This window comes from Acidobacteriota bacterium (assembly GCA_016713675.1).
Lineage (GTDB): Bacteria > Acidobacteriota > Blastocatellia > Pyrinomonadales > Pyrinomonadaceae > OLB17.
Genome location: JADJOS010000005.1, coordinates 1 through 115,343, shown reverse-complemented (window position 1 = coordinate 115,343; position 115,343 = coordinate 1). Strand labels below are relative to the sequence as shown.

General features: G+C 51.5%; 113 protein-coding genes and 2 pseudogenes (1 of these 115 running past the window's edge). 44 read left to right on the top strand and 71 right to left on the bottom strand.

Going from position 1 to position 115,343, the window contains the following annotated elements; genetic code table 11:
• Positions 1–166: the 5' portion of a carboxylating nicotinate-nucleotide diphosphorylase gene (gene nadC / locus IPK01_17340; GenBank protein MBK7935197.1), read on the bottom strand. 692 nt of this gene lie to the left of the window's left edge; the window shows 166 of its 858 coding nt (coding positions 1–166); it begins with the start codon at positions 164–166; its stop codon lies off the left edge, out of view.
• Between the two features lie 117 nt (positions 167–283).
• Between nadC and IPK01_17335 the strand changes: the two genes are divergently transcribed.
• Positions 284–676 carry a hypothetical protein gene (locus IPK01_17335; GenBank protein MBK7935196.1) on the top strand — a complete coding sequence of 131 codons (393 nt, stop codon included), beginning with the start codon at positions 284–286 and terminating at the stop codon, positions 674–676.
• 5 nt (positions 677–681) lie between these two features.
• On the opposite strand, the gene IPK01_17330 is transcribed toward IPK01_17335, so the two are convergent.
• The 21 genes and pseudogenes from IPK01_17330 to rsmH form a co-directional block, all read right to left on the bottom strand.
• Positions 682–1,386 carry a hypothetical protein gene (locus tag IPK01_17330; GenBank protein MBK7935195.1) on the bottom strand — a complete coding sequence of 235 codons (705 nt, stop codon included), beginning with the start codon at positions 1,384–1,386 and terminating at the stop codon, positions 682–684.
• Positions 1,387–1,738: 352 nt separating this feature from the next.
• Positions 1,739–2,410: a hypothetical protein gene (locus IPK01_17325; protein ID MBK7935194.1), complete on the bottom strand. Its 672-nt coding sequence runs from the start codon at positions 2,408–2,410 to the stop codon at positions 1,739–1,741.
• 3 nt (positions 2,411–2,413) lie between these two features.
• Positions 2,414–3,079, bottom strand: a complete 666-nt coding sequence (locus IPK01_17320; GenBank protein ID MBK7935193.1) for a hypothetical protein — start codon at positions 3,077–3,079, stop codon at positions 2,414–2,416.
• A gap of 7 nt (positions 3,080–3,086) precedes the next feature.
• Positions 3,087–4,454: a class I tRNA ligase family protein gene (locus IPK01_17315; protein ID MBK7935192.1), complete on the bottom strand. Its 1,368-nt coding sequence runs from the start codon at positions 4,452–4,454 to the stop codon at positions 3,087–3,089.
• A 13-nt stretch (positions 4,455–4,467) separates the two neighbouring features.
• Entirely contained in the window at positions 4,468–5,346 is an 879-nt protein-coding gene (locus IPK01_17310; GenBank protein MBK7935191.1) for a class I tRNA ligase family protein, read from the bottom strand.
• 4 nt (positions 5,347–5,350) lie between these two features.
• Positions 5,351–6,055 (bottom strand): class I tRNA ligase family protein, encoded by a 705-nt coding sequence (locus IPK01_17305; protein ID MBK7935190.1) that lies wholly within the window; start codon positions 6,053–6,055, stop codon positions 5,351–5,353.
• A gap of 98 nt (positions 6,056–6,153) precedes the next feature.
• A complete protein-coding gene (locus IPK01_17300; GenBank protein MBK7935189.1) occupies positions 6,154–7,371 on the bottom strand; it encodes a response regulator in 1,218 nt (405 codons plus the stop codon).
• A 67-nt stretch (positions 7,372–7,438) separates the two neighbouring features.
• Positions 7,439–8,392 (bottom strand): 4-hydroxythreonine-4-phosphate dehydrogenase PdxA, encoded by a 954-nt coding sequence (gene pdxA / locus IPK01_17295; protein ID MBK7935188.1) that lies wholly within the window; start codon positions 8,390–8,392, stop codon positions 7,439–7,441.
• Between the two features lie 29 nt (positions 8,393–8,421).
• Positions 8,422–9,531 carry a cell division protein FtsZ gene (gene ftsZ / locus IPK01_17290; protein MBK7935187.1) on the bottom strand — a complete coding sequence of 370 codons (1,110 nt, stop codon included), beginning with the start codon at positions 9,529–9,531 and terminating at the stop codon, positions 8,422–8,424.
• Between the two features lie 152 nt (positions 9,532–9,683).
• Positions 9,684–10,928: a cell division protein FtsA gene (ftsA, locus tag IPK01_17285; protein MBK7935186.1), complete on the bottom strand. Its 1,245-nt coding sequence runs from the start codon at positions 10,926–10,928 to the stop codon at positions 9,684–9,686.
• Positions 10,929–10,938: 10 nt separating this feature from the next.
• The gene (locus tag IPK01_17280; protein ID MBK7935185.1) at positions 10,939–11,793 is read right to left on the bottom strand and encodes an FtsQ-type POTRA domain-containing protein; all 855 of its coding nucleotides are present in this window, start codon (positions 11,791–11,793) and stop codon (positions 10,939–10,941) included.
• Complete coding sequence (locus tag IPK01_17275) at positions 11,794–13,179, bottom strand: UDP-N-acetylmuramate--L-alanine ligase (protein ID MBK7935184.1); 1,386 nt, start codon at positions 13,177–13,179, stop codon at positions 11,794–11,796.
• Between the two features lie 5 nt (positions 13,180–13,184).
• The gene (locus IPK01_17270) at positions 13,185–14,009 is read right to left on the bottom strand and encodes a UDP-N-acetylglucosamine--N-acetylmuramyl-(pentapeptide) pyrophosphoryl-undecaprenol N-acetylglucosamine transferase (GenBank protein MBK7935183.1); all 825 of its coding nucleotides are present in this window, start codon (positions 14,007–14,009) and stop codon (positions 13,185–13,187) included.
• On the bottom strand, positions 14,006–14,260 hold the full coding sequence (locus IPK01_17265; protein ID MBK7935182.1) for a glycosyltransferase: 255 nt from the start codon (positions 14,258–14,260) through the stop codon (positions 14,006–14,008). The genes IPK01_17270 and IPK01_17265 overlap by 4 nt, the downstream gene beginning before the upstream one ends.
• A gap of 5 nt (positions 14,261–14,265) precedes the next feature.
• Positions 14,266–15,426, bottom strand: a complete 1,161-nt coding sequence (ftsW, locus tag IPK01_17260; protein MBK7935181.1) for a putative lipid II flippase FtsW — start codon at positions 15,424–15,426, stop codon at positions 14,266–14,268.
• Positions 15,426–16,805, bottom strand: a complete 1,380-nt coding sequence (gene murD, locus IPK01_17255; protein ID MBK7935180.1) for a UDP-N-acetylmuramoyl-L-alanine--D-glutamate ligase — start codon at positions 16,803–16,805, stop codon at positions 15,426–15,428. The genes ftsW and murD overlap by 1 nt, the downstream gene beginning before the upstream one ends.
• Before the next feature lie 11 nt (positions 16,806–16,816).
• A pseudogene (locus IPK01_17250) lies at positions 16,817–17,967 on the bottom strand (phospho-N-acetylmuramoyl-pentapeptide-transferase).
• A gap of 24 nt (positions 17,968–17,991) precedes the next feature.
• The gene (gene murF, locus IPK01_17245) at positions 17,992–19,464 is read right to left on the bottom strand and encodes a UDP-N-acetylmuramoyl-tripeptide--D-alanyl-D-alanine ligase (protein ID MBK7935179.1); all 1,473 of its coding nucleotides are present in this window, start codon (positions 19,462–19,464) and stop codon (positions 17,992–17,994) included.
• Entirely contained in the window at positions 19,461–21,485 is a 2,025-nt protein-coding gene (locus IPK01_17240) for a penicillin-binding protein 2 (GenBank protein ID MBK7935178.1), read from the bottom strand. The genes murF and IPK01_17240 overlap by 4 nt, the downstream gene beginning before the upstream one ends.
• Before the next feature lie 42 nt (positions 21,486–21,527).
• Positions 21,528–22,013 carry a hypothetical protein gene (locus IPK01_17235; protein ID MBK7935177.1) on the bottom strand — a complete coding sequence of 162 codons (486 nt, stop codon included), beginning with the start codon at positions 22,011–22,013 and terminating at the stop codon, positions 21,528–21,530.
• Positions 22,014–22,039: 26 nt separating this feature from the next.
• On the bottom strand, positions 22,040–22,996 hold the full coding sequence (rsmH, locus tag IPK01_17230) for a 16S rRNA (cytosine(1402)-N(4))-methyltransferase RsmH (protein ID MBK7935176.1): 957 nt from the start codon (positions 22,994–22,996) through the stop codon (positions 22,040–22,042).
• Positions 22,997–23,411: 415 nt separating this feature from the next.
• On the opposite strand from rsmH, the gene IPK01_17225 reads away from it, so the two are divergent.
• On the top strand, positions 23,412–24,227 hold the full coding sequence (locus IPK01_17225; GenBank protein ID MBK7935175.1) for a ZIP family metal transporter: 816 nt from the start codon (positions 23,412–23,414) through the stop codon (positions 24,225–24,227).
• Positions 24,228–24,229: 2 nt separating this feature from the next.
• Here the strand turns inward: IPK01_17225 and IPK01_17220 are convergent, their stop codons facing one another.
• Entirely contained in the window at positions 24,230–24,661 is a 432-nt protein-coding gene (locus IPK01_17220; protein ID MBK7935174.1) for a hypothetical protein, read from the bottom strand.
• A 642-nt stretch (positions 24,662–25,303) separates the two neighbouring features.
• Entirely contained in the window at positions 25,304–25,675 is a 372-nt protein-coding gene (locus tag IPK01_17215; GenBank protein MBK7935173.1) for a peptidase inhibitor family I36 protein, read from the bottom strand.
• Positions 25,676–26,588: 913 nt separating this feature from the next.
• Here IPK01_17215 and IPK01_17210 point away from each other — a divergent pair.
• Positions 26,589–27,911 carry an aminotransferase class V-fold PLP-dependent enzyme gene (locus IPK01_17210; protein MBK7935172.1) on the top strand — a complete coding sequence of 441 codons (1,323 nt, stop codon included), beginning with the start codon at positions 26,589–26,591 and terminating at the stop codon, positions 27,909–27,911.
• Between the two features lie 9 nt (positions 27,912–27,920).
• On the opposite strand, the gene IPK01_17205 is transcribed toward IPK01_17210, so the two are convergent.
• Positions 27,921–29,201, bottom strand: coding sequence for a hypothetical protein (locus IPK01_17205; GenBank protein MBK7935171.1), 1,281 nt, complete (start codon positions 29,199–29,201; stop codon positions 27,921–27,923).
• A 286-nt stretch (positions 29,202–29,487) separates the two neighbouring features.
• On the opposite strand from IPK01_17205, the gene IPK01_17200 reads away from it, so the two are divergent.
• The 5 genes from IPK01_17200 to IPK01_17180 all read left to right on the top strand — a co-directional run bounded on the left by IPK01_17200 (position 29,488) and on the right by IPK01_17180 (position 34,015).
• Complete coding sequence (locus IPK01_17200; GenBank protein MBK7935170.1) at positions 29,488–29,943, top strand: hypothetical protein; 456 nt, start codon at positions 29,488–29,490, stop codon at positions 29,941–29,943.
• 162 nt (positions 29,944–30,105) lie between these two features.
• On the top strand, positions 30,106–31,884 hold the full coding sequence (locus tag IPK01_17195; protein ID MBK7935169.1) for an SLC13 family permease: 1,779 nt from the start codon (positions 30,106–30,108) through the stop codon (positions 31,882–31,884).
• Positions 31,885–32,051: 167 nt separating this feature from the next.
• Positions 32,052–32,261: a hypothetical protein gene (locus IPK01_17190; protein ID MBK7935168.1), complete on the top strand. Its 210-nt coding sequence runs from the start codon at positions 32,052–32,054 to the stop codon at positions 32,259–32,261.
• 207 nt (positions 32,262–32,468) lie between these two features.
• Complete coding sequence (locus tag IPK01_17185; protein ID MBK7935167.1) at positions 32,469–33,077, top strand: phosphatidylserine decarboxylase family protein; 609 nt, start codon at positions 32,469–32,471, stop codon at positions 33,075–33,077.
• Between the two features lie 68 nt (positions 33,078–33,145).
• Complete coding sequence (locus tag IPK01_17180; protein MBK7935166.1) at positions 33,146–34,015, top strand: CDP-alcohol phosphatidyltransferase family protein; 870 nt, start codon at positions 33,146–33,148, stop codon at positions 34,013–34,015.
• Here the strand turns inward: IPK01_17180 and IPK01_17175 are convergent.
• Positions 33,981–35,348: an O-antigen ligase family protein gene (locus IPK01_17175; protein MBK7935165.1), complete on the bottom strand. Its 1,368-nt coding sequence runs from the start codon at positions 35,346–35,348 to the stop codon at positions 33,981–33,983. The two genes, IPK01_17180 and IPK01_17175, sit on opposite strands and share 35 nt — an antisense overlap.
• A 4-nt stretch (positions 35,349–35,352) precedes the next feature.
• Positions 35,353–36,588: a carbohydrate binding domain-containing protein gene (locus IPK01_17170; protein ID MBK7935164.1), complete on the bottom strand. Its 1,236-nt coding sequence runs from the start codon at positions 36,586–36,588 to the stop codon at positions 35,353–35,355.
• 201 nt (positions 36,589–36,789) lie between these two features.
• On the opposite strand from IPK01_17170, the gene nth reads away from it, so the two are divergent.
• On the top strand, positions 36,790–37,437 hold the full coding sequence (gene nth / locus IPK01_17165; GenBank protein ID MBK7935163.1) for an endonuclease III: 648 nt from the start codon (positions 36,790–36,792) through the stop codon (positions 37,435–37,437).
• Here nth and IPK01_17160 read toward each other — a convergent pair.
• Together IPK01_17160 and IPK01_17155 are read right to left on the bottom strand one after the other, a co-directional pair.
• Complete coding sequence (locus IPK01_17160) at positions 37,434–38,639, bottom strand: alpha/beta hydrolase (GenBank protein ID MBK7935162.1); 1,206 nt, start codon at positions 38,637–38,639, stop codon at positions 37,434–37,436. The two genes, nth and IPK01_17160, sit on opposite strands and share 4 nt — an antisense overlap.
• A 114-nt stretch (positions 38,640–38,753) precedes the next feature.
• Positions 38,754–39,116: a winged helix-turn-helix transcriptional regulator gene (locus IPK01_17155; protein ID MBK7935161.1), complete on the bottom strand. Its 363-nt coding sequence runs from the start codon at positions 39,114–39,116 to the stop codon at positions 38,754–38,756.
• 120 nt (positions 39,117–39,236) lie between these two features.
• Between IPK01_17155 and IPK01_17150 the strand changes: the two genes are divergently transcribed.
• From IPK01_17150 to IPK01_17135, 4 genes are all read left to right on the top strand, one after another.
• Entirely contained in the window at positions 39,237–39,710 is a 474-nt protein-coding gene (locus IPK01_17150; protein ID MBK7935160.1) for a VOC family protein, read from the top strand.
• Between the two features lie 119 nt (positions 39,711–39,829).
• Positions 39,830–40,018, top strand: coding sequence for a hypothetical protein (locus IPK01_17145; GenBank protein ID MBK7935159.1), 189 nt, complete (start codon positions 39,830–39,832; stop codon positions 40,016–40,018).
• Positions 40,019–40,021: 3 nt separating this feature from the next.
• On the top strand, positions 40,022–41,086 hold the full coding sequence (gene arsB, locus IPK01_17140; protein MBK7935158.1) for an ACR3 family arsenite efflux transporter: 1,065 nt from the start codon (positions 40,022–40,024) through the stop codon (positions 41,084–41,086).
• Entirely contained in the window at positions 41,083–41,505 is a 423-nt protein-coding gene (locus tag IPK01_17135) for an arsenate reductase ArsC (protein ID MBK7935157.1), read from the top strand. Before arsB ends, IPK01_17135 begins: the two co-directional genes overlap by 4 nt.
• Positions 41,506–41,508: 3 nt before the next feature.
• On the opposite strand, the gene IPK01_17130 is transcribed toward IPK01_17135, so the two are convergent.
• From IPK01_17130 to IPK01_17110, 5 genes are all read right to left on the bottom strand, one after another.
• Complete coding sequence (locus IPK01_17130; GenBank protein ID MBK7935156.1) at positions 41,509–41,871, bottom strand: hypothetical protein; 363 nt, start codon at positions 41,869–41,871, stop codon at positions 41,509–41,511.
• 237 nt (positions 41,872–42,108) lie between these two features.
• Positions 42,109–43,779 carry a M20/M25/M40 family metallo-hydrolase gene (locus tag IPK01_17125; protein MBK7935155.1) on the bottom strand — a complete coding sequence of 557 codons (1,671 nt, stop codon included), beginning with the start codon at positions 43,777–43,779 and terminating at the stop codon, positions 42,109–42,111.
• 152 nt (positions 43,780–43,931) lie between these two features.
• Complete coding sequence (locus tag IPK01_17120; protein ID MBK7935154.1) at positions 43,932–44,852, bottom strand: hypothetical protein; 921 nt, start codon at positions 44,850–44,852, stop codon at positions 43,932–43,934.
• 48 nt (positions 44,853–44,900) lie between these two features.
• Positions 44,901–45,605 carry a hypothetical protein gene (locus IPK01_17115; GenBank protein ID MBK7935153.1) on the bottom strand — a complete coding sequence of 235 codons (705 nt, stop codon included), beginning with the start codon at positions 45,603–45,605 and terminating at the stop codon, positions 44,901–44,903.
• Between the two features lie 55 nt (positions 45,606–45,660).
• The gene (locus IPK01_17110) at positions 45,661–46,083 is read right to left on the bottom strand and encodes a prepilin-type N-terminal cleavage/methylation domain-containing protein (protein MBK7935152.1); all 423 of its coding nucleotides are present in this window, start codon (positions 46,081–46,083) and stop codon (positions 45,661–45,663) included.
• A 321-nt stretch (positions 46,084–46,404) separates the two neighbouring features.
• Between IPK01_17110 and speA the strand changes: the two genes are divergently transcribed.
• The 8 genes from speA to IPK01_17070 all read left to right on the top strand — a co-directional run bounded on the left by speA (position 46,405) and on the right by IPK01_17070 (position 55,648).
• A complete protein-coding gene (speA, locus tag IPK01_17105) occupies positions 46,405–48,336 on the top strand; it encodes a biosynthetic arginine decarboxylase (protein MBK7935151.1) in 1,932 nt (643 codons plus the stop codon).
• Positions 48,337–48,373: 37 nt separating this feature from the next.
• Positions 48,374–49,435 carry a deoxyhypusine synthase family protein gene (locus tag IPK01_17100; protein ID MBK7935150.1) on the top strand — a complete coding sequence of 354 codons (1,062 nt, stop codon included), beginning with the start codon at positions 48,374–48,376 and terminating at the stop codon, positions 49,433–49,435.
• A gap of 31 nt (positions 49,436–49,466) precedes the next feature.
• Positions 49,467–50,378: an agmatinase gene (speB, locus tag IPK01_17095; protein ID MBK7935149.1), complete on the top strand. Its 912-nt coding sequence runs from the start codon at positions 49,467–49,469 to the stop codon at positions 50,376–50,378.
• Between the two features lie 119 nt (positions 50,379–50,497).
• Positions 50,498–52,000, top strand: a complete 1,503-nt coding sequence (locus IPK01_17090) for a Do family serine endopeptidase (protein MBK7935148.1) — start codon at positions 50,498–50,500, stop codon at positions 51,998–52,000.
• 121 nt (positions 52,001–52,121) lie between these two features.
• Positions 52,122–52,628, top strand: coding sequence for a hypothetical protein (locus IPK01_17085; GenBank protein MBK7935147.1), 507 nt, complete (start codon positions 52,122–52,124; stop codon positions 52,626–52,628).
• A gap of 561 nt (positions 52,629–53,189) precedes the next feature.
• Positions 53,190–53,765, top strand: coding sequence for a type IV toxin-antitoxin system AbiEi family antitoxin domain-containing protein (locus IPK01_17080; protein MBK7935146.1), 576 nt, complete (start codon positions 53,190–53,192; stop codon positions 53,763–53,765).
• Between the two features lie 234 nt (positions 53,766–53,999).
• Positions 54,000–54,350: a helix-turn-helix domain-containing protein gene (locus IPK01_17075; GenBank protein MBK7935145.1), complete on the top strand. Its 351-nt coding sequence runs from the start codon at positions 54,000–54,002 to the stop codon at positions 54,348–54,350.
• On the top strand, positions 54,347–55,648 hold the full coding sequence (locus IPK01_17070) for a type II toxin-antitoxin system HipA family toxin (GenBank protein MBK7935144.1): 1,302 nt from the start codon (positions 54,347–54,349) through the stop codon (positions 55,646–55,648). Before IPK01_17075 ends, IPK01_17070 begins: the two co-directional genes overlap by 4 nt.
• 405 nt (positions 55,649–56,053) lie before the next feature.
• Here IPK01_17070 and IPK01_17065 read toward each other — a convergent pair whose 3' ends face one another.
• Positions 56,054–57,508, bottom strand: coding sequence for a hypothetical protein (locus IPK01_17065; GenBank protein MBK7935143.1), 1,455 nt, complete (start codon positions 57,506–57,508; stop codon positions 56,054–56,056).
• 254 nt (positions 57,509–57,762) lie between these two features.
• On the opposite strand from IPK01_17065, the gene moaA reads away from it, so the two are divergent.
• From moaA to IPK01_17005, 12 genes are all read left to right on the top strand, one after another.
• Entirely contained in the window at positions 57,763–58,749 is a 987-nt protein-coding gene (gene moaA / locus IPK01_17060) for a GTP 3',8-cyclase MoaA (protein ID MBK7935142.1), read from the top strand.
• A 94-nt stretch (positions 58,750–58,843) separates the two neighbouring features.
• A complete protein-coding gene (locus IPK01_17055; GenBank protein ID MBK7935141.1) occupies positions 58,844–60,757 on the top strand; it encodes an FAD-dependent oxidoreductase in 1,914 nt (637 codons plus the stop codon).
• A complete protein-coding gene (locus tag IPK01_17050) occupies positions 60,754–61,233 on the top strand; it encodes a Rieske 2Fe-2S domain-containing protein (protein MBK7935140.1) in 480 nt (159 codons plus the stop codon). Before IPK01_17055 ends, IPK01_17050 begins: the two co-directional genes overlap by 4 nt.
• Before the next feature lie 3 nt (positions 61,234–61,236).
• On the top strand, positions 61,237–62,784 hold the full coding sequence (locus tag IPK01_17045; protein ID MBK7935139.1) for a cytochrome b N-terminal domain-containing protein: 1,548 nt from the start codon (positions 61,237–61,239) through the stop codon (positions 62,782–62,784).
• 4 nt (positions 62,785–62,788) lie between these two features.
• Positions 62,789–64,450, top strand: coding sequence for a c-type cytochrome (locus IPK01_17040; protein MBK7935138.1), 1,662 nt, complete (start codon positions 62,789–62,791; stop codon positions 64,448–64,450).
• 22 nt (positions 64,451–64,472) lie between these two features.
• On the top strand, positions 64,473–67,910 hold the full coding sequence (locus IPK01_17035; protein MBK7935137.1) for a molybdopterin-dependent oxidoreductase: 3,438 nt from the start codon (positions 64,473–64,475) through the stop codon (positions 67,908–67,910).
• A gap of 8 nt (positions 67,911–67,918) precedes the next feature.
• Positions 67,919–68,446, top strand: coding sequence for a hypothetical protein (locus IPK01_17030; protein ID MBK7935136.1), 528 nt, complete (start codon positions 67,919–67,921; stop codon positions 68,444–68,446).
• Positions 68,434–69,576 carry a dehydrogenase gene (locus tag IPK01_17025; GenBank protein MBK7935135.1) on the top strand — a complete coding sequence of 381 codons (1,143 nt, stop codon included), beginning with the start codon at positions 68,434–68,436 and terminating at the stop codon, positions 69,574–69,576. Before IPK01_17030 ends, IPK01_17025 begins: the two co-directional genes overlap by 13 nt.
• An 11-nt stretch (positions 69,577–69,587) precedes the next feature.
• Complete coding sequence (locus IPK01_17020) at positions 69,588–70,430, top strand: hypothetical protein (GenBank protein MBK7935134.1); 843 nt, start codon at positions 69,588–69,590, stop codon at positions 70,428–70,430.
• Between the two features lie 11 nt (positions 70,431–70,441).
• Positions 70,442–70,915, top strand: a complete 474-nt coding sequence (locus tag IPK01_17015) for a hemerythrin domain-containing protein (GenBank protein ID MBK7935133.1) — start codon at positions 70,442–70,444, stop codon at positions 70,913–70,915.
• Between the two features lie 13 nt (positions 70,916–70,928).
• Positions 70,929–71,576, top strand: coding sequence for a molecular chaperone TorD family protein (locus IPK01_17010; GenBank protein MBK7935132.1), 648 nt, complete (start codon positions 70,929–70,931; stop codon positions 71,574–71,576).
• Between the two features lie 256 nt (positions 71,577–71,832).
• Entirely contained in the window at positions 71,833–73,383 is a 1,551-nt protein-coding gene (locus tag IPK01_17005) for a B12-binding domain-containing radical SAM protein (GenBank protein ID MBK7935131.1), read from the top strand.
• A 32-nt stretch (positions 73,384–73,415) separates the two neighbouring features.
• On the opposite strand, the gene IPK01_17000 is transcribed toward IPK01_17005, so the two are convergent.
• The 9 genes from IPK01_17000 to IPK01_16960 form a co-directional block, all read right to left on the bottom strand.
• Complete coding sequence (locus IPK01_17000; GenBank protein ID MBK7935130.1) at positions 73,416–74,789, bottom strand: aspartate aminotransferase family protein; 1,374 nt, start codon at positions 74,787–74,789, stop codon at positions 73,416–73,418.
• A gap of 40 nt (positions 74,790–74,829) precedes the next feature.
• The gene (locus IPK01_16995; GenBank protein MBK7935129.1) at positions 74,830–75,660 is read right to left on the bottom strand and encodes a YwiC-like family protein; all 831 of its coding nucleotides are present in this window, start codon (positions 75,658–75,660) and stop codon (positions 74,830–74,832) included.
• 11 nt (positions 75,661–75,671) lie between these two features.
• The gene (gene ric / locus IPK01_16990; GenBank protein ID MBK7935128.1) at positions 75,672–76,400 is read right to left on the bottom strand and encodes an iron-sulfur cluster repair di-iron protein; all 729 of its coding nucleotides are present in this window, start codon (positions 76,398–76,400) and stop codon (positions 75,672–75,674) included.
• A 241-nt stretch (positions 76,401–76,641) separates the two neighbouring features.
• A complete protein-coding gene (locus IPK01_16985) occupies positions 76,642–77,364 on the bottom strand; it encodes an ABC transporter ATP-binding protein (protein ID MBK7935127.1) in 723 nt (240 codons plus the stop codon).
• Positions 77,365–77,408: 44 nt separating this feature from the next.
• A complete protein-coding gene (locus IPK01_16980; GenBank protein MBK7935126.1) occupies positions 77,409–78,599 on the bottom strand; it encodes an ABC transporter permease in 1,191 nt (396 codons plus the stop codon).
• On the bottom strand, positions 78,596–80,005 hold the full coding sequence (locus tag IPK01_16975) for an efflux RND transporter periplasmic adaptor subunit (GenBank protein MBK7935125.1): 1,410 nt from the start codon (positions 80,003–80,005) through the stop codon (positions 78,596–78,598). The genes IPK01_16980 and IPK01_16975 overlap by 4 nt, the downstream gene beginning before the upstream one ends.
• Before the next feature lie 76 nt (positions 80,006–80,081).
• Positions 80,082–80,483, bottom strand: a complete 402-nt coding sequence (locus tag IPK01_16970; GenBank protein ID MBK7935124.1) for a hypothetical protein — start codon at positions 80,481–80,483, stop codon at positions 80,082–80,084.
• A 229-nt stretch (positions 80,484–80,712) separates the two neighbouring features.
• Positions 80,713–81,093: a hypothetical protein gene (locus tag IPK01_16965; GenBank protein ID MBK7935123.1), complete on the bottom strand. Its 381-nt coding sequence runs from the start codon at positions 81,091–81,093 to the stop codon at positions 80,713–80,715.
• 90 nt (positions 81,094–81,183) lie between these two features.
• The gene (locus IPK01_16960) at positions 81,184–81,828 is read right to left on the bottom strand and encodes a Crp/Fnr family transcriptional regulator (protein ID MBK7935122.1); all 645 of its coding nucleotides are present in this window, start codon (positions 81,826–81,828) and stop codon (positions 81,184–81,186) included.
• Between the two features lie 427 nt (positions 81,829–82,255).
• Between IPK01_16960 and IPK01_16955 the strand changes: the two genes are divergently transcribed.
• From IPK01_16955 to IPK01_16910, 10 genes are all read left to right on the top strand, one after another.
• Positions 82,256–83,344, top strand: a complete 1,089-nt coding sequence (locus IPK01_16955; GenBank protein ID MBK7935121.1) for an MFS transporter — start codon at positions 82,256–82,258, stop codon at positions 83,342–83,344.
• 6 nt (positions 83,345–83,350) lie between these two features.
• Positions 83,351–85,582, top strand: coding sequence for a nitrate reductase (locus IPK01_16950; GenBank protein ID MBK7935120.1), 2,232 nt, complete (start codon positions 83,351–83,353; stop codon positions 85,580–85,582).
• A gap of 3 nt (positions 85,583–85,585) precedes the next feature.
• Positions 85,586–86,236, top strand: a complete 651-nt coding sequence (locus IPK01_16945; GenBank protein ID MBK7935119.1) for a 4Fe-4S dicluster domain-containing protein — start codon at positions 85,586–85,588, stop codon at positions 86,234–86,236.
• Complete coding sequence (locus IPK01_16940) at positions 86,226–86,813, top strand: Rieske 2Fe-2S domain-containing protein (protein MBK7935118.1); 588 nt, start codon at positions 86,226–86,228, stop codon at positions 86,811–86,813. The genes IPK01_16945 and IPK01_16940 overlap by 11 nt, the downstream gene beginning before the upstream one ends.
• Positions 86,803–87,054, top strand: a complete 252-nt coding sequence (locus IPK01_16935) for a hypothetical protein (protein ID MBK7935117.1) — start codon at positions 86,803–86,805, stop codon at positions 87,052–87,054. The genes IPK01_16940 and IPK01_16935 overlap by 11 nt, the downstream gene beginning before the upstream one ends.
• Positions 87,050–87,508, top strand: coding sequence for a cytochrome c nitrite reductase small subunit (gene nrfH / locus IPK01_16930; GenBank protein MBK7935116.1), 459 nt, complete (start codon positions 87,050–87,052; stop codon positions 87,506–87,508). The genes IPK01_16935 and nrfH overlap by 5 nt, the downstream gene beginning before the upstream one ends.
• 36 nt (positions 87,509–87,544) lie before the next feature.
• A complete protein-coding gene (locus IPK01_16925; GenBank protein MBK7935115.1) occupies positions 87,545–88,981 on the top strand; it encodes an ammonia-forming cytochrome c nitrite reductase subunit c552 in 1,437 nt (478 codons plus the stop codon).
• Between the two features lie 122 nt (positions 88,982–89,103).
• On the top strand, positions 89,104–90,591 hold the full coding sequence (locus tag IPK01_16920; GenBank protein ID MBK7935114.1) for an MFS transporter: 1,488 nt from the start codon (positions 89,104–89,106) through the stop codon (positions 90,589–90,591).
• 11 nt (positions 90,592–90,602) lie between these two features.
• The gene (locus tag IPK01_16915) at positions 90,603–91,946 is read left to right on the top strand and encodes a NarK/NasA family nitrate transporter (protein ID MBK7935113.1); all 1,344 of its coding nucleotides are present in this window, start codon (positions 90,603–90,605) and stop codon (positions 91,944–91,946) included.
• Positions 91,947–92,048: 102 nt separating this feature from the next.
• Positions 92,049–92,690, top strand: a complete 642-nt coding sequence (locus IPK01_16910) for a molybdenum cofactor guanylyltransferase (protein MBK7935112.1) — start codon at positions 92,049–92,051, stop codon at positions 92,688–92,690.
• Between the two features lie 107 nt (positions 92,691–92,797).
• Here the strand turns inward: IPK01_16910 and IPK01_16905 are convergent, their stop codons facing one another.
• From IPK01_16905 to IPK01_16880, 6 genes are all read right to left on the bottom strand, one after another.
• Entirely contained in the window at positions 92,798–93,187 is a 390-nt protein-coding gene (locus IPK01_16905; protein MBK7935111.1) for a VOC family protein, read from the bottom strand.
• Positions 93,188–93,332: 145 nt separating this feature from the next.
• Complete coding sequence (locus IPK01_16900) at positions 93,333–93,983, bottom strand: methyltransferase domain-containing protein (GenBank protein ID MBK7935110.1); 651 nt, start codon at positions 93,981–93,983, stop codon at positions 93,333–93,335.
• Between the two features lie 18 nt (positions 93,984–94,001).
• Positions 94,002–94,415: a hypothetical protein gene (locus tag IPK01_16895; GenBank protein MBK7935109.1), complete on the bottom strand. Its 414-nt coding sequence runs from the start codon at positions 94,413–94,415 to the stop codon at positions 94,002–94,004.
• A gap of 14 nt (positions 94,416–94,429) precedes the next feature.
• On the bottom strand, positions 94,430–94,651 hold the full coding sequence (locus IPK01_16890) for a hypothetical protein (protein MBK7935108.1): 222 nt from the start codon (positions 94,649–94,651) through the stop codon (positions 94,430–94,432).
• The gene (locus IPK01_16885; protein MBK7935107.1) at positions 94,648–95,166 is read right to left on the bottom strand and encodes a sigma-70 family RNA polymerase sigma factor; all 519 of its coding nucleotides are present in this window, start codon (positions 95,164–95,166) and stop codon (positions 94,648–94,650) included. The genes IPK01_16890 and IPK01_16885 overlap by 4 nt, the downstream gene beginning before the upstream one ends.
• 374 nt (positions 95,167–95,540) lie before the next feature.
• On the bottom strand, positions 95,541–96,608 hold the full coding sequence (locus IPK01_16880) for a site-specific integrase (GenBank protein MBK7935106.1): 1,068 nt from the start codon (positions 96,606–96,608) through the stop codon (positions 95,541–95,543).
• Positions 96,609–97,417: 809 nt separating this feature from the next.
• Here IPK01_16880 and IPK01_16875 point away from each other — a divergent pair.
• A complete protein-coding gene (locus tag IPK01_16875; protein MBK7935105.1) occupies positions 97,418–98,026 on the top strand; it encodes a cation transporter in 609 nt (202 codons plus the stop codon).
• A gap of 8 nt (positions 98,027–98,034) precedes the next feature.
• Here IPK01_16875 and IPK01_16870 read toward each other — a convergent pair whose 3' ends face one another.
• From IPK01_16870 to IPK01_16770, 21 genes and pseudogenes are all read right to left on the bottom strand, one after another.
• Positions 98,035–98,364: a YnfA family protein gene (locus IPK01_16870; GenBank protein MBK7935104.1), complete on the bottom strand. Its 330-nt coding sequence runs from the start codon at positions 98,362–98,364 to the stop codon at positions 98,035–98,037.
• Positions 98,365–98,368: 4 nt separating this feature from the next.
• Entirely contained in the window at positions 98,369–98,677 is a 309-nt protein-coding gene (locus IPK01_16865) for a hypothetical protein (protein MBK7935103.1), read from the bottom strand.
• Positions 98,667–99,032 carry a DUF3703 domain-containing protein gene (locus tag IPK01_16860; protein ID MBK7935102.1) on the bottom strand — a complete coding sequence of 122 codons (366 nt, stop codon included), beginning with the start codon at positions 99,030–99,032 and terminating at the stop codon, positions 98,667–98,669. Before IPK01_16860 ends, IPK01_16865 begins: the two co-directional genes overlap by 11 nt.
• A gap of 156 nt (positions 99,033–99,188) precedes the next feature.
• Positions 99,189–100,085, bottom strand: a complete 897-nt coding sequence (locus IPK01_16855; protein MBK7935101.1) for a cation transporter — start codon at positions 100,083–100,085, stop codon at positions 99,189–99,191.
• Positions 100,086–100,097: 12 nt separating this feature from the next.
• On the bottom strand, positions 100,098–100,538 hold the full coding sequence (locus tag IPK01_16850; protein MBK7935100.1) for a hypothetical protein: 441 nt from the start codon (positions 100,536–100,538) through the stop codon (positions 100,098–100,100).
• A 45-nt stretch (positions 100,539–100,583) separates the two neighbouring features.
• Entirely contained in the window at positions 100,584–100,883 is a 300-nt protein-coding gene (locus tag IPK01_16845) for a P-II family nitrogen regulator (GenBank protein MBK7935099.1), read from the bottom strand.
• Positions 100,880–103,993, bottom strand: coding sequence for an efflux RND transporter permease subunit (locus IPK01_16840; protein MBK7935098.1), 3,114 nt, complete (start codon positions 103,991–103,993; stop codon positions 100,880–100,882). The genes IPK01_16845 and IPK01_16840 overlap by 4 nt, the downstream gene beginning before the upstream one ends.
• 4 nt (positions 103,994–103,997) lie before the next feature.
• Positions 103,998–105,497 carry an efflux RND transporter periplasmic adaptor subunit gene (locus IPK01_16835; protein ID MBK7935097.1) on the bottom strand — a complete coding sequence of 500 codons (1,500 nt, stop codon included), beginning with the start codon at positions 105,495–105,497 and terminating at the stop codon, positions 103,998–104,000.
• Between the two features lie 11 nt (positions 105,498–105,508).
• Positions 105,509–106,687, bottom strand: a complete 1,179-nt coding sequence (locus IPK01_16830) for a TolC family protein (protein ID MBK7935096.1) — start codon at positions 106,685–106,687, stop codon at positions 105,509–105,511.
• A 666-nt stretch (positions 106,688–107,353) separates the two neighbouring features.
• Positions 107,354–107,752, bottom strand: coding sequence for a 4Fe-4S cluster-binding domain-containing protein (locus IPK01_16825; protein MBK7935095.1), 399 nt, complete (start codon positions 107,750–107,752; stop codon positions 107,354–107,356).
• A 136-nt stretch (positions 107,753–107,888) separates the two neighbouring features.
• Positions 107,889–108,290 (bottom strand): annotated as a pseudogene (locus tag IPK01_16820) (radical SAM protein).
• A complete protein-coding gene (locus tag IPK01_16815) occupies positions 108,251–108,514 on the bottom strand; it encodes a hypothetical protein (protein MBK7935094.1) in 264 nt (87 codons plus the stop codon). The pseudogene IPK01_16820 and the gene IPK01_16815 overlap by 40 nt, the downstream one beginning before the upstream one ends.
• 9 nt (positions 108,515–108,523) lie before the next feature.
• The gene (locus IPK01_16810; protein ID MBK7935093.1) at positions 108,524–108,862 is read right to left on the bottom strand and encodes a hypothetical protein; all 339 of its coding nucleotides are present in this window, start codon (positions 108,860–108,862) and stop codon (positions 108,524–108,526) included.
• Between the two features lie 139 nt (positions 108,863–109,001).
• Positions 109,002–109,235, bottom strand: coding sequence for a tyrosine-type recombinase/integrase (locus IPK01_16805; protein ID MBK7935092.1), 234 nt, complete (start codon positions 109,233–109,235; stop codon positions 109,002–109,004).
• Positions 109,236–109,481: 246 nt separating this feature from the next.
• Positions 109,482–109,652 carry a hypothetical protein gene (locus tag IPK01_16800; GenBank protein MBK7935091.1) on the bottom strand — a complete coding sequence of 57 codons (171 nt, stop codon included), beginning with the start codon at positions 109,650–109,652 and terminating at the stop codon, positions 109,482–109,484.
• Between the two features lie 317 nt (positions 109,653–109,969).
• On the bottom strand, positions 109,970–110,608 hold the full coding sequence (locus IPK01_16795) for a hypothetical protein (protein ID MBK7935090.1): 639 nt from the start codon (positions 110,606–110,608) through the stop codon (positions 109,970–109,972).
• 338 nt (positions 110,609–110,946) lie between these two features.
• Entirely contained in the window at positions 110,947–111,273 is a 327-nt protein-coding gene (locus tag IPK01_16790) for a hypothetical protein (GenBank protein MBK7935089.1), read from the bottom strand.
• A gap of 629 nt (positions 111,274–111,902) precedes the next feature.
• Positions 111,903–112,091, bottom strand: a complete 189-nt coding sequence (locus tag IPK01_16785) for a hypothetical protein (protein MBK7935088.1) — start codon at positions 112,089–112,091, stop codon at positions 111,903–111,905.
• An 18-nt stretch (positions 112,092–112,109) separates the two neighbouring features.
• On the bottom strand, positions 112,110–112,508 hold the full coding sequence (locus IPK01_16780; GenBank protein ID MBK7935087.1) for a hypothetical protein: 399 nt from the start codon (positions 112,506–112,508) through the stop codon (positions 112,110–112,112).
• 217 nt (positions 112,509–112,725) lie between these two features.
• Positions 112,726–112,986 (bottom strand): hypothetical protein, encoded by a 261-nt coding sequence (locus IPK01_16775; protein MBK7935086.1) that lies wholly within the window; start codon positions 112,984–112,986, stop codon positions 112,726–112,728.
• Between the two features lie 183 nt (positions 112,987–113,169).
• Positions 113,170–113,775: a hypothetical protein gene (locus tag IPK01_16770; GenBank protein ID MBK7935085.1), complete on the bottom strand. Its 606-nt coding sequence runs from the start codon at positions 113,773–113,775 to the stop codon at positions 113,170–113,172.
• Positions 113,776–115,343 lie beyond the last annotated feature (1,568 nt).

Sequence of the window (115,343 nt, the reverse complement as noted above, 5' to 3'; positions counted from 1 at the left end):
CCACATCCAGCCCGCACAGCACGAGATATTCCTTCGCCAAAAACCGCCCGACGCCCCGCGTATCCTGCGGCACCGTCGCCGTCGTAGTAATATCGCCCCGCCCAATGTCCTCCGCGAGAAACTCCCCGATACTCGCCAATATCTCACCGTTCTCTAACCAATTCATATACGACAGATGATATCAGAATCAGGCGGACGCGTCTTGCATTTCCTTGCGTGCCGCAGCGAAAGGTGATAGCTTTTCAAGCACTGCAGAGATCAACTCGGAGGTGAATTTTACCCAATGCCTACAAAGATGACGCTCGAGATCCCCAAATTAATCGGCCGGAGCAGCACGCTTTCTACCGAGATCGAGAGCATTGCATTTAACTCGTCTGGCGCGCGGGTGCCGGCAAGCGTCGACTGGAAGCGGATCTACGTGATGCGCGTAACGGATGAGCACACGGCTCGCTTCCACGAACTGGCCGTTTCGGGCGCCACTCTCCCCGAAGCCAATATTTACATCCGCGTCGGAACTAAGAACAGCCAAACGAGCCTCCGGGTAATACGGCTAGCGAACGTGTCTGTCGCGGGACTCCGCATCTTTACAGAGGGCGAACAAATTGAGCTCGAGTGCTCAAAAGTAACCTTCGAGGATGTTTCGACGAAATCTAGCGCCGGCTGGACCGGTTTCTAGCCCCGCTACATCCCGAATATCGTCACCGTCGGCATGTTTGAGTATTGGCCGACGATCTTGTTGTTCTTTATGAAGATGGCGCGGATCTGGCCGGTTTCGGGGACGCCCATGACGCGGGGTTCGATGAAGATCGTCTCAGGCAGTTTGGTCAGGAACGCCACCTTCTCCCACTTTTCTTCACCCTTCCGCCTAAATTCGATCTGCACCGCGGTCATTCCCTCCATCTCGCAGGCGATCTTTACGCGAAAACCCTCGACGGCAGTCACTTTAATCTTCGGTGCGAGCTCGCGCAGAGGTTTTTTGACGTGATTGGGCGGCAGAATGTTCATTGCGATGCCCATACCTTCTCTGTATCCGCCTTTGGATTTGATCTGGCGAACATATTTACGCGCCTCGGCGATCAAACCGCCCTTAGTGCCGACCGGCATCGGCGTGTTATCGAACATCGGACGCTCGTCAACGGGCTTCAGCGTGCGTTCATTCGATATGACCGAGTCCCGCCACATACGCAAAACCCGCAGATTTCGGCGGTTCCGCTCGAAAACGTCCACGGCGAACGCATATTCCTCCGCGATCGCCTTTATCCGGTCAACTTCGGCGGGCGAAAGCCCCAACTGAGCCTGATAAGTCTCAGCCCCAACCGCCAACCGCCCCAAAGCCAGCTTCCGCTCCTCCTTCCCGTATGGTAACCAGTCTTCCCGCTTAGGCATTGTGATATCCCTCCGATTTTTTCTGACTATTTTAGTCAAAACCGGATGATAAATGCAAGAATTTTGTGAAAACTATACCGATGCATATACTTCATCGTCCGATGTTTATTTTGCATCGGACGATATCGATCGCACATCGTACGATTTACACTTTGAATCGGATGGTTTACATATCACATCGGACGATGGATAATCCAAATCGGTCGATGAAAAATGCACATCTAGCGATGAAACTTATCCATCGGACGATGCATTGTCTCCATCGTCCGATGCAAACACTGCATCGCCCATATTTGCGTAAGACTATTCCCACGAGCGCGCCAAGAAAGCTCGATCTAGCTCGCACCGGCAACTATTTCACCACCGGAGCCTCTATCTTTAGGTCTTTGGGATCGTGTTCGTATGTTGTTGTCTCGCGGCTCATCTGATTGCCGCCCTTAACCATTATTTCCTCTAGTTTTTTGAGGATCTTTCCGTCGAGCGAATACCAAATACGGGTTGTTTTAATGCCTTTCACATAGACACCAACCATTTGGGCTGGATCCTGAAACTTTCCGCTAGAACGGCGTTCGTAAAAGTCAGCTATACCTCCCTCAAAACCGATCGAAGGCACAGACCTATACTGGTTTTTCTTTCCACGTACTTCTAAACCGCTGTCAAAACCGTGTATACCGGGGAATTTCATCCACGGTGTGTCATCGCCGCGGATGTATTGAGCAAATTCAACCCGAATTATTTCGACGAACGAACGAGAATCAGCAAACCTTTCCTCAACCGTTCGCTTCCTGTCAGGCCGAATTATCTCGATCAGCTTCCTCTCTTTCAACTTCCCGGTCTTTGTGTGGTCGTCAAAGTATTCCTTCGTCCAAATCGAACGATAATTCGCCGTCTTCAGCAGTTCCGCAGCCTTCGCCTCCGCCGCGAGGTACTGGCTTTCGGGAATATCGTTCTTAAGCGTCAAAACCTGCCCCGCCGCCGAAACCGCAGCCAGAAACATCGTGAGAATAAGTGCAGCAACTTTCATAACCTACTTCATCGGCGCCTCGATTTTGAGGTCTTTGGGGTTGTATTCGTTGGTGGCAGTGCGGCGGTAGATGTACTTGGTGTTGGGGAATTCCAGTTTGTAGAATTCTCTTATGCAGAGACCGTCGCGGTCGATCCAGATGATGGTCGTCGCAAACTGATTTTCGCGTCCGATCACACCGGAACGCTGGACCGTCAACCGCTCGGCCTTTTCATATATCCTGTACTCAACGCCCGCGAGCACCGCCTTCCCCTTCGAACTGTAGCCCTCGGCCGCGACGATCGCCGCCCTGTCATCGCCGCTGCGGCCAGAATTGTCGATGGACCAACGCCCGTTGTTCGTCCGCGTCCAAGACCTGTCGCCGATCGTGATCCACTCAGTCCTCTCCACCTCACCATTTATGATAACGGTACCGATCTGCCGGGTCCGGTCTGGTGGAACTTCCTCGAGAATCTCCTGTCGGGTTTTCTCCGGCGAAGGCACACCGTCAATAACCTCTTCGACTACCGCGGACTGTCTGAACGACATCCCTTCGGAAGCCTTATTGAGCGTTGTTAACACCTTCTCCCACTCCGCCCGCGTCATCGCCACGTCCTGCGCGAAAACACCAACGCCAAACACAGCGACAAACGCCGCGACGATCATGATCTTAATGGTTGAGAATCTCATACGCTTTTTAGTCCAAAGCTCCCAAGTTGTTATTCAGAGTATTTATCTGATGCTCCAACTCGGCGGAGCGTTCTCTTAGTTCCGTGACCTTTTCGGCGGGGGCGCGGTCGACGAAGTTGGCGTTGGAGAGTTGGGCGTCGAGGCGTGTACGCTCTTCGGTGAGCTTGGCGATCTGGTTGGTGAGGCGTGCGCGTTCGACGTCGAAGTCGATCAGGCCTTCGAGCGGCACGGCGAGCCGCGCGTCGTTCGTCACCGCCTTCGCCGAAGCACGCGGGACGTCGAGTTCGCTGCCGATAACAAGGTCCTCGGCCTTCGCGAGCTTTAGTATCTGCGCCTTGTTGGCCGCAAATACGTTTCGAAAGTCTTCGTCCGCCGCGATATGCACCGTGAACTTGATCGCCGTCGAGATATTCATCTCCGCACGGATGTTGCGGACCTTTTTGATCACATCGATCACCGCGCTCATCTCGTTCTCAGCCTTTTGATCGATCGCCGCGACATCGCCCGGCGGGAATTTCGTCAACATGATCGTCGCGTCGGCGTCAGTGTACGCCGCGTCGTGCAACGCACTAGACGTCCCCGGCAGTTTCTGCCACAGTTCCTCCGTCAAATAAGGCATGAACGGATGCAGCATCCGCAGAGCGATCTCGAGAATAGTAAGTATTCTGGTGCGCGACGTGAGAACCACCCCGTCAGCCGAAGCGGCTGCCACCCCTCCTTCGTAAGGAGGGGAGCCTGCAGTGATCTCATCTTTGACGAGTTCAATATACCAATCGCAGAAATCGTCCCAGAAGAAGTGGTAGAGGAGCGAAACGGCTTCGTGGAACTGGTATGTGTCGAGGGCACGGTTGACCGCGAGGGCGGTTTTGTTGAGCCGGGAGATGATCCAGCGGTCGGCCAAAGCAGTGGTCAGTGGTCGGTGGCCGGTGGTCGGAGAAGAGTTTTCCTCCTGACCACTGCCCACGAACCACTGACCACTGTTCATCAGGCTCTGGTGATCGACGGCCGCACCTTCGGCGTTCATCAGGCAGAACCGCGTCGCGTTCCAGATCTTGTTCGCGAAGTTGCGATACGTCTCGACACCGATGTCATTCCATTTGATATCAGCTCCGGTCGCGATGCTCGCCAGATAGATACGCGTCGCGTCCACGCCAAACTTATCAAACATCTCGATCGGATCGACGCCGTTATTCCGAGACTTCGACATCGGCTTGCCGTCTTTGCCAAGCACGGTGCCCGTGATCACACAATCATTAAACGCCACCTGCCCCGTGAACTTCTTCGTCAACATCATCATCCGCGACACCCAAAGGAAAATAATGTCGCGGCCGGTGACGAGAACGTCGGTTGGTAAGAACGCTTCGAGATCATTCAACGAGCTCCCCTCCTTACCACGGAGGGGTGGCGGCGTTTCGCCGACGGTGGTTCTCTGCCTCGGTAAATTCAACTTGAGCGGAATCGGAAGAGAGAACCACCCCGTCACCCGAAGCGGGTGCCACCCCTCCTTCGTAAGGAGGGGAGCTTGGAGATCCGGACCATCCCAACGTCGAGAACGCCCAGAGTCCACTTGAGAACCACGTATCAAGCACATCGCCGTCCTGCGTCAGTTCCCGACCGCCGGACTTCTCTTTAGCTTCGTCAGCAGTACGTGCGACGTAAACATTTCCGTCCGCGTCATACCAAGCGGGAATCTGATGTCCCCACCAGAGTTGGCGTGAGATCGTCCAGTCCTTTAGATTTTCGAGCCACGTTGTGTAGACCTTCTGATGAGGAATCTCCGGCGAGAAGTGCGGCACTTTGTCTTTGGCAAGTTCCAGGCCCATATCGCGCATCTCATCCATTTTGACGAACCACTGCTCGGACAAGATCGGCTCGACGATAGTCTTGCAGCGTTCGCACACCGGCAGCGTGATCTCGTAATCGTCCACCTTTTCGAGCAAACCGAGTTCTTCGAACCGCTCGATGACCTTTGCCCTCGCGGCGAATCTATCGAGCCCGACAAAATCCGCACCGGCAGCTTCGTTCATCGTGCCGTCGAGATTCATTACGAGCAATTGTTCGAGATCGTGCCGCTGACCGAGTTGGTAATCGTTCGGATCGTGCGCCGGCGTGATCTTGACGGCACCGGTGCCAAACTCCGCATCGACATATTCGTCCGCAACTATCGGGATCTCGCGGTTCGTCAACGGCAATGCGATCGTCTTGCCGATCAGATCCTTATAACGCTCGTCCGATGGATTGACCGCAACCGCCGTATCACCGAGCATCGTCTCAGGGCGCGTCGTGGCGACGGTGATGTAAGTTGTGTCCCGCCTTTGAGGCCCCCCCCCCCCCGGCCCCCCCGGGGCCCCCCGGATATTTTAGGTAATACAGCTTTCCGTCTTTCTTGACCTCGTCTTTTACTTCAAGATCAGACAGCACGGTCTTGTCCTTCGGGCACCAGTTTACGATGCGGAGGCCGCGGTAGATCCAGCCTTGCTCAAAAAGCGTGCAAAAAACGTTGCGGACCGCGAGCGAAAGGCTTTCGTCCATCGTAAAACGGTGACGCGACCAATCGACGGAGGCACCTTCGCGGCGCATTTGCTCGGTGATCGTGTTGCCGTATTGCTCTTTCCACGTCCAACAGCGGCGAATGAATTCCTCACGGCCGATATCGAGCGGCGATTTGTGCTCTTCCTTCTTTAACTGCTCAACGACCTTTCGCTGGACGCTGATCCCCGCGTGATCAGTTCCCGGCAGCCAAAGCGTGCGATAGCCCTGCATCCGTTTCCAACGCGTAAGCGCGTCCATGATCGTATGCTGAAGCGCGTGCCCCATGTGCAAGCTGCCCGTGACATTGGGTGGCGGAATGACGATCGAATATTTCGGGGCGTCCGCCTTCTGATTGATCTCAGGAGCAAAAAAACCGCTCTCTTCCCAACGTTTGTAATGATCTTCTTCGGCCGATTTTGGGTCGTAGGCCTTTGCGAGTTCCATAATTCCTGTTATATTGCACAAGCCCGTACGCTAGTAAGGGCGATTCATTCAACGTTGAGCGAAACACCCTTACTAACGCGCGGGCCTCCGCATCGTTACTACTTCTTTGTTTCGTGGTCGAGAGCTTCTCGTATCATGTTCTCGGTAATTCGCGGGACGGCCTCAAGAGCTACTTCGCGAACCACCTTGTCCGAGAGTTTGTCGATCACGCGCTGAGCGATCATCTCGATCAATTCCGGCGAGATCGCATCTGCCCTGGGTGCAGGCTCTGCCGCGGCTCCCGGTTCTTGCGGATCGGACTCAGAATTATCCGGCTCGTCGATATGATCGGCATCAGCAAATTCGATCTTGAGCAGAGTCGAGTCCGTATCGGCAACGGGCGATCGCTCGACGACACCTTCCGCATCATCAGCCCAATTATATTTTCCCATCGTATCGTCCGTAGTCACCGGCGAGGCGAAAGGATCGGCGGCAGGCTCGGATACGGATGCAGCGAGCACCGGCTCAAATTCGATCGTGTCACTGTAATGAAGATCGTGTCTCGCCTCGTCCGGACGGCTGGTCTCGATCATTTCATCGTCCAGGCTCGCGTCGCCGAGATCCACCGGCACGGCGAATGGATCTGCCGCAGCCGGAGACTCGATCATGAAACTTTCCAAAGATTCTTCATCGGCGACACGCTCCAGATCGAGCGGGGTGTCCACGTTATCCACCCCTTCAAAACCGAAATCTGAGATCGTTACGCGTTCCGGTAACAGTTCGTTAAATGCGGCAGGCTCTGCATCCAGATGGTCAGGTTCTTCATCATCTTCGATCCGGATCAGCTCAATTTCAGACGCGGTCTCATTCGCAGGTATCTCAAGCGTTTCTGCAAAGCTGTCTTTGTAGAGATCGTCAATATCCTCGGTCTCGGGAACACTTGCCGTTTCGAATGCATTTGCATCGAGCAGGTCGGTAACCTTTTCGACCAGTTCGCGGATCGATTGGAACGGTTTGGTGAAATAAAAATTGGCGCCGACACGCGACGCTTCGCCGGGATCAAACGGTTCGAACGAGCCGGTAAGCAAGATCACCGGAATATGCCGTGTTGTGTCGTCCTCCTTGATGATCTCGCAGATCTTGTATCCGTCAACGCCCGGCATATTGACGTCAGCAATAACGAGGTCGGGTTCATCGGCCACAAATGCGATCATCGCAGCATCGCCGTCAGGGACAGTAACTACATCGATACCTTCGTCTGCGAAAGTCAGTTCGACGACCTTTCGGATCGTCACCGAGTCGTCAGCAAGGAGAATTTTGGGTCGGTCAACGGACATTTGGCACTCCGGGTATTGAACGAGATTCTAACACCAAAGGGTATTCTAGCAGAACATCAGCAGGGTTTCATTTAGCGGCTGCAAGCTCAGCGGCAAGTCGTATCGCGGCGGTCATACTTGCCGATTCGGCAATGCCTTTTCCGGCAATATCGTAGGCGGTACCGTGGTCGACCGATGTTCGGATGAGCGGCAGCCCGAGCGTGACATTCACGGCAGCGTTGAAGGCAAGTGCTTTGACAGGAATTGTCGCCTGGTCATGATAAAGGGCGATGCAAACGTCAAATTCACCTTTAGAACAACGCAAAAAGACCGTGTCGGGGGAATAAGGCCCGCTGACATCGACACCCAGCTTTTTGCAATTTTCAATCGCGGGTATGATCTCATCAGCCTCTTCGCTGCCGAACATTCCGCCTTCGGACGCATGGGGATTGAGGCCGGCCACGGCGATCTTTACTTTTCGCTTGAGCAACTTGCTGAGTTCGGTCGATGAAAACTCGATCAGATCGACAAGTTTGCCAAACTTTATCAGATCGATGGCGTCACGCAGCGGCAAATGTGTCGAAAGCAGTACGACACGCAAACCACCGCCGAAAAAGCTCATCGCAAACCGTTCCGTATCGGTTAACGAAGCAAGAAACTCGGTATGTCTCTGAAAATCATAACCACCGAGCCGGATCGACTTTTTACTTATCGGAGCGGTTGCGATCGCATCTATTTCGCCCGATCGCCAGAGGTCAACAGCTTTGATTATTGACTCTGCGGCCGCACGTCCGGTCACTGCGTCGTCAACGCCGACCGGAGGTTCGCCCGGAAGATTCTTGAGGTCGCAAACGTCTGTCAATACGCTCGTGTCGATACCAAGCGAAACGGCGATCCGTTCGAGATGAACGCGATCGCCGATGACCTTGCAGTCACAAATGTCTCTTAAAGAACCGTCGGCCAGAGCCTTTACAACAACCTCGGGCCCGATACCGGCTGCATCGCCCATTGTGATCCCGATCGTTGGTATTCTCTCAGCCATTACTTCAACACGGCGCAGGCGGCAATTACTTAATCCGCCTGTCGACGCATAAAGGTCGGCACGTCTATATTCTCATCAGTTGCCGTATTCACTGGCGCAAATCCCGTTCGGATGGTACCGATGGCCGCGGCCTCGGCAGCTTTGGGTTTCGGGATCGCTGTTGATAGGGCCGAATCAAAACCGGTCGCGATGACGGTGATCTTGATCTTATCCCCCATATCTTCTTTGATCACGCTTCCCCAAATGATGTCCGCGTTTTCGTCAGCCTCGCCCTCGATCATTCCGATCGCGTCTTCAACTTCGCCGAGAACCATGTTCGGGCCGCCGGTGACGTTGATAAGGGCCGCCTTGGCACCCTTGATCGAATTTTCCTCGAGCAATTTGTAGTCGAGAGCCGCCCGCATCGCTTTCGAAGCAGCATCTTCGCCCTCACCCGCACCAACGCCCATTAGAGCCACGCCCTTGCCGCGCATAACGGTCGTCACATCAGCAAAATCAAGATTGATGATACCAGGCGTGATGATTAGATCGGTGATGCCCTGGACCGCCAAAAGCAAAACCTCGTCAGCACGCCGGAATGCATCTAGGATCGTAATTTTCTCTTCGACCTCCCGGAGCTTTGAGTTTGGAATGGTGATCAATGTGTCTACGCAGCCGCGAAGCTCAGCCAAACCTTTCTCGGCCTGTGCCATTCGCTTCTTGCCTTCAACGGCAAACGGCTTGGTGACAACTGCAACAGTAAGAGCTCCCAATTCGATAGCTAGCGAAGCTACGACGGGAGCAGCACCGGTCCCCGTTCCGCCGCCGAGTCCCGCCGTGACAAAGACCATGTCCGAGCCTTCGAGCACATCGAGTAATTTTTCATGATCTTCAAGGGCGGCCGCACGACCGATCTCCGGATTCGAGCCGGCACCGAGGCCGCGTGTCGACTTACTGCCAAGTTGGATCTTGATCGGTGCCTTTGACGCCTCGAGCGCTTGCAGGTCGGTGTTTGCGACGATAAATTCGACACCCTTGATACCGGCATCGATCATTCGATTGACAGCATTACTGCCGCCGCCGCCGACACCAATGACCTTGATCCGAGCACCAGTGATTGGCGGCTCGTCGATGAATATTTTTAGAGGGGAATTGCTCATTTGCGGTGTATCCATTTCTGTCGATCATCGCCCTTTCGGGACGCACTTTCCTAGACTAATACTCTTTTTCGGGGTTTGTCCAATTTCAACAAGATATTGTGCTTACGGCGGACAAGCATACAATGGTTTGGGTCAAAAATCCAGCCTTGGCGTTATATTTTTCTAAATTTATTTCGAAAACCTTCGAACCAGTCTGCCATCTTGCGGGCGGGCGAACGGTTCCCTATATTGTGCCCGCGAAGTTGCGACCTCATTGAAGTCAAAGCAAGTCCCGAGGCGACCGCCCATGCCGGAGTTTGAGCTTCATCCGACAGTCCTCCGAAATACTCAGGTTCGATAAAGCCGAGCCTGGTCGGAGCGTCAAATATTTGTTCCGCGATCTCACACATTCCGCGTGCCATCGAACCGCCGCCGGTCAGGATGACGCCGCTTGAGATCTGAGCTTTCGAGGAGATGGCCTCGCGAGCAACATGTTGGAGCAATTCGACGGCTCGGGGCTGCATGATGTCGCAAAGGATCTCTTTTGAGAGCCCCCGCGTCTCATTGCGGCCGACCGGCATGATCTCGATCATTTCTTCACGTTCGTCGTCACTCAGTAAGAAGGACGCGACGCATCCATAATCGTGTTTGATCTTATTTGCCTGAGGTATCGACACACGCAACCCAACGGCGAGGTCCTTTGTAAAATGAGTACTGCCGAACGGAAACACCGACATATGCTGTACTGCACCGCGGCTGAAGATAATAAGGCTCGTGATCTCGGCCCCGATATTGACCACGGCACTACCGTATTCGCGGTCATCGTCCGTAAGTGTACTTTCGGCGGCGGCAAGCGGCTCCAGGATCGTCTGTTCGACGTCAAGTCCGGCACGTTTTACAGCCTTGACGAGATTTTGCCGGCCCGCACTTGGGCTGATAACAACGTGGACACGTGCCTCAAGCCGTGAGCCGCTCATTCCGATCGGTTCTGTTATACCGTCCTGCCCATCAATAATAAATTCTTGCGGCAGACGATCGACGATCTCCCAGCCGGGCTGCAAAGGCATTGCGCTTGCGGAATCGATCGCCCGATCGATATCGTCATCAGCGATCTCTTTGTCAGGGCCGGCGACCGCAACTACACCGCTCTTATTTTCGCCGCGAAAGTGCTCGCCTGACAGGTTCACCGTCGCCGAATCGACCTCAAGGCCGCTCACGCGTTCAGCCTCCCCGACTGCTTTGCGTATCGCCTCGGCGACTGCTTCGGTCGACGTCACAACTCCACGTCTGAGCCCTTTGGAATCGGCCTCTCCGATGCCGATAATGTTCATTTTGCCGTCGTCTGCAGGTTCTCCGATCACGCATCGGACCTTGCTTGTCCCAACATCCAAACCGACAGCACAAATTTCGTTACTCATCTTTTTCCTTTTAGAAGCTTAGGTATTCAAGCACCGGCGAAACGCCGCCGGCATTGACCGATTTGACCCTCTCGCCCTTTCCGGCCACAGCTTCGACCGCAGATTTGAGGCTCTTGCCGAGGCTGTCTCTGGACAATACAACTGCGATCATTCTTCCTGAATCCTCGATTGTCGCGTTAGGATCCTTAAGGTCTCTCAGGTCGACCTCCTTAACACGATCCGAAAGCCCGTATTCCCGCCATTCCTCGGTCATCTTCTTGTAGAGTTTGAGCCGGGCGAGGTTGTCCGTCATCGCCTTTTCTGTTTTTGTTTCATCCCAGCCCCGCATCGCGAACGGAAACGCCGGCTCCGGCTTCGTTACCGGCACGACGACATTTCCTTCTGTATCGACGAGCGAATCACCATAACTCAATCTAACAATTGCTGCGGGGATACGCTCGGTAATTCCGACGCGGATCCCGACCGGCAGGACCATTGACACGGACGCGGTCTTCACGAACGGAAGTTTCTCGATCTTTTCACGAATCTCACCGAGATCAGCACGCCAAACACCTGATTTCTCGGTATTCGCGGTGACAATACGTTTAACGTCTTCCGGATTCACGCGGTCATTTCCGCGAACTTCGACGCGGCGTACATTGAAGAACTCAGAAGCAATTGCAGTCCGATAGCCCATCACGCCGAAGAATCCGATCCCGGCCAGCAGAATAATGCCTACGAACACCGGGAGAATAAACCTCGAAGCATCGAACGACGAACCGCGGCGCCGCGGCTTGACGGACGACGACCGCTTCTTTGTCGAGGTTGCCCGGGTTTTTCTGATCGTGCTTTTCTTAGCCTTTGCCATATTGCGTTGGATATTCAACTAGTTACTTCTCAGCCTTTCAACTATCTCATCCGAAAGTCTTGTGACCGTTCCCGCACCGAGCGTGATAACAAGATCACCAGCCTGAAGGTCCGCACACACCCTCTTTGCAGCGGCGTCGATATCGCCGATATAGCTTACATTCTTATGGCCGAATTTCTTGATATTCTCTGTTAGAACTTCAGCCGTCACACCATCGATCGGCTTTTCGCTCGCGGCGTAGATATCAAGGACGTATAACACATCCGCGTTGTTAAAAGACAACGCAAATTCCTCCATCAGTTCCTGAGTGCGGCTGTACCGATGCGGCTGAAATACCACCACAGTTCGACGCCCGCCGGAGCTATTTTTTGCAGCTGACAGTGTTGCCAGGATCTCGGTGGGATGATGGCCGTAATCGTCGACGACGAGGATATCGTTGATCTCACCTTTGAACTGGAATCTACGATTCGCATTCTTAAAGATCGCAAATGCTTCGACGATCTTCTCGAATGGCACTTCCATCTCCAGGGCTACTGCCGTTGCCGCTAAAGCATTGTAAATATTATGTTCGCCGGGAACCGGCAGGTGCACGTCGCCGAGAACCGTGTCGCCCTTCCAAACGGAAAATGTCGACCCAAATCCATCGTCGTAGCTAATGTCATGTGCGGAAACGTCAGCCTGAGCGGTCATCCCGTAGGTTACTCGGCGGCGTTTTATATTTGGGATCAACAGCTGAACATTCGGATCGTCAAGGCAAAGTATTGCGGCCCCAAAGAACGGCACCTTATTTACAAAATCGGTGAAGCACTGAACCACGTCATCCATGCCTTTGTACGATTCCATATGCTCCTTGTCGATGTTGGTGACGACCGCGATCGTCGGATAAAGCATCAGGAACGATCTGTCGCTCTCGTCGGCCTCAGTCACGAACCAGTCGGAAGACCCAAGTCGTGCGTTCGAGCCCAGCGTATCGACAACGCCGCCGACAACCGTGGTCGGGTCAAATCCTGCATGTCCAAGGATCGTCGCGACCATGGATGTCGTAGATGTCTTGCCGTGCGTCCCCGAGACCGCAACTGCATATGGTTTGAGAACCATCAATTCCGCCAACATTTCAGCACGGGGAATGACCGGAATCCCTCGTTCCTTTGCGATCACAACCTCGGGATTGTCGTCTTTAACTGCCGACGAGTAGACTACCACTTGAGCGTTCCCTACATTCTCGGCCGAGTGTCCTTCGCTGATCTTAATATTGAACAACGTTTCGAGCCGATCGGTATTCTTTGATCTTTTTGCATCCGAACCCGACACGTTAAAGCCAAGATTGCACAGAACCTCAGCAATACCGCTCATCCCAATTCCACCGATGCCGATGAAGTGGATATTTTTTACATTTCGGAACATTGTCTTCATTTTTGCTTCCTTATACTTTCGATCAGATCTACCGTCGCTTCGGCTGCGTCCGGGCGTGCCATCTTGCGGACGGCCTGACCCATCGCTTTCAGAGCAGACCTGTCTTTCGAGAGTTGTTTCAATTCTCCTGCCAGCGTCTCGCCGGTCAGATCTTTCTGCAGGATCATCCTGGCGGCTCCGTTCCTGACCAAGGCCTCGGCGTTCTTTCGTTGATGATCATCTGCAGCGGTCGGCAGTGGGATCATGATCGCCGCCTTTCCTGCTGCTGCAACCTCAGCGCATGTTGTCGCGCCGGCACGGCTGATAATGACATCGGCATCTGCAAATGCGTCGACCATATTTGTTATGTACGGCCGGATCTCAGCGTTCTGCCATTCGTTCTCAGCATACGCAGCCCTAACGGCTTCGAAATCACTCTCGCCTGTCTGATGCATCATCCTAATGGGCGAGCCTTCTGTCTTCAGGATCGGTAACGCATCGATCATCGCGATATTGATCGCCCGCGAACCCTGAGAGCCTCCGAAGATCAATACATTCAACTCGTCGCCCGGCTGTTTATCGGCCACTGCAAAAAACTCGCCCCGGACCGGATTACCGGTGACCACACCTTTTCTTCCGAAAAATGGCAACGCGTCCTCGAATGTCAGAGCTGCCTTGTCGATAAACGCCGCCAACCGCCTATTCGTGAAACCAGGCAGCGCATTCGAATCCATCACGAGTGTGGGATATCCCAGAAAATGAGCAGTAAGCAGAACCGGACCGGCGACATATCCACCGGCACCCACGACCACGTCCGGTTTAAACTCTCGTAATATCTTCATCGCCTCGAAAAACTGCGTGGCAGCACCATCAATCCCTTTACTTTCCCGGCCACGCCGACATTCTTGAGTCCGGCACTATGGATCAAGGCAAGCTGAAATCCGTTGTCGGGAACGATCCTGGTCTCTAACCCGCGGGCAGTGCCGACGAACAATACCTCAGACTCGGCATCGCGGCGGAGAATTTCCATCGCGATAGCGATCCCGGGATAAATATGTCCGCCGGTCCCGCCGGCTGCGATCAGTACTTTCATTGCTTTCATGCGGCCCGGGTTCTGCGTCGATACGAACCAAGGCCATTTGCCGGCTCTTTTTTGGGTGTATTTCCGGCGTGCCGCGAGATGCTCAACAAGATCCCCACACCGATCAGCGTAATAAGCACCGAGGATCCGCCATATGATATGAACGGAAGGGGAATACCCTTCGCCGGCAATATCGAGATCACGACGCTGATATTGAACAAGGCCTGGGCGATTATTCCGGTGATCAAACCGATACCAAGCAATGTTCCAAACCTGTCTGGTGCCATCAAAGCTGCTCGGGCTCCCCGCCAAAGCAGCAGTCCGAATACGACAACAACGGCCATTGTTCCAACCAATCCCAACTCCTCGCCTACGACCGAAAAGATAAAATCGGAATAAGGATACGGCAGATAGAACAGCTTCTGCGTTCCCTTGGCAAAACCCTCGCCAAAGATACCGCCCGATCCGATCGCGTAAAGCGATTGCACGACCTGATATGCCTCGTCGTCCGAGTATTTATACGGATCGAGGAACGCCATTATGCGTGCCACCCGCCACGGTGCGAAGAATATCGCACCGGCTCCAATTACTACCAAACCGGCTGCCACGGTCCCGATGTGCATCAATCTCGCTCCGGCTGTAAAATACACCGCTGAGAAGATCGCACAAAGGACGATCGTCGTCCCAAGATCCTTCTCAAGCATTACAAGCCCGGCCAACAGACCAAAGCCGCCTAGCGCGGGCAAAACCGTTGACTTGACCTCGGTTACGGAGTCTTCGTTCTTGGTCAGGAACCACGCAAGGAACATCGGCAATGCGATTTTCGCCAGCTCTGACGGCTGAAATGAGAATCCGCCAAATCTGATCCAACGTTGCGCTCCGTTTATCGGCGGAAACGCGAAAACAGCTAGAAGAGCGATCGACGTTATTGCCAAAATCCCGATTATCACCCACTTGTTTTCAAAAACGTGATAATCAATGCGGCTGACGACGAACATCGCGGCGAGCCCAACGATCACAAAAATACTCTGCTTTACAAAGTAAGTGTACTGGCTGGATTCGCCCGATTCTTTCATAGCCATCATCGCTGAGGCACTGTAGACCATCAGTGCGCCGAAAAGGGCGAGACCGGCCGCGATCACGAACATGAACCAATCTGTACGAAGTTCCTTTGTCATCAAACAACTGCAACTTTTGCGGCCAAATTTGCCACCTGCAACTTGAATTCACGCCCCCGATCCTCGAAACTGCTGAACATATCAAAACTTGCACACGCGGGAGCGAGCAGGACAGCGTCGCCCGTTTCGGCTGCCTCGAAACATCTTTCAACTGCGTCTTTTAACGACTCGGCTCGGATGATGTCGGCATGATCCTTCAATTGTCTTTCAATGTTGTCCGCGTCTTCGCCGATCAATACCAGCGAGCGGACCGAGCCTTCGATCAACGGGATAAGCGGAGCATACGGCGCATTCTTGCCGCGTCCGCCAAGGATCAATATCGTTTTGCCCTCGCCTTCGCTCAATGCCTCGACGGCTTTCATCGTCGCATCTACGGATGTTGCCTTCGAATCGTTATAGAACTTTACGCCATCTATCTCAGCGACAAATTCGATCCGATGTTCGACACCTTTGAAATTGGAGACCGTTTCCCGCATCGATTCGGGCGAAGCTCCGCAAGCCAGTCCCGCCGCAAATGCCGCAAGCACATTCTCGACGTTGTGCATCCCGCGCAAAAAGATCTCGTCGCGCGACGTCAGAACCTTTTCTTTGCCGTTCGCCTTGCAAATTAGCTCGCGGCCGCGAAGAAAAAGGCCGTCGTCGAGTTGGTGTTTCACGCTGAACATTACGACATTGGCGTTCAAACCGCTTGCCCATTCGGCAGTGATCGGATCATCCGCGTTTAGCACAGCCACGTTTTCTGCGGTCTGGTTCTTGAAGATCCGGTGCTTGGCGGCCGCATAATCGAGGAAAGATTCGTAGCGGTCAAGATGATTCGGGGTGACATTGAGGCACAAAGCCACATCAGGCCTAAAATCGACGATCGTCTCAAGCTGAAAACTGGAAAGTTCGGCGACCGTCCACGTGTGTTCATTCGCCGTTTCGACGAGCGACAACAAGGGCGTGCCGATGTTTCCGCCGACCAGCGTATCAATGCCGGCATTCTTGAGCATTTCGCCGATCAGCGTGGTAGTTGTGGTCTTGCCGTTCGAACCGGTGACAGCAACGACACGGCCATTGAGAAAACGCGAAGCGAGTTCGATCTCACCGATGACTTCGCCGTCCTTGCGATCGACATATCGAGCAGGGATCGTATTTGTTGGTACGCCCGGCGAGATCACCACGAGATCGATCTGATCTAGCAGCCACGACGGCAACTCGCCGCCGATAAGGCCGATGCCATGCATTTCTTTCAGCGAACGCGCCGCGTCCGACCATTCCTCGACCGGCTTACGATCGTGCAGAGCGACCGTCGCACCGCGTTCGGCAAGGAACTTCGCCGATGCGATACCCGATCTCCCGGCACCGAGAACCAATGATTTTCTTCCTTCGATCTGCATCAACAAAACTCTTATCTCAACTTCAAAGTCGACAAACTCAACAACGCAAAAAGGATCGCGATAATTACAAACCGAAACACGATCTTCGGCTCTTTCCAGCCGGACATTTGGAAATGGTGATGCAGCGGGGCCTGCCGGAAGATTCGTTTTCCGACGCCGGATGTCCGCTTTGTGAACTTAAAGAAAGACACCTGGATCATCACCGACACGGCCTCGAGAATGAATACGCCGCCAATGAATGGCAGCAAGAACTCTTGTTTGGTCAGGATCGCCACCGTGCCCAGTGCTCCGCCGATCGCGAGCGAACCGACGTCGCCCATGAATACTTCCGCCGGCGGCGAGTTATACCAAAGGAAGCCGAGGCTCGCACCAACCATCGCCCCGCAGAATACTGTCAATTCGGCGGACGCCGGATTATGCGTTAGATCGAGCCGTTCCGCCCAGCGTGCGTCACTTGAAACATAGGTCAACGCGGTAAGTGCGGACATCGCAATGAACGTAACGCTCGAAGCCAGGCCGTCTAGGCCATCCGTCAAATTTACGGCATTCGACGACCCGAGCAGGATGAAGATCATGAATACAAGATAGCCCGCCGGATAGATATAGCTGATGCTCAAGGCCGGATTCGTTTCCGCCGTGGCCTTGAGAAACGGAATGCTCAAATTCCAGGCGTAATTAGTGAGAAAATACAGTACCGACCAAATGACGAGAGCAGTGATAAGCTGGCCTGCAAGTTTCTGAACACCTGTCAGGCCCAAACTTCGCTTCTTAACGATCTTGATATAATCATCCGCAAATCCGATGGCAGCGAACATCGTAGTAGCGATCAGTGCGAGCCACAAATACAGGCTGTCGAAACGCCCCCATAGCAATGACGATATGATCACCGAGCCGATTATCAGCACGCCGCCCATCGTCGGTGTTCCCTTTTTTCCTGATGTTCGATCGAGAGCTCTTCTCTGATCTCCTGGCCGACCTTCAGTTCCTGGAGTTTTTTGATGACCCATTTACCGAGAAACAACGAGATGAGAAGCGACGAGATCGTCGCCATTCCTGTTCGAAAAGTAACATACTGGAAAACGTTGAGGGCCTTGACGAAATACGACTCGCTGGTAGCGGCGTTTTCCTTAAAGATCAATTGATATAGAAGGTAATAGAGCATTGGTCGATCTCGGATCCGCGAAAATCACTGCCGCGTCGCCGCTTTTCCCTCCAGTTCGAATTTTTCCAGCAACTTCTCGATGACCTTTTCGGTCCTGACGCCCCGCGAACCTTTGACCAGGACCACATCACCTGCCCTGACTTCTTCGGCAAGCATTTCGCCCGCCATTTCCGAATCATCTGCAAATCGTGAATCCTCAAGACCGGCATCAGCCGCTCCGCTCGCAAGGTCGCGTGCAAAACCGCGAACGCCGATGAGTATATCAGCACCGAGCTTCGCAATCGACTCTCCCGTGTCTCTGTGGATATTTGCAGCATTCTCGCCAAGTTCCAGCATTTCGCCTGCGACGACTATTTTCCTCTGATCGGTCTTTACCCCACCGATCAGCGTCTCGACCATAGAAAGCAATGCATCAGGATTTGAGTTGTACGAATCGTTAATTACGATGAACCTGGCCGCGAATCGCAGTATTTCGCCTCGCTGCGGCGGAGCCGAAACCGAGCCAAGAGCCGACGCGATCTCATCCCCGGACATACCAGAATTATGGCCAACCGCCGCCGCAGCTAGAGCATTGAGAATGTTGTGTTTTCCGTTGAGAGGAAAACTAACGTTTGCCGAGCCCGTCGGAGTTTTCAGCACAAAGCTCGTCGCGCCAAATCCGGTAAACTTTATCTCATTTGCAGTTATATCAGCGGGCTTCTCAATTCCGTAAGTAATTACCGAACCTTTAGATTTTCCTGCCATCGCCGCAACTCTCGCGTCGTCGGCATTCAGGATAGCAACACCGCCGTCCTTCATTCCTTCGACAAGCTCAGCTTTCGCGGCCGCAACAGCATCGATCGAACCGAGGTGTTCAACGTGAACGGGCAGCACGTTCAGTTCGACCGCAACATCGGGCGGTGTTATTCGGCACAACCGAGCGATCTCGTTGAGCGGTGTGGACATTCCCATCTCGAGAACAGCCACGTCGAAACTCGCATCCTTGGCTAGATTCAGGACCGTCAGCGGATGGCCGAGGCCGTTGTTGTAATTTTTGATGTTGCGCAGCACTTTGCGGCCGGAGGCTTCGAGTACGTGAGCGGTCAATTCTTTGGCGGTCGTCTTTCCCGCACTCCCCGTAATAGCCACTACGGGCCTGTCCCATTCGAGATAAACGCCGTGAGCCAATCGCTGAAATGCGGCAATAGCGTCGTCAACAAAAATTAACCTGTCTTCAAATTGTTTGAGGTCCTCTTCGTGTTCGTCAAATCGATCGCGTCTCACAACGGCGGCAACTGCCCCGGAGGCGAGAGCCGAAGCCGCGTATTTTGTCGAATCATCAAAATCGCCGTTGAAGCCGTTCGCCTTGTATTCCGGCTGCGAAAGGGCAAAAAACACGTCGCCCGCCTTAACCTCACGTGAGTCGATCACAAAATTTGTGACTTCACGTTCGGACAAAGCGGGGTCGAGTAATGGCGCGTCGCCATTGATATATCTAATTGCAGTTTCGAGTTTCAAGTTTCCGCCAATTCCGTCAATGATCTGATTCCAGCTTTATCGGCCACTGTATTGCCGGGGATCCTTTTTCCGTTGCCCTGTTTCTTTTCGGGCTCTTTCTTTACCTCTTTTGTCTTCTTGGGAGGTTTAGTTGATTTGTCGATCGTTGCCGCGGTCTTCTTGTCTTCGCCTTTTTCTGACTTTGCCGACCTCGTCTCATTTGCGTCTGGATCGGACGTCACGGCTTCAGGGATGTCCTGCGCGACGGGCAACTCTTTCACCGCCGGCCCGTCTTGCTGAATACCGAGTTCCGGCAAGATCTGCTCGGCAATACTCTTGAAGATCGGAGCGGCTACTCCGCCGCCGTCACGCGGTCCGGCCTTTGGCTCGTCGATAACGATAGCGATCACGATCTCCGGATCGATCGCCGGTGCCATGCCGATGAATGACGAGACATATTTGCTCGAATCGATTGATTTTGTCGCCGAATTGAATTTCCACGCTGTTCCGGTTTTCCCTCCGGCAGTATAGCCATTCAACTGGGCGCGTCTGCCCGTTCCCGTCAACACGACCTGTCGAAGCATCGTGCGGAGATTGCGTGCCGTTTCGACCGACACAACCCTTGTATTTTCGGAATTGTTCGAAGGTGCGACTTTTTCCTCCGGCTTGCGAATTTCCTTGATTATACGCGGTTTAACCTTGATCCCGTCATTTGCTATCGTCGCAAAAGCCGTTGCCATTTGCAACGCCGTCACGCCAATTTCGTAACCGATCGACATTGATGCCAACGAATCACCGTTCCACTTTTCCGGCGACCGCAAAATGCCGCCGGTCTCGGCCGGTAATTCGATTCCCGACTTACTTCCGAAGCCCATTTTTTGGAGCATCGAATAGAAATCATCTTTGCCGACCCGCATGCCCGTTTTGATCGCGCAGACGTTGCTCGAATGTGCCATCGCCTGTGAATAACTGACCGAGCCGACATGATGCGAATCGGTGAATTTGTGATCCGCGACCGTGATCGTGCCGTTTCCCGCATCGATCATATCTGTCGGCACAAATAGATTCTTTTCGAGCCCCGAGCCATATGTGACCAACTTCATCACCGAGCCAGGCGAATAGACGCTCTGGATCGCATGATTAGTGATGTTCCCGGGCAACGCCGCCTTGATCGTATTCGGATCAAAGGTGGGATAGTTTGCTAACGCGATGATCTCGCCGGTCTTGGGAATCATGGCAATGGCGATGCCGGATTTGGCATTAGCTGCTTTAACGCCGTTCTCCAGAGCTTGTTCTACCTTGAATTGAAATGACGTTCCGATCGTCAACGCGATATCGCCCGGCGACTCGCGTTCGTAGACCGTTTCGTCGTAAATTCGCCCGAGCCGGTCACGCTCCTGCATTTTCTTTATGACGGCACCGTGGAGAACGTCGTCCTGCGACTGTTCGATCCCTGCCATTCCGTTATCGTCTGCGTTGCTGAATCCGATAATGTGGGCAGCGAGCGAGCCATACGGATAACTGCGCATCTGATCCTCGGTCCAGTGCAGTCCTTCGAACTGCGGCAGATCGGCCTTTTTAACGCCGTCAGCGGCGAGTGCCTTGTTCAGCTTTTGTACGGTCTCTTCGTCGATCTTTTTAAGGAGCGGGACGAATCGCTTTTTGGCAGCTTTTGAATCGGCAAGCTGTTTTGATAATTGAGTGGCGTCGAGCTTAAGCGTCTTCGCGATCGCCTTGGCGGTCTTGTTCGTATCGACGATCTCGGTGGCATCGGCATAAAGCGTCTTTACCTTGATGCTCATTGCTAGCGCACGATTGTCGCGGTCGTAGATCGTACCGCGGAGCATCTTGCTCTTCTTGATATCCTGCCGCTGGTCGACAGCCTTTTCCTTGAGCCATTCGTGCTGAGTGACCTGCAGGTGAACGAGGCGGACGCTGATCCCAAGGATCCAGATCGTAAACACGCCCACGATCAGCATAAATCGCGTAAATGCGACCTGTGTCGAATTTGATCTTTTTCTTTTCTTTGTGCGGGTAGCCATGGAGGTTCGTTTTTTCGCTCAGCTCATTTGAATAGTGAATGGTCATTCGGCCTGGTCACGGCGAACTGCCTGTTCGGGCCTTGCCGGTTTGGGCGAAGTCATCCGCACAGATGCAGTTAGCATCGTGTAACCATCGACCCGCTTCTCAACCGGCTTAGCCGAGGCTAGGGCGGCCGGGATGTCACGGTCTTTCGCTGCAGCGGCAGGCTTTACAGGTTGAGCAGCGGCCATTTCCGGCTGATCGATGCTGAACTTCTTGGCGACGCGCTTGATCTCATTTGGCGACAGAGCGACTTCGCGGGCCAATATCAGGCGGCGTTTTTCCGTTTCGAGATCTTCGATCTGTTTTCTCAGGCGTGAGTTCTTAATACTGTAGTCCCAGGAGGAGAAATGCTGCCGGGCGGCAAAGAATGAGCCTGACACCACGATCAGCGAACAAAGGCTCATCAACATGTAGAGTTTCCAACGGCTGGCTGCGGTCTTTTTTGCGGGGCGTGAGATACGCGATCTCTGTGGCTTTACTGACATTTCTTGATTCCTCCAGGGGCTACTAACTATTCAACTTCAAGTCCGAGCTTTCTTACGGCTCGCAATTTAGCACTTCGAGAACGTGGATTCTCTCGCTGCTCGTCGTCGGTCGGGATGACCGGCTTTCGTGTCAAAATCTCAACCTTTTTCGCCGCACCGCAGACGCATTGTGGAATGCGTGGCGGACAGATGCATTTACCATTCAGCCGCTGGAATGCATGTTTGACGATGCGGTCCTCGAGCGAGTGAAAGGTTATCACTGCGAGAACGCCGCCGGTTTTCAAAACCTTTATCGAGTCGTTCAAGAACTGCTCGATTATTTCAAGTTCGCCGTTCACGGCGATCCGCAATGCCTGAAACGTTCGCGTCGCCGGATGGATCTTGTCGTTCTTGCCCCGCTTTACCGTTCTCTCCAGCAGCTCGGCCAGTTGACGCGTCGTTTCGATCGGTTCGCCGTTCTTTCTCTTTTCAACTATCCGCCGTGCGATCTTTCGCGACTGCCGTTCCTCACCAAACTGATAAATGATGTTCGCGAGATCTGTTTCGTCCGTTCTCGCTATCAATTCCGCGGCCGTCTCGATGCCCTCTTCGGGGTTCATCCGCATATCGAGCGGAGCGTCAAAGCGAAAGCTGAACCCGCGGCTTTCGTCATCCAGCTGCATCGACGAAACGCCCAGATCGGCAATGATGCCGTCGATGCTCTCGTTTTCAACCACGCTCGCTATCTCGGAGAAGTTCGCGTGAACGCTTCGGAATCGCGGCCCGTATTTCGCCAGCCGCTCTCCGGCCATCGCGATCGCTTTGCGGTCCTGGTCGATGCCTATGACGTTTGCCGTGTCAGACGAAGCAAGGATCGCCTCACTGTGGCCGCCCAGCCCTAAGGTCGCGTCGACAAATGTCCCGCCCTTGCCTGTTTCGAGCAGAGCCAAAACTTCGTCGAGCAGTACCGATCGATGCGTAAAGTCAGCTTCGTTACTTTGCATCTTCAAAGAGCAAACTGCTTCGGTCTGTTCCCGCCCACCGGAACACGCCATTTGGCGTTGGATTTTCTTTAATGTTTACTGTTTTTTGCGGCTCGATATTTGCCGGTCACGCCCGTCACGTTCTCGATCAAAGTATTTTCGCCGCGGCGAATCTGGTCGTTTCGAACTGTCAGATTCCGTTTAAACTCTTAAGCACCTATGCGCGCCTTTTCGTTTGTTTAGGATCTTGTCATTTCGTTTGATCAAATGCTAATAGGGATAATACGTGCTATCGCGAATCTGTGTCAAGCATTTTTGCGCTTTTTTTGATTAAACATGAGAATAAGATTTTCGCAGCTTCGCCAAAGTCATGCAGCCGTTCATTTTTGGCTTTTTCGTGTTCCCTGTAATAGGATGTTTAGTTCGCGGGGGTTTAATGGACTCAGCCTTTTTACAATTACTGATCTTCGGGATCTTGGCCGCCGCCGCGAATGTTTTCGGCGGGCTTATCCTGTTTCCGTCGCACGCCCACGGACGTTTCAAACACCTCCTCAAATATCTGCTCGCGATCGGTGCCGGATTTATGCTGGCCGTGACTATCGTCGAGATACTGCCGAAGGTCGTCGAGCTGTGGCACAAGGACGGCCAGCCCATCGGCGAGGCCCTCGTCATTCCGATGATGCTGTTGCTCGCGGGATATTTGCTGACGCAATTTGTCGAACACACCATCGCTCCGCATTTTCATCTCGGCGAAGAGATGCACTGCGAAGACGACGAGCACGAGCACGAGATCATCTCCGCCACCTCAGCCTACACCGCGGTCGGCGGATTGCTCGTCCACACATTTTTTGACGGCGTTACGATCGCCGCCGCGTCGCAGGTAGATATAAAGGTCGGCTTTCTGGTATTCATCGCGGTCTTTCTTCACAAATTTCCCGAGGGATTCACGATCGGCTCAATGGTCCTCGCCGCAGGCCGCGGCCGTAAACAAGTGATGATCGCCACGTCACTGATGGGAATCACCACCTTGCTCGGTGTCCTTGTCTATTACTTTGTCGGAGCCAACCTCGGCGTCACCGTCGCCTACGCATTACCGGTCGCCGCCGGAGTAACACTCTATGTTGCCGCCAGCGACCTCATCCCCGAGGTTAACCACCATGGCGGCGGCAGTTCGTGGATCTCACTGTCCGTATTCGCCGGCGTCGCACTATTCTTCGGACTGCACTTCGTACTTCATTCGATCGTCGGCTAGATCTAGATATTATCTTTCGCAGTCCGTTTCTTTTTGTTAGATCGGTGGTTTTGGACGCTGGCCGGGACTCGCGCACTTCGGAGGTCGAGGGTCAGGATGCCTTGGTCATCGAAATGGGCGCCGTGGAACTGGACCGTTTCGGGCAGGTCGATCCCCTGTTCCTGTATCAGCCCGTACGCAAAGATCCGCCGTCCGCCGCACCGCCCTCGCGTCGACACCTTAAAGGTATCGGCCGCCTCGGTATGGGTTCGCTTGATACCGATACGGTGGTTTACCGGATCGTAGAACAGATGAACGACCTTCGGTTCTCCGAGTTGTTCATACGTGACGCGGGTAAAGGATATCTTGCCCTTCGGATTCATCGTCACATAAGGTGCGAGCCATCTCCCGCTGGAATCCCGGCGTCGTTTTACCTGCTGCCAATTTGTTTTCATAATTCAAAAAAACACCTCCGAAACTATTGTCGCACATTTGCCTGTTTGTTGCAAGCATAATACAGACACTAATTTTCTCCACGATCTCTGCAAAAACTCCGCGACCTCCGCGTGGAATCCCCGACGTCCTATTCAACGCCCCGAACGCAACGAATGATGCAGAGTTCGCCGAAAATGCCTGGCGAAATTACTCATTGACCGTCTACATGACGCTCCGACCGTTTGATCGGCGGCCTGATCACATTCGTACCCGCGTGACGACACAAGATTGATCAAAGGCCTCGATCTCACACCCAAGCCCCAAAAACCCATTGATACTGACTCTATTTTTTGTGTAACTGGACCCCTTTTTCTGTGCAACTGACCCCCTTTTTTAGTGCAGCCAAGCGGCATTTTAGTGTTGCTGATCGTTTTCGGCAGTTCTCACTTAACAACCACGAACAAACACAAAAAAAGACACGAACAAGGATCTCTCCTATTCGTGCCCTTTCGTGTAATTTCGTGGTTAAGATCTTGCTCCACCGCCCAGAACCACCGAACGCCGAAGCGGCGTCCGCCCGGACAAGAGTGTCGTACTCCGCCAGACCGCCTCACCGCCAACAACCCACGCGGGCGGTGACCCAAATTGTCCCCGTGTCCCGTTTATTTCGGAACTATGCGAAACGACGAGATCTTGTCATTCCATCCATTCGAGACCAGCGTTTTTATCGTCGCCGGTCCGGTCACCGTCCACGAAGTGCCCTTGAAGTTGATATCTCGAAACACGATCAACTTAAGTTCGCTGCCCACTTTGAGTGATGAGATGCGGTCGTTCCAGTTAGGCGTGCCGAGTGCTCCGGTGTTATAACTGCGAAGGTCGGCTTCCTCTCTTATCCCATTGAAACTCATATAGGCCCCACCGTAATTGGTATGTTCATAAACAAGAACCTGATTCGATGTCTGCGCGAAGTTCGTAACCGTCAACGCAATCCCGATCGTGAGTGTGAATAGTATCGCTTTCATGTACCTTAACATTTCATTTTCCTCCTACTCCTTTTTACGCTAGGTCCTGTGGCTACTCTTGTAGACCCCGATCTTCGGGGCCAGAGCCACCAGATCCGTTTTACCGAAGATCTTCGGTCTTCGGCACACACCCTTCCAATACGCGAGTGCCGTGCCACGACGGTAAGTATCAGCGTACCTATCATTTGCGTGTAAGCCCTGGGTGTAAGTCGATCAAAAACCGGGGACTTTTTCGCGGCGTTGATTATTTCGAGTGGGCAAAATGCCGGCTTTTCGGGTTTACGACATGACGCCGTTAAACAACGCGGCCACTAACTTCAAACTTGCCGGACGGCTGTGGAAGAGTGCAATAGTTTGGAAGATCGCAGGGCAGGCCGAATTTTCTTAGTCGCCACCGGCGACAAACATATATAGCCTAGGGTGTAGGCCGAGAGGCCGGAACCCTAGGTTAGGTTCGAACGCGATTTCCGACGCTGAAAGTGTCGAACAAAAAGACCGCATTGTTCGTCCCGTTCTGGCACACAAAACGTGCCAGTGTTGAGGTAGGCCCACAACCGCAGGGACGGGAAATTTTGGGTGGCCAATACCTAGGGTTCCACTCGCTGCTCGTTCCACCCCAGGCTTTAATATCCGTCGCCGTTGGCGACAAGAGGTTCCGAACGTTTAGCAACCACTACACAAAAAAGACACGAACAAGAATCTCTCCTATTCGTGCCCTTTCGTGTAATTTCGTGGCTAAATCTCTTTCGCGGCTCGTGGACCAAGGACCAGACCGCATCACCACCAACAACCAACGCGACCACTACCTTCAAACTTGCCGGACGGCCGTGGAAGAATGCAATACGATTGGAAAATCGCAGGTCAGAACCCGAGTTCTTAAATCAGTGCGTGTTTCTATTCTTTCCTACACCGTATACTAGATCGCATGGACAAGCCCAAACTAAGTCGAGGCAGGCTATTGGCATCTGCGGGTAAGGGTCTCGGATTGATGGCGATCTTGTCGCCATCGATAACTTCGCTGTACAAGAATGTTAAGGACGCGGGGCTTGGTGTCGATCACCTTTCGCCTTTGGAAGCTGCGACACACGAAGAATACTGGGCCGAGATCTCCAAAGCGTTTACCATCTCACGAAGCAATATTAACCTAAACAGCGGTTGGACCAGCCCGAGCCCGAAGATGGTTTCGGAGGCGTACGTGCGTTACAAGCATCAAGAGGACGCGACTTCCTCGACGATGTGGCAGCTACTGGAACCGCAAGCCGAAACGATCCGTGCAGGACTGGCAAATCTCTTCGGGTGTGACGCCGACGAGATAGCCATCACGCGGAATGCTTCGGAATCCCTACAGATCCTTTTGCTTGGCCTCGATATTCGATCAGGCGACGAAGTGATCGCGACATCGCAGGACTATCCCCGAATGTTGACCGCTCTTCGTCAAAGGGAAATGCGCGAAGGGCCGCGTCTCAAACTGGTCAAGATACCGCTCGCTCCGTTTTCTACCGACGAGATCGTTGGCGCGATCGAATCCGCGATAACTCCGCAGACCCGGCTGATACTGATCTCGCATATGATCAATATCACGGGCCAGATAATGCCGGTTCGAAAGATCTGCGATATGGCCAGATCTCGCGGCATCGAGACGGTCGTGGATGGGGCACATTCCTTTGCGCAGCTCGATTTCAAACGAGGTGATCTGCAATGCGACTATTTTGGGAGTTCGCTGCATAAGTGGCTCTACACGCCGAAAGGCGCCGGGTTGCTTTATGTGAAAAAAGACAAGATCCCGAATGTATGGCCATTGATGGCTTCTGAAGACAGATTAAAATCCGACATTCGCAAGTTCGAAGAAATAGGCACGCATTCTTCGGCGACCAGACTTGCGATCGGCGAGGCCTTATTATTTCACGAAGCGATCGGGCCGAAGCGAAAAGAGGAACGCCTACGACACTTGTCGTCCTATTGGATGAGCCGTCTGAAGACCTTGCCCCGTGTAACGTTCAACACGTCGTTCGATCCGGAACAGTTTTGTGCTATCGCTAATTTTTCTATCGAGGGCGGCGACGTAACGAAGATCACTAAATATTTAATGGCAAGACACAAGATAATAGCGACTCCGATAGTTCACGATGAATTTTCAGGGATCCGCGTCACGCCAAACATATTTACGAAGATCGGGGAACTTGACCGCTTTTGTAAAGTGATTGAGAAAATGACGCAAAAGGCCCTACCAAAGGAGCTACGTTCTTAATTTGCTACCTCAATGTCCCAGCACCTCGGCAACGCCTGAAGAAACTGAATATGCGATCGGCACCACCATCTTTGTGACTTTTGCCCAGGCAATTCTCGTTGCCTCAAATGTTCGAAAGTGTCGCCGGACGTTTCGATGGTACTTCGCCAAGTCCGTTCGGATCTGTTCGAACTGCTGTGTGCCGAAATATTCACACAGCTTCGGAACGGTTGAATCGAGTTTCCTTGTCATCTCGTCGATCACCAATTCGTACCGATCCCGCTGAGTAATATAGGTCAGTAGAGGTTTGTACCTAATCCAACCTATCGCCGCCTTGATAAAACGCTGGAGAACGAATCCATCGTGTGCATTGACGCCGCTCAGTTCGGTCGGCAGGACGCCGTTGAGCAGATGTTTGTATTCTAGAAAGGCGTCGTGAAACGTGTAGCACGGAACTTTTATAACCTTATACGGAGTGAGCGTAGTGCTCATAAAGGCATCTTCGCCGCGTGCTTCCGGAGGGTTGAAGAACGCCGGCAAAGTTCTAATACGTTCGAGATTGAAGCATAGATTCGCCCCGGAGATAAATTTCATTCCCGACACTGCCTCGACCTCGCTCGTCCCACCCTGTTCTATTAGGTCCGCATCGGCATATGTCACGCCATTGTTCGCGATGATCGTCCGTTCCACGCTTTCCCAGCTGATGATGTCGTTACTTGTCGCATCAATAAACTCGCGAAAGTCGTCCTGCGTCAGCACATCGTTAAACTTTATCTTGGGGATCGGCGAGATATATCCGCAGTGATGTCCGTGGGTGATGTCTGCATCACCACCGCATTTCAGGTGTGTTCCTAGAACGCTTTGTCCCGTCCAGATCAGGTTCTGTGCTTTGTTTCGGGCAACGGCCAGCGGATATTCATCGTCGTCGATGAACAGCAATCGGTCCATCTTTTTCTTGGCGGCGAAATATAGCGCGGCGTTCCTTTTCTTTGCATAGCCATCACCAAAGATCAGGTCGCCTTCGGTCTTGTCGATAATGCCGCGGGCGATCAAGTCTGCTCTTTCCTCGTCTAGAGCCTTGCGGCCGTAAAAGTTTATCGATTCGACCTTTTCGGAAAGTGCGGGTGCAATGTTTCGATAATCGCTTCGCTTAGTATTGAAATAATCGAGATCGTAAACTACAAACAAATGCAGCCGAACAGACATGTCGGCGATCAATCCGTGTTCCAACCAATTGTTCACGTACGTACGCAATACATTCTGAAAATGCTTGCGTCCCGTGACAAACGCGATTCCGACATTCATGGTCATACGGCCATTATACCGAACTTACCGAGTTCCGGCTAAACACCGGCGCGAAGAGGCTCCGGAGAGTAGCTGTAAAACCGGCAGAGCAAAAATTACAAATCGGGATCCATGCTGTAAACTGATACTGTATCTTGCTATTTCGTCCGAAGCGGTTGGCCATCGAAGGGATGGGGAGCAGTGACCCGGACTTTCTTTTTTTTCGTGCGAGACGTCCGTGCCTCCGCTACCACGTCTCATTAGATCCAACCGCCTTCCTGATGTTGTGGGTCCAAATATTCAAGGGGAAAATATGAACGCTGAAAAAGGAAGTGCTGAAAATAACATCTGGCAAAATCCGTTACTTAGAAAAGTCGCGATCTACGGGACTGTTCTGCTCGCCGTATTTTTGATCGGATTCGTTCCGATGTGGCTGACTGCTCGCAGCCGGGCAAACGATCTTGCCGCAGTCCAGGTTCAGTTGAAAGCGGCTAAGTTGCAAAACCTGCTTGCCTCGTCGGTAATCAATGCTCGACGCGGTGAATACGAACCGGCACGTAAATCCGCAAGTGATTTTTTCACCAGTTTACGGTCGGAGTTGGAACTTGAGAATAACTCGGCCCTGTCGCAAGCCCAGCGAGACAGCGTAAAACCGTTGCTTTCTCAACGGGACGAAATAATTACGCTGCTATCCCGCAGCGACCCGGCCTCGGCGGATCGCCTTTCGGACTTTTATGTTTTGTACCGCAAGGTGTTCGAGGGGACATAGAAAGTCGTTTTTCATCAATCATTTTGGTTCACGAAGCTTTTGCCCCTCGGCACTGTCATCTAACAGCGCGGAGAGCCGAACGACTTGATCTCTCTAAAAAAGAGCCTATTTCAACTAAAAAAAAGACAACTCAAACACATCTGACTGTTCGCAAGTGGCCCTATGAACTTTGAGATCATATTCGTATTTGCAGTTTTGCTGCTCGCGGTTTTTCTCTTTGTGACCGAGAAATTACCGGTCGATCTTGTCGCTCTCCTCGTTATGGCCTTGCTCCTGGTCAGCGGTGTCGTCACGCCTGCGCAAGGGTTAGCCGGTTTTAGTAACACGGCAACGATCACAGTCGGAGCGATGTTCATTTTGAGTGCCGGACTGTTTAAGACCGGGGCGGTTGGCTTTCTTGGCAATATAGTTACCCGTATCTTCAAAGGACCGTTTGTTTTGGCGATCCTTGCAGTCATGATAATCGTCGGTTTTTTGTCGGCATTTATTAACAATACTCCCGTCATCGCGATCTTTCTGCCGATTCTTCTCGGTGCCGCCCGCCAAACCGGTGTTAGCGTATCTAAAATATTAATGCCTGTATCGTTTGCGTCCATGTTTGGCGGGGTTTGTACTCTGATCGGCTCATCGACGAACATATTGGTCAGTTCGATCGCTGAAGAGCAAGGCCTTCCGCCGTTTTCGATGTTCGAATTCGCACCGCTCGGCCTGATCCTATTTGCGGCCGGTACGGCCTATATGCTTTTTGTCGGCATTCGTTTAATTCCCGAACGCCGCGGCCAGGGCGATCTGACGGAATCATTTTCGCTCAGTGAATATTTGACAGAGATCGTTCTGCTGCCTAACGCGGCCTCAATAGGCTATGCGATCAAGGATTCCCCGCTCGTAAAGGATCTCGACATTGGCATCCTTGAGATCCGTCGCGAAGACGAGACGATCCAACAGCCAAAGGGCAATGTCATCTTACGTTCAAACGATCACCTGCTGGTACGTTGCGATCTGGAGAAAATTCGCACCCTGCAGGAACGCACCGGCATAATCTTCAAACCGCAGGCAAAATGGGGCGACGATAGCCTAACCTCGCAAGACTATCGTTTGATCGAAGCCGTTGTAGTTCCAAATTCACCACTCGTCCGCAGCACGCTCCAAAGATCCAATTTCCGCGAGAACTACGGTGCTACCGTTCTTGCGATTCGCCACCGAGGCGAGCTTTTACGCGAGAAACTTTCCGACACCGTCCTAAGCGGAGGCGATGTCTTGCTCCTCGAAATTCACCAGGACAGGCTTAATGCATTCAAGCGGAACAAGGAATTCATCGTGACGTCAGAACTGGAAGCTGTCGAATTTCGGCGCGACAAGGTCGTGATCGCAACGGTCATCGTTATTGGAGTCATCCTTGCCGCAAGTCTGAATGTTGCACCGATCGTCGTTGCCGCCGCGATCGGTGCGATCCTGCTGGTTCTGACAAAATGCATCACGCTCGACGAAGCGTATCAAGCGATCGACTGGAAGATCATCTTTCTCCTTGCGGGCGTCTTATCGCTCGGGATCGCACTCGAAAAGACCGGTGAGGCACGCATCATCTCGACACTACTGGTTTCGACTGTCGGAACGCTTGGCCTTATTGCTTTAGTTTCAGCCCTTTGCCTGCTGACATCGATTTTGACCGAAATGATGTCGAATAATGCGACGGCGGCACTGCTTGCCCCGATCGCGATCGCAACCGCCGCGACGCTCGGTGTAAACCCTGAGCCGTTTCTCGTGGCCGTCACGTTTGCAGCATCTGCCAGCTTCATGACGCCGGTCGGCTATCAAACTAACACGATGATCTACGGGCCCGGACAGTACAAGTTCTTCGATTTCGTCAGGGTTGGAACCCCGCTCAACATAATCTTTTGGATACTGGCTACGGTCTTGATACCGGTATTCTGGAAATTCTAATTGATCTCCAAGTCTGGTCCGACTCTCACTACAAACTCGTGTCCGATACACTTGGATAATTATTGGTGTGGGTCCATGTCATCGCTCCCGCGGCTTTTTGGTTTTTGTAAATAGTGGAACAAAATCGTTGGCGGGCGTATTACTATTGTGGAGGCACTTTGAGTGATATGAGAGAACCTTTACTGGCAGGCATACTTAGTTTACTGATTCCCGGGATCGGTCAGATATATAACGGAAGAATTATTATCGGAATAATCTGGCTGGTGCTGACCGGTGTTTCGTGGATCGGCAGCGTTGGTGTTTTGGGATGGGTCGTCCATCTGTTCGCCGGCTGGTGTGCTTATAGCTATGCAAAGGATAATCCCATAAGAGCCTAAGGTTTCTTCATACGATCCTCCTCTTTAGCCCGGTGTTTTTGCGACGCCGGGCCTTTTTATTGCGGTAAGCGATTAGCTATAAGCGATAAGCGATGAGCTGGAGGCTTTCGATAAATTTGCTGAGATTGTGTAGTATAAAGCATTACATTGCTTCAGGCTTTGCTGCTTATTGCCTATCGCTTATCGCTTTTCCGCTGATCGCTTTCTATGGTTAAAGAAGGATTACCTTTTGTGCTGGTTCCGCTGTTTGCTGCGGTGGGGTTTGCTTTGTTTTCGTTGTGGATACCGATCGTTCCTTTAGTGGCGGTCGCTCTGTTCATGATGTATTTCTTCCGCGACCCGAAGCGCAACATCCCGACCGAGCCGAATATCGTCGTTTCCGCAGCCGACGGGCGTGTCACACGGATCGACGAAACTGCGGACGGCAAGGTCGTCAGCGTGTTCCTCTCGCCGATCGACGTTCACATCAACCGCTCGCCTATCGCGGGCACGATTACGAAACTCACCTACACTCCGGGCAAGAAAATGCCGGCCACAAACGACAAGGCAAGCTTTGAGAACGAACGCAACACGCTCCTCATCGAGGGCGACGGCGTGACCGTTTCGTGCACGCAGATCGCCGGAATATTGGCGCGTCGCATTGTCTGTTGGCCAAAGGAAGGTGATAAACTTGGACGCGGCGAAAAATTTGGATTGATCAAGTTCAGTTCTCGCACCGATCTGCTGATGCCCGCCGATACCGAGATCATGGTCAAGGTCGGCGACCGCGTGGTCGGCGGAGAAACGGTGATAGGAAAGTTAACAGTGAATAGGTAATAGTAAGCAGTGAAAGATCTATTTCTTAAATTTTTCATTGTTAGTTGTTAGTTATTCACTGAATTCGTATGGACGACGAAAACGACAACAGACCTCCGCATCGGGGGCTAAAGAAAGGGCTATACGTCATTCCGACGCTGTTTACGGCGGCAAATGTGGCTATGGGCTTTTTGGCCGTGATGATGTCGATCCGCGGCTATCACGCTTCGTTTGGCGATCTCGAATCGGCTGCTCATTATTTCAATATGGCGGCGTTGGCGATCGGACTCGCGATCTTGTTCGATACGATCGACGGACGGGTTGCCCGTGCGACCAGGACAGCCACCGAGATCGGCGTTCAGTTTGATTCGCTGGCAGATGTGCTCACATTCGGCATTGCACCTACCGCGCTTGTTTACGCATGGTCATTCGGCGGCGTATACACCGAAAACAGCCTCTCGCACAACGTCGGCATGTTTCTGCTGTTCGCTTATCTGATGTGCGGTGCGTTTCGGCTTGCGAGATTCAACTTGCAGGCAACCAGGCCCGTCAAGCTCGAGGAAGGTGCGACCAAGGTAGATAAAAAGAACTTTGTCGGCCTGCCGATACCTCCGGCCGGCGGCTTGCTCGCCTCGATCATCCACTTTGCTCCAATGCCGCTCAGTTCGTACGGCGAGGTGTCCGGCCAATATTACGGCTATGCTCTAATGGCCCTGATCGCCGTCCTTGGCGTTTTAATGGTCAGCAAGATCCGCTACTCGAGCATGAAAACCGCCGGTGCCGGCCCGCAGGGCATCTTGCTTGTGGTCTTGTTCGCCGGGCTGGCAATGTTCGTATATCTTTATTCCCAGTACGCATTGCTTGCCATTTCGGGCGTATACGTCGTGCACGGACTGGTCTGGTGGGCATTCAGGGCTCTGACCGTCAAACCCGCGAGCGGCGATTCGAAAACGGCTTGACCACCGCCTTGGATCGGTGATGGCGCCGGCCATCATCTTCTTCATGTTCGTCGTCATCATATTCCCGTCCTGCCGCTACCAACAGCCCGATCAAAATTACGAACAACAACGATATCGCGGTCGTGTGCAGCACGAAATCAAAGATACTATGCACCAGAATTGCGAATATGCCGCCCGCCGCTCCGACAGCGACACCCCTTCGAAAAGTATTTCTTGTTCTAACGTTCTTTTTTCCCGTGCGGAACAACAAGAATAGGAACCATGCTCCGATCGCAACTCCGACGAGCCCCATATCGGCAATTACCTGCAAATAATCATTGTGCGCCTGCTCGACTCGTTCAAGCCCACTGAAATCGTCATGCGGCGTGTATGCCTGGCCAAACGCCCCTAACCCAGCACCAAACGGCAAATTGCTCTTGATCACGTTCAGCGTGATCGCCCAGATGTGCGTGCGGTTCGTTGTAACGTCTTTTGACGCGGCTGTTTCAGCGATCCTCGTCAGTGAAGATTCACCACCGACGAACATCGTTCCGGCCACAACCGCAGCAACAAGCCCGATGGAAAGTGCCGCCCGGATCGCTATCTTTTTCGCACCTCGTGCCTTTGTCGTTAGAATTATGATCAGGAAGACCGCCGACAATGTTGCTACGAGCCCCCCGCGGGAACCGCTTAGCAAAAGTGCAACTCCCATCAATGCGATCGCTGTCACGTAAAGGAGCTTCTTGTCCCGACTAACGCTCCCTGAAAGCAAAAGTCCGAGTGGTAATGCGATGGTCATTTCCATGAATGCGGCAAAATTGTGGCGACTCACGAACGTCCCGAACGGATACGCCCCGAAACGCTCATATATGCCAAAGATCTTTCCCGGGCTCAAGAACGACTGCAAAATTGCGAAGAAGGCGAAAGCAAAACCAAAGACTGCGATAACGGTGACCAGTTTACCGATCCGCTTTGCGCTGTTTAGGCTGGAGAGCACGATCGAAAGCAGGAAACCGAATGCCAAATAATGAAACGCAGTCATCTCCGTTTCAAATGGAGCCAGCGATATCGTCCGAGGTATTCCTTGTATACCCCCGATCGCGGGTGACGTGCCGAAAGGCACGATCTGAACGAATCCGTAGATCGCCGTTGCGTAGATCGGCATCTGTATCAAACTGCGGCTGACCGCTAATTCGCGGCTTAAAAAACTATCAACGGCCCACAAAACCATCATCAACGCAACAACGAAATAGAAAAGTGCGATCGTCGGCTGATGAACGGTGCCGTAAAGCATCGTTGCGACGATCATGATCGTACAAATGAGGAAGAAGATCGATTTGTTTGCTAACGTCATATGATCAGTTGTTCAACGAGAAATCGTCGTACCAGATCGTTCCCACCATCGGACAATTGTCGCCGCAATACACACGTGAGGTCCGCACCACGATCCCCGTGCAGTTATCGGGTGTCGAAAATGCAACTTCAAACTCCTGCCAATCATTCGTACCGGAGGGAAAAGGCTTTGAGTTGACTAATATCTTATCGTCATTCGCGTTAACGATCTCGACCTGCGGAAGGCCTCCGCTCTTGAGTCCCTCTGTCCTCACCCAAAAACGCAGCCTGTAGTTTTTGCCGGGCGAGACAATGACCGTCTGAAATACGTTGTAAAGTTCCGCTTTTGCATAACCGCGAAATGAAAATCGCAGACTTCGAGAACCGGTGCGTTTTACACTGCCATCGGCTCCGACATCGAGTTTCCCTTCGGACCGGTTCAACCGCCAGCCAAAAAATGTCTCATCGATATTGGTTATAGCGCCTTCAAAGCCGCCGTTCGAGATCGTATTTGGCTGAGTTTCCGAATCTATCCCAACCTGACGGGCAAACTCTAGAGATTCCGGAAAAAAACGCTTATCGTACAAACCTTGGGCCATTACCTTTGTAATATTTGGATAGATCGCCTTTTCCGCGTCAGTGAGCCGGTTCCAAATCCGGACCGAATCCGACGCACGGCCTCGCGCAGCGTAGAACAACGCTAACTCGGCATAGACCTCAGGCTGGTCTGCTGCGATCGATTCGACTTTTTCCGGATCTTTGTCAAAATATTCCCAAGCTAACGAAAATGCCTGTTCCCTGTAGACATGGTTGTTTCGGGTTGCTCCCTTCAAGGCGGCGAAAGCTTCGTCAATACGGTTCTGACGGAGGTAGAAATTACCCATTTGCCACTTTACAAAGGCATACTCCGGGGCTATCTCATGTGCTCTTTTCAACGCCCCCTCGGCCTCGGCGGGGCGTTCGGCTTGTTCGTAGGATCTTGCAAGTTCGATCCACCATCTATAATCGTTTGGAGAAAGCCTAACAGACAATTCGAATAGCTTAACGGCTGATTCTGTTCGTTCAACTGAGAATATATTTTTTTCCAGCGAAGCCTGAAGCCAAGCCCCTCGCGGATCGGACGGTGACATACCCCTGGCAACCGAGACGATCTGGTCGGCGTTCGGATCTGCCGCCGAAGTCAGGTCAGCCAGCATGCTGCCGATCTGACGTCGCGTCGCGACCCAGGCAAACAGTAATGCCGCAATTAGAGCTACGCCCAAAAAAAGGCGAACTAGCTGAGATCTCGAACTAATGCGGAATAGGTCATTGGCCATAAGTCAGTATTTAGGAGATAGTATGATTCGGCAGAAAAAACAAAGGCCGCCTGCTTGTTCCTGCTCGTTCGTTTATGTTCTGACGCATATCTTACATAAACCGCGACGTGTTTGCATTTTTGGACTTTCTTTTTTAGCCTTTGCGGTATGAACGACGATAAGCAGCGTGCCGCTGAAATCATAAGGCGTCTGAAAAAGGCCTATCCTAATGCCCATTGTGCGTTGAACCACTCTTCTCCTTTTGAGCTGCTGATCGCTACGATTCTTTCGGCTCAATGCACCGATGTTCGAGTTAATATCGTCACCGCGGATCTGTTCCGGAAGTACCGGGGACCGGCGGATTTTCTGAAGGTTTCCCAGCACGAACTGGAAAAGGACATTCATTCTACCGGTTTTTTTCGCAATAAGGCCAAGAACATTCAGGCTGCATGCCAGAGGATTATCGAGGAATACGGCGGCGAGGTTCCCAAGGATATGGACAGCTTGCTTACGCTCGGCGGCGTTGCTCGCAAAACGGCAAATGTCGTCTTGGGAAATGCTTTCGGTATAGCGTCCGGTGTCGTCGTCGATACACATGTCGGACGCCTCTCACGCCGGCTCGGCCTTACCGAAAACGAGAACGCCGAGAAGGTCGAACGCGATCTCGCTCAACTCATCCCGAAAAAGCATTGGGTGATGTTCCCTCACTGGATGATCCACCACGGTCGCCAGATCTGTGACGCCCGAAAGCCTAAATGCGAGGAGTGTGTCCTTAAGGATATTTGTCCTTCAATGGCCGTATCCGCTGCCGGTTAGTCTGCGATGATCGGGACTCTCGCGGTATTGGAATATCTTCCCGACGCCGACTTGACTTGAATTGAGACCTCCCCATTCGGCGCGATTCTCCCGACCGGTCCCCGCACGACTAGTTCCCCGTTAGCCTCCAGCGAACCGCGTCTTCGAATGCCATTGAGTAGAACCTCGCTGTCAATGGCGATATTTGATCCAGCTATAACGATCCGGTGATGCGACCCGATCGAACCGGCTCTAAAATGCCCGATCTCGTTTGTCTTACGATAGATCTTTACCGAATTTATCATCGGATTTACCGACTGACGCAACCTCGTTTCAAAAAATGAATCGACAATGGCAAGATTTGCGGCCGCAGAAAATTGAGGTCCGCCATGCCCGGCTCCGGTTATCAGATCGATCGAATGATCAAGCGAAAGTGCCTGCAGAAGTGATCGAAAGATCTGGCTCTGCCCTGTTGGCACCGTGCAATCGACAGTTCCGTGCTGTATCAGGAACGGAGGATCGTCAGTTGTGGCATAAGTCATCGGGTTTGCCCGTTGGACCGCCGTCGGGCACGTTTGTATTTGACATCCCACCAGCATGGATTCAGGCGAAGTTGCGCTGTTGTGATTGCTGCCGCCGCAGCCCTGAGCGATCGCCTGACTATCCATTTGCAAAAAATCCGTCGGGCCGTACCAATCCACCACGGCCTGTACTCGCGACGAAAACTGCAGTTCGCTGCCGAGGGTGCCTTCCAGGTCAACGACGTCATTGGATGTTCCCAATAAAGATGCCAAATGGCCGCCTGCCGAACTGCCCCAAACTCCGATCCTGGTCGGATCGATATTATAAAGAGCGGCGTTGGCCCTTAGCCATCGAATCGCAGCTTTGCAGTCGTGGATCTGCGCCGGAAAAGTCGCTTCGCCGCTGAGTCGGTAATTTAGGCTCGCCATGGCGTAACCATTTTGGGCGTATCGCAATTGGAAAGCACTCTGTCCCAATGACTTGTCGCCCGAAGTCCAACCTCCTCCGTGTATCCACACAATCAGCGGGGTCGGAGAATTAGCACCGTCAGGAACGTACAGGTCGAGGCGTTGAGTAGTCGAGCCGTTTGGGACGTATTGAATATCTGTTAGTCGGGTATATGTGCCCTGCGAATAGGCCGCGGCCGAAAGAAAAAGCGAAACGACCAAGAACCAGTCAAATCGCCACCTCGTTAAATTCATTTCCAAACTCCAAACTCATTGAAATAAGCGTGTACCTTTCATTCAAGTATTTGGACGCGGGCTTGCGGCGAAAAGTCTAACGAACTGCGGTACGGTTCTGAAAACTCATGATCTTTACCTTGTTATCTGGACCCTCGGCGGACAGCAGACGCGGAATAGGTTCTCAGCATCCGATCGCATTTGCGGGTCAGCGGTGATCATTTTGAGTGTTGAAGCAAACAGTTCGGCTGCCTGTTTGTCCTCGGGCTCCGTGATCTTGTAGTGTATCCATTTTCCTTCGCGTCGAGACGCGACGAGGCCGGCCCGTTTTAGGTATGCAAGGTGGCGTGATATTTTGGGATTGTTGGTACCAAGAGCTTCGGCAAAGAAGCAAACGCATACTTCACCGTCGCGCATCAGGTTGAGAAGACGAAGCCTCGTACGGTCGGAAAGTGCTGCGAAAAATAGTTCAAGATCAAATGCCTTCCCTGCTTTCATAAAAAAATTATATCACATATCATTTATGGCTTGACATAAATGTAAATTGGGATTATCGTTGTAACACAATTATGGCTATCCATAATTGATATTAACGCAGGGAGAGAAATCATGAATAACATCAACACCTTAAAAGCGCATCTCGCACTGAACGTGACCGACGTCGAAGCCAGCATCGAATTTTACAAAAAGATGCTCGACCTCGAACCAAGCAAGGTCCGTACGGGCTACGCTAAGTTCGACATTCAAAATCCGCCGCTCAATCTGACGCTCAATCAGAATGCGTTTGCCGGCAAGGGTTCCCTTTCGCATCTTGGAATACAGGTAGCGTCAACCGAAGACGTTCTCGCGTTGCGTGACAAATGGATCGAGCGCGGACTGGTGCCCCGCGAAGAGATGCAGACCACCTGCTGCTATGCGGTTCAGGACAAAGCTTGGGTCCACGATCCGGACGGCAATGAATGGGAAGCATTCGTTGTTCTGCAGGATAACCTGCCGGAAGGAATGGGCAAGAGCGACGACGCGACGTGCTGCGTTCCAACATTTGTCGGTATCGGAGGCAAGGAAAAAGAAGCCGCCTCGGCCTGCTGCTGAATCTGTTTAACGTCTGCGGCGTTCGCGAGCCTGAATTTCGACGAACGCCGCATTCGTTACTGCCATAAATTATTTAAAGCGATATCTCGCAACGCCTACAATTGTTATCAATTGCTATTATGATCAGACGAATATCAACATTTGAAGAGAAACGATGCCAGGTTCGTTGTGCCGATGAACACGGAAGGCCGGCGGACAATAACATTTTCGAGCGCGAATGGGAAGTTTTTGTCGCGAAGTACGACCGCGACAGCGGCAAATACATCACGCTAACCTACTGCTGCGAAGATGCGATAGGCGATCAATAAGTTATGTCAGCAAATAATTGCAATCCGACGGCGAGACTTTCGTTTCTCGATCGATTTCTAACGCTTTGGATCTTTCTGGCGATGTTTCTTGGCGTCATGACGGGTTATTTGTATCCGGGTGTCGAGGGCGTCGTAAATCGATTTAACGTCGGAACCACCAACATCCCGATCGCCGTCGGCCTAATACTGATGATGTATCCGCCGCTCGCCAAGGTCAGATACGAGAATCTCGGCGAGGTATTTCGCGACACTAAGATATTAGGCCTTTCGCTCGTCCAGAATTGGGTGATCGGGCCGATACTGATGTTCGCTTTGGCGATCATATTCCTTCGCGACTATCCTGAATACATGGTCGGCCTGATCATGATCGGTCTTGCACGATGCATAGCAATGGTCATCGTCTGGAACGAGCTAGCCAAAGGCGACAGTGAATACGCCGCCGGACTCGTGGCATTTAACAGCGTGTTCCAAGTCCTGTTCTACAGCGTTTACGCATGGGTATTCGTGACGGTGCTTCCGCCCTACTTTGGTCTCGAAAGCACTGTCGTGAACATTAGCATTTGGGAAATTGCTCAGAGCGTATTCATCTATCTTGGAATTCCCTTTCTAGCCGGAATGCTCACTCGCTTCTTATTCGTCAGGGCGAAAGGTAAGGATTGGTACCACGACGTCTTCATTCCCAGGATAAGTCCGCTGACGCTGGTGGCGTTGCTGTTTACGATCTTTGTGATGTTCAGTCTCAAAGGCAATCTGATCGTGCAATTGCCGCTGGACGTAGTGCGGATCGCGATCCCGCTGTTGATCTATTTTGTAGTGATGTTTCTGGTCAGTTTCTATATGGGGCGGAAGGTCGGTGCCGATTACTCTAAGACCGCAACGCTGTCATTCACCGCTGCCAGCAATAACTTTGAGCTGGCCATCGCAGTGGCGGTCGCCGTCTTCGGAATTAACTCCGGAGCAGCTTTAGCAGCGGTGATCGGTCCGCTGGTCGAGGTTCCCGTGCTGATCGGACTCGTCAGTGTCGCACTCTATTTTCAGCGGAAATACTTCCCTTCCGAACAAGAATGAACAAGAAAAAGGTCCTCATCCTATGCACCGGCAACTCAGCCCGAAGCCAAATGGCCGAGGGACTTTTGCGGCACATCGCGGGCGATAGGTTCGAAGTCGAAAGTGCCGGCACGTTTGCAAGTTTCGTCCGCCCACAGGCGATCGCCGCGATGGCTGATATCGGGATCGACATTTCAGGCCACCAGTCAAAATGCCTGGACGAGTTTCTCAATACCGAGTTCGATCACATCATCACCGTCTGTGACAATGCCAACGAATCATGCCCAGTTTTTCCCGGCAACGCAAAACGCATTCACTGGAGTTTCGACGATCCGGCCGAGGCAGTTGGTGAAGAATTTGAGGTCGCCGCCGTATTTAGGCGAGTTAGAGATGAGATAAAGGAAAAGCTAGAAAGATTTGCGAAGCAGCCGGACATTTGAGCGTTAGTCTTCGAGCAGCCATTTGAGAGCCTCGTCCTGTGAGGCAGTCACCAGGAAATCCGCCCCGCGATTGACCGCGGCCATTTCGCCGAGCTTTGTGATCTGATCGGCCGGCATGATCCAAACGACCTTCATTTCCCCGGCAAAGACCTCCGCGACCTTCTGCCCGCCCTGAAAGCGATCCGCCTCGGTCAGAATTCCCTCGATCTCCGACGAATCGATCATGATGCGATCGCGATCAGCGGCCTCAGCCTCGGCCTTGACGCGGCCGATAAAGCCGAACAGCTCATCTAGCGCAAATTCGCCGCGGGTCGTCACACGCAGAAAGCCCGTTTCTACCACAAATTCTTCGCTGAATTTATACATTGATCAACCTTTCATCCTCGACGTCCAAGATCTCAAACTCGAGCGGATCACGCGGCGGCAAGTTAGGATGAGGAAGCCGCCAAAGTTGAATTCACAGTTCGAAGACGGTACGAACACGCTCGAACTTCAAGCAAGATTATCAGAGCATCGAACAGCCGTCAATATCCGGGCAGTTCCGCACAAAAAAGGCGAGGTGCATGTCGCAACTCGCCTTTCCAGTCCAAAACCACGAACGCCCTACGGCCTTGGAGCCGGTTGGGCCGGCATTTCGCCTGCCTTGAACCGCGGCAGCATTTCTTCGCTCATGGCGAGTGTATAGACGGCAGCAGCAAAGATGATCGCCGACGATTTCGCATCACTTTCGATGATGCGTTCGTAGGTATCGAGATTGGTGTGCCATGTCACGTTAAAATACTCGATCGGATCCTGTTGGGTCCCGATTCCGGGCAAACCAGCCTGGTTGAACGACGTGCTGTCCGTTCCGCCGAGCGAACGGCTCTTCGATGCCAGCACGCCCGCAAAACCAAGGTCCGCAAACGGAGCCAACGCCTCGCGAAGCACCGTCGCGGCCTCAGGCGGCCCAAAGATGCTCAAGCCCCTCGCGCGTCCTGTGCCGCTATCGATATTGAAATAGCCGTTGAACTTGCTGAATTTATCGGTCGGATTCTCGGCCGTGCCGAAATGCTGTTTGACATACGCCTGCGAACCCAACAGTCCCTGCTCCTCGCCGCCCCAACACGCAACGCGGATGGTTCGTCGAGGCTTAACGCCGATCGCCTTCAGGATGCGTGCGGCTTCCATCATCGTTGCACAGCCGACGGCGTTGTCGGTCGCACCGGTCGCCGAATGCCACGAATCGAGGTGCCCGCCGAGCATCACGACCTCGTCCTTTTTGTCCGAGCCCCAGATCTCGCCGATCAAGTTGTAGCTGGTCACACCTGACGGTATCGTTCGCGTCTGGATGTCAAATTCGAGCTTTACCGGCGTTCCATTGGCCATCAAACGGCAAATGCGGCCGTAGTCCTCGTTTCGCATCACCACGGTCGGCACTACCTTTGAGACGTCGAATGTGCGGTTATTGAATGCTCTGACAGCACCGCGATCGAGCTGAGATTCATTTATGCGGACCAGAACATTATTGTCGAGCAAAAATTTATCGAGCTGTTCGCCGATCTGCATACCCGTCAGGGCGTTCGGCTTTGGTGCGACTGCCGCACCCATACCTGCACCACGTCCGCCGGGGCCGCCGGGGCCGCCGGGACCGCCGGCCGGAACCGGTGTCGTCGGGTCAAAACGCTTCTTGGCATCCTCGTCTTTGAGGCGTTTCGGGTTCGGATCACGCGACTGGTCGATGAACGAAGGCTTGCCGACCAGCACGATCTTGCCCGTTACCGAAGCCTTGATCTTTTCAAAATATGCCGTTAGCTCTTCCTGCGTCGGGTTTTGCATCACCTGCGGATTTTCCGCCGCCGGAAATGTCGGCAATACGATGTTTACCGCATCAGCCGCGACCGGCCCCTTGGTCCCGGGCGTCCACGCCAGCACCTCAAAGGTCAGCGTGTCCGGCTGCGGCTTGAGCATCAGCCCCGTATTCCTGACGATCGCCCAGCCCGGATGCCCAAATTCCCATGGCTCGAGCGTCGAGTTATCAAACCCCCACGACTGCATCTCACGAGCTCCCCATTTCGCCGCATTTACATAATTGTCGCTGCCCGTCAGCCGCGGCCCGTAAACATCCGAAAAATAATGCATCACCCGCATTATCTTCGAGTTCTCCGTTCCCTCTTTTCGAATAGCAGCGTAAACCTCGGCAGTCTTTGCATCCTGCGCAAAGATCGAGGCGGGCATTATTAACAACTGAAGCAGCATAAGGGCCGCTGCAATTCGAATAGTTTTGTTCTTCATCATAGTTTTGTCGTGTGTCCTTTACAGCACAGTGGATAGTGAAACTGTTTTATACTGTATCACCGACCAGAATGTTTCGAAAAGTGAGCACATGCCAAGCAAGAAAGCCCGTTAGCTTGCAGCTAACGGGCTAAAATTTGTAATCGGTGTCTTAACTATTGACCAACAAGTTCCAGACGAGAAGACGATGCGTATCCGACGGTCTTTCCTGTCGAATTCATAATGTTGACCTGATGCCATTCCTTAGTTGCTCCGTACTGATAGATATTCTTCAACAGTTCGAGCTGCTTTTCTTTCGTCATCGTTTCCCATGACGGCATCATCATGACATATAGCGTATCACCGCTGATCTTTGCGATCTTGATGTCGTCGCGAAAAGCGGTGTCCTTAGGATCGAAGCGTGTTACACCGGAGGCCGTAGGCGGTTCGGCGATAAAGAAATTAGCCCAGACATAGAGCCCGGCAGATGCAAGTATGATCACGAGACTCACAGCCAATAGCCATCTATCTACGCCGAGTTTGTCGATCGGCAGTTTGCGCTTCCGCTTTGGCTTTGCCACCGCGATCTCTTTTGCCGGCTCTTCGGCCTTCGCTGCCGGAGTTTCAATTACGACTTCAGGCTGGTGCTTCTGCGGAGCTTCTTTGGGCTCAGCCTTGACGGGTTCCTGCGAACGTTCGCGAAGCAGTTCGACAAGTTCGAGTGTCCGGCCGGTCGCCTGTGATACTTCCTGATCGTCGATAAACGAATATCTGTCGTGGACCATCGCCGCATTCGACTTCTGACGCTCACGAGCTATCAATTCGACATACGCGTTTCCGATGCGGATATTGCATTCGATCGCGGCGGCAGTGACCTTTGGAGCGTAAAACAACTCGGTAATACTCTCTTTGAATAATCGAAGCCGGTTGAAGAAATCACTCTTGATCAGCTCATCAAACTCGGTTGCCTTTTCAGCCTCGGCGGTAAGGTCTTCGAAGCTGAGAGCCGTCAGCAGCACATTCGATTCGTTTTCGTCATCCGAATGAAGCGACAGGCTCGACCAATCGGCATAAAGCGTCTTGATGTGCCCGAGCATTTCGACCTTGTTAAACAGCAGCTTTCTAAGCTGTTCGTCTGTCGGTCGCTAAAATAGTCTTGTAATTATAAAGTCGAACTTGGAGCGAACACCCTCAGAATATGGGAGGTTGCGATAGAACCGGGCCAGCGAAAGCATTGCCTGCGAGCTAAGCATCGGGCGACAATTCTCGCAATACCGGCGAAGGTTCGCAACCGAGATCTCGTGGTCTCGCTCGGCAAGCGCGGAGCACCACGATTCGGTCTCATGCATCAGTCGAAACTCGGCCTCTTTGTGCTCGTTGGTCGAGACATCGTCGGCGACCTTTAGAAACAGGTTCAGCGCCTTTTTGGCCTCGAAATCGTCGTATGTTCGCGGCACGACCTTCATGTGCTCGCGTTCAACAGACGTAAGCACGTGTTCGACCATTTGAAGGCTCGCGACCTCACCTACGGCTCGCTTTTTGAAAAACTCTCGCTCGGACGATGGGCGTCGTATTTCGACGGTCTCATCGTTTCCCTGAAGCTGCATGTCGGAATCGGCAGGCACCGCCATGGCAACCGGAGTATTCTCATACTCTGACTCCGGAGCTTTTTGTTCGCCCATAGCCGGTTCCGATGCCGCTGCCGGAGGAACGTCGATAGGGATATCTGTGATATTTGCCGGTTCAGCGTGTACCGTCGCGGCCGACTCATTGCGAGCCGCATCCATGACGGTGTCTTCGAGAAGATTCTCTTCTTTCAGTTCGATGACCAAGTCTTCGAATACATTCATCGTTACTACCTTTTTTCGGAGGGATTTGACGGAGGGAACGTGGGAGTAAAATGCTCTAGGGTAGGATCTGCCGGATCTCGCCGGTTTGATTTATTTCGTATTTGTAGACAACACCTTCACCCGTAACGTTACGTGTCGCAGTGATCGTATAGCCCTGCCGCAGCTCGACATCGGTCGGTGCTGCCGGAGCCATTTCAAAGACAAATTTGCCATGGACGATCGTGTCGCCCGACACCGTGCCGAGACTATTTGACATCAGTGTATTAAGCTCACTCAACCGCGCGAAACGGCTATTTTGTGTAAAAAAGCTTAGCTGTGTCGTTGTGATCGATCGCATCGATGCAAATGTGTTGCCATTCTCTGCAGCCCTAATTCCCTTCTGCAATGCCGGTACCGCGAGTGCGGCTACGATACCGATAATCACAACAACCACCAGTAACTCAATTAGAGAAAATCCTTCTTCTTTGCCTTTCTTCATTGCTCGAACCTCACTATTATTGCCAACTAGAGAGAAATGTGACATTTTTTGGCACCGCTTCTTGACAAACTACGTCATCTTTTAGGCCATATTCGCCACGTTTTTCCAGTTTCATGTGATTTTTACTATATCTCTCATCTGTGCCCTTTTACCCGAGCCCTAATAATGCAAGCAGTATGCCAAGCGGTCTAAAAGATTAAAGAGGAAAGGACAAACATTTTAACGCGTTGCCTTTTGAATCTGGTAAGATTTTTATTAAGCTTTATGTTTTTGTCGAGAAACTCGCGATTCTCGATGTTCGCAATTCAGGAGTAACCAAATTTGAGCGCTGTTATTGATCAGACAATTGAAACTTACGGAATAGACAATTGGGGAGCCGACTATTTTGGTGTGAACCGTAAAGGAAACTTAGTCGTTAAGGCACCTGAAAACGAGACGTTGACAGCCGATGTAAAGGTCATTATCGACGATCTTAGAAAGCGTGGAGTAAATACCCCAATACTCCTTCGGTTCCCTCAGTTGATCTTTGGCCAGATACGGAAACTCCAAACCGCATTCCGCAAGTCGATAAAAGAGTTTGAGTACGAAGGCGGCCATTTATGCGTTTTTCCGATGAAGGTCAATCAGAACCGTGCTGTCATTGAGGAATATCTGCGCGAAGGTTCTCGCTATAATTTTGGCTTGGAAGCTGGATCAAAAGCGGAACTATACGCTGCACTTGGGCTTGAGCAATCCAAAGACAGCCTTTTGGTGCTCAACGGTTTCAAAGATCGCGATTTTATTAAGCTTGCATTTGCTGGTGCCGCAGCCGGAAAGAACGTCGTGATCGTCATCGAAAAGATGAGCGAACTCGACCACACTCTTGCGTTAGCTGAGGAATCGGCGAAAGAAAATAAGAATATACCGCTTCCCACGATCGGGGTTCGAGTGAAACTCTATTCAAAAGGCTCAGGCAAATGGGAAAAATCGGGCGGCGAAGCAGCAAAATTTGGCCTAACGACAACTGAGATCCTCGAAGTTATTCGACGTCTGCAGGAGGCTGGAAGGATCGACATGCTCAGTTTGCTGCATTTTCATATCGGATCGCAACTCACTGACATCAAGCGCATTAAAAACGCAATGAAGGAGGCCGCTCGAACCTATGCAAAGATCAGCAAAATGGGCATTCCGATCCAATACTTGGACGTCGGCGGCGGTATGGCTGTCGATTATGATGGTTCCCGAACGTCGTTCGAATCATCAGCAAATTATAACGCCCGCGAATTTGCCAATGACGTGATCTACGTCATCAAAACGATCTGCGACGACGAGAATGTTCCGCATCCGACGATCATCCAGGAATCAGGTCGCTACCTCTCCGCGTATCACGCGATCCTAGTAACAAATATTCAGGACGAGATCGAGACAGTCGTCGAAGATCTGATTCCGATGACGATCGCCGTCGACGATCCGGAAGTAGTGAAAGAACTTCACGATCTTCGTGAAACGATCAACGGTAAAAATTATCGCGAATATTATCACGATGCCCTCGAGCACCGAGAAGAACTGTTTACGATGTTTAACCTCGGATTGATCACGCTTGAGGCTAAAGGTATGGGCGAGGTTCTTTTCTGGGATATTTGTGAAAAGGCTGATGAATACGCCCAATTGAAAAAGTATGTCTCCGAGGAATTCGATGATCTGAGAAGGTTGATGTGCGTCAAGTATCTCGCAAATTTCTCGGTTTTCCGCTCAATGCCGGACAATTGGGCACTCGAACAACTTTTTCCTATCATCCCAATACATAAACTCAACAAAAAGCCCACAGAATATGCTACGCTTTGTGATATAACCTGCGATTCCGATGGTATTGTGGACAAGTTCGTCGATTTGCATGACATTAAGCCAGTATTGGAATTGCACAAATTGGTTAAAGGGGAGCCCTACTATCTCGCAATGATGCTGGTAGGCGCTTACCAGGAAGTTATGGGGAATAACCATAATTTGTTTGGCGTTCCGCACGAAGCTCATATTTTTATCGGCGAAGACGGTTACATTATCAAAAAGGTCATTTACGGCGCGACACTGGGCGATTCGCTCGCAACAGTGCGGTTTGATGCCGTTCAGTTGCATGACACGTATCGGCGAATGGTGTTGCAGCGAGTTAAGAGTGGCGATCTCTCGTCAAACGAGGGCAGCCAATTGATCGAGTATTACGAAAATCAGGTTGACAGTTATACATACCTGACGCCAAACGGATCAAATGGCAATTAATATCTTAGATATCAGTTAGTTTATACGCGGAGAAATTATGGTAGCTCAAAAGAAAACAAAGTCTTCTAAATTTTTGACGGTTCCGACGCGGCCTGTTCCGATCGATCGCGATCGCTCGGTCGCCGGACTGCTCGAGAAAATGGAAGGTGCAGGATTTGGTGCAAAACAACTGGCGGAAGCACACCGCATTTGGCTCGATATGCTCGATGACAATTCGACCATATATCTATGCGGCTCAGGAAACTTGATTACATCGGGAATGCGTCGTTTGCTCGCATATGTGATAAAGAACCGATTTGTTGATGTTATCGTCGTGAGCGGAACAGTGATATACAACGATATTCACGAAATTCTCGGCCGTAATCACTATCAGGCTCATCCGAGCATGAGCGACGAAGATCTCGACGCTTCGGACGTTATGCGCATCGGCGATGTACTGGCAAATAACGAAGAATATCAAGAAGCGGACGAATGGATAGGGAGCGTGATCAACCAACTCGATCTGACACGCTCATATTCGATACGTGAGTTTCTGCACCTGATGGGGCGCGAATTGTCCGAGATCGCACACGAAGACGGTATTCTTACATCGGCTTACAAAGCAAGAATCCCTGTTTATTGTCCGGATTTGCCGGGATCGGAGATCGCAATTGGTATCGCCCGTGCTAAGTTTGAAAAAAAGATAAATATATCGTTCGACTTGACGCAAGATACGATGGAAATGATGCAGATCGCTCAAAAAACGCGAAATTCTGGCATCATTTCACTAGGAAGCACAAACAGCCAGAAAATGGCCAATGTCGCTGAAATATCGTCGTACATTACGCGAACAAACGTTCGCGGTCACAAATACGCGATATCGATCTCAACCGATTCGGCACCGCTCGACATTCGCACACCTTCTTACGGTGGAAATCACATATCTCAATTTGGCAAATTGCTCCGCGGAGCAACGACGGCGTACGTGCCGTGCGATCCGTCCATTGCCCTTCCGATGATCATAACTGCATTGTCGCAGACCGCTGCAAAGTTTATGAAGGGTCGAAAGCGGCCTAGTTTTAGCTTTGCGGGACGCGATCTTGGCATCGATGTTCCATAAACTTTGGTTTCCGGCTTTCGCGGAATAATATATGTCTGAATCAGAGACCTTACCGATGAATTTCGGCGGTATCGACGACGAGAATTACTCGAAACTCGATACCGCCGAGGTTTTAATATTGCCTGTATCATACGAAGGTACTGTCAGTTACGGCACCGGCACCGGAGCCGGTGCGATGGCAATCATTGATGCTTCGCGCAATATGGAATTGTATGAAGAAGAGACCGATTCTGAAGTTTACAAGATCGGTATACACACTTTGCCAGAATTTACTTCGCGCGAAACGCCTGAATTAATGATGTCAGAGCTCTACAGTTACACGAAGAAACTGCTCGAACTCAACAAATTCATCTGTATGCTCGGCGGTGAACATTCTGTGTCGGCACCGATAATCAAGGCTCACAACGAAAAATACGAAAATCTGAGCGTCATCCAGATCGACGCACACGCGGATCTTCGAGATACCTATGACGGAACGCCGCACTCGCACGCATCGATTATGGCTCGAGTGGTCAAGGATTTGCGAATTCCGGCCGTTCAAGTTGGAATCCGTTCGATCTCCGGCGAAGAAGCTCGTTCACTAAGCGAAGGTTTACCAACGAAGATCTTCTGGGCACGAGACATTGCCGGCAGGACCGACTGGATCGATGAGGCCATCGAAGGGCTAAGTGAAAACGTCTATTTGACCATCGATATCGATGGACTCGACCCAAGTATTGTGCCGACGACCGGTACGCCGGAGCCCGGCGGATTGGGTTGGTACGAAACATTAACTCTCATACGCAAACTTGCTGAAAAGAAACGAGTTGTGGGCATGGACCTCGTAGAGTATTCATATTTTGAGAACTATGATTCGCCTGCGTTCCTTTGCTCAAAACTAGTTTACAAATCGCTCGCATATATCTTTGATGGCAAGACGCCTAAGGTAATGGTGGCAGGCTGATACAATTTAAGATTTGCCGAACTTGTGGTGGCTGTTTGTCGTAAAATATCTAATACTCGAAAGGTTCGGCCCCGAATCTTGCAGGATCATCTTAATTACTGTTTTTTGGAGAGATTTCGATGTTCAACAAAAAAATTTTATTGTTTGCATTAGTCGCTTTTTCGTTGATCATATCGTCGTGCAAGACAAATCTGCTTGGCGGTGAGGCCCCGATCAACGCTCAGCCCTCCGTGCCTGCGGCTCCTGTCGTTGTTGACGGCATGCGCACCTCCTATGCTGATGTTGTGGACAGAACTTCGCCGGCAGTCGTCCGAATCGAGGCCGAAAATAAGGAAAAGGCGCAGCAGCAGATGGCAATCCCAAACAGCCCGTTCGGTGAAGATTTCTTTCGGCAATTTCCTCAACAGCAGCCCAGACAGAATCAACGCCCACAAATCGAACGAGGCCTCGGCTCTGGCGTAATTGTGAGCTCGGACGGCACGATCCTAACGAATAACCATGTCGTAGACGGAGCTGAAAAGATCACTGTTCTCATGTCGGATAACAAATCGTTTGAAGCCAAGATCGTTGGCACTGATGCTCCGAGCGACCTTGCCGTTTTAAAGATAGAGGGGCAGAACCTGCCGTTCCTTACTCTTGGCAACTCCGACACAATCCGCGTCGGTGACATCGTACTTGCGATCGGAAATCCGCTCGGTATCGGGCAAACTGTGACGGCCGGTATTATTTCAGCCAAAGGCCGACGCACCGGCCTGAGCGACGGTAGTTTCGAAGATTTTCTACAGACCGACGCTCCGATCAATCGGGGAAATTCCGGCGGGGCTCTCGTTAATCTGAACGGCGAATTGATCGGCATCAATTCACAGATCCTTTCGCCGGGCGGTGCTAGCGGCGGAAATATCGGTATCGGCTTTTCTATTCCGTCGAATATGGCGAAATCGGTAATGGATCAACTCATTAAAGATGGAAGGGTCCGGCGCGGCATGTTAGGCGTTAACATTCAAAATATTACCGACGAGATCTCCAAAGCCTTAGACTTGACCGAGCGTGCGGGCGTACTGGTCAGCAACGTCAAAGCTGGAAGTGCTGCAGATAAAGCCGGATTGAAGCGAAATGACATAATTACAGGAATAAATGGCGAAAAGATCGAAGATAGTAATGTTCTCCGCAACAAGGTCGCAGGCACCCTTCCCGGTACGGAGATCAAGATAACCGTTCAGCGTGATGGAAAGGAACAGGAATTTGTTGCAACACTGGACGAATTTGATACTAAGATGGACAAACCCGGCGAAACCGGCACAGAACCTAATGCTGAAGGCCCAGTTGGAAAGGACCAGGGCGGCAAGCTCGGATTAAGCCTGCAGCCAGTGACGCCGCAAGTCGCGAAGCAGCTCGGCCTTGAATCAGACTCGGAAGGCCTGGTCGTCACAGACCTCGACCCGAGCGGACCGTCAGCCGAAGCTGGAATCGCCCGGGGTGATGTAATACTCGAAATAAACCGGAAGCCGGTCAATTCTGTGTCGGATGTTAAAGCTATGCTGGATGCCGCCGTCAACAAGCCATTGCTGCTGCTTGTTTCAAGACGCGGTCAGACAATATATCTGACCATTAAACCGAATTAAGTAACAATTGATGATAATTGTGGGGCGGATACAGGCGATATGATTCTCCGATCATTTTGCCTGTATTGGAATCTCAAATTGACTTTGTAATCCGGCGGTTTCTCTGTTATAAAATTCCGGTATGTGGAAAAAACTATTTCTGGCCATTTTAGGCATTTCATCGGCCGTAATGGCCTTTTTTACATACTATTCATGGAGTTGGCTTAATAGCGTTGGGAGGCCCGCAGACGCGGTGTCAGGATACGAGTACCATTCCGGCCTTGCATGTACCGTTATCGCTGTCTCCGGCGTCGTATTGATCGCTCTTGCGAATGGCGTATTATGGGCAACGCAGCGGGCTTGGGCTATCTGGGTGACGTTCACTTACGTAGCATTTTTCCTAATAGTGAGATATTTCTGGCTCGGGGAGATTTTCTTTCGGTTCAACTCCGATAATGGTTTAACAAACAGTAACTACTCATTTGGTCCGGTTTTTGGTGTGATATTGATTCTTATTTGCGGCGTGATGGCATTTGCAAATCAATTCATCTCGGTCAGGCTCTATCAAAAGATGTACCAGGCGAGCAGTGCCACGAGCAGCGAGCCTGAGCCAATGACTAACGACGGAAAAGTGGGCGGCGAAGAATAAGATCTTAATATCTAATCGAAAAGAGCTCGCGGCCCAATCAAACCGCGAGCTCTTTCTATATGGTCGGGACGACAAGATTTGAACTTGCGACCTCTCGCACCCCAACCAACCTGAGGGTTAATCGCAAGTTCTCACAATCGCTCAAAACCAATCAAAATCGGCAACTTGCTTGTCGCTTATAAGCTTTAAGTAGGTATGCGTCGGGAAAAGTGCAACCATCTTGCAACCAACTTACCAAGATTATTCCCCACTTAGAACGTCGATAAATAACACTGGCGAGAACAACAAAATAACACATTCTGATCGAAAATAAACACTAATTTTTCTGTTTAGTGTTTTGCGACATTTTCGGGAAACAAATGTGACGAAACCCCATCTCCTTAGTCATTCTGGCTTATTAACACACCAATAAATTGGTATCCGGTTTTCACTACTTTTGCCCCTCTCGCCTACCGCTCTTTTATATATTTGCGCGATGTTATCTGAACTGCCAACCTTTCTCAGATTGGTGCATCGCGACATTATTCATTGACAAATGTCACTTTGCACCACAATACTTTAATGGTGGGTAAGGATCAGGTACTAAAGTTAAAAAAACTTGGGGTCTTTACACTGGCTCAGGGCAAGGCTGCGGGAATTAGTCAGCAAGACATATCCAGGCTTGTCGCTGCAAAGGACCTCGTTCGTCTTGATCGTGGAATCTACCTTCATCCGAAGACGTCGCTCGATAAAGATGTAGGATTCCAGATCGCATATTCAAAGTTTGGGCCCGGTTCAGCAATCGGTGGTCTTTCAGCTCTATATCATTACAACCTTGCCGAGCAGGTTCCGGGAGAAATATGGATGATGGTCCCTCCGGAGAAAAGAACCCGAGAAAATGGTTATAGACTGATTCGAACAAAAACAAGCCTCGACAAACAGATCATAGATGAAAAGGGCTATCGAATCGTCACCGTCGAAAGGGCGGCACTAGAGGCTCTTAAATTCATCACAAAGGTAGGTGAACGAACAGCCATAAAGGCCGCCAGAGAAGCTCTTGCAACAAGAAGAACTACGGAAGCAAAACTTGCAAAAGCAGCAAGAGAACTTGAGCTTGAATCGGTACTAGCCAAGTATCTGGAGGTCATCGTGCCCTGACCACCAAAGAAAAGACACTTCCAGTTGGCGATCCGGTTTCCACATAATCTCAGTCAGAAACCAGATAGTCGAATATTTGCTACACTTCGCCGAAATTGGCGAGCTGCCTCTAAAATCGGTCCTAACTCGTTATTAATGACGATATCATACTCCTGAAGATGCGTTGCACTTTACTCGCCATATTTGCCGATATATATTGACATTACCATAGTTACTCGCCATAATTGCCGTATTATGAGATTCGACACAAACACGACCGATCAAGCGATACTTAAAGAAATCGGAGAACGTGTTGCAATGATTCGATTGAATCAGAACTTCACCCAAGCAAATCTTGCGGAGCAAGCGGGCGTGTCTAAGCGAACCGTTGAACGGCTAGAGGCAGGCGAATCGGTACAAGTTACAAGCCTAATTCGGCTCCTGCGCTCATTAGGATTACAGCAGCGCTTAGAAGTCCTTTTCCCAGAACCTGTTTCAAGCCCAATAGCTCAACTGAAACTTCAAGGGAAAAAACGACGACGGGCCTCCTCGAAAGAACTACGAAGCTCGAAAGGGACGGGCTGGAGTTGGGGAGATGAGTCATGACAACGTTGGCTGAGGTCAAGCTGTGGGGACGCACCATCGGGGCTGTTTCGCTTGAGGATCGCAACGATGTGGCTGTCTTTGAGTACACACCAGAGTTCATGAAAAGCGGCATCGAGGTCTCACCGATTGTGATGCCGCTCACTGGATCAATATACGTATTCCCGGAGTTGCCACTAGTGACCTTTCACGGCTTGCCGGGTTTGCTGGCTGATTCGCTACCGGATAAGTTTGGCAACGCACTCATTGATGCTTGGCTCGCAACGCAAGGCCGGTCCGCTGATAGTTTTAATGCGGTGGAAAGGCTCTGCTATACGGGCTCACGCGGTATGGGTGCCCTTGAATTTTTCCCGAGCACGGGCCCAAAGGAGATGGCCTCTCGGAAGATCGAGCTTGACGCTTTAGTCAATCTGGCTTCGGACGTTTTGAACCAACGAAGCAATCTTGATACTAACTTTGACGATCCTGATTCTCTCAGAGATATCCTTCGCGTTGGAACCTCCGCGGGTGGTGCCCGGGCGAAAGCGGTGATCGCGTGGAATCGGAAAACCAATGAAGTTAGGTCTGGGCAAGGAAAAGCCGGCGACGGATTTGAATATTGGTTATTGAAGTTCGACGGAGTCACCGGAAATCGGGACAAAGAACTTGCCGATCCTCAGGGCTATGGAGCAATCGAGTATGCCTACTATCTAATGGCACTCGAGGCAGAAATACAGATGAACGAATGCCGCTTACTCGAAGAAAACGGCAGAAGGCATTTCATGACCAAGCGATTCGACCGTCTCGAGAACGGCGAAAGGCTGCACATGCTTTCATTAAGCGGCCTGGCTCATTTTGACTTCAACAATGCCGGCGCGTATGGCTACGAGCAAGCCATGCTGATCATGCGTCAACTTAAACTCCCGACATCCGCTATTGAGCAGATGTTTCGTCGGATGGCATTTAACATCCTTGCGAGAAATCAGGACGATCATGTCAAGAATATCGCTTTTCTAATGGGCAAAGAGGGCAAATGGTCTCTTGCCCCCGCGTTTGATGTGGCATACAGCTTTAATCCGTCTGGAGTATGGACATCGAGTCACCAGATGACCATGAACGGCAAACGGGATGGTTTTTCGATGAATGATTTTAAGGCATGCGCCGAGGCGGTTTCGCTTAAACGCGGTCGTGCAAAGTCGATCGTCGCTGAGGTCCGAAAGGCAGTTGAAAAATGGTCAGATTTTGCCGATACCGCAAAAGTCACCGAATCGTGGAAAACGCAGATCCAAGAGAATCTGCGTTTGGAGTTGTCGTCAATCTGAACATTATTACTGCCGATCCATCGTTCGGAGTTACAGTTTCTTATTGCTGGCAGTTCACTCACCTCCAGAAGGCCGAAGTTACGTTTGCCTCTAACGAGCGTTCCGGGAACAGGGGCTGGGTTTGATTTCTTCCTCTTTTGTCGAGTTGGCGGTACCAGATGATAAGGGGTTTGACGTGAAATCGTACGAGGGATATGGACCCGGCTCTCGGCTAGTTCGGCAATATCTTTCATATCGTACGATGTTGCCACCGATAATTACTACCCGCTGTCGCTCGCCCCCGGATACCGCCTTAACGGCGCGATAAATGAACCGGACTTCTTCAAGAACCAGTTTTGCTTTGTATTCCCAAATACGTGTGCTTGATCCGCCGGCGAGTATAAAGCCGTCCATAAACTCCTACTATCAGAACGAATACGAGGCTCCGAGATTTACGTGATTTGCATGCTGCGCTCCGCTGAATAGATAAGTCGTGTAAAAGCGACGAAGCTCAAGGGCGATCGAAAATTGTGGAGTCCACTTAAAGATCGCCTCGCCGGCAAATGCCAGATTACGAGTACGCCAGTCGCGACGTGTGACGCTGGTCAGGTCTCGATTTTCAGGGTCGTCAATTCCAATAGTTCCATAAAAAGTCAATCGATCGTTCAGTGTCGGCGGAGTCAAACCGATCTGAGTCCATCCGCCGCGCGTCCTGATCGCACGAACGCCACCGGCGGTCGAAGCGACGCCCTGGCTAAAGGCAAAATCATTGTTGTAACTTTGAAAGACGCCGGCCTGAAAGCCGCCGAGGTTTTTGCCAAAAAACGCTTCCCCGGAGACACCGATTCGTTTTGCAAGCGGAAAATTCCAGTCGGCGGCAACACCGTATGTGTCGATGTCATTTCTAACATTGGCCGCACCCGTAAAGACGCGCGATCTTCCGTAGTGTCCTGAAAATCCTATCGCTCCTGACTTTTTGCTGCCAAGCCAATTTTTCCCGCTGAACGCGATCCGGCTTTGTAGAAATGGAACACGCGATGCCGCTCCCGTCGTCGGCTGGATTAAGAACGCGGCGTTTGTCGCAAAGTCGCCAGTCTGCGGCGCAAGTACGGCTCCTTGCCAGGTTATGTCCGGCGTGACCTTTCTTTCGATTTTGATCTGAGGCAGCCGCGCCCAATTATTTCCCGCTCCGGCCATCTGCGGTATCGCTGCGGCCGCGAGCGAAGTCGGATTAACGGGAGCGAAAACCATCCAGTCCTGTCCAACTGTTACAGAAGTCTTCTCCCAGTCGAGCCTAGCGTTTGCGAGTCGCAACCTGACAACGCCAAAGTTCTCGCCGATCCCGACCGATGGAAAACCGCCGAAGAAATCGGCTTCGAGAATCGCCGAGAGCCGTGCGTTACCAACCTTAGCCCCCTCGACCTTCGCCCCCAAGCGGGTTTGGCGGACGCTCGCACTTACATTTCCGCTACCGGTTGGCGTTGCAAATAGCGGAACATCCGCATTATTAGTTCCGCCACTGTTTCCAAACGCATTGAAGTAGATAGTCCCGTATGGGGTGATGCGCGCGGATCCGACATCGACACCCAGATCTTTTTTCGGTTGAGGAGCTTGTTTTACATCTGTTTTCGCAACATCCGCTGGCCTAGTATCCGGCTTTGCCGGCGAATCGACTGGCTTAGCTGACGCGTTCTTCCCGAGCAACGCCTTCAGCTCAGCCATTTCGCGCCGCATTGTTTCGACCTCACTTTCCAGTTGCTTTACACGAGCACTCATCTCATCTGCCGACGGTGTGCCACCGGGCGTCTGGGCAACGACTGTAAGGCTGAGAATGGACGCTATTGCTGCTATAAGTACGAACTTTAAGAACTTGATATGCATATGAATACCTCTACTGGATCAACTCGGTCGCTCACAATTTTTCCGCGTGTAGTACCACCAATTGAATATATCGTTCACCCGATTGCGGCAGTATGACGCAGATCATGTTTTCTCGCCGTGCAGAGTGAGACCTTTAATGTTGTCGAGCGAGAACCGAAATAGAACTTCGGCCAAGGAGATTGGCAAACGGCACCGCAAGTAGAGTCAAGACCGTAAGTAGGCTCATACTAAGAACAGCGGCGGAATAACAGGAAATGTTGTTTGATTCCTTCAATCGAAAAATCAAGGATCTGCGCGTATCAGTGACGGATCGCTGTAATTTTCGATGTTTCTATTGCGATCCTGATCCTTGCACCTCAAATGATCCGGATCTTCTGACCTTCGACGAGATACACTCTATCTGCGAGGTGTTCGTCTCCTTGGGTATTGAAAAGATACGACTGACCGGCGGCGAACCAATGGTCAGGAAGGGCCTTGGGGTACTTATAGCTCAACTTGCATGTCTTAAACCCCTTGGACTTCAAGAACTCGCGATGATCACTAACGGCAGTAGCTTCGCAAATAAAGCTGCCCAGCTACGATCAAGTGGTCTAAACCGGATAACCTTCTCGCTGGACAGTCTGAAACCAGGCACTTTTCGCTCAATTACGGGCTCCGACAAACTCTCTGACGTGCTCGACTCGATCGAGGCCGCACGATCTGTCGGTTATCCTAATATAAAGGTCAACGCTGTTATCATCCGGGGCCGAAACGACGATGAGATCGTCGACCTTGCTCGATTTGCAAGAAGAAACAGTTTAACCGTCAGATTCATCGAATTCATGCCCCTCGATAGCGGGCAGATCTGGGATCGAAAACATCTCGTCTCAGCTGCCGAGATCCGGGAAAAAATAAATTCGGCCTTTCCAATAATCCTTATAAACCAGTCTCGCAGAGGTGAGACAGCGTGGAGGTATCGCTTTGCTGACGGCACAGTCGGCGAGATCGGTCTGATCGCTCCCGTCACAGATGCCTTTTGCGGCGACTGTTCGCGAATTCGACTGACGGCCGATGGGCATATCAGAACGTGTCTGTTCTCTAGTGAAGAATATGATGTACGAGAATTGCTGAGAAGCGGCGGATCGCGAACCGAAGTCGCCGACCTTATTCGTTTTGCTGTCGCAAGAAAAACATTCGGCCATACCATTGGGTCCCCTACATTCGAGTATTCCTCGCGTTCGATGAGTTCGATCGGCGGCTAAAAATATTAGTCAAAACATGACTTAAGTCATATTCTGAGCATTCCAACCCGCATAGCATTCCAGAAGTTTTACACATTTTGTGACAACGAATACTATGATGCGGCTAAATGTTCACGTCCCGGACGCGAACTACCATCAAAACCTGATCTCGTGCCAAGTGGCGTGTCCCGTTCATACGGACGCACGCGGGTATGTTCGGGCAATCGCCGATGGAAGGTTTGAAGAAGCATACCTAATTGCCCGTGGTCCCAATCCCTTTGCCTCGATCTGCGGGCGCATCTGCGGAGCCCCTTGCGAGATCGCCTGTCGCCGCGGAAAAATCCCCAAAGTAAATGACGACGGCATGTTCGTCGGACAGGACCAGCCGATCGCAATTCGTGCGCTCAAGCGATTTGCATGTGATCACTTCGGGCCGGAGGCGAGACCGACGAGTGAAGTATTGGATTCGATCAGGAATTTTATCCCGCCCGTCGCCGCAGATGCTGAGGAGATGGCGGCTCTCTTAAGATCCGCGACCAACAGTTCGATCGAAAAAGGTGATAGCCAAAAGATCGCGATCATCGGAGCTGGCCCGGCGGGACTCTCCGCCGCTCATGACCTGGCTCTACTGGGATTTAAGCCGGTCGTCTTTGAGATCGAGCCTGTTGCAGCCGGAATGCTCGCGGTCGGGGTTCCGGCGTATCGCTTGCCTCGTGAACTGATCGAAAAAGAAATTGCCGTTATCGAGGCACTCGGCGTTGAGATCAGGTGCGGAGTAAAAGTTGGTGAAGACATTGCTTTTGCCGAGCTCCGCGAGGATTTTGCGGCGGTAATCATAGCGGTCGGTGCCAAATCATCCCGCGGCCTTGGCTTGACTGGTGAGGATGGCCCGGGCGTTGTCGGAGGCGTCGATCTGCTTCGAGCTGTCTCACTTGGCGAAGACCTCGATATGGGCCGCGAGATCGTAGTCATCGGGGGTGGAAACGTTGCCTATGACGTCGCCAGGTCGGTCGTTCGCCAGATAGCTTTTGATACGGCACGTACGGCCGCGAGGCTTTTCGAGACTGCGAATGTACATCTGATCTCGCTTGAAGGTGCGGAAGAAATGCCTGCGGACACGATCGAGATCGTTGAGGGCGACGAAGAAGGGATTAAGCGAAGCAACGGCTGGGGACCGACGGAGGTAGTTCGCGACGAAAAAGGCAGAGTCACCGGCGTCGCGTTTCGCAAATGCTTGCGGGTCTACGACGAAGATCAAAAATTCTCACCGCTCTACGATGATGATGAAAAGAAATTAATTCCCTGCGACACCGTCCTTCTCGCTGTTGGCCAAGCACCAGCCCTTTCATTTTTGGAGGACGGCGGACAGGACGTTGAGCGAATGCGAGGCGACTGGCTCAAGGTTGACCCCATCACGCTGCAGACCACTGCAAAGGGCGTCTTTGTCGCCGGTGATCTCGCTCACGGAACGCGTTTGCTGATCGACGCCGTCGCGTCCGGCAAGGCAGCAGCGCGTTCCGTTTATCAATACCTGACCGGTAATGCTCTCGAGCATGAATTGGTCAAAACACATGTCGTTCTTGACCGATACCGGCGTGAACGCGGCTACGAATCGATCCGCCGCGTTGAGGTGCCAACGATCGAACCGGCCGAGCGGCTCAAGCATCCCGAAAACGTCGTTGAGATCGGCTACAGCCGTGAAGAGGCCATGCTCGAGGCGTCACGCTGCCTAGATTGTGGAGTAACGCCGGTGTTTGATGGCAGCCGGTGTGTGCTGTGTGGTGGCTGCGCGGACGTTTGCCCAACCGAATGTTTGAAGCTGATCTCGCTCGATAAGCTTGAGTTCGATACCGAGGTCGACTCGATGATAGGTGCCTCACTTGGAGAGGACGCAGATCTGACTGAGAACTCGGCGATCCTGAAAGACGAGGACCGCTGTATTCGCTGTGCTCTCTGCGCGATCCGCTGCCCGGTCGATGCCATCTCGATGGAACGAGTCACATTTTCAACAAATTGGAGTTCAGTATGACGACACATCCAAGTGAAAAGAAATCACGTTTTGACCCGGAACCGATGCCGCGGAGGGATTTTCTGGGGCTCGCGGCTCTGGGTTCGATGGCGGCGGCATTTGCACTCTCGATCTTCGGAATGCTGAAACTTCCAAAGGCAGCCGTGTCGGCTTCTCCAGCAAAGAAATTTAATGTGGCGTTACCGGACACCCATCCGGAGGGCGAAGCGTTCGTACCGCCGGGGCGAAACGTTGCGGTCTTTCGCGATGCTGATGGCGTATTTGCTATCTCGACCGTTTGCACGCATTTGGGATGCATCGTTAAGACGAGCGCCGCCGGGTTTGACTGTCCCTGCCACGGGTCGGGCTTTCAGAAAGATGGAACTGTAAGAAAAGGGCCTGCTCCGACACCGCTACCTTGGCTTAAGGTCTCAAAAAACGGAGCTCTTCTTACGATCGACGAGGAAGCAACTGTAAAAACTGGAACAAAGGTGTAGACCATGAAAGCAGAAGGCTATTCAGCATTACACGAATTCTGGATCAATCTGCGGGGCATCCCTAATCACGTTTATCGGGCGATGTTTCGCGGCGGTCCGCCAAAGACCGATCGCACGCGGTCGTCGTTTATCTTCGGCAACGTCTTCCTGCATCTTCATTCGGTTCGCACCCATCTCTGGAGCCTGCGTTGGAGCACGACCATGGGTCTCGGCATAATGACGACTGCGGCATTTCTGATAACTCTGGTCACCGGCATCCTGCTGATGTTCTACTACAAGCCGTATCCGGACGTAGCCTATCAATCGATCAAGGACATTCATTTCATTGTACCTACTGGCCGGTTTATGCGGAACATCCACCGCTGGGCCGCTAACGTGATGGTGGTCGCCGTGATACTGCACATGGCAAGGGCGTTCTACACCGCTTCGTACCGAAAACCGAGGGAATTCAACTGGTTCATTGGCTGGGGGTTGCTAGTCACAACACTGGGCCTGTCGTTTACGGGTTATCTGCTTCCTTGGGATCAACTCGCCTACTGGGCGATCACGATCGGCGCCAATATCGCGCAGAGTCCTCGAGAGATCACCGACGCACTTGGGATCACGGCTTGGGCAGATATCGGCGGCCTGCAGCGTGAAATATTGCTTGGGTCTGACAAGGTCGGCGAAGAGGCGTTGATCAGATTCTATCTGCTTCACGTAATGATCTTGCCACTGACTCTTGTTATGTTGATGGCGGTGCATTTCTGGCGAATACGCAAGGATGGTGGGCTCGCAAAACCGGCGAATGCCGATGAACTGGTTGGCCAGGAAGCCAAAGAATTCTATCCGGTCTTTACGGATGCTCCGACGAAAACATATCACCTAGCCGCCGTCGTGAAGGGCAAAACGCCTGCCGTCGGGAGCGGCCCGGAACACACGGTTCCGTCAATGCCGCACCTTTTCTATGCCGAGCTTGGCGTGCTGATGCTGACAACTCTCATCTGCGTCGCGTTGGCATTCGTTTCTGACGCGCCGTTGAAAGAACTGGCAAATCCGCTCGTTCCCGAGAATCCGGCAAAGGCCCCGTGGTACTTTCTCGGGCTCCAGGAGATCGTATCGTTCTCGGCATTCATGGGTGGCATAGGTATTCCGATGCTGTGCGTGATCGGCTTGGGTCTGATCCCATTTCTCGACCGTGAAAAGGAAGGAACAGGCGAATGGTTTGGCGGTCCGGGCGGCCGGAAACTCGTGAAGTGGTCCGTCGTGGTGGGTTTTGCCGCGTCGATACTTGTCGAGGCGTTTGCCATTAAGTTCGGCTGGCTTCGCGAGTGGTTCCCTAACATTCCCCAACTTTTTATTACGTTCATCAATCCCGGGACTGTCCTGACGGCGATCTACGCGACGTATTCGATATGGGCCGTTCGAAGATACAACTCGACTCGTGCAGGTGCACTGGCCCTGTTTACGTGCTTTCTATGCGGTTTCATTGTGTTGACCGTGATCGGTACATATTTCCGCGGGCCGAACTGGGATTTCTTCTGGTCGCCGTCTGATTGGGGAGGCCATTGACGCAATGAACAAGAATAAATATTTGTTGATGGTTTCAAGTATCGGGGTCTTTTTGCTCCTGGCTGCGGCTGCCGTGTCAGAGAACTTTATGAAGGACTGGCACAGCATTCAGGGGAACGCCAAGACCACTGAAGGCCCGATCGATCTGCGACTTCGCCAGATAGTGAATCCGCAGCTCAAAGTAACGGACCGCTGCGTCACTTGTCATGTCGGGATGGCATCCGGCGAGCAGATCACGTCCGATCAAAAGGTAGGCGCAGCCCACAAGCCAGTCGTCCATTCCCCGACCGAGATCGGCTGCACGACCTGTCATGGTGGACAGGGACAAGCAACTGAGAAAGACGATGCTCACGGTAATGTTCACTTCTGGACCGAGCCGATGCTGCCCTCGAAGTATGCCTACGCGAGTTGCGGAACCTGTCACACGCCGCTGAATGTTCCCAATCTGCCGACCCTCGAAAGTGCCCGCAAGACGTTTGAAAGGCTCGACTGTTACGCGTGTCATCGTCTCGACGGCCGCGGAGGCACGCTGCGTCCGGGCGGCAATGTGACGGGAATGGAAGGCCCCGACCTGTCACATGTCGGCCTGAAAGGCTACAACGCCGAATGGTATGCGGCTCACCTGCAAAAGTCTCAGCAGGCGACGGACCCGGCCTGGAAAACCTCATTTCGTGAGGTAGCCGAGGCAGACCGCTCGGCTCTGAAGATCTTTCTCGACACCCAAATGGGTGCGCCGAAACTGATCGAAGCAAAGGCGCAGTTCAATTCGGTCGGGTGCGCTGGTTGTCATACCGTCGGAAGTTTTGGCGGTGACGCGGGCGTCAATCTATCCCTCTCGGGTTACAAAGATCCGAATCAACTGAATTTCACTAAGGTTCCGGGCGATCACACTTTAACCAACTGGGTCGTCCAGCATTTCCGTTCACCTGCGTCCACGGTCGCGGGTTCGCAAATGCCCGCACTTGGCTTGTCTGATAGCCAGATCGACCTGCTGACGCTCTATACACTTTCGCTCAGACGGCGCACCTTGCCTGACGTCTATCTTCCGAAAGACCGCGTCCGAGCTATGCGTTTCGGCGAACGCGAGTTTGCTAAGGATGGGGAGACCATTTACACCGCGGTTTGTTCAAGTTGTCACGCGGCAGACGGACGTGGAACCCGGTTCCCGGGCCTTGTTCCGAATCCGTCGATAACGAGTCCGGAGTTCCTCCAGCTCGCCTCTGACGATTTTCTCTTCCAAACGATACGAAATGGGCGTCCGGGGCGTCCGATGCTTCCGTGGGGCGATCGTGTGAATGGATTTAATGATGATGAGCTGCGGTCTGTCATCGCGTACATTCGTGGGCTCGGAGGAAACGTTCAGGCACTGCCGGACCCCAAACCGCAGATCTGGGCAATGGGCGACGGGAATCTCGGAGCGACACTTTTTGCCTCAAATTGCTCAGGTTGTCACGGAAAGAACGCCGTCGGTGGCGACGGCCCGGCTTTGGCCAACAAGGCCTTTCTTTCTAGTGTTTCAGACACCTTTCTGGTCGAAATGATAAAACGCGGACGAAGCGAAACGGTGATGCAGGGATTTGCAAACCCATCGCCGATCAGACGCGTGCTGACGCAGGCTGAGATCGAATCGATCGTGACCTATATACGGTCGTTAAGTGTTAAGTAGTTGAGCAATAACGAGGAATGATATGAAAAAAGAAATTTCTAGACGCGAATTTATGGCAAGGATCACTGCTGCCGGCTTTGGCGCTCTCGTCGCATCGACGACGAACGCCTGGGGACTTGAAGCCATAACAAATCCTCTAGCCGCCTATCCGAACCGTGATTGGGAAAAGGTCTATCGCGACCTCTGGGCTTATGATTCGCGTTATACCTTTACCTGTGCTCCTAACGATACGCACAACTGCCTGCTCAACGCGCATGTCCGTCAGGGCGTCATTACCCGGATCGGCCCGACAATGAAATACGGCGAGGCCGTCGATCTGCTCGGCAATGGTACTTCGCATCGGTGGGACCCGCGTGTCTGCCAAAAGGGCCTTGCTCTAACGCGGCGCTTTTACGGAGACCGGCGAGTAAACGGAACAATGGTTCGAGCCGGATATAAGAAATGGTACGAGGCAGGCTTCCCTCGCGGAGCCGACGGGCGTCCGCCGGAGGAATATTTCCAGCGTGCCCGGGACGAATGGGTGCGAATGTCCCACGATGAAGGGGCCGTCATTGTAGCCGCTGCGTTAAAGAACATCGCTGAAACATACACGGGCGATGAAGGCAAGCGAAAGCTCAAGGAACAGCATTATGACGAGGCGGTGATCGAGGCAACACAGGGCGTCGGCACGCAAGTGATGAAATTCCGCGGTGGTATGCCGCTGCTTGGCATGACGCGCGTTTTCGGCATGTACAGAATGGCGAATTCGATCGCATTGCTAGACTCTCACATCCGCGGCGTCGGGCCGGACAAGGCGATGGGGCCCAAGGGATTTGACAATTATTCATGGCACACCGATCTGCCTCCCGGACACACGATGGTCACCGGCCAGCAGACGGTCGAATTCGATCTTAACTCGGTTGAGCAAGCCAAAACGGTTGTCGTCTGGGGAATGAACTGGATCACGACGAAAATGCCGGACGCTCACTGGCTGACCGAGGCACGGATGAAAGGAACTCGCGTCGTGGTCATCGCCTGCGAATATTCGGCAACGGCCACGAAGGGCGACGATGTCCTTGTCGTCCGTCCCGGAACGACGCCGGCTCTCGCGCTCGGCTTTGCCAACGTGATCATGCAGGAAAACCTGTATGACAAGGAATACGTCCAGCAGTGGACGGACATGCCGATCCTGGTCAGGATGGATACGCTCAAATATCTCAAGGCTGCAGAGGTTTTCGGGGGCGATCCTGCCGTTCTAAAACAAACATTTATCGTCAAGGATGGTGAGAAGGCCCCGCCGCCGATCCAACAGACAGTGCAGAATGTCGTGCCTGAAAAGCTCCGGCTTGAATGGGGCGATTACGTTTTCTGGGATGCTAAAAAGAATGGGGCACAGCCGCTTACGCGCGACGATGTCGGTAAGAATTCCAAGGCCGTGGACGCCATGCTTGAAGGATCCATCGAAGTAGTCCTCGCCGACGGCACAAAGGTCAGATGCCGTCCGGTATTCGATCTGGTCAAGGAATATGCGGCACATTTTACGCCGCAGACGGTTGAGGAACTTACATGGGCACCGGCAGCCGCCGTGCAGAAGTTGGCTCGGCTTTTCGCCAAAGAGCCGGGAACGACGCTTTTTGCACTTGGAATGGGCCCGAACCAGTTCTTCAATAGCGACAACAAGGATCGCGACGTTTTTCTGCTCGCGTCCCTCACCGGAAATGTCGGCAAGATCGGCGGGAACGTCGGATCATATGCCGGAAATTACCGCACCGCTCTGTTTAACGGGGCACCGCAATACATTAACGAGGATCCGTTCGACATTGAGCTTGACGAGACAAAATCAGCTCGGCCAAAGCAGTACTGGCGGGCAGAGTCGGCTCACTACTACAATCACGAAGACCATCCCCTGCGTGTGGGCAATGCTCTTTTGACCGGCAAGACCCATATGCCGTGCCCGACAAAATCGCTCTGGTTCGCCAATGCAAATTCGATCCTCGGTAACGTCAAATGGCACTACAACATGGTCGTCAACGCACTGCCCAAGATCGAACTGATCGCGGTCAACGAGTGGTGGTGGTCGACGTCATGCGAATGGGCGGACGTCGTTTTCGGCGTTGATTCCTGGGCGGAACTTAAACATCCGGACATGACCGCGTCGGTCACAAACCCGTTCCTGCTCGTATTCCCAAAAACCCCGATCCCTCGGATCTTCAATACGATCGGCGATATCGAGGTTTACGCTACGGTCGCGTCAAAACTCGCTGATCTGACTGGGGACAATCGCTTTAACGACTACTGGAAATTTGTCCGCGAGGATAGGACGGACGTCTACTTGCAGCGGATACTCGATCATTCGACAAACACCAAAGGCTATTCGTTCAAAGATCTCCACGAAAAGGCGATCAACGGTGTGCCGGCGATTATCAACAGCAGAACGACGCCGAAAAATGTCGGATACGATCAATTGGTCGACGCCACGCCCTGGTACACAAAGAGCGGCAGGCTTGAATTTTATCGCGAAGAGGACGAGTTTATCGACGCCGGCGAGAATCTGCCCATTCACCGCGAACCAGTCGATTCGACATTTTACGAACCAAATATCATTATCTCCGCGCCGCATGAAGCGATGCGTCCGAAAACGCCGGAGGACTACGGAGTCAAACGCGACGACCTAAGCTGCGAAACTCGCTGCGGCCGTAACGTTATCTATACCTGGGCAGAAGCGAAAAAGACGGCTCATCCTCTGATCAAGGACGATTACAAGTTTATATTCCACACGCCGAAATTCCGCCACGGTTCGCACACGACGCCGATCGACACGGATATGAACGCGATGCTTTTTGGACCGTTCGGCGACATCTACCGCCACGACAAACGTTCGCCGTTTGTTACCGAGGGTTATGTCGACATCAATCCGACCGATGCACAGGAGCTCGGCGTCAATGACGGCGACTACGTCTGGATAGACGCCGACCCGGAAGACCGGCCGTTTCGCGGCTGGCAGAACGATAAGAAGAATTATGCATTCGCGCGGCTTCTCTGTCGTGCGAGGTACTATCCGGGCACCCCTCGCGGCGTGACGCGTATGTGGTTTAACATGTACGGCGCGACGCCCGGCTCCCAGCAGGGACAGCAGGAGCGTAAAGACGGCTTGGCAAAGAATCCACGGACAAACTATCAGGCAATGTTTCGCTCGGGCTCACACCAATCCGCAACCCGCGGTTGGCTAAAACCGACTTGGATGACCGATTCACTGGTTCGAAAGGGCATGTTCGGCCAGGAGATGGGAAAGGGTTTTGCGGCAGATATCCATTGCCCAACGGGTGCTCCGCGCGAATCATTTATCAAGATCACCAAGGCAGAGCCAGGCGGCATCGGTGACGAGCTGCTATGGCGTCCAACTAAGCTTGGCATCCGACCGAGAAATGAATCGGATGCAATGAAGCGTTACATCGCCGGAGATTTTGTCGGCAAGAAATAGCAAAGCAAATGGATCCGACACGAATACACATTTTTCTGAACTACATACCCCTGATCGGAATGGTACTCGGCATTGCGATGCTTCTGTATGGAATGTGGCGGTCGGGCCGAGAGGTCAGCCGGAACGGTTTATGGCTATTTGTCGTAACGGCGTTACTAACGTTAGCCGTTTACGCAACGGGTGAGATAGCCGGTAAAGGTGCAGCTCTAATGGCTGGGCCGCCGTGGACAAACATAGTCGCCCACAGGGCGTCGGCTCTGCCGACATTCCTCGCGATCGAACTGACCGGCATATTCGCTCTCGTCGGCCTGATACGAATGTTCCGCGGAAAGGGCCTGGCGCGTTGGAATGCACTCGTTGTTCTTATCCTCGCGATCGTTTCGCTTACCCTAGCCGCCCGGACGACTCACTTTGGAAGGCAGATCTTTGTTCTTAGCGATTTCTTTACGCCCCAGCAACAAATGAACCTCGCGGGATACCGCGGCGACACAGATAGAAAAGATAACAACACGGAGAAAAAACTATGGCTCGCGTAAACAACTGGCAACTCGGACGAGAAATGTCCTATTGGTATCCGGAAAGCAGGCCGCAAAAGCAATTTGCAGCCGTTTTCGATACGAATAAGTGTATCGCGTGCCAAACCTGCACGCTGGCGTGCAAGACAACGTGGACCTCGGGCAAGGGCCAGGAGTACATGCTCTGGAACAACGTCGAACGCAAGCCTTACGGTTCCTATCCGCTTGCCTGGGACCTTAATCTCCTGAGTTTGCTCGATGGGCAAAATTGGGGCGAGGAAAATGGCGAATCTGTCTATAAAGGAAGCACCATTTTTGAGTCAGCACCGGCCGGCGAACGCGTTCTCGGCTGGAGGCCGGAGGACGAAGATTACGCCTATCCGAACGTCGGCGAAGACGACTGTGCCGGCGGCATCGAGCATGGAGCAAGTATCGACATACCCCATCAGATGGCATGGTTCTACTATCTCGCTCGTATCTGTAATCACTGCACTTATCCAGGCTGCCTGGCATCGTGCCCTCGTGGTTCGATCTACAAGCGGCCCGAGGACGGCATCGTTCTCGTTGATCAAAACCGCTGTCGCGGCTATCAGGAATGTGTTCGCGGCTGTCCGTACAAGAAGGTGTTTTTCAACCCGATGACGTCGACATCGGAAAAATGCATCGCCTGTTATCCCAAGATCGAACAAGGGCTGTCACCACAGTGTTTCGCCAACTGCATTGGAAAGATCCGTGTTGCCGGATTTATCAATACGCCAGACAAGGCCGAGGCCGACAACCCGATCGATTATCTAGTACATATCAAAAAGGTGGCGCTACCGCTCTTCCCTCAGTTTGGCCTTGAGCCGAACGTCTATTACATTCCGCCGATCCACGTACCGACGGCCTTTACCCGCCAGATGTTCGGCCCAGGCACGGATAAAGCCGTTGAGATCTACCGGAACGCACCGAACGATCAGGATCTGACCAGCTTATTAGGCTTATTCGGCTCGACCGAGGCGATAATGCGCAAATGGAAGCGCGTCGGGGATAAGGCGATAGGGATGGATGAGAACGGAAAAGAGCTGGTCAATGTTCCGTTCAAGGAACCGGTCCACATACGCCCGGCATACGACAAGCTCTATCAGATCACGCGCACCAATTGTCCGTGAGGAGGTTCTATATGCGATTCGTAACGTCGCTTACTATTCTGGCTCTTTTATTCACAACTTCGTGCAATAAGGTTCAGGTGCCGACAGCCGAGGTCAACGTGGCGCAGGTCAAGGAGATCACGCTTGATCCAAATGCGGCCGTCTGGGATGCAGTCTCACTCCACTCATCAAGAATGATCCTGCAGGATCTTGTAGAGCCGCGTCTACTGGAGCCGTCGACTTCTGAGATACTGGTCAAAGCGATCAGCAACGGCAGCGAGATAGCATTCAGGCTCGAGTGGCTGGACGAAAGCCAAAGCGATCTTCCAGGGCCTAAACATTTCATTGATGGTTGTGCCGTACAGCTTCCTTCAAAGGTCGATCCAAATGTCCCGGCCCCGCAGATGGGTGAGGTCGGGAAAACAGTTGAGATCTCATACTGGCGTGCCGATTGGCAGGCGATCGTTGAGGGACGGGCCGATAATATCAACGCGATCTATCCGAATGCATCGATCGACCACTACCCGGCGGAGGCCAAGCCGCTCGAGAATAACCCGCAGGCTCAAGCCGAGGCTGCGGCTCGGTACGCTCCGGCCCGTGCACTTGGAAGCCGGCGCTCCGGACCACGCGAGCAACCGGTAGAGGATCTGATAGCGGAAGGGCCGAGCACACTATCTCCGGCCCCGAACGCAGTCTCGAAAGGGAAAGGCGTCAAGACGCCTAAAGGGTGGGCCGTTGTCATCTCGCGGCCGCTACCCGCTGGCTTCTCAGCCGTGACGCCGTCCCAGATCGCGTTTGCTGTCTGGGAAGGCTCCCACATCGAGGTTGGAGCAAGAAAGATGCGAACCGGTTGGGTGCCGTTGATCTTAAAGTGAGAACAGAAAATATGGCAGTTATTAGTGACCTCATGAAGGTTCACATTGTGATCGACGAATTATTCTTCGAGCACCAGCGGGCTTTGCTCCACTTTGATTTTGCAAAGGCACTTGGCCTTCTTAACGCCTATGAGTCAACCCTCTTCAGCCATATGGCTGACGAAGAAAATATTCTGCTGCCGGTTTACGAAAAGCGGGCCGACTTCCCGGCGGCTGGAGCTCCAAAGCTCTACTATGACGATCACGCCAAGATGCGTTCGCATCTTGGGCTTTTTAAGCAAACGGTCCGCGACATGCCCTCAGAACCTGAGTTGGACCGAGTCATGCTTCAGCTTCTGGATCGCGAAGCCTTTTACCTTCGCCTCTGCAGCCATCACGACCGGCGTGAGGCCGACTACCTTTATCCGATACTGGATGCCCTACTAGCCGACGAAGAAAAGTACGAGATGCTCGAACGCGTTCGGCTTCGCGGGGAAAGACATTGACTATGGGGCCATTATGAAAACCAAAAGAAACAGTACTAGAGATCTGCTCGCCGAAGCGGCAGAATGGCGGCTAATTAGCCTACTATTCGATTGTCCGTCAAATGACTGGCTAAGACAGGTCGAAGATCTCGCAGGTCCTGTCACCGACAAGAAACTGAAACGTGCTGCAAAGGCCGCTCAGAAACAAGCAAGTGAAGGATTATTTCATTCCATCTTCGGGCCGGGCGGACCAGCCCCGGGTCGCGAGGTCAGTTATCGCGGCTGGGTTCAACCGGGTTACATGCTGGCGGAATTGAATAGTTTCTACAAAGCATTCTCGTATAAACCAACGACCAACGAGGTGCCTGATCACGTCGCTGTCGAGACCGGATTCGTCGCTTACCTGCGATTAAAAGAACTTTATGCTTTGGAAAACGGCGACAACGAAAGTGCCGATGTGACCTCAAAGGCCTCAGTAACTTTTATCGACGATCACCTTTCCAAATACGCTCAGAAACTGTCCAAATTGCTCGCCGCGTCCGGAATCGAATATCTGAATCTGGCAGGAGCCGCTTTGTTCGCGCGAGTCGGGCCCGATCAGGACAAATCAAAGCAGATCTTTCTCCCTGTACTCGACGAAGAGAACGAGTCCACGCTTGAATGCGGCTGGACTGCTTCTTGATTCGATTCGGAACGCGGCAGCCTGACGCCGGTTTTAATTGCGTTCGACAAGCTTGTCGGGAACGGCCTTTCGTTGCGCTCTCTTGTCGTTTACCCCCCTCTCTTACCTATTACACAACTCTTACATCGGTCCCCGCAAATAGCTGATAACATTTGAATTACGGAAAGAAAACGCTTACGGAAAAGCCCGACGTTTTCGAATCGGGAGAGCTGTCCTGAAATCAGGAGTCGGCTTTCCGTGGGAGGCCTCATCAATCGTGAACGTATTACTTGTTTATCCTGTTTTCCCTGAAACTTACTGGAGCTTTCGCCACGCACTGTCGTTTGTCGGCAAGAAGGCCGCGTTTCCACCACTCGGGCTGTTGACCGTATCCGCCATGCTGCCGGAAACCTGGCAACGGCGTCTCGTAGATATGAATGTCGAGCCGCTAACCCAGAGCGATATCGAGTGGGCGGATATCGTCTTTCTCAGCGCGATGATCGTCCAGAGAGAGTCGCTCGATCAGGTCGTAAAATTATGCAAGGAACTTGGCACGCGAGTCGCAGTCGGAGGCCCGTATGTCTCTACCAGCTCGAATCTCGTACCGGATGCGGATTTCATTTTCGTAGGTGAAGCCGAAACGACCTTGCCGGAGTTTATCGACGATTTGAAAAGCAGCTCACCCAAACGCATTTATCAAGCGGCCGAGCGGCCCTCGCTTTTGTCCACGCCGGTGCCGGATTTCGGTTTGATCGACATAAACCATTACGCCTCCATGAATGTCCAGTTTTCACGCGGCTGCCCGTTTTCGTGTGAGTTTTGCGACATCATTGAGATCTACGGGCGCTCGCCGCGTACCAAATCAAGCGAACAGATGCTAGCTGAAATGGAGGCGATGCGAGTCGCTGGCTGGCGCGGAACGGTATTTATCGTTGACGACAATTTTATCGGCAACAAACGTGAGGTTAGAAAATTCCTGCCGGATCTTATTGCATGGTCTGAGCGACATAATTTTCCATTCTCTTTTTTGACGGAGGCAAGCGTAAACCTCGCCGAAGACGATGTTTTACTCGAGATGATGCAATCAGCCGGTTTTCACCGTGTATTTCTCGGTATTGAGACGCCCGCGCCCGCAAGTCTGAAAGAAGCCAACAAATCTCAGAATACAAAACGCGACCTGCTTGAATCGGTGCGAAAGATCCAAAGCTATGGAATCGAGGTCATGGCTGGTTTTATTGTTGGATTCGATAACGATCCACAGGATATTTTCGAGCGGCAGATCAACTTTATCCGCGAAAGTGCAATTCCGCTTGCAATGGTCGGGCTCCTGACCGCCCTTCCCGACACGCAGCTTTGGAAGCGTTTGGAGCGTGAAGGCCGACTTGTTCACGAGAGCAGCGGAAACAACACGGATTGTTCATTAAACTTTGTTCCAAAAATGGATCGCGGGCGCCTGGTCGAGGGATACAAACGCATTCTAAGGACCATTTACAGCTCGGAGGAATTCTATCAGCGCGCAATCGCTTGTTTATCGCGCGTAAGTAACGATGCGGCAGCATTGCAGCGAGTCAGCGTTATCGGCGTTCTCAGGTCCTTCATCAAAATCGTGTTGAGGCTCGGCGTACGCGACCGGGAACGCCTTCGATTCTGGAAGTATTTATTCCGAGTCGTAAGACTTTACCCGCGCAGTCTCGGAAACGGGATCGCCCTCGCGGCAATGGGTTATCACTTTAGAAAGGTGACTGAGATACATTGTGCAAAAGTTCCCGTAACGGAGTTTAAGGACGAAGGGACGCAATTGGCCGGCGAAATCAGTTTCGCCGACTGATCGGTTTCGGCGAATTCGGAGAAAGAGATCGATTAGGCCATCGTTGCCAGAATGTCAGTGATATCTTGTTCGGTAGTGTCGGGATTTATGAAACAAAATCGCGATACAGTTTCAGGACCTTCCGGGTTTCTCCACTTGGTGGGAGCGACCAGAGCGAACCCTGACTTGTGATTCTTGTAGGTCCACGCGCGGTAGTCCTCGGGCTTCCATCCTTTTCGACGATACAACACGCAGGAGAGACTAGGTTCCCGGACCAGCTCTGTATGTTCGGATTCCCTGATCAATCGCCCCGCGATCTGAGCAAGCTCGATGCCGCGTTCTATAGCCTTTTCATATCTATCGGTGCCGTGGTATGCCAAGGAGAACCACAACGGGAGGCCTCTGACGCGACGCGTTAACTGTATCTGATATTCCGACGGATTAAATCCATGTGCGCCTTCATCACTGAAGATATCGAGGTAAGAACCTTCTTGGGCGTGGGCTTTTTTTGCGAGTTCCGGGTCACGGTAAATGATCGCACCGCAATCGTATGGTGAAAATAACCACTTGTGGGGATCGATCGTGACAGTGTCGGCCTGTTCGATCCCGTTGAATAGATGGCGCACCGAACGGGCCGCCAATGCTCCGCCACCGTAGGCGGCATCAACGTGAAACCAGATTCCCTCTGATTCACAAATAGCCGCGATTCCCGCGAGATCGTCAATTATTCCCGCGTTGGTCGTCCCGGCCGTTGCGATCACAGCGAACACCTTACTACGTTCTTCAGCCGACATCCTCGATAGAGTGTCAGCTAAATGAGAGCTTTCGAGGCGGCTCTCCGTTTCGATCAGAAGGACATCAGCGTCGATGACCTTTGCCATCGCCTTTATCGAGGAATGGGCACCATTCGAGGCGATTACGATACCACGTGTTTTAGAATTGCGTTCGTCGCGGTCTCGCCAATATTCGCGAGCGGTTACCATTGCCGAAAGATTTGCCTCTGTGCCTCCGCTTGTAAAAACACCAAACGCTCCGGCGGGCATGCCGGTCAATGAGACCAGCCACGCCATCGCTTGGTTCTCGGCAAAGATACAGCCGGCTCCCTCTAGCCAGAATGCCCCATGAACGCTGGTCGCCGAAGTCACAAGATCGAACAGCACTGCCGCCCGGGTCGGGGATGCGGGTACGAATGCAAGATGCCGGGGATGATCGATCGGAACACTCGCTTTTACCAATACGTCCCGAAAAAGAGCGAATGCCTTCTCCCCGCCGATGCCGGCAGGCGTGATCGTCTCGCCAACGAGGGTCTGTAGCTCCTCTGCCTTTTTAGGAAAACCAAGTTTAGGATCGGTATCGGAAATACGGCCGATCGCAAATTTGATAACGTCAAGCGACATCTCGACAAGATCGATATCTACATTGTGCATAAATTTGAGGATCGGAGCCGTCTTACAATGTAGCTATTTATCAGAAGCCGGAATAATGTCCGATCACGACCGATAATACAACCAGCACCCCGTAAATGATCTCCCAAACGCCGATCTGCATCGCTTTCATTTTACTCCGACCCGCTGATAGCCCGGCTATAGCTCGATAGGCCAATACCGACATAGCCATAATCGTCAAAAACGAACTAAGGCCGTAGAAAGCTAACATTGATACTAGAAGAAGAGCCGTGACATGGGCGAGTGTCGGGATAATCCGGGAGTACCGGTTACCTTTTTCCAGACGAAGTCGCTCGCGAACATACAGGATAGAGGCAATTGACCTTGACGCAAAGATCGCCCATAGAGCGGCGGCGTTTACCAACGGCATATTAGCTGCCAGTCCGATCGCCGCGATCGAAGCCGACATAACGATAGCTCCCGTCAATTCAGGTATCAACTTGCGGCTTTGTCTAGAGGCATCAATGTATATCTGAAAAATAGCGAGCGGCAAGACCCAGATAAATGGGAGTAGCGACTGGACGCCAACCGAAAGGAGCGTACCAGCAAGTCCAATGGAGAATATCGCACCGTAGCAGAGCAAAAATCGAAAGGCCAGGCTCGCACGCTCCCTGTTCCGCATGCCAAAGCGGTCCGCGATCAGGACCTTTAACGGTTGCCGTGTGAGAAACGCACCGATAGTAAGACAGGCGATCCAAGGAGCTCCGGTTGAAAACGCGATCGCCAGACCGGCAATTAGGGGTTCGAGCAAAAATACCCATCCACCGTGTTCGACCGGAAGAGCGACTTGCCGCACTCGAACAACTCTAATTGGTGCTGTTATCGGTGCGGCAGTCGACATACTTTGGTTCATTCCGAGCGAACTTAGGCTCGAGCCTTTTGTTCGAGTTCGATAGCACGTGGAAAGAGCAGGTTGTTCTCAAGGTGAATATGCTGGTGCAGATCACGCTCAAATTCCCCGAGCCTGTGATAAAGAGCGGTGAAACTCGGGCACGCCTCCGCCGGCAAAGTGTAGTCATTCGTAACTCGACGCATTTTAACAAGTAGTTCCCCGACTTCTTCATGCTCGATGTTCATCATATTTACCGGATGCTGAACCGTTCCGAATGGCGGAAACGCAACGTTCAGATGATTCGAATAACTATGCTCCAGTTTTTGTATGTATGGGAAAAGAACCATTTCTTCCTTCACCATGTGAGGATCCAGATCATCACAGAGTGCCTGAAAAAACTCTTTTAACTCAAGGAGATACGGATTGTGATCGCCGTGACGGCTAGCGACCTTGGCCATCAACGGTGTCAAATGGCTCATTTCGTCGCGTGTATAGACGTGATGTTTATCCAAAATATGATCGACGAGATCGCTCAAGTCCATTTTGGAGAACGATTCTTGATCACTATTTGTTGATCCACCCAGGACGCCATCGATCTTCTCTTTGACTATTTCCGGACTCGCCCCGACGTTTCGACAGGCGTCATCGAACGGCGTGTCTCCATGACAACAATAGTCGATCTTGAATTCCTCAAAGACGCGGGTCGTCAACGGCATCTCAAGTGCTATTTCGCGTACTGTCTTACCTTGAACACTGATCATTAATTAATCCTCCAAATGTATACTCCAGCATAATTGTCGCCTATGTTTACAGGGGGAAATATGATCTCGGTCATGTTCCAAAACTCATTGAGTGGGGCATGGGGCGTCGCCTTTGGGGGTGGGGGTATCGGTCAGACTGGCCTTCACTCGCCGTCTGACACGACCCTAAAAGAAACGCCGTTTGTTATATTGGACAATCCCCAACTCACAGCCATCAATAATTCTTCAATTTTCGGCAAAATCATTCCATCGCCGAATGTCCGTTCTTTTCTTTAGAATTCAAATGTTCAACCGTAAGAATTCCATCGTTCAAGTGATAAATGCGGTCGAAGCCTTTAACCATGCGCTCGTCATGAGTTACGACAATGACTGCTGCTCGTTTCTCGTGTCCGAGTTGCCGTAATAAATCCATAACGGCTTTGCCTCTTTCGGAATCAAGTGCGGCGGTTGGCTCATCGGCGAGAATCACTACCGGGTCGTTGACGACGGCACGGGCAACCGCTACTCGCTGTTGTTCACCACCGGAAAGCGTGGCTGGGTAAATATCTGCCCGATGAGCTAAATCAAGTCTTTCCAATAATGCTCTGGCGCGTTTTAGAGCTTCTCGATTTGAAACGCCGTTGAGGGTTAAGACAAGAGCAACATTTTGGACAACCGTTAGAAACGGAATCAGATTGTAGGATTGAAAAATGATTCCCATTCGCTGTCGCCGCAGCAATCGATCATCAATCAACACTTTCTTTTCTTCGAAAATCGTCTCTCCGGCAATTTCGATTTTTCCGCTGGTTGGTGGATCAATCAGCGAAACAGCCCGTAAAAGTGTGGTCTTTCCTGATCCGCTCGGTCCCATTAAGGCGACCACTTCACCTGCTTCAACATCCAAACTCGCATCTTTGAGAGCGATAACCTCCGTATCACCTTCCCCGAAAATCTTGGTTAAATTTTGAGCCGAAACCTGCTGCATTATTCTCCAACAAGCCCGAAAAGTCTGAAATTTGCGTGAGTATTTTACCCCGCCATGGCCGTCGTCGCGTCAATACTCAGAGCTTTGTGTATGCCAATCCCACTGGCCGCGATACAAATACCAATTACGATTCCAAAAACCATTATTTGATCGCTGACCAGCAACACGAGACGACGCGGAAAATACTCGTAAGTCAAACTAATAATTATGGTTCCGAATACAAATCCAAGAAATCCCAAAATCAATGATTGCTGCAAAATCAAACCGACTATTTTTGAGTTTGGGGCCCCGATAATTTTCAGGGTTGCAATATCTCTGGTTTTCTCAAGTGTCATCGTGTAAATGATGAGGGCGATGATCACAGCCGCCACGACCAAGAGAATTATGCGGAATAGAAGGATTTGTTGTCTCGCTCTTTCGATTACATTTTTTGCTAAAAAATCTTCTTGCTGCTGGGTTGTCAAAACATTGTAATGCGTCCAGCGTGCTATATTTTTTGCCACTTCTTCGGCATTTGCCCAGGATTCCAGCCGAACCAAAATAACATTGGCGATATGTGAACTTTGGAGTAACGAAGAAAGATTCTCGGCAGAAACACCGGCAAGTTTGGGATTTTCTGACAAATCTGCTTGCAGACGTGCCCGGTCGTTACGAATCGCTTCATTGGATTTAAGAAACTGAAGTTCCTGTGCGTCTTCAAGCGTGATAAAAGCGGCTGAATCTCCCGAATTTGAAACAACGCCTTCCGTCAATCCGACAACCTCTAAAGTTATTCGTCCGAATTTGAATTGAGTTCCAAGCGAAACACCGGCTTTGCGGTCAACTACCATCTCATATCGGTTCTTCAGAATTGGTCGCCCCGCAGCGATTGCGGGAGGACCGCCGAGACCACCCAAACGATAACCGATGACCTGAAGCCGCAGGATTTTCTCCTGATGTTCGATCTGCAACAATTGATAAGCAACAGGACTAGCTTCGCTCACACCCGAAACCGTGAGGATATTGCGATAGAGATCTTCGGGAACCCGAGAACTTTCCGCAAATGGACCATTGGTATCTTTTTGCACGACCCATAAATCAACTTTTGGGGCACGAACAATGCTCAAAGCATCCTCGACCATACCGGCGTAAATTCCATTCATTGCCATTACGGTTGTGAGCAGCAAACCGAGACCTACAGCAGTTAAAATAAACCGACCCAACCGATATTCAACATCATGGAGTGCGAGGTTCATTGTTTCACCTGCGGCTCTTCTTTACTTTCTTCGGCAGCGCTTGAAACTCGCCGACCTTCATTGCTCAAATCGGATAATTTACCCGGCGAAACGACAACCTTATCTCCACTATCAAGTCCTGAAATCACTTCCGCCCAGCCGCTTGCATCAACCATTCCAGTTTGTATTTTTCTAAACTGCAAACGATTTTCAATCACCAGCCAAACGCCGATTCCTTCTTTTGAGCGAATCAATGCAGATGCGGGAATAACCTTCAAAGTCCTTGTTTTTGGTCGAATTATTGCTTCTAGCTGTTCGCCAAGCCTGATATGTTCGGGTATTCGCTCAAACGAAATATCAACGGCAATTTGTTCGGTTACGCGATCACTTTCACGCTGAATCCGTGTTACTCTTCCCTGTACATTCCCCGTCTGCATCGAACGCAAAGTAATTTCGGCAAGATCACCAACTTCAAAAGAGTTTGAATTGCTTTCATCAATAAAAACAGTCGCCCAAATTGTTGTTGGGTCGGCAATTTTGAGTATCGGGGTTCCGGGATTTACTACTGCACCGGGTTCTAGTTCACGACTGACCACATATCCGCTTATTTGACTGACGATCACACCTTCAGATTTCCGCGCATCTGCTGATGCAAGTGCAGCTTCGGCAACACTTATATCTTGCTCAATTACTTTCAACCCGGTTCTTAGCGTTGCGACATCGTCATTTGCAACTTTCAGTTGGGCTTGAGCCTGCTTAACATCTTCGCCGACTGTATTGATTTGAGCCTCGATGTTTTTCACATCTTCCAATGCTGTATTTCGTTGAGCTTCGGCATTTTTTACATCATCGTCAGCGGCTTTCTGCTGCGTCAGACGTTCTTCCAATTCCATTTTTGAAACATCGCCGGATTGATAAAGTTTTTGCCACCGATTAGCGTTGTTTTGTGCTTGTAAGCGAAGAGTGCGCAATTTTGAAATGGTTGAATCGAATGAGGTTACGGCAGATTTCGCCCGACGCAAAGACGCTCTTGGAACTTCCCTATTAGTCATTATTCGTTGAACAGATGCTCGCTGAACTTCAACGGCGGATAGCGCCCGTTGAATCTCCGCCCGACGAACTTCCGCAGTTGACCTTGAACGCTGCAATGTGGATTCGGCACGCTCCATTTCAGCCCGTAATTCAGAATCTTCGAGCGTCGCTAAAACCTGTCCATTTGAGACCGTATCGCCTTGATCCACGTCAATTGAAATTAATCGCCCAGGTATTTTCGAAGCAATATTTACAACGATTTTTGATTCAACCGTTCCAATGCCTTGAATCGATGGCGTGAGTCTCCTCTCCGATATTTCTGTAACCGTAACTTGTGGCGGGCGCAGCCAAAACCACAAAAGCCCCCCGGCCAGAGCCAAAAATCCTACTGCCAAAAGGACTCTCAAGAACGATTTTGTGTATCCGCCTTTCATTAACTGCTCATCGTTTCCAGTAAGCTCTTTCGAAAAATCACTTCTCCTTGAATTTGGTCAATAATACGGAAACTTTTGATAAAGCTCTTATTTCGTGAACGACATTTGGTTCGATCGTAACCAACACACCTACTTTTAGTTCAACCTCTTCCTTTTCCTCGCCGACAATTAATAGGCCTTTTCCCGCAACACATTGAATCGTAATCGGTTCGGCGGCTTTATGAGCATCCAAAATGGCTTTATTGCGTAGCGTGATTTGGACGATTTTTCGGCGATCACCATCAAAAAGCGGCGTAACCTCTTTATCTTTGCCGTCGCCGATTTTAGTTTGTAAATTCAACTTTTGCATATTTCTTTCCTGACTATTGACATTAAAACCGATGAACGTAATCATCAGAGCAACTCCTAAAACTACAGTTAAAAACAAAATTCTCTTCATTTTTGACAAACCCCCAACCTGCCTCCGAAACTTTATTAAGATTCAGACAGTTGAAAAATACTCGATTAGCCGATCAGATCATTTCCATCTGGTTGAAATCCGAAACCGCGCGCAAAGCGGGCAAAAACTAATCAAACTCATCAGTAAAAACGCAATTCGGTCAATCGCCGGGCCGCAATGGTCGGACCGGGAAAATCCGTTGTTACCTCAGATGGTCGTATCATGCGGCTTAGCACGCGGCGTCGCCCTTGGGGTGAGGGTAGCGGTCAGACTGGTCTTCGTCGTTGTGGGCATTTAGACAAACAAAGTCCTTTTCGATCAATATTCTGAGTTCGGTTTGTTCGTCCGCAAGAAACGTTCCGGCAAGGCTAACCTCGTCGGAGTTGGCCCAGCTATTGGCGTCGGAGGCAGGTACGCGAACCACGATTATTCCGTCCGCAAAAGAGGCCGAAAAATTACTGTTGGGCGTCTTTTCGAGCAAGTAACCAAAGTCGTTTTTTCCTAGCCCAAACCGCACGTTGTCCCCGATGGTTCCTGTTTGATCAAAAGTCTCGACTTCGGAACGGGCCAACCGAAAACGAAGAGTGTTTTCTCTAATTCGAAGTTTCATGATCCATCCTCAACGCAAGTCTTAGAATAAGGAACGTAACACGAAGCACGGTCGCCGAAATATGATCCAGATCACTTTTTTTGCATATGGCTAACGGATAAGAGTGCGAAGATGCTCAGTCGTTTCGACGAATATTCTTCCGCCGACTATTTTCAGATATCCCTTTTCCGCGAGTTTTCGGATAGTCCGGATCGTGGTCTCGAGCGAAAGCCCTGCCATCTCAGCTATATCTTGCCGTCGATGGGTGATCTTCTTAACTTCGCCCGCATTCATTTCACCCGTAAGCCTCAAAATAATGCTCGCAACACGCTGCTCGGCGGATGGCGTGGCCAAAATCTGAACGGTATCGGCACGGTCACGGAGAATGCCACACATTCGGTTAAGCACCAGGGAAGAAAATTCGGACGATGATTCCATTAAAGCAAGAAACTCACCCCGCGGGACCATTAGAAGCGAGCTGTTCTCGATTGCAACGGCTGTTGCGGGAAATCGCTTTCCGTCCATCGCCGGCGGAATTGCGAATATCTCGCCAGCCTGAAACGTGCCAATGATGATCTCCTTACCCGCCTCAGGATAGCGAACCATTTTGATCTTTCCAGCCAATATGATCGGCAAAAATGTGGCCGGATCACCCTCGAAAAAAACGTGCTCGCCGCCACCGAACGAACGTCTGCGTCCAATAGCAAAGAGACCTTCTGTTAGTTCGGCACTAAAATGGTCGGATATTTGACTCATGAACGTATGAAGCCCCCCAGCGATTCCCAAAACAATAGTTACATTTCATGAGCCAAATCATAAATCGAACGGCCGGAATTTGATATTTAATAAGGGAGCACGAGGGGACTCACATGAAGTATTTTCTCCGTACACTTTTACTAACAGGAAATTCGACTGTGATCTATCCCGTTTACGAAGGGCCTTCTACTCATTCTTACATACTCGTTCTTACATTACTCGCTATCGATCCGGATCTTCTTTGACCGCGAGTTTTCACGCTGCCGATCCGCATAAATACGCGCACTGGTATTTTCGCCTGTAACGTTTCGAATATATGATAACTATCTAAGCCCAAGGAATTGCTCATTAGTTGTACGCACCATATTCTCTTTTAGGTTGGCACTCATTTTGCAGACGACAGATGGTTGCCCTAAAGAAAAAACGAATGCCCATCGAGATCACCAAGCCAGCTACTTCGATTAATTATCGCAACCCGACCTTGATCGGGCTCGGGGCATCAATGGCTCTGACGGCACTTGTTATTGTCGGTTCGCGAAATCTTGAGCATTTCGATTCGGCGCTATTCGGATATCTGATCGCAAGTATCGTCGCGATCGGTGCGATTTTTTTCCGCTATGCACTTTGGCTTCAGCGTCCGGCGACGCGAGCATATTTTTCTAGAGGGTTGAAGCTATTTTTCCAGCGAAAGAAATTTGCACGCAACACGCTTGACGCTACAAAAACGGTTGGCATAAACATGCTCGCCCAGAAGTTTATCTTCAAACGGGCCAAATCAAGATGGCTGATGCATTTTCTGATCATGTGGGGCTGTATTTTGTCAGCGGCCATCACCTTCCCGCTGGTATGGGGCTGGATACACTTCAAACTTGAGAGCGAAACAGGCTACAAGGCCTACGTATTCGGCTTTCCAATGCAATCGATGGACGTCCACAGCGTGCTGGCATTTTTCACGTTCAAGGCCCTTAATTTTACAGCTCTCATGGTGCTGGCGGGCTGCGCAATTGCGATCCATCGCCGATTAAAAGACCGTGGAGCAATTGCCGTTCAGCAATTTCTTTTGGATTTTGTTCCCCATCTTTTATTGATCGCTATCTGTGTTTCGGGACTAATGCTAACGGCATCCAGCACGTATTTCGGTGGGTACATGTACTCGTTCATCGCTCTTACGCATCAAGCGATAGTGATAATGACTCTTTTCTTCCTACCGTTTGGGAAGCTGTTTCATATCGTACAGCGTCCAGCATCGATCGGTGTGGAACTTTATCAGCAACGAGCAAAAGAGATGGAGCAGGCGAAATGCCTGCGGTGCGGCGTAGAATTTGCGTCCGTGATGTGGCTCGGCGATCTGAAGAGCGTCGTCGAAAAAGTAGGGTTTGACTACACAATGGAAAATGGTGAGAAGTTGCAGGATTATTGTCCGCGTTGCAAACGTGTAATGCGGGGCCTTGCATACTCCGTCCTAATGGATCGCCCCGATAAGGTCTTTCACGGCTCACGCGCCGACAGCGAATAGCAAATAATGTCTAAAGTTGAGAATCTCGCAAGTATCATTGATCGTTTCGGCCCTCATTTGCACGATGAGCCGATAGGCGGTTGGCGCGCCGAACGAAAAGTCGACAAGATGGTGCCCACCCACTGTCCGTATTGCGGAATGCAGTGTGGCATGAATCTGCTGGTTGAAAAGAATCATGTTGTCGGCGTAGAACCGCGTTACGATTTTCCGGTTAACGAAGGCCGTCTGTGTCCCAAGGGAGTGACTGCGTATCTACAGACACATCATCCAGATCGGCTGGAATATCCGCTGATAAAACGAAACGGCAATTTCGAGCGAGCGAGCTGGGACGAGGCTCTAGATCTGATCGTGTCGAAATTTAAGGGACTGCAGGAAAAATACGGCAAGGATTCGATCGCTGTTTATTCAGGCTCGTCACTGACGACCGAAAAGACCTATCTCGTAGGTAAATTCGCCCGCCTCGGATTGCAGACCAGGTACATTGACTACAACGGACGACTTTGCATGGCATCTGCCGCGGGCGGTAACAATAAAGCGTTCGGCATTGACCGGGCGGCAAACCCGTGGAGCGACATTCCTCATGCCGAGGTCTTGATCATCGCCGGAGCAAACTGTGCCGAAACGTTTCCGATCCTTAATGGATTTTTGTGGAAACAGCGTGACAACGGTGGTGTGTGGATAGTCATCGATCCGCGTGAGACGCCAACCGCTCGTCAGGGCGATCTACATTTACAGCTCAAGCCAGGGACGGATGTCGCAGTCGCGAACGGCATTTTGAATGTCCTCATAAATGAGAACCTCATCGATCAGGCATTTATCGACAGCCGCACTAATGACTGGGAAGCGGCCAGGGCGGCGGCATTGAATTATCCACCCGATGTCGCTTCAGAGATCTCCGGTGTCCCGGCGGAGAAGATCATTCAGGCCGCTCGCCTCTACGGTCGTGCAAAGACCGGAATGATCATGCATGCCCGCGGCATCGAGCATCACTCGAACGGGACGGAGAACGTGCTAAGTTATATCAATATCGCACTTGCGACCGGTAAGATCGGCTCGGAAGGCCGCGGCTACGGCACGATCACCGGTCAGGGCAACGGCCAGGGCGGCCGTGAGCATGGACAGAAGGCCGACCAACTTCCGGGCTATCGGTCCATGCTTAATCCTGAACATCGGAAGTACATTGCCGAAGTCTGGGGCATCGACGAATCTGAAATGCCTGAACCTGGCGTATCCGCCGTCGAGCTGTTTAACAAAATGCGGGAAGGCGAAATCAAAGGCCTTCTCTCGATATGCAGCAACATGATGGTCTCGCTGCCGGATACCAATCAGGTGCGGAAGTCGCTCGAGGGACTCGAATTTAACGTCTGCATCGATTTCTTTTTGTCCGAAAGTGCCCGTTATGCCGACGTTGTCCTGCCCGGTACAACATGGTCCGAAGACGAAGGCACGACTACCAGCGGCGAGGGCCGCGTGATTAAGATCAATCAAGCGATAGACCCGCCCGGTGAGGCTCGCCACGATTGGCGCGCCCTCCAGGAGATCGCTCATAGGATGGGTCGCGGAAAGTACTTTCAATTTGAGTCTCCTCGGGAGATATTTGACGAGCTCCGAGTCGCTTCCAAGGGTGGGAAGGCAGATTATTTCGGGGTCACTTACGAAAAGATCGACAAACAGGACGGGGTGTTCTGGCCGTGTCCAACCGAGGAAAGCATGGGGACGCCGCGTCTTTTCGAGGAACGTTTCGCTCACGATGACGGCAAGGCAAGATTTCACGCGATCGAGTACAAAGGGGCTGCGGAAAAGCCCGATGAGGAGTACCCGCTCATCTTTACCAGCGGTCGTATAGTCCATCAGTATTTATCGGGTAACCAGACCCGGCGTATCGGCTTTCTTGTTCAGCAGTGTCCGGAGCCATTCGTTGAGATGCATCCTGAAACCGCAATGAGATACAAGATCAACGATGGCGAGCGGGTCAAGGTGATCTCGCGTCGCGGTGAAGGTATATTCCCCGCTCTGGTAGTAAAAACCATCAGGCCCGATACGATCTTTATCCCGTATCACTGGGGCGAGGAACTCGCGGCAAATCAGATAACCAACGCAGCACTCGACCCGACCTCGAAAATACCGGAATTCAAAGCATGTGCTGCTCGTCTAGAGAAAATACACACGAGAGAATTGCCGATACTGGGCGAGGTGCGAAAGGGAACGTCGCAAAATGAAGTGCAGAAAGGAAAATAGAGCATGAATGAAACGATGTTTATCGACCCGCAGCGATGCATAGGATGTAGGTCCTGTGTAGCCGCATGCCGCGAGTGCTCGACACACAAGGGCTACTCGATGATCTTTGTCGACTATATCGACCGCAGCGAGACGACCGCTACCATGCCCACCATATGTATGCACTGCGAAGAGCCGACTTGTGCGCTGGTCTGCCCCGCGGACGCGATCAAACAAAATGAAGATGGCGTGGTCATGTCTGCACTGAAGCCACGATGCCTCGATTGCCGCAATTGTGTGAACGCGTGCCCTTTCGGTGTGCCGAAATACAATTCCGCGATGCATCTGCAGATGAAATGCGACATGTGCTACGACCGAACGAGCGAGGGTCTCAAGCCAATGTGCGCAAGCGTCTGTCCGACAGGAGCAATTTCGTTCGGTACTTATGAACAGATCGTTCCGCTTCGTAGAACTAAGCCCGTCAATGCTCACGTTTTTGGCAATCAAAGCGTTAAGACAAAAGTCTACATGATGCTGCCGACTGATGCTGATGAGGTAAGCGTCGACGGGTGCGGCGTTTTCGAGGGACAGATAGCGCTTGACGGAGCTAACGTAAGCGAAGAATCGTGGATAGATACTCAAGTGGAGGAATCCAATAAGAGCAATGAATTCTAAAGCATTCCATCAAGATACGATCAATAAGATACTGGCCGCGGATAATGAAATATCGGATGAAGTAAATGTCCGCACAGCGTCGGCTCCGTTTCAGGCCGAGTTCCCTTACGAACGAGACAGCGAAGCTCAGGTCACAAGGCGGGAGTTCTGCAACTTTCTCTTTTTGACGTCGAGTGCACTGTTTTTGGGCGCGGCTGGATTTGCAGGGAAATCTGCGTATGATGCCCGATCGCCAAGAACCTTTACGCCAGCGAAGATCGATGGTGCAATGAGCATCGAACCCGGATCAGCCTTGAATTTCGCGTACCCCTCGGAGGAAGATACCGCGATCCTGATACGCGACACCGACGGCACCTATGCTGCCTTTGGGCAGAAATGCACGCATCTGTCTTGCCCGGTCTACTATTCACAAGCAAACGACCGTCTCGAATGCCCGTGTCACAATGGTGGTTTCAGCTCCAAGACAGGCGAGGTATTGTATGGCCCGCCGCCGCGTCCGCTCGACAGAATTGAGCTTGAGACGATCAATGGTGAAATTTTTGCAGTTAAAAGAGAGGTGCGTGGCAATGAAGGATAACGCCAAGCCGAGAAGACCCCAGAGCCGCGGACTTGCCGCCGTTTGGCAGGCCCGGCTCGCGATGCTTGTAATGATCAACGTGGCTCAGCTCTGGATCCTATCGGCAGCGGTCGAGGCGGCTCTTGCTCAGTCGTATGGGCAGTTGGCACCGCTCGTTATTGCATCGGGAATATGCTGGCTGATCGCTCTGAGCATCTTTCTGTGGTGGCGCCCCGCCGGCGAAGGAGGTAAACGCTATTAACCTTCAATTCTTAAAACTAGCCGTTTTAGGCATCGCGGTAGGCGGAGCACTTGCGATCGGGGTTTACACCTTTGTGTACGCCAAGGGATATTCGTATCTTTCGAACGACCCTGGAAACTGCGCTAATTGCCACATCATGAATGAACAATTTGATGGTTGGCAGAAGGGTAGCCATAAGAACGTCGCGACCTGTAATGATTGTCACACGCCCCACGATACCGTTGGTAAATATATGACCAAAGCCTCGAACGGCTTTTGGCATTCCTATTATTTCACCACCAATACTTTTCATGAACCGATTCAGTTGACCGAGCGAAGCCGGCAGATCACCGAAGAATCCTGTCGGCACTGTCATCAGAATATGGTTGATGCAATAACAGTTTCATTAGATAAAAAGCATACGGATGAGGTGTCTTGTCTCAGGTGCCATCGTTCAGTGGGGCACTTACATTAAAAAATTGGCTCAGTTGTAATACTAGGAGAAGGTAGCATGGAAAACGAAGAAAACACGGTGTCTAAAAAAGCACCGGCCAAATCGAGGTTGTACGGAGGAAAGGTCGTGGTATCGGTCGCGTTTCTAGCGTTTGCCGCGGCCATTCTTGGCCTTGGGCTTCTAACAAATATTCTTGAGCGGAAAAATGAGGCTAAGAACCCTTTTTTTCGTGTGGTTGAATTGACCGACGATACGACCGACCCAGAGGTCTGGGGTAAGAATTTTCCTCTCCAGTATGATGGTTACAAAAAGACCGTCGATCAGGTACGAACTCGTTTTGGCGGCAGTGAGGCGGTTCACAAAACGCCAAAGGACTCTGACCCGCGATCGATGGTAGCCCAGTCGCGTCTGGAAGAGGACCCTCGATTAAAAACGATGTGGGATGGCTATGCTTTTGCTGTCGACTTTCGGGAAGAGCGGGGCCACGCTTTCATGCTGGAAGACCAGATGTTTACTGAAAGGCAGAATGTTGTTAAACAGCCTGGTAGTTGTATTAATTGTCACGCCTCCGCGTACGCTGCTTACAAGAAACTCGGAGGTGGCGACATCGTAGCTGGGTTTCAAGCACTCAACAAACTGCCGTATTTTGAAGCAAAGAAAGAAATTTCACACCCGGTTGCTTGTATAGACTGCCACGATTCACAAACGATGGCATTACGAATTACCAGGCCCGCATTCATGGACGGGATAAAAGCGTATAAGGCGTCTCAAGGGATCCAAAATTATGATGTAAATCGTGATGCAACTCGGCAGGAAATGCGGAGCTACGTCTGCGGTCAGTTCCACGTAGAATACTATTTCAAGGGAGCCGATAAGCAGTTGACCTATCCTTGGGAAAAGGGGCTAAAAGTCGAAAACATTATGGCCTACTATGATGAGGTAAAACACAAAGATTGGTCACACAAGCAAACTGGAGCCGAAGTTCTGAAAGCTCAACACCCTGAATTTGAGATGTTCAACCAGGGAATTCACTCAAGGGCAGGTGTTTCCTGTGCCGATTGTCACATGCCGTATAAACGTGAAGGGGCAATGAAAATCAGCGACCATCATGTTCGGAGCCCGCTCCTGAACATTAGCCAGAGCTGCCAAACTTGTCACAGTACGAGCGAAGCGGAGCTCAAATTCCGGGCCGAGGCGATCCAGGAACGCACTTTCAATATGCGAAACATTGCCATGGACGCTCTTGTGCAGCTCATTGACGATCTTAGGAAAGCGAAGGAAAGGGGCGCCACAGACGAAGACCTCGCAGCGGCACGAGACTTTCAGCGGAAAGCACAGTTTTATCTTGATTTTGTCGAGGCCGAAAACTCAATGGGTTTTCACGCTCCAGCCGAGGCGGTAAGGATCTTAGGCGAATCTGTGAAATTTACACGCCAAGGGCAACTGTCGCTTAAAAATGGAAAAACCCTGCTCGCTACAGCTGCCGCGCACTGATTTCTTCATACGATACCGAGAGTGGTTTAGAGACGTTCTAAGGGACAAAGAAGGGACACGGTATTAGACCATTACCTTTGTGCGGCGATTTGTCCGCATTCTCTGCGAAGTTCTTTGCGATTATGGAAACGAGCACGCCTCCTGGGGCAATCCGGATACTGATATTAAATACACTCGCGTTCACCGTATGTTTTTCGGCGTGGATGTTAAACGGCGTTCTTGTTACTTTTCTTTCGGTAAACCAGGTCTACAAATGGACCGCCTCTGAGATCGGTTGGCTGATGGGAATACCGGTTCTTGCAGGCTCTATTTTTCGTCTGCCTGCGGGTATGCTAACCGACAAGTTTGGTGGCAAACCAGTAATGACGGCGACCTTGCTCCTCTGTGCGGTCCCAATGTTTCTTCTTTCAAAGGTCGATTCATTCACTGGTTTCGCTCTGTGTAGTTTCGGATTTGGGCTTGTCGGTGTAAGTTTTTCGATCGGCATTGCCTACACATCGGTTTGGTTCCCGAGATCAAAACAAGGATTTGCTCTCGGTATCTTCGGAGCCGGAAATGCCGGTTCGGCCATCACCACTCTTGTAGCTCCAACATTACTCAACACGTTTACGGCAAACGGTTCGGACATCGATGCCTGGCGCAGACTGCCAATAGTCTATGCCGCGGTCCTTGCGGTTACGGGCGTAATATTCTTTCTGGCGACGACAAATAAGAAGCCGCTGTGGGTAGCGAAGACTTTTGCCGAACAACTCGCCCCTCTCAAGAATATTCGCGTGTGGCGATTCGGACTGTACTATTTTCTTGTTTTTGGCTGCTTTGTCGCTTTTTCGCAATGGCTCGTCCCCTATTTTGTAAACGTCTATTATTTGCCGTTGGTTACAGCCGGTTTGCTGGCCGCACTATTCAGCTTTCCCTCAGGTGTTATCAGGGCGTTCGGCGGCTGGCTGAGCGATCGTTTTGGCGGTCGAAAAGTGATGTATGGCGTCCTCGGCCTGTCGTTACTACTATCCGCTCTGTTGATAATTCCCAAAATGGAAATATCGTCACCGGGCAAGGGGGTCGTAGCCGAACGTGATGGCGTTGTAACAGGTGTCGACGCTGATTCTGTCACTGTGGACGGCAAAAGATATCAGGTCAATGCCAAGAAGGAAACGGGCTCGATCGAACAAGACCAAATGCTTATCTTCCCTACAAAAGAGATATGGCAGGAACCCGTTGTACAGATCGGACAGGAAGTAAAACGAAAAGAACTGCTGGCGAAAGGGACCACCAAGATCTTTTTTCAGGCCAATGTGTGGATATTCGCCGGGATCGTGATGTTTCTGGGTATTGTCTGGGGCGTCGGCAAGGCTGCTGTATACAAACACATACCTGAATATTTTCCCGAGGAAGTTGGCGTCGTTGGCGGAATGGTTGGAGTTCTGGGCGGCCTTGGCGGTTTCGTAAGCCCAATCATCTTTGGCTATTTACTTGATGAAACCGGCCTTTGGACTAGTTCGTGGATGATGATGCTCGTTCTTTCAGCGATCTGTTTGGTCTGGATGCATCGCGTGATTCAGAAAATGATGCACGAGCAGCAGCCGGATCTGATGAAGAAGATTGAGGATTAAGGAAGTACTTTATGTCAGCCTGGTTAGAAAAATGGACCCCCGAAGATGCTGATTTTTGGGAAACAACCGGAAGCAAGATCGCCTGGCGTACACTGATCGTCACAACGACAACGCTAACGCTTTCATTCGCGACGTGGTTTATGATGAGCGCGATCGTCGTCAAACTGCCCGGGATCGGCTTTAAATTTTCCACCTCACAGCTCTTCTGGCTCGCAGCGATGCCGGGTCTTGCCGGCGGAACGCTGCGAATGATCCATACGTTTTTACTGCCTATCTTCGGCACGCGAAAGATCATAACCATCGCCACATTTCTCAAACTGATCCCATGCATCGGACTAGGTTTGGCAATAATGAATCCGGAGACTCCGTTCTGGTTATTTATGGTTTTGGCATTTTCTGCCGGGTTTGGAGGCGGCGACTTTTCGTCCTACATGCCCAGCACGAGCGTGTTCTTTCCAAAGCGATTGCAGGGTACGGCATTGGGCATTCAGGCTGGAATTGGCAACTTTGGCGTAAGTCTCGCTCAATTCGCGACACCCATGATCATCACTTTTGCGATGATCGGTGGTTCGCAGACGATCCAAACGATCGATCCAAATACGAAGGCAGTCACGGGATCAAATTCGATATGGCTGCAGAATGCAGCATTCTGGTACGTTCCCCTACTGATCATCATGGGCATCTTGGCCTGGCTGTTGTTGCGGAGCGTGCCCATTAAGGCGTCGTTCACCGAACAGCTAGATATCTTCAAAGACAAACACACCTGGTTTTGCACAGTCACTTACCTCATGACCTTCGGAGGTTTCTCCGGTCTCGCCGCAGCGTTCCCCTTGCTCATCAAAATTCTATATGGAGGCTTTCCTAACCCGCCGGATCCGCTCAAGTATGCATTTTGGGGACCTCTAATTGGATCTGCCAGTCGCGTCCTATTTGGGTTTGTAGCGGACAAGGTCGGCGGAGCGATCTTGACGACGATCTGTGGACTCGCACTAATTACAGGGACGATCACAATGATCGCGTTGGGTCTATTTGCACCGACATCGGTTGATCAGTTCGGACTATTTGTGACGCTTATGCTGACCCTCTTTTTCTTTACGGGAATGGGCAATGCCGCAACATTTCGCCAATTTCCGATCATTTTCGGACACAATCCGCGACAGGCTGCGGGCGTTATAGGTTGGACGGCAGCCGTCGCTGCTTACGGCCCATTCCTATTCTCGATGTTGATCAGCACAGTACTTTCGGCGACCGGAACCGTCGATCTATTCTTTATAGGCCTAACTGTATTTTTTGTAGTTGCCACCTTTATTAATTGGTGGTTTTACAACCGAAAAAACTGCGAGAGGCCGAGCTAAGCTTTGCTAATTTTACGGAAGTCTCTCTTGAGGCTGGTACTCCCGCCCATTCCTTAGCAGTAATAGAAGACGAGGAGACACTTTTAGAATACTTTTGAGGCAATGAGATTGATCGATGGATTTGTTTTGGCAGGCGGACAAAGCCGGCGGATGGGGCAAAACAAGACGGCACTGTTGCTCGGCGGCAAGACGCTTATCGATCGTGCGGCCGATGCATTGTTTCCCGTTGCAAACACAGTTTACGCGGTCGGTAATTTAACCCACCAAATTACTTCGCTTCCGATAATTCAAGATCATCCCATTATGGGAGATACCCGCGGAGCGATCGTGGGGTTATATACAGCGCTTGTGAACGCTAAGACCGAGTGGGTAGCCGTACTTGCGTGCGACCTGCCATTTGTCACTGGCGAATTGATGACTCGGATGGTAGACATTATGCGGCACGGCGCGGAGTTGCAAATGAACGATGTCGATGCCGTCTTCGCCGAACAGCCAGATGGACGCATTCAGCCACTTTGTGGGCTGTATCGTCGAGATAGGTGCCTGCCCGAGATTGAGAAAATGTTGTCAGATGGTGAATGGCGATTGCAGCAATTGGGGGTGCGACTCAAGACACGGGTAATTGGGTTTTCCGAGATCAAGGATATTCAAGGCGCCGAATTCTTGTTCTTTAACATGAACACACCCGAGGAATATCGATTAGCAGTCGAAATTGAAAAGAGATGCGACTCCAGTCCGTTTTAAGGCAGCCAATTCGCTAGGCCCCATAATCCAGGTTGTATGCGATCATGTTCCTTTCCCTTTTCATACACAATCCCTATTTGCTTATGCATGATTAGAAATTCTTTACCTCACATCTCCGGTTTCGTGGGCGACGCGAACGCTAAAATGTATCCGTCAGCATCAAGACTGTATGCAACCAACTCACCCCAGTCTCTAGGTGCCAGCGGGCTGAGTTCCTGGGCTCCGGCAAGGAGAGAGCGCTCGTGAAATGCGGCCGGATCATCCACCACTAAATAGATCTCGCCACGCAGAACGTCGGGCATTGAAGACGGATCGCCGATGCGACCTAACAGCCGTATAATCCCTTCCGACGGCATAAGGCCGAGAATCGTTTGTTCTCCAATCGAAAACTCCGTCATTCCAGGCACATCAAGAATAGGATCTTTCCCAAGAACCGTCGAATAGAATGCTGCACTATGCTTCTGGTCGGATACGTATAAGATGAAATGCACCTTCATTTTCCTCTAAACCTCGTGAAACTTAATTTCAGTACAACTTGCTGGCGGCGTTTTGCCAGAGTAAAGGGAGGCATCGCTCGCGTTTGCAACCGGATCTGATAGCTTGGACTCGTGGCCCCCTAAGTAAAGTAGTTGTACAGCCTACTTACCTTTTCTTGACGAAAGCTCCAGAAACGAGAAACATCAAACCGAAGAACAATTCTCTAATTTCAATCCCGTCAACATACTTCGACAAGATCTGCCACGGCTCAGCGTTCGGTCTCGGCGTTGTTTTGAATGAGAGGTTGTGAAGCGTCTTCAATATCGGATTGAGGAGGTTTCCTGAGCGAGCACTCGAAGCTTTAGCTCCGAAAGCTACGACCCGCGCGCCATCCTTCAAGTGTAGCAAAATATTTTCCAACGCCCCTTCTAATGCATAGACATCAGGAGCCGCAAACATAACAAGACCATCGAATTCACCCGTCAAATTTGCGTCTTGCGCCGCAGCGACGATCACTTCTACATTATCCCAGTGGTTTGCCGCAATACGCCTCCGTGCGAGTTCGCTGTGCTTGGGGCTGATATCGACACCGACGACTTGGCCGGAGGGCCCAACCGCGTCAACAAGAAATGGAAAACTGCCTCCCGGACCGCAACCAACATCCAAAACACGGTCCCCTTCTTTGAGATTCAGGAGTTCGACAGCCTTTCGACGGACAGGCTTAATGAACGAGAAATCGAAGTTCGGGAATGGTTTCGTCAACTCAATCAGCAAGCGGCCATAAAGCGGCGTTAGTTCTTTGTCTTGTTTTTCCATCGAAACGACCTCTCTTGTTCAGTCAATCCCCAGAATTGCGTTAAAGAAAGAGACCACATGTCTCCAAACGAGGTAGAAAACGATCACCAAAACTGGGAAGCCGAAAGGAAACGCGCTCGCTACGACCGACGGGATTTCAACGTCAGTGAGCTTAGCTATTCCAAATGCTGTCATTGCCTGTACAAACGTAAGAAGTGCCCCATGAAGACCGATAGACAAATACCGATTTCTTCGCAATCGTACGTAAGCCATATTCCAAATGCCCCATAGATTTGGAACTATCGCCAAAGGAAAAACTATCAATCGCTCAATCGGGATAAGTTCGCTGTATTCGTGACGAGCAAACGTAAAAACAGTAACGAACAAAACAAGAAGAATCGTAGGGATAGTGATTCCTGCCATATATGCTCGAAGATAAGGATACGTTTTCATATGGATCTCCTGCGCTAGAGGTTGAACAGCAGCCCGGTAATCGCCTCCGGGACAAACAGGCAAAGAATCACGACAATGGCGACGAGGACGAAATCAAACCAGCGCACACGAATGCCCGAATCACTTAATTTTAGATGTACGCGAGGCCACAGATCTTGCGGTGGTTCCTGCTCGTCCATTGGAGCAATCGCGTTCCTAAGAAATTTGCTAAATTGTTCGTCATCAAGACGGTTCATGATTCTATACCTAGTTGTTTTAAGTGTTCGCGCAAAAGGCGTGTGGCCCGGAATAGACGCGACTTAACCGTTCCAACATGAATACTCAGCGCCTCCGCAATCTCTTCATACGGTCTTTCTTCAATCAGTGCCAACGTTGCAGCCACTCGAAGTTTCGGTGGCAATTGGCTGAATGCTTGTTGAATCCGTTCCCGCGTATCCCGTTGAATCGCAGCATCGGGCGGCGTTTCAAGTGACCGATTTTCCTGAAATTGAACCTCCGGTCGAACATGTTTCAAATGGTCAAGAGCAAGATTTGTTGCAATACGTCGCGCCCAAGCCCCGAAACTTCGCGTTGGATCGAATCTAGCGTGAGAGCGATAAAGACGCCAGAATGTTTCCATTGTGAGCTCCTCTGCAACTCTCGGATCTCGAACTATTCGGACGATCCAGCCATATACTTCTTTCTGGAACTGCCGGAATAGTATTTCAAAAGCATCGAGATCGCCATGTGTGAACTTCTCTAGCAATTCCATTTCTTCTATTAAACTTACTGCCTACGTCGCATTTTGGTTCACTTTACCGACCACATTTCTGAAACAAAATATTTTTTCCGAGTCCAGTCAGGTTTTCCTGAAATTTGAAGAAAAAATATACGGGTCCTTGCCCCTTCGGCAGACAGAAGAAGAGACGTTTTCGGAACTCACCGCTCCTAGATTATTCTACGGTCTTTTCTTGAGCGAATTCAGCAAGACGACGTAAAGTGGGCGCAACGATCGTGGGCAAGTCTTGTCCAGCAATCTGTTATGAACGAGATACGTCAAATAACGACCCCCGACCGCCACTTCCGACAGGGCTCGTTATAAATTCCAATCAGAAGCAATTTGAAGCGCCGTTTCTTGACGGGCTCTTAGTCTGCGGTATCGAGCCTTTTTACCGCTTCCAGCAAGAGTTTGTCATCAGTTTGAGCGTAGACCGTTGTGATGCTCATGTCAGAGTGCGCAAACAGATTCTGCACTATAAGCGGGTTCGTATTTCGCCGGATTAGCTCGCTGGCGAAATAGCTGCGAAGATCGTGGAAGTGATAGTTCTCTTCTCTCGTTCCGCCTTTTTTGTTTATCCCAGCGTTACGGAGTGCAGTTTGCCATCGTTTACGGAAGTCTTTTACCGGGAACGGCAACTGTTTTTCATCGATCATCGCTTTCAATATCTTAGTCGCAGTTGCATTAAGCGGAACTAAACGCGGCGGTCTTCCTTTCGATCCAATGACGAATACATGTTCGTTTTCAAAATCGATAACATCTTCCGTGATCGCGACAAGTTGTCCGCGACGTAATGGAAGATTCACTGCGAGGACTATCAGTCGATAAAGCAGTGTATCCTTCTCCAACTCCGTCCAAAGCGCTTCCTTTTGTTTCGGATTTAGCAACCGTCTTCGAGGGGGCGGTTCCGGTAGAGCCTTCACGTATTGCATCGGGTTGCGTTCCAGAATTCCCTCTTCACACGCTAAGCTGAAGATCTTCGACAACGTGGACATGATCCGGTTGATCGACGCCGATGAGAGTGCACTTTCTTTCTTCCGTTTGTTTTGGCGAGTCTGAAGTTTGGTCCGGCAGTTTCGACAGTCCTGAGGACTGATGCTGGACAAAGTTTGCTTCTTGAAGTGACCAAGTAGAAGCCTTATATAAAGTTCCTTAGCTCCTTTGTTGACGTTGTTCTGCTGGACATGGGGCCGATATGTCTCGTCGATGAACGAGGCAAGAGTCGTGGTGGTATCGGTAACGTTATAGCTATGATCAAAGGACGCTTTAATGATCTGCCTCTCAGCCAGCTCAGCTTCCTGTTTGGTCTTCGCTTCGGGAATACTCTGATGAATGACCTTCCCTTTCAGCCGCTTATAGATCCACCATCGGGCTTTCGAATAGTCGGGATGGGAGGATGAGACTCGCTTACCGTTGTATCTTTTGTAGACAGACATATTCTTCGTTAGTAGATTTGCTCTGGTCAGTAGTCGAGGGACGTGACAAACCGGTGCCTCTCGCGTAGCCTTTCGCAAGTTCTATTCCGCTGACTGTTAGCCGCTTATTTGCTCGGAATCGGAGTGAAAAGGTGGAATTTGGAACGCCGATGCAACAGTTGGTTTTTCCTCGCACCGTGGTTGGTGCGTCTGTTCACCAAAACGGCTCTAATTTGAGGTGCAGAAGGTTGGTTGCAAAATGGAGGCGCTTTTTCTGACGGGTGGTAGGCCGTAAATGCGGCAATCAGGGGGCTTAGCAACCCGCCCTCTCGTGGCTGTGGAGAAACTACGAAAAATGGGACTTTCGGATTTCTCCGAAAGCCCCATGTTTATTGGTCGGGACGGCGAGATTTGAACTCACGACCTCTCGCACCCCAAGCGATTTAGGTAGGTTTGTATAAATTGTCAAAACTGCTCAAAACCTCTTAGAATCAACAGCTTACGGCTACACGGATTCATCGTTAATTAGCCATGATCAGTAACGCTGCAACCAACCTGCAACCAAGTCACCTGATAGAATTCAAAGCATCCGTAGCGTGCTCAACTCAAAAAGGAACACCTTTCGCTTCGATTCTTTCAAAGAATAATATCATATCTTAGCGAGTGTCATCCGCTATTTTTTTCATAAAACGTATCAGCCATTGCGGTCCTCCAAGACTCTTCAGGGTCGGCCTTCGACACAGTTCTTTGAGGATGTTTGGAACCATTTTGAGCCGTCAACCCGCTGCTCTTATTGATAACATTTGGGCATTAACCTATTCTGAATTGTTATGGCTTGTTGTGAAGATGATTGTGCTGTAGACGCTTTGAGGGAGAAGCAGAGTTCGACGCTAAAGATCGTGCTTGGTATAAACGTCGCGATGTTTGCGGCGGGGATCGGTGCGGGTATTTATGCGGGTTCGAGCGCGTTGTTGTCGGATTCGCTGGACAATCTTGGCGATGCAATGACGTACGGGCTGAGCCTCTATGTTGTTTATAGATCATCTCAGGCTAAGGCTCAGGTCGCTTTGTTCAAAGGCGGTTTGATCCTTCTAGCGGCTCTCGTTGTGCTCGGACAGGTGATCTACAAGCTGATGGTTCCGACGGTTCCTATTTTTGAAATAATGGGCTTGGTTAGTTTGCTTGCCCTCGTCGGAAACTCCGTATGTCTCTATCTGCTCACTCGTCACAAGACGGACGATGTGAATATGAGTTCGGTGTGGGAATGTTCGCGTAACGATATTGCGTCGAATATCTCGGTCTTTGTCGCGGCGGGTGCGGTTTGGTTCTTTCAGTCGGGCTGGCCGGACATCATTATCGCCCTCGCATTGGTTTGCCTTTTCCTACGTTCGGCTTTCCGCGTATTCTCGAACGCAAACCGCGAACTGCGAACGGTGTAGTTGGCCGCTTAATTTCGCGGCCAGTACATGATTATGAAAACACCAATCAGGGCAACGGTGCCGCCGATCAGGTCGAAGCGGTCGGGAGCCGTTTTATCGACGCCCCAGCCCCAGAGAAGTGATAGAACAATAAAAACTCCGCCGTATGCGGCATACACCCGGCCAAAGTGCGCGGGCTGGAGCGTGGGGACGATTCCGTAAAGTACGAGAAGGACCGCTCCGAGCGCGGCGTACCAAATACTCTTACCTTCCCTCAGCCAAATCCACACCAAATATCCGCCCGCGATCTCACAAAGCCCGGCGACGATAAAGAACAGAATTGATTTCGTTGTTTCCATTGTCTCAGGGTAAAAAGTTCGACGCGATAAAGTCCTTGACGCCCACTTCGCCGGAAACCTCAAGGCGGATCTCCCCAAGACCGCGTGGAATTGTAAGGTTGAAGTCGAGAAACGGACAACACCGCCGTTCGAGAACGATGAATTCGTTAAGAGCGGCGAACGACGCGTCGTCGGACGGAAAAAGAAACGCGTAACCGTTCGTTGTCTCGATGACATCGATTACACTGGCTTTAAGCTGATCGAGCACGGTTCGTTCGCGTTCTCGAAACTCCGCGTCATTTAATGTGCAAGCTATGGGAATATCAGAATTCACGGTTGCCGCCTCCATCAATAATGCGCTGAAGGTCTGCGGGAACCGGCATTGATTTGAAAAACCACACATTGGCTCCGCCCGTATTGCCGGTTGGATAGATGCCGAAAGGCGTTTTGGTCGAGGCTCCGACGATACGGACGATCTGTCCCCAAATCTCGCGGGGCGAACGCTGCCTAACCGCAAGCTTGAACATTCGCCAGTGAATGCGCGTGTGCTGATAGGTCGAAGCCTGACCTAGAACGTGAGCGCGTTCGAGGTGATGAAAGGCTAAATTCAAGTCGCCGCTTTCAACAAGCGATTCAGCCAATGCTAACTCTTGAGAAATTGCGGTTGCCAAAACATGATCGGGTTTCATTTTGAACCTCCCTTCGAACGCCTCTCTGATCGCTTACCGATAAGAATACCTATTCCAATTAACATGGCAATAATCAGTAAACTCGCGCCTACGAAAATTATAAGTTGATGTTGAGTAAAAACATGAAAAAAGTCTGCTTCTTGTTCCATTGCATTCTTATATATGTGTCTCGTGACACGCAAAGCCCTCCCGTTCGGTTTGGGCGGTTACGTGTGCGATCTTAAATTCGCTCGTGCATGAATTGTGGACACGTTGCAGAACATCGTCGTGTTCGGCTCCGTCGGCAAGCACGGCGTGGACGCTCAAGGCATTTACGCCCGACGTAAGCGACCATACATGAAGGTCGTGAATCTCGGCAACGCCCTCGATCTTTGAAAGTTTGTCTCGCACGTTAGCTATGTTTACGTCAGACGGCGTACCTTCCAGCAAGACAGCGACTGCATCTTTTAGCAATGCCCATGTTCGCGGCAAGATAAACAAGCCGATTCCCGCCGAAATTAACGGATCGGCGTAATACCAGCCGGTCGTGAGCATGATTATTCCAGCGATTATCACACCGACAGACGTGAGCGTGTCCGAAAGAACCTCATAATATGCGCCTTTCATGTTCAGGCTTTCTTTGGAGCCGGAACGCAGAATAACCATACCGACAATATTGACCACCAACCCAATCGATGCGACGCCGATCATCGCCGCACTCTGCACCTCGGGCGGGTTCAGAAACCGCTGGTAGGCTTCGTAGAGAATATAAATTGAGATAAATATCAGGATGATGGCGTTCGTCATCGCCGCGAGTATTTCGACACGGTAATAGCCGTACGTCCTTTCCGGCGATGCTGGCTTTTCTGCGAACCATATTGCTAACAACGCTAGTCCAACGCCCGCAACATCCGTCAGCATATGCCCTGCATCCGCAAGCAATGCCAAACTGCCCGTCCAAAAACCGCCGATCACCTCGACGATCAAATAAAAGAACGTCAGGCAAAAGACGATCATTAGCGGTTTCTTATTCCGCCCTGCCGCCGATATTTCGTGTGTATGTCCGTGTCCCATAGTTTTTTTGCACTAATCGGTTCTATTAACCATCAGTTTCCACCGTCTCTGCCGATAGCGGTAGAACGCCTGCGCAAATAGACAAACAAGTGGCGTCAAGATTCCCGCCCTTATTTCAACTTTATCCGAATATTTACAGATGGTCTCTGACTCTATCTCGATCTTGATCAGATGGTTCCAGACTGAGATCAATCCGCCGCTTTCGCTCGTAGATAGTTCCATTCGATCATCATCGATCCGTTCAAACTTCAACGAATGCTTCCACAGAGGTATCAGGCCGAAAGCGTAAAGTCGGGTCGAGATCAATTGTCCCTGCTGCCAGATCACCGGAAAATCACCGGAACGAAAGCCAATGATTCCGCGTGTGACGAAGATCAGCGTCTGACTTCGTTTTACCAGTTGCCACGCCTCTCCAGCCGGAAGAGGCAAGTAACTCTCAACAAATATCGTCATACCTTAGATTGTTTAGCCAAAGAGCGACCTGCAAATCACTCTGCACTAGATCAGTTCTGCCTTCTCGATTGGCAAAACTAGAATGATTCCGTCGCCTTTTTTCCCAGTATGGGCGTTGTGCCTGATGGCCGCTACTATCGAATCAACCATTTCTTCGTTCGCCGCTATCTCGATCCGCTTGTTTTGCTTGAATGGATCAAGAGCATCGTTAGCGGTCGTTAATAACCGCTGGCCGAATCCGGCTGAATCAGTTACGGTCATTCCGGGAAATCCTTCGATGTTTTCAAAGGCCGTTACGATCTTCTCTACCGTGAATGGCCGCACAATCGCGATAATCAATTTCATATTTCTTCCTCCGTGAACTCTCCTTCTACGTCTTTTTCGAACCACGCGTAAAGCGTTGGCAAGATCAATAGGGTTAAAAGCGTTGATGTAATGAGTCCGCCAATTACAACTGTCGCAAGCGGTCGCTGAACTTCGGCACCGGCACTTGTCGCCAAAGCCATCGGGATAAATCCGAGACTGGCGACTAACGCCGTCATCAAAACGGGACGCAGACGCGTCATCGATCCTTCTTTCACGGCGTCAAGGACGGACTTGCCTTCTTCGCGAAGATGGTTGATGAAGCTAACCATCACTACGCCATTTAGAACGGCAACGCCAAATAGTGCGATGAAACCGACGCCCGCGGAAATTGAGAATGGCATTCCCCGCAAGGCCAACGCCACAACGCCACCAACGATCGCAAACGGAATTCCGGTGTATATCATCAGTGCTTGCTTTGCCGAGCCGAACGTCGAGAACAGCATCACAAAGATCAAAAACAACGCAATCGGCACCACTATCAGCAATCGACTAGTGGCTCGCTCGAGGTTTTCGAAGGCTCCACCCCATTGCAAATAATATCCGGGCGGAAGTGTCACTTCCTTACCGATCTTTTCTTTTGCTTCAGTTACGAAACTCGCAATGTCGCGTTGACGGACATTAGTGGATACAACGATCCGGCGCCGAGTTGCTTCACGCGATATTTGCGCCGCTCCTTCGACCAGTGCAATATCGGCAACCTGTGCGAGCGGTACACGTTGTCCGTTCGGAGCAGTCAGGATCAATCCTCGAACTGACTCCACAGACTTACTTGCGTCTTCGTTCAAACGCAGAACAATGTCGAAACGCTGTTCGCCCTCAAAAACTTCGCCGGCCTTTTTCCCGGCAAAGATCGCTTCGACCAGTTCATTCACATCTTCGACATTGATACCGTAACGGGCTATCGCCGCACGGTCCGGCTTGATCTGTAACTGAGGCAACCCCGTCGTAACTTCGGCCTTTGTTTCTTCTGCACCATTGATCGCTGCAAGAACCTTTTCGATCTCTTCGCCCTTGTCGGCTAGTATCTGTAGATCGTCGCCAAAGAGCTTAACCGCAACATCGCCCCGGGTTCCCGCAATGAGTTCGTTCACACGCATCTCGATCGGCTGCATGAACCCGAAAGAGGCCGCACCTGGAACTTCCGCTTCGAGCTTTTTAGACATTTCCTCGATCAATTTTTCTTTGGACCAACCTGACTTCCATTCATCGATCGGATTGAGCATCACGAATACATCGCACTGATTCAAACTCATCGAATCCGTCGCCACTGCCGGAGCCCCGCACTTCGATACGATCGTCTTGACCTCCGGGTAGACCTTGAGTGACTTTTCAACGGCTGTCGTCATAACCATTGATTGATCGAGGGAGACGCTCGGCAAACTTATTGCTTCGACCAAAATATCGCCTTCATCGAGACGCGGTATAAATTCGCCGCCAAGGTACGGAAAGATAATTCCCGAAATTACGACCACAGTAACCGCAATCGCCAGAACCTGCGCACGGAACTTCATTACAAACGCAAGTGACGGTCGGTAGATCTGCTTCGCCCAACGGATAAGAAAGCTCTCGGATTCAGAGACATTGCCCTTGAGTATCAATGCAAGCATTGCCGGGACGTATGTCAGTGAAAGCAGCAATGAGCCAAGAAGTGCGAAGATCACAGTCAAAGCCATCGGAACAAACATCTTGCCCTCGATACCGCGAAGACTGAGGATCGGAAGATAAACGATACCGATGATCGCCACGGCGAACACAACGGGGCGCGCGACTTCGAGACAAGCTTCAAGGATCGTGCGTTCGGGCGGTTCGCGGGATTTCTCGTGCTGAGCCTCCGCACGGCGGCGAACGACGTTCTCGACCATCACGACCGCTCCGTCAACGATCAATCCGAAATCCAATGCGCCGAGACTCATCAGGTTTCCCGATACGTTAAAAATTCTCATCAGGATCGCCGCAAAGAGCATCGAAAGTGGAATTATGGTCGCAACCAGCAACGCACCGCGCCAGTTGCCAAGCAGCAATAACAGAACGAATATCACGAGTGCCGCGCCTTCCAGCAGATTCTTTTCAACTGTCCAGATCGCGCGTTTTACTAACGACGTTCGGTCATAAAATGGTTCGATGGTCACGCCCTTCGGCAGGGTCATCTTGATCTCTTCGATCTTTGCTTTAACCCTTTCGGCTACAACGCGTGAGTTCTCACCTTTCAGCATGATCGCCATGCCCGAGACGATCTCGCCTTCGCCATTGGTGGAAACCGCACCTTGACGAATGCTTTGACCTTCTACTACTTCCCCAAGATCGCGGACAAAAACGGGAACGCCTTCTTTACCGGTTTTGACTACAATATTCGTAATGTCGTCCATCTTTTCGACAAGACCGACGCCTCGTAACAGATATTGCTCCGCTCCTTTCTGGATATAGCCACCGCCGACCGTACCATTATTTGCCATTACCGCGTCGTGAACATCACTAAGCGTTAAGCCGTACGATTGCAGCTTTTCGGGTGATAGTCGGACTTCGTACTGTTTGCCGTAACCGCCGTGCGAATTAACTTCCGTCACACCCGGAACGCCCATCAATTGTCGGCGAATATTCCAGTCGTGAATCGTCCTGAGATCGGTCGCCGTGTAATTACTTCCCGGTTCTGCACGAACTTCGTACTGGTAGATTTCACCTAGGCCTGTCGCTATCGGCCCCATCTCGGGCGAACCGATGCTGGGCGGAATATTCTCACGAGCAGTTGCCATGCGTTCGAGAATTAGCTGGCGTGCGAAATAGATATCGGTCGATTCTTCAAAAACGATAGTTACGTTCGATATGCCGAACTTCGAAACCGAACGTATTTCTTCGACGCCCGGTATGCCCGACATCGCAACTTCAATCGGAAAGGTGATCTGCCGCTCTATCTCAAGCGGTGCGAGGCTCGGGGCATTGGTCAACACCTGAACCTGAACGTTGGTGACATCAGGCACGGCATCGATAGGTAAATTTATGAGGCTGTACGCTCCCGCCGCCGCCATTATCGCGACGAGCAAAAGCACGATCAGCTTTTGAGCAATGGAAAATCTTATTAATGCGTTGATCATATTTTTAGTGATCGTCCCCCATTGCACCCTTTTCAAGCTGTGTCTTTAACGTAAAGCTGCCTTTCGTAACGACCTTTTCTCCGAGTTTCAGACCCTCAATGATTTTTGTATAACCGTTGATATCGGCTCCGGCCTCGATCTCTCGGACCTCAAACGCTCCCGGTTCATCGTCCCGTGGAACGAACACTATCGTTTTGTCGGCCGTTCGCTGTACTGCGCCCGAAGGCACAACGAGTTCCTCGCCTGTCGCTTCATTTGTTCCCGTATAGAAACCAACCTCGGCGAACATTCCCGCCCTTAGCTTTCCATTCGAGTTTGGAACCTCAAGCCGCACACGTCCGGTTCGGGTCGTTTCATCCAATTGCGGATCAATGTAGGAAACGCGACCGCTAACTGTTCCGATAGCGGGGGAGGTAATTTCCGCGACCGAACCGACACGCAATCTCGCCATACTCGCCTCCGCCACATTGGCAATTACATAAACTGTGCCGAGATTTGAGATCGAAAAGATCGGCATTGCCGCCTCTATTCCCGCACCGGCATTAAATTTTCGTTCGGTGACTACACCCGAAAGCGGCGATCTTACCGAAACCAGCGAAGTATCACTTCGATGGTCGTCCGCTTCGTTTGGGTCGACAGGAACACCGAGTGAACGAAGTTCGTCTTGAATGTGTTTGAGATCGACACGCGAAGTTTCAACGTCTGCTTTCGCTTCTTGCAGTTCCTTGTTGAGTGCGATGTTCGTCTGAAACTCGTAATCGGCTTTCGCTGTTCTATAGATTGTTTCGGCGGTAATGAGGTCCTTTCCTGCCCCAGCTCCAAGCTCGATAAGTCGTTTTGTGCGCTTTAAAGTAGCGTCCGCTTCGTCCAGTTTTGCTTTTGCCTGCAGAACTGCCACGCGATTCTCCGACCTCTGAACACGGGTAAGATTTCGCTGTGCCAATTCAAATTTCGTCTTAGCCTCGTGCATTTTGCCGTGCATCTGTGCGAGCTGCGGGCTCGAAATAACGGCAAGCACGGCCCCCTTTTGCACATTGTCACCAACTCCGTAGTAAACCTTCTCGATTCTGCCGCCAACCAGTGCCGTCGCCATTTCGGTTGTCTCAGGATTCAGTTCGACCGCACCCGTAACCATTAATCTGGCAATAGCGGGTCGCTGGGTTACTGCTTCCGTTACGATACCGGCAGATGCGAGCATTTCAGGGTCGAGTTTCACTTCCTTGCCATTCTCGTCCTCAGAATGTCCCGGCTCTTCCTTATGTTCCTCGGCGGTAGCTTTATCGCCGCTTGCGGAGTTTTTGTTAATGATCCACGCAATACCGATTATCGCGATAAGACCGACTACCGCCACCGTTATGATCCACGGCAATACAGGATTTGTCTTACGCGACACGGGCTCCGCGTCGGTCGGTTCGCCTTGATCGAGATTTGATTCGAGACGGTCAAGTTCTGCCTCGTCGCCCGCGTGATGTTCGCTCTGTTCTGAAATTTTATTTTCTGACATATTCGTTTCCTCTAGTTGTCAAACGTGAGTCCGAGAGCGATATAGAGATCAGCTTCGGCTTTATATTTTTTTGTTAATGTTTCGGTCACGTCGCGATTTGCGTCGATCAAACGCCTCTGCTCTAACAAAAGATCGGTGATCTTTAGCTCGCCGATCCGATAAACCTGGCGTATCGTTTCGATGTTTTCTCGCGAACGGGGAAGGACGTTCGTCTCAAGAGCGATGAGTGCCTTTCTTGCCGTTTCGAGTTGTTGAAAAGCGATAATTATCTCGTTCCTAATAGCGCCCTCGGCGAAGGTTCGACGTTCTTGAGCCTGCCGTATTGCAATCGCGGCCTCGGCTTTTGCTCCCTGCTTGCGATCAAACACAGGCAAGCCAATCGTTATCCCAAACAATAGATTCCGGTCGCGATCTTGCGGGAACGATCCCGTTGGCAAGTCAATGGTTGATCTGCTTAGAGAAAACTTCGTAAAAGCTGAAAACTCAGGTTTTGCCTCGGCGCGGATCAGCCTAAGTCCCGCATTCCCCAATTGTTCTTCAAGCTCGGCGACTCGAATCTCGGGTCTGCTTTTTAGGCCAACGGCAATCGCAACTTCGGTCGAAGGCGGTAATGATGGAAAAGTGGCGGTCGGAAGTTCTTCGCGGAGGCGAAGCGGTTGCTCGTATGACACACCGGCGAAGTATTTTAGCTTCGTGATCGCGGTTTGGAGCCGCCCTTCGACAAGCTGACGCTGTACCCGCAATCGCTCAACCTCAGTTTGTAAAAGGCTAAGCTCCAACGGCGCGGTTTCGCCCTCGTTAACGCGAATCTGCACGAACCTAACCGTCTGAAGATCGATATCAATTATTTCGTCAAGAATTTTGATCTCGCGAAAAGCAGAGAGTGCGTCAGCATAGTCAGAAACAATGCGGGAAACGATTTCTCGCCGCCTGATGGCTATCTCCGCTTCTTTCAGTACTATCTCGGCTCTTGCACGTTCGATCCGGCGGTTCCGTTGACCGAACAGTTCCAGCGGAACAGAAATGCCGGTGCTAAATTCCGAGTCGCCCGGCGATCCAAGTAGTCGGCCAGAACTTTGCTCGACCTCAAGCGTCGGATTTGGACGAAGCCCGGCTTGCGTCAGACGAGCCTTCGCCCTATCGACTTCAAGTTGCGCGATCTTTATTTCGCTGTTTGTTTCGAATGCCAATTTGACGATCTCCTAAATGGAAACGCCGTCTGTTTGGCTGTGATAGATCGTATATGTAGCGTCACCTAACCTTGTCTGTCCCGATACAGCGACAGCTGCAGTTAGCAGTGCTAACAGTAAAAGAACTCTGTGCATAAATTCCAAAAGCAAAAACTAACAAAAACGCAAGACAGTAACGGCCAAATAATGGCACGACTATCCAATCAAAAAAGCGCAGTTATGGGTTGTTAGTTAAACTCTTGGCGGTTGCCAAATGGAGAAGGAACGTGTGGATTCGTAAGGGGCTTTATAGTGAGAAAAATCGGAGCTCACTTGCTCAAGGCTTTGGGGAGCAGTCACAGCCACCGAGTAGACGATCGTCTGAGCAGGGTTGCTTCCGCAACACGAGCAAACACAGAAAGGCGAACAATCATCATTCGAATCGCTATCACTATCCTGCGAAAGCGGATCTAAGTGGGCGACCTTCTGAATCGGGTGACCTTGGTTGTCGCGTGGCAATAGGCTGTCCTTACACGGTTGCACCGAAAGGACAAGCAAATACGCTACAAAGATGTAAGTCACGATTCTCACGACTCGATGGTCTCAAATTCTTGTCTGTGTTGTCTAGTCTGGTGGATCGATGTCCTAACGGATTCCGAGATGAACATGACCCTACGATAACCGTTCTCATGGCTGAACGCTCGAAATGTTGTCCGGTTGTGAGTCAAAGATGAGCCGCTGATTTTGTGAACCTCGGTACTCACCGGCGTTGTTAGTGAGCGACTTAATAAACGGGCCATCGATAAGAAGATCGATATGGGTGAGGATGTAGTGAATGTTGGCATTGCCTTGTTTGAGCAAGGTCGCAATCGTGTTACCGGAGTAGACGGTGATATGAACCCCAAGACGCCGCAGCTGGTAAACAATTTCTGCTACCGGGCCCGGCTGGTCGAAAGGTTCGCCGCCCAAAATCGTTACACCATCGTGTTCGTGAATGTTTTGTTTGATTTCTTCGACGATAGACGAGATCGGAACTAATCGTCCGTTCTGGCGGGTATGCGTTTCCGGGACGTAACAAGCTGTTATCTACAGTGGGAGGGAGGAGCGAGTTTTTGTCGATATTTTCAGTGGGTGGGAGCAGGCCGGGGCAGGCGGGGCTTCCTCCAAACGCGGCTTTCGGGTATAGAACTATTCGGCCTGTTCGACGAGTCTCGCAAAGATCGATCACTCTTTGATTGCCGCTTCCCGTCCATGCTCCTGCACTGTCTGTCATTGTTTCGACGTAGGGACCATCGATCAGCATATCGATATCAGCGAGAACCTCGCCGATGTCCGGCCGCTTTTTCGCTTGTTGCACGAGCGTTTCGAACGTATAGCCGCTGTAACAAAGAATGTGCTCACAACCGGCTTGGCGAAGCTCTTTTACTAGTGCTAACAGACTTTCAGGTTGTGCAAAGGGTTCCCCACCGAGAATGCTGACCCCGTCACGCTCGAAGGACGGATCAAGCAACTTTTCAGCGAGAGTCTTTACTGAGACCAGTTCTCCACCATTGGGGCTGTGAAGATGCGGCACCCAACATCCCCTTACAGGACAGCGGACAGAACTGAAAGAGCACTGAGCCGTCGGCCAGGCCCTTCAACAAGCGAGTTGTGATAGTAACCGGCGATTCGCACTTGAGCTCCGGATATGTGACTCTCCCGTGTGATCGGCACCGGAATGACTTCGATCGGACGAGCACAGCCGGATTCCTTACCTTCGCCTGCAACAGCCGTAACTTTATCCAGCACTCCGGCAGACAGATGTGAGTGTTCGAGGAGCATAACCCCGTTTGTCGTATCGATCAGCATTGTCAGTCTTTATTCATCTTCTTCCCACCGCTCTTGTTTTTCGTTCAGATACGCGATGTTGCGGTCGATGCCACCGATCGCTGTGGTCAACTCTCGATATACTTCCTCATTTCTCGCCGAGGGAAGTTTTTCGGTCGCGAGTCCCCGCAACTCGATGAGATTCGCTCGCTGCCGTTCGAGCAGCGGCAGACTCTGCTTATCGGGGATGAGATTTGGACAGCTCTGACACGACAAGCGTGTTTCGCATGGATGAAAAGCAGTAAGTCCGCACCAGCCTAAGCCGAGATCGACAAACAGCGATTCCCGCCATTCAACCTGTGCGGCAAGATGAGCTTCCGGGGAAAGCAAAGACTCCTGATCTGCGCTGTCGCACGGTGTTCCTCGTCTATCTGTGCAAAAGCTGTCTCAAACTCCTGTCGAAGCAAAGGCGGCATAACTGCCGCATAGCGCATCGTCATTCTCAGGTTCTTGTGGCCGGAGCATCCGGCTAATCGACTCGATCCGTATTCCCGCCGCCGTTCGCCAATGTGGCGAGCGTATGGCGGAAGCGGTGGCTCGTATAGCGCTGATCTGTTTTTGCGAGTTCGCATAGTTTCTCGATGTATTTTTTCAGCATGTGCCGGGTGAATGGCACCCCACGCCATGCAAACAGATAGTCGGTAGGTTTGTTAGTGCGCTTCTGTCGAGAAAAGAAGGTTGTTGGCCACGCACTTTCATCCAGTTGTCGATCGCGGTGACCACTTGCGGACGGACCGGTATCATTCGATCATTGTGGAGTTTGCCAACGGGAACCTGGAGCCAATGAGTCTGCTCCCCCGTTTTCGGGTCGATTGCCGCGAGCAAAACAGCCTGTATCGAGGCGACAGAGTTCACCGGCCCGCAAGCCTGATTCGAAGAGCACCGCAAGGACAGCCCGTACCCTCTCAAATGGAGGCGGAAAGCGTGCCGCATTTACTTGTTCGGAAAGTCAGATTCTCCTGTATCGCAGAAAGTCGGTGCCAACCTTGTCAGGGATCGCTCGGGGTAGTTCTAGATCGACACGCGGTGTGTCGCCGCGGATCCAGAGCTTCCGGCGGGGACGTTCCGGATAGTCGAGAGTGTCGATCTGTTCGCAAAAGGTGCGTACGCAAGAGAGCATACGAACCTGAGGCCACTCGACATAGGCTGTCCGAAGTTGGACATATGAAACTCGCGTCCGGCGTTGGTGTAGTCTCCACACCGCATATCTTTCACCGCGCGCTTAAAAGCTTCCATATGCGTACGCCGGAGATCCGCGATCGACTTTATCGACGGGTCGTACTCACTAGCCAGTCGCCAAAGCGACGGAGTGCAACACGATAGGTTTGTACTAGTCGCCGCCGCACGCACGGTTCGGAAAGTCGGAAAGGAATCGCGCGACCGTTTTCTTGTATCTGCGGAGCGGTACGTCCCTGGGTAAAGTAGGGTGTTGTTGGATCAGGCGAGAAGCAGGTCACCGGAGCATTTACGGACCGTCACCCTATCTTTGTACCCGACATTAAGAGCGGCGGCCATGAAGCGTTGGCTGATTTTATATGCCCGATCTTTTCCGAGCCATCTCTCAGCTAGACGGCGGTGATAGACCTTATGGATATCTTCGCTGTAAGGTATGATCCCCAAGAAAGAAAAGCGTTGAAGTGACAAGGTACCACTTATCTTCTGATTCTGGTGCCAAACCTTCGAGCGATCCTTTTCTCGCTCAAGCATCTCGCTTTTCCAGGCTAGAAGGCGTCCCCACTCGAACCCCCAATACGTGCAGTCGAACTCCAACATTAGCTCGGCGCAGAAGTGGAGAGCCTTACCGAAGGCGTAATGATGATAACGTGCCTGACGATCACGAACGTCATAAAGTAGGAAGGTTTGTTCGAATGGATCGAACAACTCCGCGATCTGTTGTTTTTCCTTAACATCCCAACGTTGCATGGCAAGGACTTGGCGTTCCTGTTTGGTAAGGGTCAAACGGCGTTCGATAAAGTTGATCCCTGGCTTATCGGGACTGCTCGGGGTACTCATTTCCTTTCCCTTACCGTCCTTATCGGCATCATTCGTGGTCTCGGCTTTCAAAGTCACTTCCATTGCTCGCCGATACTGCGTTGAGGCGAGTATCTCGGACCTCGTTATAAATAAGCGTCAGTCTCTATAGGTCGATGACCGAGCTGTCTCTGAAGCGTCCATCGGCATCCCGGCTTTTGCCAGGTTCGTCGCGCAAGTATGACGAACGGCGTGAGCATGAACGCGAGGGCACACCGGGCCCGCTTACGGGCTTCTTTCGCAAATAGGATCCATGCCCGATACCGAATTGTTTGGCTTAAGTTCCGCCTCCCCGGGAGAGAGACAAATACATATTCGTGGGTCAAAGAGGTCGGACGTTCTAGCCTGGTGTAGTTCCGAGAGTGCGGTGGAGAGCTTCGTCGCTAAGAGGAACGATACGAGAGTTGTGACTTGGTGGTATGAACTGTCACACGCCTTCCCGCCCAGTGAATATCCGGCATCTTTGTAGGAAAGGCCGCCGATCCTACGCCTCCGTCTTTCAGGAGCCAGACGATCTCACGGTCTCGATGCTTTGTTGCAGTCAACTGGGAGACGAACCGATCGATCTCGTCCGGCGAGAGTGTCTGCGGGTGAGTGCGATCGTAGCGAAGGAGTGCGGGTTGGCCCGAGACGATCCCGGCAGCAGTACGCAGAGTTCCGCCGCCCGGAACAGGGTTACGTTGAACGCCCGTTTGTTCGGGCTCCAACATAAGAAACTCGTACCACTGCCGGAGTGAGGCGAGACGCCGAACGAGCGTTCGTGCCCCAACAGTCGCTCCGCGACATGGGGCGCCAAGCTCGGTACGAAGGAATTGGATAATATCTGCAGGCCGAGCGGCAAGAGCTCGATGCCGGCCTCATTGCAGAACGCCAGCCATCGGATGAGGTCCCGCTTGTGTGCTCCTCACGGTGTTGTAAGGGCGTACGGTTGATAGATCCTCGACGAAACGCTCAAAACCAAAAGGAAGTATCAGAAGTATGCTACTCGTTGTTGGTGTCTTTCATGGGGTAAATCATTTCGCCCTTCAAGACCGTAGATAAATCCAGGACAACGAATTGAACATCCCGAAACTTGAACTACGCTTCTTCGGACCAGGCCCATCGACGACCGAATTATGATATATCCGGTAGAGCCAGATGGACTGATTGTCGTCAGAAGGCGAATCGTTTGACGCGGGCAGCTTTAGGGCGGCCTCTTCTTGGAGCGGCTTTCCGCAATTCACATTCTGGAAGGTACGAAGGCCATCTCTTAGATCGGTTAGTTCGTCTGTGGAAATCCCTGATACTTCGGTCGTGAGTTTCCCTTTGTCTGGTTCAAGGATGAAGGTGATTTCTTTGCTCATTTTCGTTTGCTGGTCAGCTTGCACGCCGGTGACGAAATACTCTGGCTTCTTGTTTCGGCGGTAGGATCGCCAAGAACTTCCTTTAGCTGTCTCGCGGTCTTCTCACAAGCGGCGCTTGATACCCTTTTTATCTCGGTTTCGCAGGTTCCGTGTTCGGTGTCGATCTTAAATTCAACCTCGGGCATAATCCACCATTTCCCTTCTCAATATTTGATACGTATTTTGAGAGTTTTTCCGATCCGTTCTTTGATAAGCGTGCCGCCGAGTTGCTTGGCCATCTTCCTCGCGGCCGCTTCGTGATAGCTGTTCTGAGCCTGACCACAAAGTCCTTTCCCTAGGGTAATTAAGATCCATGTCGTCGATGACGGCAACATAGCCCTTTTGACGTTTTCCGGGAAGCCGATATCCCCTAAAAGCGACCGTCCCTGTACTTCACGACGTCTGATAACGATGTCGGCCGTTTGTGGATCGCGTTTATCCCATCCTTCGAGAGGAATGTCGGTTCCCACAGTCGGAGATGCAAACCCGCATTCGGCTAAGGCTTCGAGAAGCAACTCTCGATTCGGGAATGCCTGAGAGTCAAATGTCATGTATTTACTCATTGAAATTCTCCTATTTAGAGTTCATAGATTCGATCGGTGCGGTTTCCGGTAAGGCCGGTATTCTCGATTCGAGAGCCGACGCCTTTGATATTGTTCCGTGCCCATTTGCGGATCTCTTCTGATTTTCTCGCTCATCATCTGGGCAGTAGGCGTGATGTTCTCGGCGGCTTTAATAATGTCTCGAGTCTCGGCCTGTCGGTCGCCGTCGATGAAGGCTTCAAGAACTCCGTCTTGCACTGCACCTTCTATTTCCGCCGGAGAAGTCTTTGCTTTTATCTACGAGCTTATCGAGATCAAACTGTTCGGCATCAAGTGCTCTTTTCTTCAGGTGAACCCGGAATATTTCCTTACGATCCTCGGTTTCTGGAAGATCGACGAAGTGTATATATGAGAACCTACCGATCCTGAACTGTTCGGATTCGAGTTCGCGTACGTCATTGGCGGTAGCGAATACAAGAACGTCCTTGTTGTCCTGCATCCAGTTGAGAAGATAGGAGATAAGTTCGTGCTGTCTCTCCGCCGTCCGTCTTGTTGGGACGACTTCATTCCTGAGACTGCCTTTCGGAACTCACTCGATACCGAGAATGCCCTTGGATCGTTCCGGCGATAGATAACGCCCGCTTTATCGACATCGCGGGAGGAGCCAATGACACCCCCGCCCTCACCCATGATCGAACCGAAGTCCAAGTCCAGTAATGCGGTTTGTAATGCTCGAAGCGACACGTTTAGAGATCCTTCCGCATCCCGGCAAGCCAACGAGGAGGATGCCCTTGCACGGTTCGACGTGCGGGCCTTTGCTCTCGACTAGAAGGTATATGCGGCACGTTCGAGGATGGCTCGAAGCGATTGGTAGCCGCCTAAGTTGCTTGCCGGTTCGATGAACATAGGTCAACGAGCCGCTGCCGCGGATTACGTTCTTCTTTTCCTCAAGAATGACATTGATCGAGTCCTGATTTAGCCCGTTACAGCTGATAACCGCCTTTGCAACGACATTGCTGATCTCGACCGCTGTTAGACCAAGGAGAGATTGCTGTAGCGCGTCCTGGGTTTCTTTCGTAAGGCTAATATCGAGGCCGTTAGATCGTAGGTTCTCAAACTGAAGTTCTATCGAGTCTTCGATCTCCGACTCCCTCGGAAGGTCGAGTTCTATCTGCGTTACTTCCTTTTCAAGTGTTTTGAGTTCTGGGAAATTCGGTCCTACAAAGAGAACGGTGGCTTTCGTCGATTTCAGCTTCCAGGCGATCTCACGAAGTCGTCGAACCAGCAAAGGATCTTCCTGCCCATACGGTGAGATATAGGGAGCGTAGTCACACAGCAGGAAAATACCTGTCTTCTGCTCGCTGATAAAACCAAGAAGACTTTCGGGATCTTCCGTATCGCCGATCGTTTGGGGCGAGCTTAGCAGTCCTTTCTTTGATCCGACACCTTCTGGAAGACCGCTGACGGCTCCAGAAATAGAGACTTTTCCTTATGCCTATCCTGGAAAGACGAGATCGACCAACGCCTCTTACACGGTCTTCTTCGAAGGTATTAATTGCGATAAGGGTATCGGGCTCTGATCCTAATCTCAAGCTCCTGCAGAAACTTCCGGATACTGTCAGCACCGGTTTCTAATTCAGACATTGTTTGTTTACTGGACAGTGTTTTAAGAAACGGATTGTGTGACAAGACGCCCGTTATGGCCATTTCTGTCCATTGTTGCCGGTCGGTTTAGCCGCTTCGGTCATTCTTTCGACCTTCTGCATTTCTTCCTCTTGAAGGATGCTGTTCGATCTTGAACCCTAGATTTGCTAAAGCCCCGCCGTTAGCACTTGTTTCGCCGCTTTCGATAAAGGATGCTGTGTTTACATACTCCCCTGCCCCCGGATCTCGAAGGCGTGTCCGGTGGAACTAGGTCCGCATCATCTCGGTTCCGGTACGCTCCGGCTTTTATACATACGAAACCGCTGTCTTCGTTAAGTCTTATAATCTCTGTAACGATCCGGCGTCCGGATATTTCGTAGAACTTTTGCAATGCGTGCGTGAACCGGAATGTATTTGCTCAGGTCGAAGTTTGCCATTTTTAAAACCTCATCTTCGTTGATCTAGAGTTCGAGAGCGCTAAGTCGGTCTTCGTCGAGCAGTTTCTTTGAATGGACTGATGTCATTCTAAGTAGATCGCTCAGGGCCGTTCGCATTTCTTCCGGCGAACGCTGCTTTCGCTTTTCGGCCAGCGGCGGCGGTCTGTAGTTGTTCGGAGTACCTTTTTCGAGAGATGTATCGCCCGTGAAGTTCGCCCATCAGCTGATACCATTCGCACATCTGACGTGCGCGTTTGGCCAATGAACTCCGACACAAACTCCGCATCCTTCTTTTCGTTCTGCCATTTCCAGAAGCGGAGTCGAAGATCTTCGCAGTTATCTGTGCAAAGCTTCTTGATCGGAGATACGGCCTCTCGGCTTCACGCTGAGCCGCCTCGATCTTCTTCATCTCTCCCGAATACGCTCTTCACCTCTCGTTCTCGTCGTGTTTCGGCAGTAACCTCATCGACCTTGATTTCTTCAATACGGCGTTTTGCAGAATCGATCTCAAGATCGACTTCGTCTGTTCAGAATTGATGCGACTCTTTTTTGAGTTCAAGAGAGATTTTGGCGAGGTTTCGCTCGGCGATCATCTCCGACCCGGAGAATGATCACCTTGGGCTTCAACGTTGGTCACGAGACCGTCACGTATCATCCCGCGCGTCGGAACCATTCCGGGATAGCTTGTGCCGCGACTGCATCGATGAACTCCCTTCGATCAAATGCTTCGTCGCTCGTGGCCCCGAACCTGTCGGCAGAATCTCTCGCAAGCTGA

What these genes read in the sequence shown, in the direction of transcription:
- IPK01_17335 (MBK7935196.1), top strand. Translation starts at nt 284, where the DNA reads ATGCCTACAAAGATGACGCTCGAGATCCCCAAATTAATCGGCCGGAGC.
- IPK01_17330 (MBK7935195.1), bottom strand. Translation starts at nt 1,386, where the DNA reads ATGCCTAAGCGGGAAGACTGGTTACCATACGGGAAGGAGGAGCGGAAG.
- IPK01_17325 (MBK7935194.1), bottom strand. Translation starts at nt 2,410, where the DNA reads ATGAAAGTTGCTGCACTTATTCTCACGATGTTTCTGGCTGCGGTTTCG.
- IPK01_17320 (MBK7935193.1), bottom strand. Translation starts at nt 3,079, where the DNA reads ATGAGATTCTCAACCATTAAGATCATGATCGTCGCGGCGTTTGTCGCT.
- IPK01_17310 (MBK7935191.1), bottom strand. Translation starts at nt 5,346, where the DNA reads ATGCTCGGTGATACGGCGGTTGCGGTCAATCCATCGGACGAGCGTTAT.
- IPK01_17305 (MBK7935190.1), bottom strand. Translation starts at nt 6,055, where the DNA reads ATGGAACTCGCAAAGGCCTACGACCCAAAATCGGCCGAAGAAGATCAT.
- IPK01_17300 (MBK7935189.1), bottom strand. Translation starts at nt 7,371, where the DNA reads ATGTCCGTTGACCGACCCAAAATTCTCCTTGCTGACGACTCGGTGACG.
- pdxA (MBK7935188.1), bottom strand. Translation starts at nt 8,392, where the DNA reads ATGGCTGAGAGAATACCAACGATCGGGATCACAATGGGCGATGCAGCC.
- ftsZ (MBK7935187.1), bottom strand. Translation starts at nt 9,531, where the DNA reads ATGAGCAATTCCCCTCTAAAAATATTCATCGACGAGCCGCCAATCACT.
- ftsA (MBK7935186.1), bottom strand. Translation starts at nt 10,928, where the DNA reads ATGAGTAACGAAATTTGTGCTGTCGGTTTGGATGTTGGGACAAGCAAG.
- IPK01_17275 (MBK7935184.1), bottom strand. Translation starts at nt 13,179, where the DNA reads ATGTTCCGAAATGTAAAAAATATCCACTTCATCGGCATCGGTGGAATT.
- IPK01_17270 (MBK7935183.1), bottom strand. Translation starts at nt 14,009, where the DNA reads ATGAAGATATTACGAGAGTTTAAACCGGACGTGGTCGTGGGTGCCGGT.
- IPK01_17265 (MBK7935182.1), bottom strand. Translation starts at nt 14,260, where the DNA reads ATGAAAGTACTGATCGCAGCCGGCGGGACCGGCGGACATATTTATCCC.
- ftsW (MBK7935181.1), bottom strand. Translation starts at nt 15,426, where the DNA reads ATGACAAAGGAACTTCGTACAGATTGGTTCATGTTCGTGATCGCGGCC.
- murD (MBK7935180.1), bottom strand. Translation starts at nt 16,805, where the DNA reads ATGCAGATCGAAGGAAGAAAATCATTGGTTCTCGGTGCCGGGAGATCG.
- IPK01_17240 (MBK7935178.1), bottom strand. Translation starts at nt 21,485, where the DNA reads ATGGCTACCCGCACAAAGAAAAGAAAAAGATCAAATTCGACACAGGTC.
- IPK01_17235 (MBK7935177.1), bottom strand. Translation starts at nt 22,013, where the DNA reads ATGTCAGTAAAGCCACAGAGATCGCGTATCTCACGCCCCGCAAAAAAG.
- rsmH (MBK7935176.1), bottom strand. Translation starts at nt 22,996, where the DNA reads ATGCAAAGTAACGAAGCTGACTTTACGCATCGATCGGTACTGCTCGAC.
- IPK01_17225 (MBK7935175.1), top strand. Translation starts at nt 23,412, where the DNA reads ATGGACTCAGCCTTTTTACAATTACTGATCTTCGGGATCTTGGCCGCC.
- IPK01_17220 (MBK7935174.1), bottom strand. Translation starts at nt 24,661, where the DNA reads ATGAAAACAAATTGGCAGCAGGTAAAACGACGCCGGGATTCCAGCGGG.
- IPK01_17215 (MBK7935173.1), bottom strand. Translation starts at nt 25,675, where the DNA reads ATGTTAAGGTACATGAAAGCGATACTATTCACACTCACGATCGGGATT.
- IPK01_17210 (MBK7935172.1), top strand. Translation starts at nt 26,589, where the DNA reads ATGGACAAGCCCAAACTAAGTCGAGGCAGGCTATTGGCATCTGCGGGT.
- IPK01_17205 (MBK7935171.1), bottom strand. Translation starts at nt 29,201, where the DNA reads ATGACCATGAATGTCGGAATCGCGTTTGTCACGGGACGCAAGCATTTT.
- IPK01_17200 (MBK7935170.1), top strand. Translation starts at nt 29,488, where the DNA reads ATGAACGCTGAAAAAGGAAGTGCTGAAAATAACATCTGGCAAAATCCG.
- IPK01_17195 (MBK7935169.1), top strand. Translation starts at nt 30,106, where the DNA reads ATGAACTTTGAGATCATATTCGTATTTGCAGTTTTGCTGCTCGCGGTT.
- IPK01_17190 (MBK7935168.1), top strand. Translation starts at nt 32,052, where the DNA reads ATGAGAGAACCTTTACTGGCAGGCATACTTAGTTTACTGATTCCCGGG.
- IPK01_17185 (MBK7935167.1), top strand. Translation starts at nt 32,469, where the DNA reads ATGGTTAAAGAAGGATTACCTTTTGTGCTGGTTCCGCTGTTTGCTGCG.
- IPK01_17180 (MBK7935166.1), top strand. Translation starts at nt 33,146, where the DNA reads ATGGACGACGAAAACGACAACAGACCTCCGCATCGGGGGCTAAAGAAA.
- IPK01_17175 (MBK7935165.1), bottom strand. Translation starts at nt 35,348, where the DNA reads ATGACGTTAGCAAACAAATCGATCTTCTTCCTCATTTGTACGATCATG.
- nth (MBK7935163.1), top strand. Translation starts at nt 36,790, where the DNA reads ATGAACGACGATAAGCAGCGTGCCGCTGAAATCATAAGGCGTCTGAAA.
- IPK01_17160 (MBK7935162.1), bottom strand. Translation starts at nt 38,639, where the DNA reads ATGAATTTAACGAGGTGGCGATTTGACTGGTTCTTGGTCGTTTCGCTT.
- IPK01_17155 (MBK7935161.1), bottom strand. Translation starts at nt 39,116, where the DNA reads ATGAAAGCAGGGAAGGCATTTGATCTTGAACTATTTTTCGCAGCACTT.
- IPK01_17145 (MBK7935159.1), top strand. Translation starts at nt 39,830, where the DNA reads ATGATCAGACGAATATCAACATTTGAAGAGAAACGATGCCAGGTTCGT.
- arsB (MBK7935158.1), top strand. Translation starts at nt 40,022, where the DNA reads ATGTCAGCAAATAATTGCAATCCGACGGCGAGACTTTCGTTTCTCGAT.
- IPK01_17135 (MBK7935157.1), top strand. Translation starts at nt 41,083, where the DNA reads ATGAACAAGAAAAAGGTCCTCATCCTATGCACCGGCAACTCAGCCCGA.
- IPK01_17130 (MBK7935156.1), bottom strand. Translation starts at nt 41,871, where the DNA reads ATGTATAAATTCAGCGAAGAATTTGTGGTAGAAACGGGCTTTCTGCGT.
- IPK01_17125 (MBK7935155.1), bottom strand. Translation starts at nt 43,779, where the DNA reads ATGATGAAGAACAAAACTATTCGAATTGCAGCGGCCCTTATGCTGCTT.
- IPK01_17120 (MBK7935154.1), bottom strand. Translation starts at nt 44,852, where the DNA reads ATGCTCGGGCACATCAAGACGCTTTATGCCGATTGGTCGAGCCTGTCG.
- IPK01_17115 (MBK7935153.1), bottom strand. Translation starts at nt 45,605, where the DNA reads ATGAATGTATTCGAAGACTTGGTCATCGAACTGAAAGAAGAGAATCTT.
- IPK01_17110 (MBK7935152.1), bottom strand. Translation starts at nt 46,083, where the DNA reads ATGAAGAAAGGCAAAGAAGAAGGATTTTCTCTAATTGAGTTACTGGTG.
- IPK01_17100 (MBK7935150.1), top strand. Translation starts at nt 48,374, where the DNA reads ATGGTAGCTCAAAAGAAAACAAAGTCTTCTAAATTTTTGACGGTTCCG.
- speB (MBK7935149.1), top strand. Translation starts at nt 49,467, where the DNA reads ATGTCTGAATCAGAGACCTTACCGATGAATTTCGGCGGTATCGACGAC.
- IPK01_17090 (MBK7935148.1), top strand. Translation starts at nt 50,498, where the DNA reads ATGTTCAACAAAAAAATTTTATTGTTTGCATTAGTCGCTTTTTCGTTG.
- IPK01_17085 (MBK7935147.1), top strand. Translation starts at nt 52,122, where the DNA reads ATGTGGAAAAAACTATTTCTGGCCATTTTAGGCATTTCATCGGCCGTA.
- IPK01_17080 (MBK7935146.1), top strand. Translation starts at nt 53,190, where the DNA reads ATGGTGGGTAAGGATCAGGTACTAAAGTTAAAAAAACTTGGGGTCTTT.
- IPK01_17075 (MBK7935145.1), top strand. Translation starts at nt 54,000, where the DNA reads ATGAGATTCGACACAAACACGACCGATCAAGCGATACTTAAAGAAATC.
- IPK01_17070 (MBK7935144.1), top strand. Translation starts at nt 54,347, where the DNA reads ATGACAACGTTGGCTGAGGTCAAGCTGTGGGGACGCACCATCGGGGCT.
- IPK01_17065 (MBK7935143.1), bottom strand. Translation starts at nt 57,508, where the DNA reads ATGCATATCAAGTTCTTAAAGTTCGTACTTATAGCAGCAATAGCGTCC.
- moaA (MBK7935142.1), top strand. Translation starts at nt 57,763, where the DNA reads ATGTTGTTTGATTCCTTCAATCGAAAAATCAAGGATCTGCGCGTATCA.
- IPK01_17055 (MBK7935141.1), top strand. Translation starts at nt 58,844, where the DNA reads ATGATGCGGCTAAATGTTCACGTCCCGGACGCGAACTACCATCAAAAC.
- IPK01_17050 (MBK7935140.1), top strand. Translation starts at nt 60,754, where the DNA reads ATGACGACACATCCAAGTGAAAAGAAATCACGTTTTGACCCGGAACCG.
- IPK01_17045 (MBK7935139.1), top strand. Translation starts at nt 61,237, where the DNA reads ATGAAAGCAGAAGGCTATTCAGCATTACACGAATTCTGGATCAATCTG.
- IPK01_17040 (MBK7935138.1), top strand. Translation starts at nt 62,789, where the DNA reads ATGAACAAGAATAAATATTTGTTGATGGTTTCAAGTATCGGGGTCTTT.
- IPK01_17035 (MBK7935137.1), top strand. Translation starts at nt 64,473, where the DNA reads ATGAAAAAAGAAATTTCTAGACGCGAATTTATGGCAAGGATCACTGCT.
- IPK01_17030 (MBK7935136.1), top strand. Translation starts at nt 67,919, where the DNA reads ATGGATCCGACACGAATACACATTTTTCTGAACTACATACCCCTGATC.
- IPK01_17025 (MBK7935135.1), top strand. Translation starts at nt 68,434, where the DNA reads ATGGCTCGCGTAAACAACTGGCAACTCGGACGAGAAATGTCCTATTGG.
- IPK01_17020 (MBK7935134.1), top strand. Translation starts at nt 69,588, where the DNA reads ATGCGATTCGTAACGTCGCTTACTATTCTGGCTCTTTTATTCACAACT.
- IPK01_17015 (MBK7935133.1), top strand. Translation starts at nt 70,442, where the DNA reads ATGGCAGTTATTAGTGACCTCATGAAGGTTCACATTGTGATCGACGAA.
- IPK01_17010 (MBK7935132.1), top strand. Translation starts at nt 70,929, where the DNA reads ATGAAAACCAAAAGAAACAGTACTAGAGATCTGCTCGCCGAAGCGGCA.
- IPK01_17000 (MBK7935130.1), bottom strand. Translation starts at nt 74,789, where the DNA reads ATGCACAATGTAGATATCGATCTTGTCGAGATGTCGCTTGACGTTATC.
- IPK01_16995 (MBK7935129.1), bottom strand. Translation starts at nt 75,660, where the DNA reads ATGAACCAAAGTATGTCGACTGCCGCACCGATAACAGCACCAATTAGA.
- ric (MBK7935128.1), bottom strand. Translation starts at nt 76,400, where the DNA reads ATGATCAGTGTTCAAGGTAAGACAGTACGCGAAATAGCACTTGAGATG.
- IPK01_16985 (MBK7935127.1), bottom strand. Translation starts at nt 77,364, where the DNA reads ATGCAGCAGGTTTCGGCTCAAAATTTAACCAAGATTTTCGGGGAAGGT.
- IPK01_16980 (MBK7935126.1), bottom strand. Translation starts at nt 78,599, where the DNA reads ATGAACCTCGCACTCCATGATGTTGAATATCGGTTGGGTCGGTTTATT.
- IPK01_16970 (MBK7935124.1), bottom strand. Translation starts at nt 80,483, where the DNA reads ATGAAGAGAATTTTGTTTTTAACTGTAGTTTTAGGAGTTGCTCTGATG.
- IPK01_16965 (MBK7935123.1), bottom strand. Translation starts at nt 81,093, where the DNA reads ATGAAACTTCGAATTAGAGAAAACACTCTTCGTTTTCGGTTGGCCCGT.
- IPK01_16960 (MBK7935122.1), bottom strand. Translation starts at nt 81,828, where the DNA reads ATGAGTCAAATATCCGACCATTTTAGTGCCGAACTAACAGAAGGTCTC.
- IPK01_16955 (MBK7935121.1), top strand. Translation starts at nt 82,256, where the DNA reads ATGCCCATCGAGATCACCAAGCCAGCTACTTCGATTAATTATCGCAAC.
- IPK01_16950 (MBK7935120.1), top strand. Translation starts at nt 83,351, where the DNA reads ATGTCTAAAGTTGAGAATCTCGCAAGTATCATTGATCGTTTCGGCCCT.
- IPK01_16945 (MBK7935119.1), top strand. Translation starts at nt 85,586, where the DNA reads ATGAATGAAACGATGTTTATCGACCCGCAGCGATGCATAGGATGTAGG.
- IPK01_16940 (MBK7935118.1), top strand. Translation starts at nt 86,226, where the DNA reads ATGAATTCTAAAGCATTCCATCAAGATACGATCAATAAGATACTGGCC.
- IPK01_16935 (MBK7935117.1), top strand. Translation starts at nt 86,803, where the DNA reads ATGAAGGATAACGCCAAGCCGAGAAGACCCCAGAGCCGCGGACTTGCC.
- IPK01_16925 (MBK7935115.1), top strand. Translation starts at nt 87,545, where the DNA reads ATGGAAAACGAAGAAAACACGGTGTCTAAAAAAGCACCGGCCAAATCG.
- IPK01_16920 (MBK7935114.1), top strand. Translation starts at nt 89,104, where the DNA reads ATGGAAACGAGCACGCCTCCTGGGGCAATCCGGATACTGATATTAAAT.
- IPK01_16915 (MBK7935113.1), top strand. Translation starts at nt 90,603, where the DNA reads ATGTCAGCCTGGTTAGAAAAATGGACCCCCGAAGATGCTGATTTTTGG.
- IPK01_16910 (MBK7935112.1), top strand. Translation starts at nt 92,049, where the DNA reads ATGAGATTGATCGATGGATTTGTTTTGGCAGGCGGACAAAGCCGGCGG.
- IPK01_16905 (MBK7935111.1), bottom strand. Translation starts at nt 93,187, where the DNA reads ATGAAGGTGCATTTCATCTTATACGTATCCGACCAGAAGCATAGTGCA.
- IPK01_16900 (MBK7935110.1), bottom strand. Translation starts at nt 93,983, where the DNA reads ATGGAAAAACAAGACAAAGAACTAACGCCGCTTTATGGCCGCTTGCTG.
- IPK01_16895 (MBK7935109.1), bottom strand. Translation starts at nt 94,415, where the DNA reads ATGAAAACGTATCCTTATCTTCGAGCATATATGGCAGGAATCACTATC.
- IPK01_16890 (MBK7935108.1), bottom strand. Translation starts at nt 94,651, where the DNA reads ATGAACCGTCTTGATGACGAACAATTTAGCAAATTTCTTAGGAACGCG.
- IPK01_16885 (MBK7935107.1), bottom strand. Translation starts at nt 95,166, where the DNA reads ATGGAATTGCTAGAGAAGTTCACACATGGCGATCTCGATGCTTTTGAA.
- IPK01_16880 (MBK7935106.1), bottom strand. Translation starts at nt 96,608, where the DNA reads ATGTCTGTCTACAAAAGATACAACGGTAAGCGAGTCTCATCCTCCCAT.
- IPK01_16875 (MBK7935105.1), top strand. Translation starts at nt 97,418, where the DNA reads ATGGCTTGTTGTGAAGATGATTGTGCTGTAGACGCTTTGAGGGAGAAG.
- IPK01_16870 (MBK7935104.1), bottom strand. Translation starts at nt 98,364, where the DNA reads ATGGAAACAACGAAATCAATTCTGTTCTTTATCGTCGCCGGGCTTTGT.
- IPK01_16860 (MBK7935102.1), bottom strand. Translation starts at nt 99,032, where the DNA reads ATGAAACCCGATCATGTTTTGGCAACCGCAATTTCTCAAGAGTTAGCA.
- IPK01_16855 (MBK7935101.1), bottom strand. Translation starts at nt 100,085, where the DNA reads ATGGGACACGGACATACACACGAAATATCGGCGGCAGGGCGGAATAAG.
- IPK01_16850 (MBK7935100.1), bottom strand. Translation starts at nt 100,538, where the DNA reads ATGACGATATTTGTTGAGAGTTACTTGCCTCTTCCGGCTGGAGAGGCG.
- IPK01_16845 (MBK7935099.1), bottom strand. Translation starts at nt 100,883, where the DNA reads ATGAAATTGATTATCGCGATTGTGCGGCCATTCACGGTAGAGAAGATC.
- IPK01_16840 (MBK7935098.1), bottom strand. Translation starts at nt 103,993, where the DNA reads ATGATCAACGCATTAATAAGATTTTCCATTGCTCAAAAGCTGATCGTG.
- IPK01_16835 (MBK7935097.1), bottom strand. Translation starts at nt 105,497, where the DNA reads ATGTCAGAAAATAAAATTTCAGAACAGAGCGAACATCACGCGGGCGAC.
- IPK01_16815 (MBK7935094.1), bottom strand. Translation starts at nt 108,514, where the DNA reads ATGCTGATCGATACGACAAACGGGGTTATGCTCCTCGAACACTCACAT.
- IPK01_16800 (MBK7935091.1), bottom strand. Translation starts at nt 109,652, where the DNA reads ATGCTCTCTTGCGTACGCACCTTTTGCGAACAGATCGACACTCTCGAC.
- IPK01_16795 (MBK7935090.1), bottom strand. Translation starts at nt 110,608, where the DNA reads ATGGAAGTGACTTTGAAAGCCGAGACCACGAATGATGCCGATAAGGAC.
- IPK01_16790 (MBK7935089.1), bottom strand. Translation starts at nt 111,273, where the DNA reads ATGTTGGAGCCCGAACAAACGGGCGTTCAACGTAACCCTGTTCCGGGC.
- IPK01_16785 (MBK7935088.1), bottom strand. Translation starts at nt 112,091, where the DNA reads ATGCCCGAGGTTGAATTTAAGATCGACACCGAACACGGAACCTGCGAA.
- IPK01_16780 (MBK7935087.1), bottom strand. Translation starts at nt 112,508, where the DNA reads ATGAGTAAATACATGACATTTGACTCTCAGGCATTCCCGAATCGAGAG.
- IPK01_16775 (MBK7935086.1), bottom strand. Translation starts at nt 112,986, where the DNA reads ATGCAGGACAACAAGGACGTTCTTGTATTCGCTACCGCCAATGACGTA.